Source organism: Paenibacillus tyrphae, from assembly GCF_027925525.1.
In the GTDB taxonomy this organism is placed as follows: Bacteria; Bacillota; Bacilli; order Paenibacillales; family NBRC-103111; genus Paenibacillus_G; species Paenibacillus_G tyrfis_B.
The window spans coordinates 1-97,082 of record NZ_BSDJ01000031.1 but is presented as its reverse complement, the minus strand read 5'-3'; the positions used below and the strand labels follow the sequence as shown (position 1 = coordinate 97,082).

General features: G+C 52.6%; 84 protein-coding genes and 3 pseudogenes. 69 read left to right on the top strand and 18 right to left on the bottom strand.

Annotation, left to right across the window (positions count from 1 at the left end):
* Positions 1-69: 69 nt before the first annotated feature.
* The 8 genes and pseudogenes from QMG93_RS35470 to QMG93_RS27935 all read left to right on the top strand — a co-directional run.
* Positions 70-264, top strand: a pseudogene (locus QMG93_RS35470) (sigma factor-like helix-turn-helix DNA-binding protein); the annotation flags it as partial.
* Positions 265-651: 387 nt separating this feature from the next.
* A complete protein-coding gene (locus tag QMG93_RS27965; protein WP_413789349.1) occupies positions 652-1,584 on the top strand; it encodes a VCBS repeat-containing protein in 933 nt (310 codons plus the stop codon).
* A 539-nt stretch (positions 1,585-2,123) separates the two neighbouring features.
* Positions 2,124-3,214, top strand: a pseudogene (locus QMG93_RS27960) (transposase).
* A 265-nt stretch (positions 3,215-3,479) separates the two neighbouring features.
* Positions 3,480-3,950 carry a hypothetical protein gene (locus tag QMG93_RS27955; protein ID WP_281942410.1) on the top strand — a complete coding sequence of 157 codons (471 nt, stop codon included), beginning with the start codon at positions 3,480-3,482 and terminating at the stop codon, positions 3,948-3,950.
* A 329-nt stretch (positions 3,951-4,279) separates the two neighbouring features.
* Positions 4,280-5,086, top strand: coding sequence for a phosphodiester glycosidase family protein (locus QMG93_RS27950; protein WP_281942408.1), 807 nt, complete (start codon positions 4,280-4,282; stop codon positions 5,084-5,086).
* 251 nt (positions 5,087-5,337) lie between these two features.
* A complete protein-coding gene (locus QMG93_RS27945; protein WP_281942407.1) occupies positions 5,338-5,889 on the top strand; it encodes an RICIN domain-containing protein in 552 nt (183 codons plus the stop codon).
* A gap of 297 nt (positions 5,890-6,186) precedes the next feature.
* Entirely contained in the window at positions 6,187-6,954 is a 768-nt protein-coding gene (locus QMG93_RS27940) for a carbohydrate ABC transporter permease (protein WP_281942404.1), read from the top strand.
* 29 nt (positions 6,955-6,983) lie between these two features.
* Entirely contained in the window at positions 6,984-8,195 is a 1,212-nt protein-coding gene (locus QMG93_RS27935; RefSeq protein ID WP_281942402.1) for a trans-sulfuration enzyme family protein, read from the top strand.
* Here QMG93_RS27935 and QMG93_RS27930 read toward each other — a convergent pair whose 3' ends face one another.
* A complete protein-coding gene (locus QMG93_RS27930; protein ID WP_281942400.1) occupies positions 8,196-9,062 on the bottom strand; it encodes a helix-turn-helix domain-containing protein in 867 nt (288 codons plus the stop codon).
* A 269-nt stretch (positions 9,063-9,331) separates the two neighbouring features.
* On the opposite strand from QMG93_RS27930, the gene QMG93_RS27925 reads away from it, so the two are divergent.
* The 16 genes from QMG93_RS27925 (at position 9,332) to QMG93_RS27850 (ending at position 31,137) form a co-directional block, all read left to right on the top strand.
* Positions 9,332-11,911, top strand: a complete 2,580-nt coding sequence (locus tag QMG93_RS27925; RefSeq protein ID WP_281942398.1) for a fibronectin type III domain-containing protein — start codon at positions 9,332-9,334, stop codon at positions 11,909-11,911.
* Positions 11,912-12,064: 153 nt separating this feature from the next.
* A complete protein-coding gene (locus QMG93_RS27920; RefSeq protein ID WP_413789348.1) occupies positions 12,065-12,406 on the top strand; it encodes a PadR family transcriptional regulator in 342 nt (113 codons plus the stop codon).
* Positions 12,403-12,963: a DUF1700 domain-containing protein gene (locus QMG93_RS27915; protein WP_281942395.1), complete on the top strand. Its 561-nt coding sequence runs from the start codon at positions 12,403-12,405 to the stop codon at positions 12,961-12,963. The genes QMG93_RS27920 and QMG93_RS27915 overlap by 4 nt, the downstream gene beginning before the upstream one ends.
* Positions 12,964-13,203: 240 nt before the next feature.
* Positions 13,204-14,202: a beta-ketoacyl-ACP synthase III gene (locus QMG93_RS27910; RefSeq protein WP_281942393.1), complete on the top strand. Its 999-nt coding sequence runs from the start codon at positions 13,204-13,206 to the stop codon at positions 14,200-14,202.
* Positions 14,192-15,466: a hypothetical protein gene (locus tag QMG93_RS27905; protein WP_281942391.1), complete on the top strand. Its 1,275-nt coding sequence runs from the start codon at positions 14,192-14,194 to the stop codon at positions 15,464-15,466. Before QMG93_RS27910 ends, QMG93_RS27905 begins: the two co-directional genes overlap by 11 nt.
* Complete coding sequence (locus QMG93_RS27900; protein WP_281942389.1) at positions 15,463-16,467, top strand: NAD-dependent epimerase/dehydratase family protein; 1,005 nt, start codon at positions 15,463-15,465, stop codon at positions 16,465-16,467. The genes QMG93_RS27905 and QMG93_RS27900 overlap by 4 nt, the downstream gene beginning before the upstream one ends.
* A complete protein-coding gene (locus QMG93_RS27895) occupies positions 16,457-17,341 on the top strand; it encodes an MBL fold metallo-hydrolase (RefSeq protein WP_281942387.1) in 885 nt (294 codons plus the stop codon). Before QMG93_RS27900 ends, QMG93_RS27895 begins: the two co-directional genes overlap by 11 nt.
* Positions 17,341-18,684 (top strand): F390 synthetase-related protein, encoded by a 1,344-nt coding sequence (locus QMG93_RS27890; RefSeq protein WP_281942386.1) that lies wholly within the window; start codon positions 17,341-17,343, stop codon positions 18,682-18,684. Before QMG93_RS27895 ends, QMG93_RS27890 begins: the two co-directional genes overlap by 1 nt.
* Positions 18,665-19,816 carry a GNAT family N-acetyltransferase gene (locus QMG93_RS27885; protein WP_309299688.1) on the top strand — a complete coding sequence of 384 codons (1,152 nt, stop codon included), beginning with the start codon at positions 18,665-18,667 and terminating at the stop codon, positions 19,814-19,816. Before QMG93_RS27890 ends, QMG93_RS27885 begins: the two co-directional genes overlap by 20 nt.
* A gap of 28 nt (positions 19,817-19,844) precedes the next feature.
* Positions 19,845-20,690: an SDR family oxidoreductase gene (locus tag QMG93_RS27880; RefSeq protein ID WP_281942382.1), complete on the top strand. Its 846-nt coding sequence runs from the start codon at positions 19,845-19,847 to the stop codon at positions 20,688-20,690.
* Positions 20,691-21,143: 453 nt separating this feature from the next.
* Positions 21,144-23,648 carry an excinuclease ABC subunit UvrA gene (gene uvrA / locus QMG93_RS27875; RefSeq protein ID WP_281942380.1) on the top strand — a complete coding sequence of 835 codons (2,505 nt, stop codon included), beginning with the start codon at positions 21,144-21,146 and terminating at the stop codon, positions 23,646-23,648.
* Between the two features lie 152 nt (positions 23,649-23,800).
* Positions 23,801-24,439: a rhomboid family intramembrane serine protease gene (locus QMG93_RS27870; protein ID WP_216789972.1), complete on the top strand. Its 639-nt coding sequence runs from the start codon at positions 23,801-23,803 to the stop codon at positions 24,437-24,439.
* Positions 24,440-25,203: 764 nt separating this feature from the next.
* Positions 25,204-27,009, top strand: coding sequence for an ABC transporter ATP-binding protein (locus tag QMG93_RS27865; protein WP_281942376.1), 1,806 nt, complete (start codon positions 25,204-25,206; stop codon positions 27,007-27,009).
* Positions 27,006-28,742, top strand: coding sequence for an ABC transporter ATP-binding protein (locus tag QMG93_RS27860; RefSeq protein WP_281942374.1), 1,737 nt, complete (start codon positions 27,006-27,008; stop codon positions 28,740-28,742). The genes QMG93_RS27865 and QMG93_RS27860 overlap by 4 nt, the downstream gene beginning before the upstream one ends.
* A gap of 187 nt (positions 28,743-28,929) precedes the next feature.
* Positions 28,930-29,898, top strand: a complete 969-nt coding sequence (locus tag QMG93_RS27855) for a helix-turn-helix transcriptional regulator (protein WP_281942372.1) — start codon at positions 28,930-28,932, stop codon at positions 29,896-29,898.
* A gap of 396 nt (positions 29,899-30,294) precedes the next feature.
* On the top strand, positions 30,295-31,137 hold the full coding sequence (locus tag QMG93_RS27850) for an alpha/beta fold hydrolase (protein ID WP_281942370.1): 843 nt from the start codon (positions 30,295-30,297) through the stop codon (positions 31,135-31,137).
* A gap of 101 nt (positions 31,138-31,238) precedes the next feature.
* Here QMG93_RS27850 and QMG93_RS27845 read toward each other — a convergent pair whose 3' ends face one another.
* Positions 31,239-32,900, bottom strand: coding sequence for an ABC transporter substrate-binding protein (locus QMG93_RS27845; RefSeq protein ID WP_281942368.1), 1,662 nt, complete (start codon positions 32,898-32,900; stop codon positions 31,239-31,241).
* 130 nt (positions 32,901-33,030) lie between these two features.
* Entirely contained in the window at positions 33,031-34,014 is a 984-nt protein-coding gene (locus QMG93_RS27840) for an ABC transporter substrate-binding protein (RefSeq protein ID WP_281942366.1), read from the bottom strand.
* A gap of 284 nt (positions 34,015-34,298) precedes the next feature.
* Between QMG93_RS27840 and QMG93_RS27835 the strand changes: the two genes are divergently transcribed.
* The 12 genes from QMG93_RS27835 (at position 34,299) to QMG93_RS27780 (ending at position 46,375) form a co-directional block, all read left to right on the top strand.
* Positions 34,299-36,014 (top strand): ABC transporter ATP-binding protein, encoded by a 1,716-nt coding sequence (locus QMG93_RS27835; protein ID WP_281942363.1) that lies wholly within the window; start codon positions 34,299-34,301, stop codon positions 36,012-36,014.
* 438 nt (positions 36,015-36,452) lie between these two features.
* Positions 36,453-38,435 carry an endonuclease MutS2 gene (locus QMG93_RS27830; protein WP_281942362.1) on the top strand — a complete coding sequence of 661 codons (1,983 nt, stop codon included), beginning with the start codon at positions 36,453-36,455 and terminating at the stop codon, positions 38,433-38,435.
* A gap of 5 nt (positions 38,436-38,440) precedes the next feature.
* On the top strand, positions 38,441-39,613 hold the full coding sequence (locus QMG93_RS27825) for a bis-aminopropyl spermidine synthase family protein (RefSeq protein ID WP_281942360.1): 1,173 nt from the start codon (positions 38,441-38,443) through the stop codon (positions 39,611-39,613).
* Between the two features lie 45 nt (positions 39,614-39,658).
* Entirely contained in the window at positions 39,659-40,117 is a 459-nt protein-coding gene (locus QMG93_RS27820; protein ID WP_281942358.1) for a GNAT family N-acetyltransferase, read from the top strand.
* A 20-nt stretch (positions 40,118-40,137) separates the two neighbouring features.
* Entirely contained in the window at positions 40,138-41,196 is a 1,059-nt protein-coding gene (locus QMG93_RS27815) for an HAD-IIIC family phosphatase (protein WP_281942356.1), read from the top strand.
* Positions 41,193-41,471: an acyl carrier protein gene (locus QMG93_RS27810; protein WP_281942354.1), complete on the top strand. Its 279-nt coding sequence runs from the start codon at positions 41,193-41,195 to the stop codon at positions 41,469-41,471. The genes QMG93_RS27815 and QMG93_RS27810 overlap by 4 nt, the downstream gene beginning before the upstream one ends.
* Before the next feature lie 166 nt (positions 41,472-41,637).
* A complete protein-coding gene (locus tag QMG93_RS27805; protein ID WP_281942352.1) occupies positions 41,638-42,555 on the top strand; it encodes a helix-turn-helix transcriptional regulator in 918 nt (305 codons plus the stop codon).
* 82 nt (positions 42,556-42,637) lie between these two features.
* Positions 42,638-43,153: a DinB family protein gene (locus tag QMG93_RS27800; RefSeq protein ID WP_281942350.1), complete on the top strand. Its 516-nt coding sequence runs from the start codon at positions 42,638-42,640 to the stop codon at positions 43,151-43,153.
* A 116-nt stretch (positions 43,154-43,269) separates the two neighbouring features.
* Positions 43,270-43,839 (top strand): YdeI/OmpD-associated family protein, encoded by a 570-nt coding sequence (locus QMG93_RS27795; protein ID WP_281942348.1) that lies wholly within the window; start codon positions 43,270-43,272, stop codon positions 43,837-43,839.
* Between the two features lie 330 nt (positions 43,840-44,169).
* Positions 44,170-44,898, top strand: a complete 729-nt coding sequence (locus QMG93_RS27790; RefSeq protein ID WP_281942347.1) for a CPBP family intramembrane glutamic endopeptidase — start codon at positions 44,170-44,172, stop codon at positions 44,896-44,898.
* A gap of 63 nt (positions 44,899-44,961) precedes the next feature.
* Positions 44,962-45,408 (top strand): DUF6376 family protein, encoded by a 447-nt coding sequence (locus tag QMG93_RS27785; RefSeq protein WP_281942345.1) that lies wholly within the window; start codon positions 44,962-44,964, stop codon positions 45,406-45,408.
* A 313-nt stretch (positions 45,409-45,721) separates the two neighbouring features.
* Complete coding sequence (locus QMG93_RS27780; protein WP_281942343.1) at positions 45,722-46,375, top strand: FusB/FusC family EF-G-binding protein; 654 nt, start codon at positions 45,722-45,724, stop codon at positions 46,373-46,375.
* An 89-nt stretch (positions 46,376-46,464) separates the two neighbouring features.
* On the opposite strand, the gene QMG93_RS27775 is transcribed toward QMG93_RS27780, so the two are convergent.
* On the bottom strand, positions 46,465-46,776 hold the full coding sequence (locus QMG93_RS27775) for a hypothetical protein (protein ID WP_281942340.1): 312 nt from the start codon (positions 46,774-46,776) through the stop codon (positions 46,465-46,467).
* 336 nt (positions 46,777-47,112) lie between these two features.
* Here QMG93_RS27775 and QMG93_RS27770 point away from each other — a divergent pair, with 336 nt between their 5' ends.
* From QMG93_RS27770 to QMG93_RS27750, 5 genes are all read left to right on the top strand, one after another.
* Complete coding sequence (locus tag QMG93_RS27770) at positions 47,113-47,799, top strand: serine/threonine protein kinase (protein WP_281942339.1); 687 nt, start codon at positions 47,113-47,115, stop codon at positions 47,797-47,799.
* 24 nt (positions 47,800-47,823) lie between these two features.
* Complete coding sequence (locus QMG93_RS27765) at positions 47,824-51,129, top strand: SNF2 helicase associated domain-containing protein (protein WP_281942337.1); 3,306 nt, start codon at positions 47,824-47,826, stop codon at positions 51,127-51,129.
* 386 nt (positions 51,130-51,515) lie between these two features.
* Positions 51,516-52,442 carry a hypothetical protein gene (locus QMG93_RS27760; protein ID WP_281942336.1) on the top strand — a complete coding sequence of 309 codons (927 nt, stop codon included), beginning with the start codon at positions 51,516-51,518 and terminating at the stop codon, positions 52,440-52,442.
* 72 nt (positions 52,443-52,514) lie between these two features.
* The gene (locus QMG93_RS27755; RefSeq protein WP_281942334.1) at positions 52,515-52,994 is read left to right on the top strand and encodes a MarR family winged helix-turn-helix transcriptional regulator; all 480 of its coding nucleotides are present in this window, start codon (positions 52,515-52,517) and stop codon (positions 52,992-52,994) included.
* Between the two features lie 60 nt (positions 52,995-53,054).
* Positions 53,055-53,810, top strand: coding sequence for an SDR family NAD(P)-dependent oxidoreductase (locus QMG93_RS27750; protein WP_281942332.1), 756 nt, complete (start codon positions 53,055-53,057; stop codon positions 53,808-53,810).
* Between the two features lie 170 nt (positions 53,811-53,980).
* On the opposite strand, the gene QMG93_RS27745 is transcribed toward QMG93_RS27750, so the two are convergent.
* Complete coding sequence (locus tag QMG93_RS27745) at positions 53,981-55,951, bottom strand: hypothetical protein (protein WP_281942330.1); 1,971 nt, start codon at positions 55,949-55,951, stop codon at positions 53,981-53,983.
* 200 nt (positions 55,952-56,151) lie between these two features.
* Between QMG93_RS27745 and tnpB the strand changes: the two are divergent.
* The 4 genes and pseudogenes from tnpB (at position 56,152) to QMG93_RS27725 (ending at position 60,295) form a co-directional block, all read left to right on the top strand.
* Positions 56,152-57,253 (top strand): annotated as a pseudogene (gene tnpB / locus QMG93_RS27740) (IS200/IS605 family element RNA-guided endonuclease TnpB).
* Between the two features lie 387 nt (positions 57,254-57,640).
* Positions 57,641-58,147, top strand: coding sequence for a DinB family protein (locus QMG93_RS27735; RefSeq protein WP_281942328.1), 507 nt, complete (start codon positions 57,641-57,643; stop codon positions 58,145-58,147).
* 83 nt (positions 58,148-58,230) lie between these two features.
* Entirely contained in the window at positions 58,231-59,412 is a 1,182-nt protein-coding gene (locus QMG93_RS27730) for a hypothetical protein (RefSeq protein ID WP_281942326.1), read from the top strand.
* Between the two features lie 118 nt (positions 59,413-59,530).
* A complete protein-coding gene (locus QMG93_RS27725) occupies positions 59,531-60,295 on the top strand; it encodes an SDR family oxidoreductase (protein WP_281942324.1) in 765 nt (254 codons plus the stop codon).
* A 56-nt stretch (positions 60,296-60,351) separates the two neighbouring features.
* On the opposite strand, the gene QMG93_RS27720 is transcribed toward QMG93_RS27725, so the two are convergent.
* Positions 60,352-61,542: an MFS transporter gene (locus QMG93_RS27720; protein ID WP_281942323.1), complete on the bottom strand. Its 1,191-nt coding sequence runs from the start codon at positions 61,540-61,542 to the stop codon at positions 60,352-60,354.
* 76 nt (positions 61,543-61,618) lie between these two features.
* Positions 61,619-61,900 carry an ArsR/SmtB family transcription factor gene (locus QMG93_RS27715; protein WP_281942321.1) on the bottom strand — a complete coding sequence of 94 codons (282 nt, stop codon included), beginning with the start codon at positions 61,898-61,900 and terminating at the stop codon, positions 61,619-61,621.
* A gap of 486 nt (positions 61,901-62,386) precedes the next feature.
* On the opposite strand from QMG93_RS27715, the gene QMG93_RS27710 reads away from it, so the two are divergent.
* Positions 62,387-65,137: an endo-beta-N-acetylglucosaminidase gene (locus QMG93_RS27710; RefSeq protein ID WP_281942319.1), complete on the top strand. Its 2,751-nt coding sequence runs from the start codon at positions 62,387-62,389 to the stop codon at positions 65,135-65,137.
* 152 nt (positions 65,138-65,289) lie between these two features.
* On the opposite strand, the gene QMG93_RS27705 is transcribed toward QMG93_RS27710, so the two are convergent.
* The 3 genes from QMG93_RS27705 to QMG93_RS27695 all read right to left on the bottom strand — a co-directional run bounded on the left by QMG93_RS27705 (position 65,290) and on the right by QMG93_RS27695 (position 68,990).
* On the bottom strand, positions 65,290-66,606 hold the full coding sequence (locus tag QMG93_RS27705) for an MFS transporter (protein ID WP_281942317.1): 1,317 nt from the start codon (positions 66,604-66,606) through the stop codon (positions 65,290-65,292).
* 18 nt (positions 66,607-66,624) lie between these two features.
* On the bottom strand, positions 66,625-67,290 hold the full coding sequence (locus tag QMG93_RS27700; protein ID WP_281942420.1) for an ArsR/SmtB family transcription factor: 666 nt from the start codon (positions 67,288-67,290) through the stop codon (positions 66,625-66,627).
* Positions 67,291-67,472: 182 nt separating this feature from the next.
* Entirely contained in the window at positions 67,473-68,990 is a 1,518-nt protein-coding gene (locus tag QMG93_RS27695) for a M36 family metallopeptidase (protein WP_281942315.1), read from the bottom strand.
* Between the two features lie 233 nt (positions 68,991-69,223).
* Here QMG93_RS27695 and QMG93_RS27690 point away from each other — a divergent pair, with 233 nt between their 5' ends.
* Both QMG93_RS27690 and QMG93_RS27685 read left to right on the top strand, forming a co-directional pair.
* Positions 69,224-69,808, top strand: a complete 585-nt coding sequence (locus QMG93_RS27690) for a TetR/AcrR family transcriptional regulator (RefSeq protein WP_281942313.1) — start codon at positions 69,224-69,226, stop codon at positions 69,806-69,808.
* Positions 69,809-69,828: 20 nt separating this feature from the next.
* Entirely contained in the window at positions 69,829-70,461 is a 633-nt protein-coding gene (locus QMG93_RS27685; RefSeq protein ID WP_281942311.1) for an HXXEE domain-containing protein, read from the top strand.
* A gap of 105 nt (positions 70,462-70,566) precedes the next feature.
* Here the strand turns inward: QMG93_RS27685 and QMG93_RS27680 are convergent, their stop codons facing one another.
* From QMG93_RS27680 to QMG93_RS27670, 3 genes are all read right to left on the bottom strand, one after another.
* Positions 70,567-70,854 carry a hypothetical protein gene (locus tag QMG93_RS27680; RefSeq protein WP_281942308.1) on the bottom strand — a complete coding sequence of 96 codons (288 nt, stop codon included), beginning with the start codon at positions 70,852-70,854 and terminating at the stop codon, positions 70,567-70,569.
* Between the two features lie 145 nt (positions 70,855-70,999).
* Positions 71,000-71,278 (bottom strand): hypothetical protein, encoded by a 279-nt coding sequence (locus QMG93_RS27675; RefSeq protein WP_281942306.1) that lies wholly within the window; start codon positions 71,276-71,278, stop codon positions 71,000-71,002.
* Positions 71,279-71,601: 323 nt separating this feature from the next.
* Entirely contained in the window at positions 71,602-72,012 is a 411-nt protein-coding gene (locus tag QMG93_RS27670; RefSeq protein ID WP_281942304.1) for a VOC family protein, read from the bottom strand.
* 207 nt (positions 72,013-72,219) lie between these two features.
* Between QMG93_RS27670 and QMG93_RS27665 the strand changes: the two genes are divergently transcribed.
* The 3 genes from QMG93_RS27665 (at position 72,220) to QMG93_RS27655 (ending at position 73,576) form a co-directional block, all read left to right on the top strand.
* Positions 72,220-72,555, top strand: a complete 336-nt coding sequence (locus QMG93_RS27665) for an ArsR/SmtB family transcription factor (RefSeq protein ID WP_253412500.1) — start codon at positions 72,220-72,222, stop codon at positions 72,553-72,555.
* Between the two features lie 154 nt (positions 72,556-72,709).
* Positions 72,710-73,126, top strand: coding sequence for a VOC family protein (locus QMG93_RS27660; RefSeq protein WP_281942300.1), 417 nt, complete (start codon positions 72,710-72,712; stop codon positions 73,124-73,126).
* Positions 73,127-73,297: 171 nt separating this feature from the next.
* The gene (locus QMG93_RS27655) at positions 73,298-73,576 is read left to right on the top strand and encodes a DUF2277 domain-containing protein (protein WP_281942298.1); all 279 of its coding nucleotides are present in this window, start codon (positions 73,298-73,300) and stop codon (positions 73,574-73,576) included.
* Between the two features lie 95 nt (positions 73,577-73,671).
* On the opposite strand, the gene QMG93_RS27650 is transcribed toward QMG93_RS27655, so the two are convergent.
* A complete protein-coding gene (locus QMG93_RS27650; RefSeq protein ID WP_281942296.1) occupies positions 73,672-74,586 on the bottom strand; it encodes a class I SAM-dependent methyltransferase in 915 nt (304 codons plus the stop codon).
* Between the two features lie 304 nt (positions 74,587-74,890).
* On the opposite strand from QMG93_RS27650, the gene QMG93_RS27645 reads away from it, so the two are divergent.
* On the top strand, positions 74,891-75,700 hold the full coding sequence (locus QMG93_RS27645) for a DUF817 domain-containing protein (RefSeq protein ID WP_281942295.1): 810 nt from the start codon (positions 74,891-74,893) through the stop codon (positions 75,698-75,700).
* A 7-nt stretch (positions 75,701-75,707) separates the two neighbouring features.
* On the opposite strand, the gene QMG93_RS27640 is transcribed toward QMG93_RS27645, so the two are convergent.
* Positions 75,708-77,423 carry an alkaline phosphatase gene (locus tag QMG93_RS27640; protein ID WP_281942293.1) on the bottom strand — a complete coding sequence of 572 codons (1,716 nt, stop codon included), beginning with the start codon at positions 77,421-77,423 and terminating at the stop codon, positions 75,708-75,710.
* Positions 77,424-77,631: 208 nt separating this feature from the next.
* On the opposite strand from QMG93_RS27640, the gene QMG93_RS27635 reads away from it, so the two are divergent.
* From QMG93_RS27635 to QMG93_RS27620, 4 genes are read left to right on the top strand one after another with little or no spacing between them, the layout of a single operon-like run.
* A complete protein-coding gene (locus QMG93_RS27635) occupies positions 77,632-79,122 on the top strand; it encodes a spore germination protein (RefSeq protein ID WP_281942291.1) in 1,491 nt (496 codons plus the stop codon).
* A gap of 5 nt (positions 79,123-79,127) precedes the next feature.
* The gene (locus tag QMG93_RS27630; protein ID WP_281942289.1) at positions 79,128-80,327 is read left to right on the top strand and encodes a Ger(x)C family spore germination protein; all 1,200 of its coding nucleotides are present in this window, start codon (positions 79,128-79,130) and stop codon (positions 80,325-80,327) included.
* Positions 80,328-80,365: 38 nt separating this feature from the next.
* Complete coding sequence (locus QMG93_RS27625; RefSeq protein ID WP_281942287.1) at positions 80,366-81,433, top strand: GerAB/ArcD/ProY family transporter; 1,068 nt, start codon at positions 80,366-80,368, stop codon at positions 81,431-81,433.
* Positions 81,430-81,633: a hypothetical protein gene (locus QMG93_RS27620; protein ID WP_010495255.1), complete on the top strand. Its 204-nt coding sequence runs from the start codon at positions 81,430-81,432 to the stop codon at positions 81,631-81,633. The genes QMG93_RS27625 and QMG93_RS27620 overlap by 4 nt, the downstream gene beginning before the upstream one ends.
* 29 nt (positions 81,634-81,662) lie before the next feature.
* Here QMG93_RS27620 and QMG93_RS27615 read toward each other — a convergent pair whose 3' ends face one another.
* A complete protein-coding gene (locus QMG93_RS27615) occupies positions 81,663-82,118 on the bottom strand; it encodes an Lrp/AsnC family transcriptional regulator (RefSeq protein WP_010495256.1) in 456 nt (151 codons plus the stop codon).
* Between the two features lie 144 nt (positions 82,119-82,262).
* On the opposite strand from QMG93_RS27615, the gene QMG93_RS27610 reads away from it, so the two are divergent.
* From QMG93_RS27610 to QMG93_RS27550, 13 genes are all read left to right on the top strand, one after another.
* A complete protein-coding gene (locus QMG93_RS27610) occupies positions 82,263-83,093 on the top strand; it encodes a sulfite exporter TauE/SafE family protein (RefSeq protein ID WP_281942418.1) in 831 nt (276 codons plus the stop codon).
* Complete coding sequence (locus QMG93_RS27605; RefSeq protein WP_281942283.1) at positions 83,090-83,464, top strand: DUF1634 domain-containing protein; 375 nt, start codon at positions 83,090-83,092, stop codon at positions 83,462-83,464. The genes QMG93_RS27610 and QMG93_RS27605 overlap by 4 nt, the downstream gene beginning before the upstream one ends.
* 151 nt (positions 83,465-83,615) lie before the next feature.
* Positions 83,616-84,734 (top strand): FtsW/RodA/SpoVE family cell cycle protein, encoded by a 1,119-nt coding sequence (locus QMG93_RS27600; protein ID WP_281942281.1) that lies wholly within the window; start codon positions 83,616-83,618, stop codon positions 84,732-84,734.
* Positions 84,735-84,872: 138 nt separating this feature from the next.
* Entirely contained in the window at positions 84,873-85,562 is a 690-nt protein-coding gene (locus QMG93_RS27595) for a response regulator transcription factor (RefSeq protein WP_281942416.1), read from the top strand.
* Positions 85,559-87,382 (top strand): sensor histidine kinase, encoded by a 1,824-nt coding sequence (locus tag QMG93_RS27590; protein ID WP_281942279.1) that lies wholly within the window; start codon positions 85,559-85,561, stop codon positions 87,380-87,382. Before QMG93_RS27595 ends, QMG93_RS27590 begins: the two co-directional genes overlap by 4 nt.
* Before the next feature lie 129 nt (positions 87,383-87,511).
* The gene (locus QMG93_RS27585) at positions 87,512-88,294 is read left to right on the top strand and encodes a polysaccharide deacetylase family protein (RefSeq protein WP_413789347.1); all 783 of its coding nucleotides are present in this window, start codon (positions 87,512-87,514) and stop codon (positions 88,292-88,294) included.
* Between the two features lie 24 nt (positions 88,295-88,318).
* Positions 88,319-88,987 (top strand): GDSL-type esterase/lipase family protein, encoded by a 669-nt coding sequence (locus QMG93_RS27580; protein WP_281942277.1) that lies wholly within the window; start codon positions 88,319-88,321, stop codon positions 88,985-88,987.
* A 27-nt stretch (positions 88,988-89,014) separates the two neighbouring features.
* Positions 89,015-90,421, top strand: a complete 1,407-nt coding sequence (locus QMG93_RS27575; protein WP_281942275.1) for an MBOAT family O-acyltransferase — start codon at positions 89,015-89,017, stop codon at positions 90,419-90,421.
* A gap of 14 nt (positions 90,422-90,435) precedes the next feature.
* Positions 90,436-91,587: a DHHW family protein gene (locus QMG93_RS27570; RefSeq protein ID WP_281942412.1), complete on the top strand. Its 1,152-nt coding sequence runs from the start codon at positions 90,436-90,438 to the stop codon at positions 91,585-91,587.
* A gap of 24 nt (positions 91,588-91,611) precedes the next feature.
* Positions 91,612-92,121, top strand: coding sequence for a DUF4358 domain-containing protein (locus tag QMG93_RS27565; RefSeq protein WP_281942272.1), 510 nt, complete (start codon positions 91,612-91,614; stop codon positions 92,119-92,121).
* Between the two features lie 98 nt (positions 92,122-92,219).
* Positions 92,220-92,948 carry a hypothetical protein gene (locus QMG93_RS27560; protein WP_281942270.1) on the top strand — a complete coding sequence of 243 codons (729 nt, stop codon included), beginning with the start codon at positions 92,220-92,222 and terminating at the stop codon, positions 92,946-92,948.
* 161 nt (positions 92,949-93,109) lie between these two features.
* Positions 93,110-94,297, top strand: coding sequence for a 2OG-Fe(II) oxygenase (locus QMG93_RS27555; protein WP_281942268.1), 1,188 nt, complete (start codon positions 93,110-93,112; stop codon positions 94,295-94,297).
* A 155-nt stretch (positions 94,298-94,452) separates the two neighbouring features.
* Complete coding sequence (locus QMG93_RS27550; protein ID WP_281942266.1) at positions 94,453-95,085, top strand: GNAT family N-acetyltransferase; 633 nt, start codon at positions 94,453-94,455, stop codon at positions 95,083-95,085.
* A gap of 132 nt (positions 95,086-95,217) precedes the next feature.
* Here QMG93_RS27550 and QMG93_RS27545 read toward each other — a convergent pair whose 3' ends face one another.
* Both QMG93_RS27545 and QMG93_RS27540 read right to left on the bottom strand, forming a co-directional pair.
* Positions 95,218-95,721: a fascin domain-containing protein gene (locus QMG93_RS27545; RefSeq protein WP_281942264.1), complete on the bottom strand. Its 504-nt coding sequence runs from the start codon at positions 95,719-95,721 to the stop codon at positions 95,218-95,220.
* A gap of 290 nt (positions 95,722-96,011) precedes the next feature.
* The gene (locus tag QMG93_RS27540) at positions 96,012-96,494 is read right to left on the bottom strand and encodes a nitroreductase (RefSeq protein ID WP_281942262.1); all 483 of its coding nucleotides are present in this window, start codon (positions 96,492-96,494) and stop codon (positions 96,012-96,014) included.
* Positions 96,495-97,082 lie beyond the last annotated feature (588 nt).

The window sequence follows — 97,082 nt, the reverse complement described above, 5'->3', positions numbered from 1 at the left end:
GGGCACTAGTTACCAAGCCGGCATGGCCGGTCGGGAGCTGACCGAAGACGAACGGTTCAACTTCAAGATACGATGTGCAATTTGTCCGAACGGAAACGACAATGTTTTGTACTACATATCGCCTTCCGGTTCTCAATGAGGCAGATTGCAGAGGAGTTGGATATGAAGAAAAAGACTGTTCAGACGAACATTGAGCGGGCCAAGCAGAAGATTGAAGCAAATAAATTAAGCAGCCTATTCCAGGTGGGGGAGGCTGATTTTTAGTTAGCTTCTCCATATATATTATTTAATTGTTGATGGTATAATCTATATATTTATGACTTATCAGTTTGATGATGAGCATCGTGGGACGGCAGGAGGTATGTCTGGAGCTGTTAACACGCTTTTCTCTGGTTTGGCTTTCGAAGGGATTTTTCACTATTTATTAAACGTGAAGAACTTGGAATGCAACAGAGGAACTAAAGTTGCAACGAAAAGCTAAGTAATCAATGAATACCTTTGAAGGTATTAGGGTAATAAAGTTTGTGTACTTAAAGTAATGGTTCTTTTTCTTTAGCAAGAATTGCGCTCCTTATTTTTGTATCGGGCCATATTCCCCCGCATTCCTGCATATAATTTTACATTGGGAATAAAGAGACAGGTGGGATAAAGATGGACACGTATGATTTCGGAAAAGCGATCCATTACTATTACGCAAAAATACGAGAAACGAATCACCCTTATTACTGGTACTGTTTGGCTGATGCACAGGGACGAGCCGGATTAACCAACGAAGCGCTGCAAACGATTGATAACGCCTTGTCGTTTCCAAATCCTTACCCTTCAAAGCGGGAACTGCTGGAAATGCAGGTGAGCCTCCAATCTGTTCCTCCAAGAGAAATGAATCCGAAAAGACCTTCCATAGTGACTGCAAAGCGGGGCGATATTGACGGGGACGGGATCAAGGACAATGTCCTTCTTACCGCAAATAAAACCCCGGATAGTCCTTTTTGGAGAAATATAACTTTGGTCGTCCAAAATGGGAAAACACATCACTATAAGCCAATCCTCTTAAAAAATAACGCCGGATACAATCCGACACTTTTTCTTGGCGATTTTACAGGCAATAAGGTGGATGATATTTTAGTGGTCATTGATACTGGAGGAAGCGCCGGTGCTATTTATGCGTATGTATTTTCTTATATTAACGGTCAACTCCGACAGATTTTTAATTCTGATGTATTCAATGAAATCTATAAGTACGATGTGACTTATGAAAATCAATACAGAGCAGCGGTGATCAATTATTCCCTAAAAGAAAAGTATATTATTGACCTTACTTATAAGGGTAAGGAATATTTATCTGAAATTTATACCCAGCAAGGTGTTTTGAAGGCACCGATAAACGGTTGGGTAAATCCTTTGTCTGGTTTATACCCGGTTGATTTTAACAGGGACGGCACATATGAGCTCGAAGCGTATCAGAGGATAGCCGGGAGGTACAATGCTGACTCACTCGGATTTGTACAGACCGTATTGAAATGGAACGGGCAGGTGTTTGGTCCTGACCGGCAGAATGTGGCCATCTTTGGCGGGGAAATATAACTACTGAAATTATTATTTTTGTAAGAAAGGTAACTAAAGAAACTTCTTCATGTGTACGAGATTAATAGGCAGTCTTTTCATCGTAATTTGAATTTTGATCACCAATTCGGGGTGATGAAACTTTGTTGGTATATTACGCGACATTCACGCCTCTAGAAATTCACGCTTTCAATTTCTTGAGGAAGAAAAATATATTCGAAATTTGGTTTAAAGATATCAAATTATTAATGCGGCAGGATTTTGAGTCATTTGTTAATTCTATATTGGACGGTTTGAAAATTGTGAGTTTCGAGTCCAAAATGTCGAACGATTACAAGACTCAGCATACTGTGATCAGGCTACAGAATTAAATATAGCCGCGTCAACTGGGGCGGAAAAGAAATATTTCAAGCCCTATCGGGGCGATGCAAAATTACTGTAGGTTATACAGCCAGCCTGTTGAGAAACCCCTCAACAGGCTATTTTCTTTGTTTGCATTATTTATCTATTCAACGCGTTAATATGATATAATATTATTATCCTAACAAGGCGGTGGTTGCATGCTTCGCTCTAATCCGAATGTGCAAAACAGCTACGAATTCGTTTGTTTGGAAGAACTCGTTCCTCAAAATCATTTGCTCCGTAAGATCCACAAACACATTGACTTTTCCTTTACCTTGAAAAAGTGAAGCCATATTACTGCGAAGATAACGGCCGCCCTTCGGTTGATCCGATCATGCTCTTCAAAATGATGTTTATTGGCTATCTGTACGGCATTCGTTCTGAGCGCCAGCTTGAGCGCGAAATTCAACTCAACGTGGCGTGGCCTATCGCTGGTTTGTCGGATTGGGTTTAACGGACCGTGTTCCGGATCACAGCGCCTTGAGCTTGAATCGCAAGCGACTTCAGGACAGCGATGTTGTCCAAGAAATCTTTGACCATGTTGTGTTCAAAGCCATTGAGCTTCGGATGGTTGCAGGCCGCGTGCTCATCACGGATTCGACCCATCACAAAGCCAAAGCCAATAAGCGTAAATTCATCAAGCAAGAAGTCGAAAAGAGCGTCAAAACCTATCTGGATGACTTGGACGAGGCCATTCAGGCCGATCGGGAAGCTCATGGAAAAAAGCTTTAAAGCCCCGGAAGGAGGTGACCCAGACTAAGGAAACAAAAGTGAGCACAACGGACCCGACAGTGGGTATACGGTGCGCGACGGCAAACCGGAGGGCTTCTTCTATTTGGATCACCGGAGAGCGCGACCAGTACATCTGTCTGCAAAAACAAGAGCTGACCTATGCCATGACAGACCGGGAGGGTTACCTCCAGTACAAGTCGGATCCTGAGATTTGCAAAGACTGTCCGTTACTATCCCAGTGTACACGTTCAAGGAACAAACAAAGGATTCTGACACGACATGTTGGCAGGATAGCAAGGAGTGGGTAAAACAAAACGGGCGCTCTCGCTCGGGCAAATATCTGTACCGTCTCCGGTACCAAACGATTGAGCGAAGTTTCGCGGATGCCAAAGAGCTCCATGGACTTCGCTATTGCCGGTTCCGCGGCAAGAAAAAAGTCTTATAGCAAGCGCTCATGACTGCCATCTGCCAGAACGTCAAGAAGATAGCCAACCACCTGGCCAAGCTAGCCGGATAGGGCGATCTTCTTATTTTTATATACTCGATATTTCAGGAATTAAAATAATTATTCAAGCGAGCCTTTTAAAAACAGAGCTTTGTCGACAGCCTGGGCACCTTCGTGGTGCTTTTTGTTTTGTACGCAGTCGGGTATTCGACATTTTTTGTGCAAGATAATGCTATTTTTATGCCAGATAATAAAAATAAATACAAATAACAGTAATTTGATTTATATTAATGGTGGTAAGAACAAATTTAATTCAAAAAGCGAGGAGGAAAAAGAAATGAAGAAGAAACTCATCACTATGACAGCAATTGCAACCATTGTAGCAGCAATACCGATTGGTGCTAGTGCAGCACAACCTGCAATACCAACTACAAACATGGTGTGGCAGAATGAAATTGGTACCTTCGACGTAGGCGATCTACTTGTAGATAGCGGTGACACATATATTTCTAACCAAGGTTATGACGAATATTCTTTTGACTTTACAGAAGCAGATGGGAATGATCTTCGGGTTGGCTATGTAGGAACATCAAAACAAGATGTCAAGGTTTACATTTATTACATTCCAGATCCGGAAAACAACCCTAATAAGCGAAAGAAAGTTGCTACTTATGAGGCAAATCGAAGCAATAATTATAAATTCACCAAAGATATTGAGGGTGCAGAATACGGAAGTTACGAAGCTAGAGTGGTATCCGGAAATGGCAACGGGGGAGAGGATTACAGATTTCGTATTAGAGGACTATAGCCAATTGTTGGGATCCGTTAGAAATAACGGTTCCTTTGATTTTACCGCAAAGAAACAGTAGGCGGTGTTCCCATTGACAAAGGCCGAGCTGAGGATAGCCTTTGACTGACCCGGAAGAAGTTGCTCGGGAAACGCTAGCACAGAGCCGGAGAAAGAATCAGGGGCACCCCGTTCCATGTTCATGAAGCAATTCGATTAATATGGCATTCGACAATTTTTGCGCCGGATCATTTCATTTTTCTGCGAGATAATCCAAAATGGGTTTTGAACGGTGAGATACGGTATTATATGGTTGAAATGCACAAACTCATCGGTTGGAGGCGAATTGGATGAAAAAGCGATTTTCTATTATTATGGCGTTGACTGCATTGTTGACATTCGTTATTCCGAATAGCAGTTTTGCAGGCATAGGTGGCCCGACATCATACAAATACTCTACTTATCCGGCTAATAAAGTTAATTTAAATGTCATTCAAACGAGTCCCGGTAATATTCAGTTGAAAGCTCTCAATCTTAGCGCTAACTTGGAGCATACTAGTTATATTGGTATAAATGGCGGATTTTTTTCTGATCAAGTCGAAGGAACGACTGGTATGAAAAAAACACACAATATTGCTATAAATAATGGAAAACCGGTCATCGGCACAGATAAAGCCGGCAATAACGGATGGTACAATTCGGGAAACCAAGGCACGATTATTTGGGATGCGAAAAACAGAAAGTTTCTATATAAAGTGTTAAATAACGGTTGGGAAGTCAACAAAGCGGTAGGGCATACGAATTATTGGGCGCAAGGCGGAGTGTCGATGAGCCTTGGTTCGGCAAACTGGAAAGACACAATGAAAAAGGAAAAGCTGCCGAACCCGGATGGGTTAGCCCAACGAACGGCCATGGTTTATAGCGGTTCGGGAATTTATTTAATTGTGACAGATACGAAATGTACTGCCGAGGCATTTCGGGCGGCGATTCAACAGTATTTTGGAATTAAGGATGGCTCGCCTAAAAATGATGTAAATGGGATATTCCTCGATGGCAGCGGTTCTTCACAAATGAGGGCCTATGACCATAATAATAAGCTAATCAACATAAAAGGGGATAGCAGACCATTGAATCAGATTATTACGGTCACCCCGTAACAACGACGAATTCAGAAGCAGGCAGGTTGTCATTTAAAGACAGCCTGCTTGTTTTTTATTGCTTGTATTAATCCTCAAAATATATGTATAATTTTACCATAACGTATGGTATAATATAGTAGTTTCCTAGAATATACAAGCAGAGGTGATCTAATGGTTTAAATTTTATTTGAACGAACAGGCAGTCGATTCTGGAGATGGCTTGAACGAAATCGCAATGTTTCGAACATCAAAAATGAGGAGTGGTAAATGTGCTTAAGTCTCTGAAATCTTACAAAAATTGGGTGATCGCGTTAAGTATTAGCTTTTGTTTCGTGCTGCTGGCCATCGTAGGTACAGGGGCCAAGTCTGCGGAAGCGGCAGTCGATATTGACCCTTCGGCCATTTACAACATCATCGCCAAGCATAGTGGCAAAGCGCTGGATGTAAGGAATGGTTCCTCGGACGATGGCGCGGCCATCCAAACCTGGACTTATAATAATAGGGGCAATCAACAGTGGAGAATCGTTTCGACGGGCGACGGCTTCTATAAAATTGTTGCCGTACATAGCGGTAAAGTGCTCGATGTTGCCGATAACTCCTACGCTGACGGGGCGTATATTTATCAATGGTCCGATAACGGCGGGAATAATCAAAGGTGGAGCATCGAGCCCCTGGGCGACGGATCTTACAAAATTACCGCCAAGCATAGCGGCAAAGTTCTGGATGTGAAAAACGGCAGGACTGAAGATCCGGCGTTTTTGCACCAATGGTCTTTTCAAAACACGGACAATCAAAAATGGTTTCTTCAAAGAGCGAATTAAGTTTGTTCGGACCTAGAAAACACCTTGCCACAGGTGTTTTTCTTTTTCTGCAGAAATTAACCGAAGGTCTAAAAGACAGCCGATAAGACGATAGTAACGTTTACAAAACTTTCTTTGCGAAGCGTTTGGTAAAGATTGTATAGCGGGGTTCTTTTCCCGTGGATACTTGCTATAATGAGAGAGCAGCGCGTGATCGCCGGACTTTTCAAACTCAAATTGCTGGTGTAGCGGAAGAAACAGCTGGCTTTTGCCGGAAAGGCAGGCAAGGCGGCCGCTCTTGGCCTGTATTTGATCTTTATGGTATTTCCGTTGTATTGGATGGTCATTACTTCGCTCAAGCCTCGCAACGAGATCTTTACACTGCCTTTGCAGTATTGGCCCGAACGAATCTCGTTTGAAAACTATATTCAGATCTTTAAAATCTCGAAGTTCCATATTTACATCGGCAATAGTCTTATCGTTTCGCTCACTTCGGCGGCCGTCGTGCTGGTTGTGACCGTTCTGAGCGGATACGTCCTGGCCCGGTTCACGTTTCGGGGCAGCAAGCAGTTGATGATCGCCTTTTTCGTTACCCAGATGGTTCCGCTTTTTATCGGATTCAGTACGCTCTATCTGATGATGTCCCGCATGGGACTGCTGAATAAGCAGGGCTCTCTGATCCTGATGTACACGGTCGGTCTCGTACCGTTCTGCACCATCATGCTGCGAGGTTTTTTTCAAAGAATTCCGGCGAGCCTGGAGGAAGCGGCGATGGTTGACGGCTGCTCAAGGCTGAGCGCCTTGTTTCGCGTCATCGTGCCGGTCATGATGCCGGGAATTTCGGCCACGTTTATTTTTGCCTTCGTCCAGAACTGGAACGAACTGTTCATGGCCATCATGTTTATTGACAAGGAAAGCTCCAAGACGCTGCCGGTCGCCATGAACTCCTTTATTACGAAATTTGATATCGATTGGGGATCGATGTCTGCCGCAACCGTGTTGTCCATTGTCCCGACGGTCATTTTATTCGCCATCTGTCAGCGATTCATCGTCGAAGGCTTGACGCAGGGAGCGGTAAAAGGATAGTCAAAACCATATTGAAAGGACCGATTCCCGTGAACCCTAAATTGGATGGTCAAACCGACGGCCGTACCCGCAAAAATGTTATCGATCCGAGTACGCAGGTAGCCCACGATCCTCATGACGAGCTGCACCGGGGCGCCGTGGTCATGCCGATTTACCAAAACAGCTTGTTCACCTTCGCCACGTACGAGGAGTTTGACCGTGCGTCTGCAGGCGCGAGCGATTCGTTCGTGTACACGCGGGGGAATAATCCGACGGTACGTCAACTGGAAATGCGGCTGGCTGCGCTTCAAGGGGGCGAGAAAGCGCGCTGCTTCGCTTCGGGCATGGCCGCCATCTCCACCGCGATCCTGGCGAATGTCCGGGCGGGCGACCATATCATTTGCATCGATCAGGTGTATGGGCCGACGCGGGAGCTGTTGACGGGTTTTCTAACGCGGTATGGCGTCGAGACGACCTTTGTGGACGGCGCTTCGCTCGAAGCTATTCAGGCAGCGGTCAGGGCGAATACGAAGCTGGTATATCTGGAAAGTCCTACCACCATGACGTTCCAGCTTCAAGATTTAAGCGCCTGCGCCCGTTTGGCGAAAAGCATCGGGGCCGTGACCATGATCGACAATACGTGGGCGACGCCGTGTTTGCAAAACCCGTTCGAGCACGGGATTGATTTCGTACTTCATTCCATGAGCAAATATATCGGGGGACACAGCGATATCATCGGCGGGGTGCTGATCGGATCTGCGGAGAACATCAATCGGATTAACGCCAGCGAATACTTGCTGCTGGGAGGGATTATGACTCCGCACTCGGCCTCGCTTGCGATGCGGGGGCTGCGAACGCTGCCTTTGCGGCTGGAGAAGCAGGAGCAGAGCGGGCTGACCGTCGCCCGCCATCTGGAAAGTCTTCCGTTCGTGAGGAAGGTGAACCATCCGGGGCTTGCTTCCCACCCGCAGCATGAACTAGCCCGGCGGCAAATGAGCGGATCGAGCAGCCTGTTTTCCTTCGAGACCGACCTGCCTGCCGAGAATATGAAAGCGTGGGCGGACCGGCTCGAATACTTCCGGATCGGCGTCAGCTGGGGAGGCCATGAAAGTCTGGTCACCGTCGGCCGGCTCGGACCCGGTTACGAGTCCGTTCCGGGCTCGCTCGTCCGATTGTATGTCGGCTTGGAAAATCCTCAAGTTCTAATTGAGGACATCGAGCGGGCAAGTGCACAGCTGCCAGTGGAAAAGAGCGATAAGTAATCACCCTTCTTCCAGTTCTGCCTCCCGGTCGGGGGCCGAACGGACGGCTTGCCGGTATTCGCTGGGGGACAGCGTCGTGGACCGCTTAAACAGATTCGAGAAGTAAAACCGTTCCAGCCCGATCTGGCTTGCGATTTTTTCGATGGATTGGTTCGAATGGGTGAGCAGCCATTTGGCCCTTTCGATCCGGACCTTGTTAATATATTCGATCGGCGTGACATGGAACAGGTTTTTGAAGTACCGGCAGAAATAGTTTGGACTGTAATGAAACGCTTCGGCCAGCGCTTTCGGCGTCAACGGCTCGGCAAGGTGCTCTTCGATGTATTGCAAAATTTGATTCGACCGGCTGATCGCGGGGGAAGAGGATAGACGAATCGACTGAGGCGAGAGCCGGTCCATATAGTACGTCACAATTTCATATAAAATCGCATTTGCTTTGAGCGGGGACGCGAGGTCACCGCTTTTTTGATTTGCTTTCGTAAGCTTCTCGAACAAGTGCTGCATATAGGGCATGTCATCCACTTCAATATAGTAAGGAAAGTCGATCAGATGGGAAAGATGAAAGCTGCCAACGTTTGCGGAAAAATGGCACCAATACTTGTGAAAGGTGTTGGCGCTGATGATCGAGTATGCCAGAGGGGTGTCCGACGGCAAAAAATACAATTGGCCGGCAATGGGATAAAACTCCTGACGCTTGACTTGAAGCCAGCCTTCCCCGCCCAAGATCAAATAAAAGCGGTTGAAGCCGTCCGTCCTTAGCGGCCTCCGCCAATTCTGGGTGACTCTTTCGCAGTAGCTGGAGACCATAAGCTCCAATTGCAGCGTTTTGAAATAATTTTGAATGATCTCGTTTTGGTTTCCGCCCATCTTGACATTCCCCTTTCCAAGCAAAAGTATACCATGGAATGGGAAGATAGGATATTCCATGAAAAAGTTACAGATATACATATTGCAGGGAGCCGGTTTCCGATACGATGGGGGTAGCCCTGCAATAGGGGCTTCGCAGGCATAACGATGGTTAGCCCGCGAACGCGAATGAGGAGATGAAAGGAGGGGGTCTTCGCAAGCATGGAGCCGTTGGAGTCATCCGGCGGAATTTACGGTTGCAAAACACACATGGGGAAGGAGTAGATCAAGTGAACAACGAATCAAAGAACGGGTATCCGAAACGAATGTGGCGCAGAGCCGTATCTCTGCTGCTCGCCTCTCTATTATTTGCGTTCCAATGGACCGGCAGCGCGGGAGCGGAAGAGGCTGCCGACAGCCGGGCAGCGGCGGCCAAAGAAACCGTTGCGGAATGGATCTTCACGGATAAAGGAACCAATGGTGTGTTCCCAGCAACGGGCGGAGTGTACAAGACATCGTCGACGTTTCGGGACGTAGGCACGAACACGGATCAATACACCTACGACTCGGGAGAGCGCAGTATCCGCAATCAAGGGTGGAATGACGGAACGGGCAAAAAATACTGGCTTGCCACGATATCCACCAAGGGCTTTGAGAACTTGACGCTGTCGTCCCAGCAGACGTCCTCCAGCACGGGTCCGCGCGATTTCAAGGTGCAATTCAGCACGGACCAAACGAACTGGACCGACCTTCCCGGGGGCAATCTGGTGCTGGAGCAGACGAACTTCAACTGCAAAAACAACAGCTGCAAGCTGGTTGACGCTCCGCTTCCGAGCCAAGCCAACGACAACGACCTGCTGTACATCCGTTGGGTCGTGAATTCGACGAAGAACGTGAGCGGGGGGACCGTGTCCAACTCCGGCTCCACCCGGATCAAGGATGTGATCGTCAAGGGCGACCGGAAAACCGGCGGCCCGACTCCGACCTTAAGTGTGCAGCAGGCTCCTGCCAACGGAGCGAGTGACGTTGCGTCGAACGCGGCCGTCTCCGTCAAATTCAACAAAGCGATCGCTTTGAACAGCGGTCCGAGCGTTAGCATCGTTGACCAGAACAACACCTCCGTGGGCAATTTGTCCGTGGGTGTCGTTAACAACGATACGCTGGCGATTAATCACCCGGATTTTGCCGAGGGCAAATCGTATACGGTCACCGTTCCGAAGGAGCTAGTCCAGGGAGCTTCAGACAACGTTCCTCTGACGAGTCCGATCGTTTGGAGCTTTACAACGAGAGGTGCTTCGGCGGCGGGCGCGCCGACCTTGTTGAATATGACCTTTAACGGGGATACGAAAACCAGCATCTCGTTTGACTGGTATACCGGGACGGACGTCACGGGGACCGTCGTTCAGGTCGTCGAGGCTTCCAAAGCTCCGGGCGGAAGCTTCCCCGAGCAGGAGGCGATGACCTTCACCGGTACGACGGAAATCGTGAAGACGCTGATGAAAAGCAGCGACCGAAGCTCGAATAAAACGACCTCGTTCGCCAATCACAAGGTGACGGCGAATAACCTGAAGCCGGGCACGAAATACAAGTACCGCGCAGGCAGCGGAAGGGCGGACAGCTGGAGTCCGGTCGGCTCCTTCACGACCGATCATGCGAACAATCACGATTTTCACTTTATTTATACGACGGACACGCAAGGCTCCAGCAAAGGAAACTTTGAGCTGTGGCAGGATACGTTCCGCAGAGCGATCGATCATATCGGCGATCCGAAATTCATGCTGCTGACAGGCGATCTGATTGATGACGGGGATCTGGAGGAGCAGTGGCAGTGGTTCTTGGGGATCCCGCAGAAAGAATTTGCGAACGTGCCATTTGCCCCGATCGTCGGCAACCATGAGATCGAGGATCATCCGAACAACAACTTCTACTACCATTTCAACCTGCCCAAAAGCGTCGGCACAAGCACCGAAGACGGCACGGTATATTCCTTCGAATATGGCGATGCGCTTTTCATGCAGATCAATACGCAGTACGAAGGCAAAGTCGATCCGTACAAGGCTGATGCCGGTTTTAAAGCGCAGGTCGATTGGATGCGCAGCCAAGTGGCGAAGACGGACAAGAAGTGGAAAATCGTCGCGATGCACAAGGGGGCGTATTCCTCCGGGGACAACGCGGATGCGGAATCGGAGCGCGTGGAGTTTTACCGCAAATATTTGATTCCGGTCTTCGACGAATTGGGCATCGATATGGTGCTGGAAGGCCACGACCACCTGTACATGAGATCGCATCAGATGCTGGGCAACAAGGCGATCAAAGACGTTGTCGTAGACGGACAGGGCAATGTGGTGAACCCGCAGGGCTCGGTGTATTTGATGGGTAATTCGGCGGCCGCCAAGTTTTACAAGATCAATCCGAACATCAAGGACTTCTTCTCCGTGAAAAACGCCCAGCCGAACAAAAAAATGTTCATGGACGTGCAAGTAACGGACGGCATTCTGAAGTTCACCTCGTATACCGCCGCCAAAAACGAGCCGCTGGCCGTTTATGACCAGTACAGCATCAAGCGGACGGACGGCAAGCCGTCGAAAGTGGAGAATGCCAAGGCTGAGCTGAAGAACCGTAGCGCCGTCATTTCCTGGAACGCTCCTGCGTCCACGTCCGAACCGGTCCGAGGCTACCGGATTTATGAAAAGAACGACAAAGCCGGAACGAACTGGAGCGTATACGTTCCGGCGGTGAAAGGGCAGAGCGCATACCAATACACCGTCAATAACGCGGACCCGGGCAAAACGTACGACTTCGTCATCAAAGCCGTCGGAACAAGATCGAATTCCGACCCGATGGAGGCAAGTACGTCTACGAATCCGTGATCTGAAAATCGCAACCTGTGCTTGCGGCTTCTTCGATAACAGAGGGAGCCCGGGCACGGGTCTTTTTATGTGCCGGAAAAATACTCCACCAAGTACCTTGCAGAACAAAGTAGTGTGTGGTAGCATAGTAGTGGAAGGGGAGATCGTATGGATATGACGGAGTGGACTTCCCAGGTTCGTCGCGGAATTTTGGAATATTGCATCCTGCTACTGGTCAGCAAGCAGCCGCGATACGGCTACGAGCTGGTAACGCTGCTGGATCGGTGGGAGCCCCTTGCCGTAACGGAAGGGACGCTGTACCCTCTTCTGCGCAGGCTGCTTAAAGAGAACTATATCGATTCCTTCTGGAAGGAATCGGAAGCCGGCCCGCCGCGCAAATATTACAGCCTGACTGCCGACGGACGCCTATTGCTGGAGGCGATGTCCCGCGAATGGAACAAGCTGGACGCGGCAGTGTATCAAATTCAATTGTATCGGGGAGAGGAACCGTTATGAGTCCGAAGACGAGAGCTTATTTGGAAAAACTGTATCAGCTATTGGAGAGAATGCCGGAAGACGAGCGGCTGGACGCGATCCGGGAAATCGAGAGCCATATTGCGGAAGGCGTGGCGGGCGGCCAGTCGGAGGACGCCATTCTGGCCCGACTCGGTGACCCGCGAGTGCTGGCGAAAGCGTACCGGAGCGAATATATTATGGAAAAGGGCCCGGCGAGATCGTTCAAAGACGTCATGATAATGGTCGGCTTTTATTGCACGACCGGGCTGCTGAGCATCATGGTCATTCCTGTGCTTGCCACCATCGCCTATGGGTTTGGGTTTTGCTCGGTTCTCATCTTCATCGCCGGGTTCATCCGCACATTCGGCGTCACCTGGATTCATATGAATCTCGGACCCGGGATCGAAGTTCCGACCGAGTGGAGCATGTTGTACTCCACCATCGTCGGCGGCATCGTTGGGGGGATTGCTTACTTAAGCTGGAGAGGCCTGCGCAACTATATGAACTTCCTTTCCGCGAGCTACAAAAAAGTGCTGCCCGGCAGCAGAGCAGCGTAGCGTTGTACGACGAAATGTCCATAGTTAAGCGGGGGAGTACCGCAGTGCAATGACCGCATTCCGTGTCGGATTATGCGGTTTTTTTGCGTTTCGAAAAAGGGATACGGCGGGGCTGTCGCGAATGGATAATAGGCCTCAAGGGGTATTAGACAAAGTTAGTACTATGTTCCGGCCGATTTTTCTTTACAATAAAAATATGGCTTGAATCATACACGCACACACGGAAAGCAGAGGATACGTATGCAAACTCGTCATGTAAAAATTATCGGAACCGGTAAATATATGCCGAAGCGCCGGGTCGCCGATTCGGAGATGGATCGGGCTTTGGGCGTACCGGAAGGCTGGGTAAGGAAAAAAACAAACGTCATTCACCGCCATTTCGTAGAGGATGAAACGGCTTCTTTGATGGGGGCAAAGGCGGCCTATGCGGCAATGGAAGCGGCTGGATTGACGTTCGAAGATATCGATTGTCTGGTATGCACGAGCGGGACGATGGAGCAGCCGATTCCTTGCACCGCCGCATTAATTCAAGAAGCAATGGGGCAGCAGCATTCCGGCGTTCCCGCATTCGACATTAACTCGACGTGCCTGAGCTTTGTCGCCGGCCTCGATGTAATGTCCTATATGGTAGAGGCCGGGCGGTACCGCCGCGTCCTGCTGGTATCGACCGAGATCGCTTCGAAAGGCTTAAACTGGAAGCAAAAGGAAAGCGCAGCTCTCTTCGGCGACGGGGCGGCGGCAGCCGTCATTGCGAAGTCCGGGCCGGAAGAGCGCTCGCGCATCCTCTCCGCTTGCATGGAAACGTACAGCGCCGGGGCGCATCTCTCGGAAATTCGGGGAGGCGGCAGCGGCCGCCCTGCCGGGGCTTTTGCTCCGGAGACGGCGGAGCATTATTTGTTCGACATGCAGGGAGAGCCTTTGTTTCGGATGGCCTCCAAGAAGCTGCCGGATTTTATGAATCGCCTTCTTGCCGGGGCAGAGTGCTCCATTGCGAACATCAAGCTGGTCATTCCGCATCAAGGAAGCGCGATGGCGATGCGGCTGCTCAGCCGAAAACTGCGTATTTCCGAAGAGCAGCTGCTGTACATTACGCCTGATCATGGCAATACGATATCCGCTTCGATTCCGATGGGACTCCACGAAGCGATCCGTCAAAGGAGAATCGAGCGAGGAGACCGCGTGCTGCTGCTCGGCACTTCGGCCGGACTGACGCTGGGAGGCGTTGTGCTTGATTACTAGACGGTTAGGAGCTTCGGCCGAGCATCCTAAGGTGCTGATTACCGGCGGTCGCGCTCCGGCAGCTCTGGAGCTTGCCCGGCTGCTCGCTGCCGCAGGCTGCGAGGTGCATGCGGCAGAAAGCGTGCGGCATCACTTGTGCCGCGTGTCGAAAGCGGTCGCCCGCAGCTATGCGGTGCCGGGTCCGGCACGTGAACCCGAGCGCTTCGTTGCGGCGCTCGAAGAGATCGTACGGCGCGAAGGCATCGCATGGCTGATCCCGACCTGCGAGGAGATTTTTTACGTGTCGGCCGGACTGGAACGGCTCAGCCGGATATGCCGCGTCGTCGCTCCGCCGCTTGAGCAGCTCCGGCGGCTGCACAGCAAATGGGAATTCATCCGCCGGGCACAAGAGCTCGGCTTGTCTGTTCCGCATACGGAGCGGGTGAGCACTCCGCAGGAGTGGGCCCAATTCACGGCACGAATCGGTTCCGTCCAGGAGGAAGTTTTCCGGGACGGCTATGTCGCAAAGCCGGAATTTTCGCGCTTCGCTTCCAAGGTTCGCATCGTGAAGCCAGGCGGACGGGAAGCAGGGGTGGCAGCGACGGAGAGGACCCGGATTACCGAAGAGGCCCCAACCGACGATTTCCAACTGGAAGCCGAAAGCTATCCTTGGGTTGTTCAGCAATTCATTCCGGGGCGAACGCTGTGCACCTACAGTATCGCGTACGAAGGCAGACTCGCGGCTCACGCCGCCTATGCTGCCAGTTACGCAGTCCGCGGCGGGGCCAGCGTATATTTCGAGCCGCTGTATCATTCCGGCATGCTCGAATGGGTACGGCAGTTTGTCCGGATGGAACGGTTCACCGGGCAAATCGCGTTTGATTTTATCGAGACGGAGCGAGGAGAGCTACACGCCATCGAATGCAATCCGCGGACGACAGGCGGCATCCATCTGTTCAGGCCGGAGGACGGGCTGGTCTCGGCTTTGCTGCAGCCGGAAGCGCTGGGCGAATCGGTGATCGAGCCGCAGCCGCAAACGAAGGGGATGCTGGGGCTGCCGATGCTGGCCTGCGGGCTGACGGGAAGCCGCTCGTGGCGCGCCTTCACGGCATGGCTATCCAAGTATGCCGCGGCCCGGGACGTCGTATTCCGCTGGAGCGACCCGCGGCCTTTTGGGGAGCAGCTTTTTCTGCTCTTGGAGCTGCGGAGAGCCGCGGCCGCCCGCAAGCAGACGCTTATGGAAGCTTCGACCGGCGATATCGAATGGAACGGAGGGACATCATGAACAGGAACGCCTTAGTGACGGGAGGAACAGGCTTTCTGGGCAGACGGCTAGCTCTCCGGCTCCGGAACGAAGGCTGGAACGTTACCGCGTTGGGCAGACAACCGGCGTTTGGGGAGGAGCTCCGGCGGCAGGGCATCCGATTCGTGCACGCGGACCTGCGGGACCGGGAGCGGGTGGACGCCGCTTGCGCCGGTCAGCAGGCCGTATTTCACTGCGGCGCGTTATCGGCATCTTGGGGGCCATACAACGATTTTTACGATAGCAACGTTCTCGGAACGGAACATGTTACCGCCGGCTGCCTGCGGCATCAGGTCGGCCGGCTTATCCACGTGTCGACGCCCAGTGTATATTTCGGCAGCACTCATCGGCTGGGCGTCCGGGAATCGGACCCGCTGCCGCGCCGTCAAGCCAGCCCGTACGCCGCGACGAAGCGGCTGGCCGAGGAGGCCGTAGCACGGGCCGGGGAGGAAGGGCTGGAGACCGTTATCGTGCGTCCGCGCGCCTTGTTCGGTCCGGGCGACGCTTCGATTTTGCCGCGGCTGATCGAAGCCAATGCGGTGCAGGGCATCCCGCTGCTCGGAGGAGGGAAGGCGCTGATCGACTTGACGTATGTCGACAATGCCATCGATGCACTGCTGCTGTGCCAAGCGGCGCCGGCCGCTTCCGTGGCGGGACGCATCTACAATATTACGAACGGCGAGCCGATGCCTTTTGGCGAGGCGGTAACCAAGCTGCTCGGGAAACTGGGCATTCCTGTCCGGTTCAAACGGCTGTCTTATGCCGCCGCCTACGGTGTTGCCGCGCTGATGGAGCTATCCGCCCGGCTGCTTCCCGGCCGGGGCGAGCCGATGCTCACCCGGGCGGTGGCGGGCATGATCGGGAGAAGCCAGACGCTGGATATTAGCGCAGCCCGAAGGGAACTTGGCTATTCGCCCAAGATTTGCGTGGACGAAGGAATGGAAGCTTTTGCTCAGTGGTGGAGGAGTAAGCATGACTTATAGACAACAGAGAGAAGACAGAGGGCTACCGATCCCCAAGACCAAGCTGCGTTTGTTTGCGGCAGGCTATTGCACCCATCCGGAATGGGTGACGCTTCGGGGAGGCTCGCTGCGTTCGTGCCGCATTCCGGCGATATTCGCCTGCATTGAGCACCCGACGTTCGGCACGATTGTCGTAGACACCGGATATTCGGAGCGGTTCATCCAGGAAACGAACTGGCTGCCGGAGCGGCTGTATAGTATGATTACGCCTGTCGTATTCCGCGAGGAGGAAAGCGCGGTGCGGCAGCTTGCAGCCTGCGGGGTCTCTCCGGAGCAGGTGCAGACGGTGATCGTGACGCATTTTCATGCCGATCATGTGGCCGGTCTGCGCGATTTCCCGAACGCCACATTTTTGTACGTACCGGAGGCGTACGACGCGGTGAAGTCCTTGCGCGGATTGGCGGCGCTCCGCAGAGCGTACCTGCCCGGGCTGCTGCCGGAATCGTTCGAACGCCGCTCGCAGCCGATTCTCCGGGAGCGGCAGGTCGAGCTGCCGGCGGATTTCCCGTTCTCCAGCGGCCTCGATGTGCTGGGTGACGGCAGTCTGGTTGCGGTCGATCTTCCCGGGCATTCGGACGGGCAGATCGGGCTGCTTTTGTCAACGGAGCGCCACGATTATTTGCTCTGTGCCGATGCGGCCTGGTCGAGCCGGGCGATCCGCGAGAACCGCCCGCCGCACCCGCTTGCCGGACTGGTCATGCCGAACCGGCGCCAGTACCGGGACAGCTTCGAGCGGCTCGTTCGGCTGCACGAGCGGTATCCGGCTTTGCGCATCGTTCCCTCACACTGCCCGGAGATCTGGGAAAAGTGGATTCAAGGAGGGGAACCGCTCTGATGCTGACCGATTCGCTGCGCATTTTATCCCGTTATTGGCTTACCCGCCAAGGACGCCGGTGGACGGACCGGGCTTCGCTCGAGCGGTGGCAGGAAGCGCGCATCCGGAGCCATTTGGACCGGGTACGGCGGCAATCCCCCTTTTACCGCGAATGGTGGGGGAATCGTCCGCTGTCGGAATGGCGGGAGTTTCCGATGATCGACAAACAAATCATGATGGAGCAGTTTGACCGTCTGAACACGGCTGGAATCCTGAAAGAGGATGCCTTTGCTCTGGCGTTACGCGCGGAACAAACGCGGGATTTCACTCCGATGATCGGCGGGACGACCATCGGCTTATCGTCCGGAACGTCGGGGCATAGGGGACTGTTTCTCGTTAGCCGGGAGGAACGGCTGGCTTGGGCGGGCGCCGTGCTGGCCAAGGTGCTGCCGGGGTCGCTCTTCGGCAAGCATCGCATTGCCTTTTTTCTGCGCGCCAACAGCAACTTGTATGCTGCTGTAGGAAGCCGGCGGCTGCAGTTCCGGTTCTACGATCTGCTCGATCCTTTGGATCGCCATCTGGAGTGGCTCCGGGAGCAGCAGCCGACCTTGCTCGTCGCGCCGCCTTCCATGCTTCGCCTGCTTGCAGAGCGGCAAAGGGAGGGGCGGATATCGATTGCGCCCAGGTGCATCGTGTCGGTGGCCGAGGTGCTGGACCCGCTGGATCGCCGGTATATCGAAGAAACGTTCGGGCAAACGCTGCATCAGGTTTACCAGTGCACCGAAGGTTTTCTTGCCGCTACATGCGCTCACGGTACGCTGCATATGAATGAAGATATCGCAGTCATTCAGAAAGAATATGTGGACCTTGAGTTGCGGAAGTTCGTTCCGGTTATTACCGATTTTTCCAGAAAAGCGCAGCCGATGATTCGCTACCGGCTGAACGACGTGCTGACCGAGCGTTCGGAACCTTGTCCCTGCGGATCGCCGTTTATGGCGATTGAAACGATCGAAGGGCGCTGTGATGACTTGTTCTATTTTCCGGCGTGGGATGGCGAAGGCTGGGTACGTGTATTCCCCGATTTCATCAGCCGGGCGCTGCTTGCCGCCTCCGGCGACATCGAAGCGTATCGCGTCGTGCTCCACGCGCCGAATCGGCTGGAGGTTTCCCTGCAAGTCGCGGACGGCAAACGGGCGGAGACCGAAGCGGCCGTGGCGAACGCCTTGACCGGTCTGTGCGATCGGGTCGGCTGCCGCACGCCGGGGTTCGAATTTACGGCGTATGCCTTCCAGCCGGGAGACCGGAAGCTTCGGCGGGTGGAGAGGAGGTTCGACCTTGACCTCGATGCTGCGCTTATTCGATAGGGAATCGATCGGACAACTCGAATGGCCTGATACGGCTGACGGCGGGTATGCCAAGCGCTACTTGCTTCCGCTGCTTCAACAGCCGGTCGAGACATTCGTGCCGAACCTGTCCACGGCTCTTCAAGTGCTCCAGTTGAACGACAACGTATTGCCGGTGACCGTCAATGAGACGGAGTATGACAATTCGTACGTCTGTTCTCCGTACACCCACTACGTCAGCTATGCGAAGCAGGAGCTGTATCTGCTAAAGTCACGCCCGGCGCAGCTTGCGCTCGGCGGGCTGCTTACCGTCATGGGCTGGCTGCTGAAGGGGAGCGGGTTCAACCTCACGGTGCAAGTGAACAACTGGCTGCTGTCGACCAATCTGTATCCCGAGCTGGCTGACGAGGAAACGGAAGACGCGGTCCGTTTCCTGCTCCGTTCGTTTCCGCAGCATACGCTGATTTTCCGGTCCCTCAACCGGACGACGAACGCCACGATGATGGATGCGCTCAAGAAGCTGGGCTTCCGCATGGTTCCGAGCCGGCAGGTCTATCTGCTCAAGCCGTCGGACGATGCTTGGATGAATGCCAAAGCCCGCTGGCTGCTGAAACGGGATTATGGACTGCTGGACAAACACGGGTATGAAGCCGTCGGTCCGGAGGAGCTAACGGAAGCGGATATGCCCCGGCTGGCGGACCTGTACCGGGCGCTTTATTTGGATAAATATTCGTATCACAATCCGCAGTTCGGAACGAGCTTTTTCAAGCTGGCATGGCAGGAAGGGCTGCTGGAGCTTCATGCGCTTCGTCACAAGCCGACGGGACGCTTGGATGCGGTGCTCGGCTTCTTTTGCCGCAATGGAGTCATGACCACGCCGATCTTCGGCTACGATACGTCGCTTCCGCAGGAGCTCGGCTTGTACCGCATGTTGTCGTCGGTGCTGATCGGCATTGCCCGGACGAACGGCCATCTGCTCCATGAAAGCTCGGGGGCCGCGCAGTTTAAGCGCAACCGCGGAGCGGTCGCTGATATCGAATACAGCGCCGTTTACGACCGTCATTTGCCCTTCCGCCGGCGTTCGGGCTGGATGCTGCTGCACAAGACGCTGAACGGCATCGGCATTCCACTTATGAAAAAATATAAATTTTGAGACAGGAGCAGGGGAAGGAGGGATTTCGATGGACAACGCCCAGCCGGTTGCTTTGGTGACAGGCGCGTCCAGCGGCTTCGGGTTATTAACGGCGGTCGCGCTTGCGCGCGCAGGCTACAGAACCGTTGCGACGATGCGCAATCCGGACAAATGCGAAGCGCTTCAGGAGCATGCGGAGCGCAGCGGGGTGCAGGAGCTGATCGATATCATGCCTCTGGATGTCACCGATCATGAGGCGATCGGGCAAACCGTCGGTTCGATTGTCAAAACGTACGGCCGGATCGATGTGCTTGTGAATAATGCCGGTTTTGCCGTCGGCGGTTATGTAGAGGAGGTGCCGGTAGAGCAGTGGAGACAGCAGCTGGAGACGAACGTTTTCGGCGTGATCGCGGCAACCAAGGCCGTGCTTCCGCATATGCGGGAGCGGAGATCCGGATACATCGTCAACGTCAGCAGCGTCAGCGGACGAAGCGGCTTCCCAGGCTATGCGCCTTACAGCACGTCCAAGTTCGCCGTGGAAGGCTTCAGCGAGTCGTTAAGGCTCGAAATGAAGCCCTTCGGCGTTCACGTCGTACTCATCGAGCCGGGCGCCTACAAGACGGACATTTGGCAAAAAGGCTTCGCCTCCATGTGTACCTCCGAAGCTTCACCTTACCGGCATTTGCTGGAGAAGGTGCTGCGTTACTCGAAGCAAGCCGCCGCTACCGCCCCGGATGCGGCGGAAGTTGCGGATACCATCGTCCGCGTGGTCCGCTCGAAGCATCCCAAGCTGCGTTATCCGCTTGGTCGCGGGGCTAAACTGAGCCTGGGGAGTAAGGTGCTGCTCCCATGGCGATGGTACGAATCGATTGTGCTGCGTCTGCTCAAGAAATGAAGCGCATAAATGACATAAGGTTAGGCCGTTCCCGGTTTGGAGATCCGCGGGAGCGGCCTTTTTGGTTATCCGCATCTTGACTGGCCTTTTCTAGCGTGTTGCGGGGCAGCACGGAGGATGTTCCGGCCTAGATTCCGCGTTCAGGGTGATCCACTCCGTATACTTCATTTAAAACTCTAAAGTACGTGTCGAATGTTCTGGATAAAATAGCTTATTTAAAGGGGGTATAGACTCTTGAACCTTTGCATTTGCATCAATGTAGTATGATGGGGTTGAAGCTCGAATGAGGAAAGGAGTCGAACGATCATAAAGATACTGATCGCAGCTTGTGTTGACTACGAGCCCCGTATGGAATCAGGAAAGAAGGAATCCGTCGGCAAAGGCGCTGCATGGAGAGGCGCGTCTGTAGAAAAAGACACTCGCTTGCAAGATCAACGTAAAGGAGGACTATAGTTGAAAGAAGCCATCTTGATCCAAGGCGCCCGTGAAAATAACTTGAAAAACATCTCGCTGACGATTCCCAGAAATCGATTGGTCGTCTTGACCGGGCCATCCGGGTCCGGGAAATCGACGCTCGCGATGGATACGCTGCAAAAGGAATGCCAACGGCAGTATATGGAGTCCATGGGAATGGTCACGGATTCGATCAGCAAGCCGAAGGTCGATTCCATCGCCGGATTGTCCCCGTCGATCAGCGTAGGACAGCACGTTACGAACCGCAATCCGCGATCGACGGTGGGCACCGTAACAGACATCTACACGTATTTGCGGCTATTGTATGCCAAGCTCGGGGAGCGGCCGTGCCCGTCGTGTGGCGCGACCGTTCCGCCTTCGTTCGAAGAGGCGGACGGCTTGAGCGAGGAGGACGAAGCGTCTGGCCAACCGCAATACGTACGCTGCCCGAACTGTGCGGCCGAGCTTCCCAAGCTGACGATGGGCCATTTCTCGTTCAACAAGCCCGAGGGCGCCTGCGGAACGTGCGACGGACTCGGCAGTGTAGCCAGCTTGAACCAGGAGGCCGTCTTCGATGAAGAGCTGAGCATGCGCGAGGGATGCGTGTCCTTGTGGTACGAGTCCCTGATTGATTACCAGAACAGCATTCTGCAAGCCGCTGCCAAACATTACGGATTCGTCTTCGATCCGGATGAGCCGTTGAAAAAGTACGGTCGGGTGCAACGCGATCTGTTGTTCTACGGTGTGGAAAGCGAAGCCTTCCTGCGGCACTTCCCGAACGTCCAGCCCCCTAAATTGGTCGGCAAAGGAAAATTCGAAGGCGTCGTTACGAGCTTATGGCGCCGCTACCTGGAAAAAGATGGTAACTCGAACGGCTCCGCATCCGTAGGAGCGTATTTCCATCAGCAAACGTGCACCGAGTGTCAAGGAACCAAATTAAACAAGGAAAGCCGCCGGGTGACGGTGCGCGGAGCGTCGATTGCCGAGGTATCTTCCTGGTCGCTGGATGACGTGCTATCGTGGCTGAACGGTTTGCCGGGAAATTTGCCGCCGGCCGGACGAGAGATGCTGGAGCCAGTGCTGAACGATTTGCCGGAGCGGCTGAGACGGGTGATCGATGTCGGCTTAGGGTACCTGTCGCTTCACCGGCAAACGGTGACGCTGTCCGGAGGAGAGGCGCAGCGAATTCGGCTCGCTTCCTTGCTCGGTTCCGGTCTCACCGGGGTGCTGTATATTTTGGACGAGCCTTCGGCAGGACTGCATCCGCGGGATACGGAAGGGCTGATTCATGTCCTGAAGCAGCTTCGCGATCTGGGAAATACGGTGCTTGTCATCGAGCACGACGTCGAGGTAATGCGTGCGGCGGATCATGTCATTGACATGGGGCCTGGGGCGGGCACTATGGGCGGAACCGTTGTCGGCGAGGGTCCGCTGGAAGCTCTGAAGTTATGCGAGAGATCGGTCACGGGCGCTTATTTGCGGGACGAGAGCCGCTTGGCACCGGGGCGGGTCAGACGGCGGGGCAACGGGAGCTTCCTGACAATCCGGGATGCCTATGCGCGGAATTTAAAGCACATTACCGTTTCGTTTCCACTCGGCTGCCTGATATCGGTGACCGGCGTGTCCGGTTCGGGAAAGTCGACGCTCTTGTTCGACCTTCTTGCGCCGGGCGAGCATGCGGGAAAACGCGAAGGCTGCGGAGCTATTACCGGTCTGGAGCATATCGGAAACTGGATAACGGTAGACCAGTCGCTCGGGCGGATGCAGCGTTCGAACATTGCGACGTATACCGAAGTGTACACCTCGATTCGGAACCTGTTCGCCAGCTTGCCGGAGGCGAGGCGGAACAAGCTGACCTCGAAGCACTTTTCGTTCAACACGCCGGGCGGCCGCTGCGAGAACTGCCAGGGACTCGGCGTATTGTCGCTGCATATGCATTTTCTTCCGAATCTGGAAGTGCGGTGTCCCGCCTGCCGTGGCAGAAGGTTCCAGGACGAGGTGCTGCGTGTTACCTACAAAGGCTATACGATATCCGACCTGCTCGATATGACGGTTCAAGAAAGCCTGTCCATCCTGATGGATCAGGACAAAATGTCCAGAACAATTGAACTGCTCTGCGAAGTGGGGCTTGGCTACTTGCAGTGGGGCCAGTCTGTCACGACGCTGTCGGGTGGAGAGGGGCAGCGGATCAAGCTGGCCAAGGAGCTGAGCAAAAAAACGAAGACCCACACGCTCTATTTGCTGGACGAACCGACTACCGGCCTGCATCCCGGTGATGTGCGGCAGTTGCTCGTTTTATTGAATAAACTGGTCGATGCGGGCCATACGGTGATGGTGGTCGAGCATAACGTGGACGTCATACGTGAGTCCGATTGGGTCGTCGATCTCGGCCCGGAAGGGGGAGAAGCGGGCGGCTCGCTTGTCGCAGCAGGCACCCCGGAGGAAGTGGCCGCATGCGAAGCTTCCCACACCGGGCGCTTCTTAAGACAAGCGATGCGCTTGTAAAGTCGGCAGGCAGCATGTCCCGCTACAAACCAGACCGTGCAGGAGGAGGTGCCGTTCGGGCATCTCTTTTTTTATGCGCCGAATTCACAATAAGCACAGAAGCCGTTATAATTAGGAGATACTTTTGCATCGCAGGAAGGGAAGCGAGTTACATGTTTGCGCGTAGGGAAAGCTTAGGTCAATATGTTCGGCTTTATCCGGTGACAACGGCCATCATCTTGATTCAATTGCTGGTGATGGCGGCGATGGAGTGGTACGGATCGTCCCAAGACAGCGAAACGCTGCTCCGTTTCGGCGCCATGTACGGCGTTCCAGGCATCGAGCCGGCGCTGTGGCGCTATGTGACGGCTATCTTCGTACATATCGGGTTCCAGCACTTGCTTTTTAACAGCTTCGCCTTGTACGTGTTTGCGGCTCCGCTTGAGCGTATGCTCGGCTCCTGGCGCTACGCGGCGTTCTATCTTGCGAGCGGAATCGCCGGGAATGTGGCGAGTGCCTGGTTCCATTCGGACCCCTATATCGGAGCGGGTGCGTCCGGAGCGATCTACGGCATATACGCCGCTTACTTGTACTTGTCGGTATTTCGGCGCGATCTGATCGATTACCAGACGAAACAAACGGTATGGACCATTGTGATCATCGGCTTTGTTTATTCCTTTGTCGTCCAGAATGTCGACGTTTATGCTCATGCTGGCGGCTTCGTAGGCGGGTTGGCCGTATCGGCACTGATGACCTTGTTCGTGAAGCGGAGACGGCGCAGGGAGAGCTGGGACGAGCCCGGAGCGGAGTAATGCAGCGGGCTCGAAACCCTAGAATAGCCTGAATTGGTTGGAGAATAGAGGAACGCCGGTGCGTTAAACGTAGTTTGAAGACGGTGATGGAAGTATAGCGGAACTAGGGAGCATTTAAGTGTGTCGAAAAATGTTAATGCTCCCCATGATCGGCTTGATAACGCATCACAGGTTATCTATTTTGGGCCATTCGACGATTTCGGCCGGTATAGCGCATCTCAGTTCCTCTAAGCTTACGAGCCTCGCATCAAAGACGGCGCTTCGTGCACCGTGAAGTGAATTTGCCTCTCGGGGGGCACACAAGGCCCACCGATTTAATCCGCGAGTTCAATCCTAAAGGTCACTCCAAAAGGTCAATAGTCCCCTCTCTAAAATCATCTTCTCACATTGATCTCCGAAAATTTCGAATCCCCAGCCTCTTCAACCTTTCACATTAACTCGAAAATAACGGCTTCTGAGCACAATACAAGGTTTCTTGGCAAATTAGAAGAACTATAGATCATTTCGGGAGTTACGCCGATGGTTCGTTAGCTTCTTCGATCGAATGCGCTTACACAAACTACGCTGCAGTTCTTTTCACCATTTACTTTACACCCTCCACGAAAAACGAATAATGCTTCGCCTATACGCCATCCTCGTATTCGGCTTAACAACTTTGCGAGTTATCCGTAGAACCGCATAAATAATCCGTCCTCCGGGAGACAAAGAAAAGCCCCGGTGATAATCTTTATCAATGAATGGATTAACGAAGGGGAGGGATACATGTGAACCAAAAAAACGGAATCGCAAGACTGCTCGAGATTGCGGGCGAGAAGCGCGGTCTGCTGATCGTTTCCGGCATTTTGTCGGCTCTAAGCGCGGTCTGCATGCTGATTCCTTACGTATCGGTATATTTTATTATCCGCGAGCTGTTGGAGCATGCGACGAATCCGGCTTTCGCCGACGGGCCGTGGATGATCCGCTGGGGAATCATTGCGCTGCTAGGGTTGCTGGGAAGCCTGCTGCTGATGTATGCGGGAGGGATGTTCTCCCACATGGCAGCGTTCCGGATCTTGTACGGTCTGCGCGTCAAGCTGTCCAACCATATCGGACGGCTCCCGCTCGGCTGGCTGAACGGCACCTCGACGGGTGTCGTGAAGAAGACGCTGGAGCAAAACGTGGAAAAGGTAGAGACCTTCGTCGCGCATCAGCTTCCGGATCTCATTCATGTGGCGGTGACGACCATTGTGTTGATCGTCGCGATGGTTGCCTTGAACATGTGGCTGGCGCTGGCTTGCCTCGTTCCGATTGCAGCCGGTTTCACCGTACAGATCCTGCTCTCGACGGGAGAAAAGTCCAAGAAGAACGTCAAGCTGTATTACGATTCTTTGGAACGGATGAGCGGCTCGGCGGTTCAATATGTACGGGGGATGCCCGCCGTGAAGGTGTTTGGGCAGACGGTCCATTCGTTTCGCAAGTTTTACGACGACATGATCCGCTACCGCGATTATTGCGTCAAATTTACCGATCAATTTCAGAATGGATTCCTGATCTTTAAAGTCATTCTCAGCTCGTTTGCGGCTTTTATACTGCCAGTCGGCGTCTATCTGCTGGCCCGGGACCCGGGCAGCGTGGCGTTCGCTTCGGTCCTGCTGTTCTTTCTGATCATGGCCCCGGGTATCTCCGCCCCGATGTTCAAAATTATGAATATCAGCTCCTCGCTACGCGATATTAACGAGGGGGTCGAGCGGATCGACCGCATTTTGGCGGAGGAGCCGGTACGAAAGCCGGAGGCTCCGAGAAAGCCGGACGCGTACGACTTGACGTTCCACAGCGTCTCCTTCTCCTATGGGGCAGAAGGCAAATCTTCCCGGAGCGAAGCGCTGTCCGATCTTTCGTTCAACGCACGGCAGGGCAAGGTAACGGCGCTGGTCGGCCCGTCAGGCTCCGGCAAGTCCACGGTCGCCAATCTCATTCCCCGGTTCTGGGACGTGAGTCAAGGAAGCATCCGCATCGGCGGCGTAGACATCCGCGAGATGGCCTCGTCCGATCTGATGAACACCGTCGCTTTTGTTTTTCAGGAAACGTTCTTGTTCTACGACACGCTCTATAACAATATCGCCGTCGGGCGGCCCGGAGCGTCGCCGGAGGAAGTGTACGCCGCAGCGAAGGCGGCCCAGTGCCATGAGTTTATCGGCAGGCTGCCCCGAGGCTACGATACATTGATCGGGGAAGGCGGCGTGTACTTGTCGGGCGGCGAGGAGCAGCGGATTGCGGTGGCCCGAGCGATTTTGAAGGATGCGCCCATTCTGGTGCTGGATGAGGCGACCGCCTTCGCCGATCCCGAGAATGAGCACGAGATGCAGCTGGCGCTTAAGCAGCTGATGCAGGGAAAAACGGTTATCGTGATCGCGCACCGTCTTTCTTCGATCCGGGATGCCGATCAAATTATCGTGCTGAACGCCGGGCGGCTCGAAGAGCGGGGAACGCATGACGGACTCGTTGCCGCGAACGGTTTGTATTCCAGAATGTGGCAGGCGTACACGGATGCGGGGCAATGGCAGATCGAGACGGGAGGAGTGAGGGCATGAGTCTGCTTCATAACATTACGGCGGGCCAGCCGAAGAAGCTGATCAAGCCGGTACTGTATACGACGCTCGCCAACTTGATGGCGATCGCGCCTTTCGCGCTGCTGGTCGGAGGCGCGAGACTGATCTTCGAGCCGTTCGTTCATCCGGGCGCGTCACTGGATGTAACGGGACTTTGGTGGGTGTGCGGAGGCATGGCGGCTGCGCTGATTGTTTTGTTCTTCTGCGAAGTGCCGGCATACCGCGCCCAGTTCCGGGGCGCTTACGAGACTGCGGCCGAAGGTCGCGCTCAACTGGCCGAGCATTTGCGGAAACTTTCCCTCGGCTACTTGAACCGACGCGATCCCGGCGATTTGGCGAATATGATGATGGGCGATTTTACGCTGGTGGAGCATGGCATCTCGCATCTCGTACCGCAGATGCTCGGGGCCCTGGTTATGCCGGTACTGGCCCTTATCGGGCTTTCCGTTCTGGACTGGCGCATGGCGGCCGCGATGTTTGCCGCTTTTCCAGTGGCGATTGTGCTGGTGCTTCTCACCTCCCGCATTCAGCGGAAGCTGGGAGCGAATCATATGCGAGCCAAGATTGATGCCGCGAACCGTCTTCAGGAATATTTGAACGGTATCCGGGTCATTAAAGCTTACAATATCACGGGCGAGCGTTTCGTCCGGCTGGAAAAATCATTCAAGGAGCTGATGCGCCACAGCATCCGGATCGAAGGTTTGCTTGGGCCGATTGTGCTGAGCGCTATCGCACTTATTCGAGCAGGACTGACCTTGATGGTGATCGTAGGGGTTCATCTGCTGCTGGGCGGCAAGCTCGACGTCATGACGCTTGTAACGTTTTTGCTTATCGGAACGCGGATTTTCGATCCTCTCACGACCGCGCTCGTGAACTATGCGGAATTCCGCTATCACGAGCAGGCCGGCGAGCGTATCGTCCAATTGTTGAAAGAACCTGGCATGACGGGCAGCGAGCTTCCTCCCGAAGAGCACGACGTTGAGCTGCGGCAGGTTACCTTCGGTTACAACGAGCAATCCACGCTCAAAAACGTTAGCGTTGTTATGCCCGCCGGTTCGTTCACCGCGCTGGTCGGCCCGTCGGGAAGCGGGAAGAGCACGATTCTTCGGCTGGCCGCCCGGTTCTACGATCCCGTCGAAGGGAAAGTTCTGCTCGGAGGGCGGGACATGCGGAGCATGGACCCGGAAGCGCTGTTGCGCAAGGTGTCGATGGTATTCCAGGACGTCTATCTGTTCCAGGATACGATCGGCAACAATATCCGCTTCGGGCGGAGCGGCGCAACGCAGCAGGAGGTGGAGGAAGCGGCCCGGCTGGCCTGCTGCCATGAGTTTATCATGAAGCTGCCGCAAGGCTACGATACGATGGTAGGCGAAGGGGGCAGCACATTGTCCGGCGGGGAAAAACAGCGGATCTCCATCGCACGGGCGATTCTGAAGAACGCGCCGATCGTCTTGCTGGACGAGGCAACGGCTTCTTTAGACCCGGAAAACGAAGTGGAGATTCAGCGCGCGATCGATCATCTGGTTCAAGGGAGGACGGTGATTGTCATCGCACATCGTCTGAAAACGATAAAGAACGCCGACAACATCATCGTGTTGGACAACGGCCAAGTGGTCGAGCAGGGGCGGCATCTCGATCTGCTGCAGCGCGAAGGCTTATATGCCCGGCTCTGGCATTTGCAGCAGCAAACCGGAGGCTGGAGTATCTCTTCTTGATCGGTAACGCAGCAAGCCGCATTCGTATGATCAGCCGTTTTTTACGATCTCTAATCCAGCCTTGTGCTGGATTTTTTTGTTGAATCAAAGAGGGATTATGATATACTGATTCTTAATGAAAATGATTATCAATATCATATACACAAGTGCGATCTAGTGCATTGTAGAGATTCGCCAGGGGGGACCGATGAACATTCAGGCCGAGTTTGCCGAGCTTAACGAGATGACGCCGAGCGTGTGCAGCTATTTAAACATCGATCCGCAGACGGAGCCATATGAGCAGAAAGGTACGCTCGCGTCGGAATACGGCGAAGGGCAATTTAGCTTCATCCGGCTTCGGGACGGCATGGAGCTGCAGTTGAGCGATATGATCTGGCGGGAGGACGTGACCTTCGACATGGGCGTTCGGTATCCGCATCTGGAACTTGCGCTGAATATCGAAGGGAGCGGCTGCTGGTCTGCGGAAGGGCAGCGGGGAGAAATATCGAGCGAGTCCGGCTCCGCGCAGCTTGTTTATTTCAACGATATCCGTATCCATGCGGAGCACAGGAAAAATAAACGGATCGTGCATGCGGAGCTGCGCATGGACGCCCGGCTTTGGCAGCCTCTTTTTCAAGAACTCGGTGTCAGGATGGAGAAGCCCTTCTTCTGCTTTGAAGACTTGATCGGCCCCAAGCTTCAAGTTCTGGTGCAGCAGCTGCGGAGCTGCCCTTACGGCGGCTCGACCAAGCGGCTTTTTCTGGAAGGGAAGTGCCTCGAACTGCTCGCGTCGTTTATTTACGAAGCGAACGACAGCCGGGTGAGGAAAAGCTTCAGCTTGAAAACGGAAGATATCAACAAGATCTACAGCGCCAGAGATATTTTGCTGCAGACGCTGGCTCATCCGCCAAGCCTTCTTGCCTTATCGCGCAAAATCAGCCTCAACGACTACAAACTGAAGATCGGCTTTAAGGAAGTGTTCGGGATGACCGTCTTCGAATTCGTCCGCCGGCAGCGGATGGAGAAAGCCAGGCTGCTGCTGGAGAACGGCTCGCTGAATGTCAGTCAAGCCGCGTCTCTGGTGGGCTACAATAACTTCAGCCATTTTGCCGCCTTATTCAAGAAGACGTATGGCGTGAATCCAAGCGACTATGCCAGAGATGTTGCAAAAACTTGAATGCTGTGTTACGATAGGCTAAATTTAGCAGAACGGAGGGTTACGTATGTTAGACAATTCCAATTCCGGCATACTTGGGTTCACTAATTGAATAGTGCTCAAAGGCTCTGTCTGTGTACAGAGTGATCGGGATTGGTCTGCCTACATATACGGGTAACCCTGTTTAGTTATACGCTATATGGCTATAAGAGGGAGGGACGAATCGGCCCTCTTTTTGTCATGCCCGCAAATTGTAATACTAAGGCCAGTAATCTTTTCGTTGAAGACTGCCCTGATTTGACGTACGTCGAAACGGGGAAGGATCTTCTTGAGAGGATACGTACGTCCTTTTCCGATGACTCCTGGCACAGGCAGCAGCCTGTGTTTTTATTTTTAAATTTTGGGAGGAATCAGACTATGAGCGAACAGATGCTGAGAATAGACGGAATTGAATTGTGTGCCGAAAGCTTCGGAAATCCAAACGACCCGGCCATTTTATTGATTATGGGAGCCACCGCATCGATGATTTGGTGGGAGGACGAGTTTTGCCAGCGTCTCGCGGAACGGGGAAGGTATGTGATCCGCTACGATAACCGCGATGTCGGGCGTTCGACGACGTATGAACCGGGGTGCCCGGAATATACCTTGGAAGATATGGCGGACGATACGGTTCGCGTTCTCGACGGGTACGGGATATCGCAGGCGCACTTTGTTGGCATGTCGCTCGGCGGGCTGCTTACGATGCTTGCGGCAGTGCGGCACCCGCAAAAAGTGCTGACCGCTACGCTGGTAATGACGTCGGCCTTCGCGCCAGGTTTGCCGCCAATGGAGGAAAAGGTGGAAGCCTTCTTTGCGGCTACGGCCAATGTGGATCTGAAGAACGAGCAGGCGGCCGTCGATCAGACTGTAGAAAAATGGAAAATCTTAAAAGGCTCCAAGCATCCGTGTGATGAGGAGAGAATCAGACGTCTGGCTATCCAAGAAGTCAGGAGGGCGAGCCGCTTGTCCAGCATGTTCAATCACGGCTTGTTGACAGGCGGGGAATCGGATATCGCCCGGGTTCACGAGATCGAAGCTCCGGCACTAGTCATTCACGGAACGGAAGATCCGATTCTGCCTTACGAGCATGGGGTGGCACTTGCGAACCAAATTCCGGGAGCCGTTCTGCTCACGCTGGAAGGGACCGGGCACGAGCTTCACCGTGACGATTGGGAGCGGATGATCGACGCGATCATCAACCACACGGCGAGAGCACAATAATTAGGAAGCGGCAGTTTGGAGCTAGATTTTCGGCTCCGGACCGCCGCTTTTTGTTTCATATGCTCGGCACCGGTACCCCACTTGCGTCGGTCGAGCTGATCCTACGAGGTTTTGTTAAGCCACCGGGGCAGCACTTCAAGCAGCTTCGCTCTGGTGAAGGCGTCGCCGAAGTTCCATTGCGCGGCATCCACCAGATGGACGCGGCCGTTACGAACGGCGGGCAGACTGCGCCAAAGTGGGCTGCGCATCAGCTTCTTCGCCGCTTGTTCCGACTCCGGGCTTGAGGGAAGCAGCATGAAAATACGGTCCCCGGCATATGCGGGCAGGCTGGCTTCGGCTATTTCCGAAAACCCTTGGCCCGCATTCAGCACTTCCTGAATGTGACCGGCAGGCCGAAAGCCGTAAGGGTGATAAAGCGCCGACGAAAGACCGACGGCTCCCATAACGAATAAGCGCTTGCCATGATCGTAGATAAACACGGAGGCCGTTTCTCCTGGTTCGATGGTGGAGCGAAGCTGCTGCCACATGGCGGCTGCTTTGGCGTTGTAGGCTTTCAGCCACCGCTCCGCTTCGCGCGTTTTTCCGAGCCAGCGGCCGAGCGTCTGCAGACGATGATCGAGCGGCGCAAACGAATTAAACGTCAGCGTGGGAGCGATCTTCGCAATGCGGGCATACAGCGCTTCGTCGGAGCTGGCCAAGATGATTAAATCCGGCTTCAGCGCCGCAAGGACGTCCGTCTTCATCGGAAATCCAACGTCGTGCACGTCCTGCAGCTTGTTCTTGAATAAAGATTGCTTATAAAAAGAAATGCCGCCGCCGATCGCTTTAATGCCTAGCGCCAGCAGGTCACCGAACGTTTCCCCGTAATAAATGATCCGCTCCGGCTGCTCGGGAATTTCGACCTCGCGCCCGGTCCAATCCCTGACCAGTACGGTGCGGCTCGCCAGACGGGCATACTGCTTCGGGGTGATGCCTGTCGTTTGACGAAAGCGCCGGTTGAAATAGTACTCGTCCCGAAAGCCGACTTGCTGGGCAATTTCCCTTAAAGGGGCTGTCGAAGCGAGCAGCAATTGCTTGGAGCGGTTAATCCGCAACTCGGTCAAATAATCGAGCGGCTTCCTGCCGGTCAGCTCCTGGAAAATCGGGGTGTACTGCCAATGCGGCACTTGCGCCAGACGAGCCAACTGCTTGACGGTGATGTTATCCATGTAATGGTTCTGTATGTAACGGACCGTGCTTTCGACCGCCTGCGTCGGACTGAGCGGCTGCTCCGAATGGAGATTGTGCTCGATGACAAAGCCCAGCAGCTCCTGAAACCGCAGCTGCTGTTTGAACCAAGCGATATCGCACGGATCGGGCCGGCCGGCGTACAGTTCTTCCGTTAGCCGGACAAGCCGGGAGAACGGATACGCGGTCAGCTCGCGGCGCTCCGGAAAAAGCTCCCCGGCAAACGTTTCGTGCGAAGTGCTTCCAAGGCGAACGGCCGTGAACGTGATCTTGTAGAAGCGGAGCGCGTCGTCATATTCGTTCTCCAGTTGATACGAAGCGCCGGGAGCGAATAAAAAGCACCTGTCGGGAGTGAAGTGATAGCGGCTATCGTCCGCCTCCAAGCGGCCTTGTCCGGCAGTGATGATCAGCATCGTATGGTGAGCGGCCGCTTGTGTCCCGGATTTCCATCCGACCGGCTGATGGATTCGCTCGATATCCGAGAGGTGAAATAGCAGGGAGCGCAGGGGAGAGGCGTTTGCCGATTCGCAGCCCAATCGTTCATTCCTCCTTCATAAAATGAGAATGATAATTATTATCAATTAACGTCTATTGTATAAAAAACAAAGAAGCTTTTCAATGACAGCTTGAAAAGCTTCCGGGAACCTCCCGCATAAATCGGTAATCTTATTTCCGAAGCATTCTAGGCAGCTCCTCCAGCATCCATTCCCTCGTCGAGGCGTCGCTGTCGGATTTTGAAATATCGATCGAGTAGACGCGGCCGTTCTTGACGGCAGGCAGATCGAGCCAAATGCGGCTTTTCATCAATTCGTCTGTCGATTTGCGTGCGTCTTCCAGACCTGCGGCCGGAATGAGAATGAAAATCCGGTCTCCGGCGTACTGCGGCAGAAGCTCCGGCGAGATATGCTTGAACCCTTGGCTGCCGTTCAGCATTTCCTGAATCATCGGGGTAGGCTTGAAGCCGTTTGGATGATACAGCATTTGCGGAAGCCCGGCGCGCGCCATGACAAACAGCCGGTCGCCGGGATAATACGTAAACACCGAGGCGGTTTCTCCGTCTTTCATGCCGTCCGCCCGGAGCTGCTTCCACATGGCCTCCGCCTTGGCGTTGAAATCGGCAAGCCACTGCTTGGCCTGCTGCTGCTTTCCGAGCAAATCCCCCAGCAGCGCAATACGCTCGTCCAGCGGGGCGAACGTATCGAACATGACGGTAGGAGCGACTTTGGAAAGCTGCTCGTATTGCTTCGCGTCGGTGCTGGCCACAAGAATCAAATCAGGCTTCAGCTCCAGCACCTTTTCCAGATTGATCGGGAAGCCGACATCTGCGATAGGCTTCACCCGGTTTTCGAAGACGTGATCTTTGATCGAAGACAACTGTGCACCGACGGCGTCGACTCCAAGAACCAGCAAATCGCCGAATGTCTCTCCCGCAAAAATAACGCGTTGCGGTTGCACGGGAATTTGCACTTCGTTGCCTTTGTAATCTGTGTACTTGCGTGTAGCGGGCGCTTTGGCTTCGGCCGAGTCTGCGGTTTGCCCGGCCGAAGCGGGAGGAGCTGCGGTTGGTGCGCCGCATGCCGCCATAACCAGCAGTGATCCTAAGCTAAACATGATGACGAACAGATGAATGACTTTTCTTGCCGCTTTCATGAGCTTACCTTCCTTCGACAGGGTGTAATAGTGATAGATAATGATTCTCATTATCGTTCAGAGACCATCATATAAGGAACCTGTTCGGCACTCAATGGACAAACGAAAAACGGCCGCTTCATTTTGTACAAAAACTTCGGCCAACCCCTTTCAATTTGTACAAAAAAAACGTCGCGTTTGTCCATTGCCATCTCTAGGTAAGCCGCCTACAATGAGGTGTGGTAATGAGAATCAATCTCATTTGTCCCGACGAAAAAAGTATCGATAGAGAGAGAGGGTTGCCTATGCTCCGCCGTTTTTTTGCTTATTATCAACCATATAAAGGGCTATTTCTGCTGGACTTCTCCTGCGCAATTATCGCGGCGCTGCTGGAGCTGGCTTTTCCGATCGCCGTCAACCGGGTGGTGGACGATCTGCTGCCAAGCGGAAAATGGGAGTGGATTTTGTGGGGCTGCGTCGGCTTGCTCGGCATTTATGCGGTCAGCGCTGCGCTGCACTACGTGGTTACGTATTGGGGGCACATGCTGGGCATCAACATCGAAACGGATATGCGTAAGAAGCTGTTCGATCATGTGCAGAAGCTGTCGTTCCGCTTCTTCGACAACAACAAGACCGGGCATCTCGTCTCCCGGATGACCAACGACTTGATGGACATCGGGGAGATCGCCCACCATGGCCCCGAAGACTTGTTCATTGCCGTCATGACGCTGGCCGGAGCCTTCGGAATTATGCTGAACATCAACTGGCAGCTCGCGGTGCTGACTTTTATTATCATCCCGCTGATGATTTACTTGTCCCTGTATTTCAGCCAAAAAATGTCGCGCGCCTTCAAGCGCATGTTCGCCGACATCGCGGACTACAATGCCAGGGTCGAAAACAATATCAGCGGCATTCGCGTCGTGCAGGCGTTTTCCAACGAGAAGCATGAAATCGCCCGCTTCGCGGAGAACAACATCCGGTTTCGGATGACCAAGCTGCTGACCTACCGGATCATGGCGTGGAATTCGTCGCTGAGCTATATTTTGATGAAGCTCGTTTCGTTGTTCGTACTCGTCTGCGGCACTTGGTTTGTGATCCAGCAAAAAATGACGTACGGGGAGTTCATCGCTTTCGTCATGCTGTCCAACGTCTTCCTCGGGCCGATTCAGAAGATCAACTCGGTGATCGAGACGTATCCGAAAGGCATTGCGGGCTTCAAACGGTATCTTGAGCTGCTGGAGACCGCCCCGGATGTAGACGATGCGCCGGATGCGCGCCAGGTCGAGCATCTGAAGGGGAATATCCGTTTCAGCGGCGTGAAGTTCGGCTACGAGAACAAGGAGAAGGTGCTGCAGGACGTTCATCTCAACGTGCGAGCGGGGGAAACCGTAGCGCTTGTCGGCCCGTCCGGCGCGGGCAAGACAACCTTGTGCAGCCTCCTGCCACGGTTCTACGAGGTCGACGAAGGAAGCATCACGATAGACGGCATCGACATCCGGCAGATGATGCTGCAATCGCTGCGCTCGCACATCGGTATCGTGCAGCAGGACGTGTTCCTGTTTGATGGGACGATCCGCGAAAATATTGCGTACGGCAAGTTGGGAGCGACGGATGAGCAAATCTGGGAGGCCGCGCGCCGGGCGCAGCTGGAAGAGTTGATCTTGTCCCAGCCCGAGGGGCTCGATACACTGATCGGCGAGCGCGGGGTGAAGCTGTCCGGCGGGCAAAAGCAGCGGCTCTCGATTGCCCGCATGTTCCTGAAAAATCCGCCGATCCTCATACTTGACGAAGCGACATCGGCGCTCGATACGGAGACGGAGGCGGCGATTCAGCAGGCGCTGGCCGAGCTGTCGGAAGGCCGGACGACGCTGATTATTGCCCATCGGCTGGCGACGATAAAGAACGCCGACCGGATCGTGGTGGTCGCGGACCAAGGCATTGCCGAGCAGGGCAATCACGAGCAGCTGCTTGCTGCGGAGGGCGCATACAGCCGCTTGCACCGGGCACAGTTCGGGGCATGACGGTTGAGGTACGGCTGGCATCAACCGGCTTGAATCCACCAAAACGAGCAGCGAAATTTTACAGCACTTGACATTCACTAGGGAAGTAAGGTACAGTAGAAATAATTGTTACCTAAGGAGAGATTTTGATGTCGGTGGTCGTTCTTAACTAATCAAATTCCATAATGAGGTTTCTGGAAATTCATGGGCAAATTTTGCTGTTAAGCAAGGTTTATTTTTTCATGGGTTTACGGTTACCTTGGAATTAGTTAAGAACAACGGATATCATACAATGCCATAGGTACATGCCTATTCATTGCGCCTATCATCCGTGCTGAGTTCAGCGCGGATTTTCTGTTTTATCGGGCGCTTTTAATTAGGCATGGTCACAAAAGGGCAGAGAATGACGTACGTTCATTCTCTGCCCTTTTTTTATTTTCTTACAAGGAGAGATCACCCATGAATGAAAAAGCATTGCAACGATTGGAATACGGCAAAATCAAAGAAGCCTTGGCGGAATATGCCGTATCGTATCTGGGCAAGCGGCAGATTGACGAGCTGCTTCCGATAACGGCGAAGTCCGTCGTACGGGCGAAGCTGGACGAGACGGCGGAAGCGAAGTCCTTGCTCCAGCACGGCGCCAGCGTTCCGATTCCTTCGCTGGAAGGCATGGAAAATATTTTGGACCTGCTGGGAACGGGTTACGTGTTCAGTGAGAAGGACTTCATGCACATGCACCAATTTCTGACCAGCTGCGCGCAGCTCATGAGGTATATGGCCGCGAAAAGCGGGATAGCCCCTCACATTAGCTCTTACGCAGCTTCCATGTATTCGATGGATGCGCTGAAATCGGAGATCGAACGGTGTATCCGTCACGGGCAGGTTCACGACTCCGCCAGCAAGGAACTCATGAAAGTCCGCAAGCGGCTGGCCGTATTCGAGGAGCGTCTGAAGAGCAAGCTGGACTCGTTGATGAGCCGCCACCGCTCCATTTTGCAGGAGCATGTCCTCAGCACGCGCAACGGACGGTATGTGTTGCCGGTCAAGAAAGAGCACCGCAAGCTGGTGAAGGGAACGGTGCTCGACGAGTCGGCAAGCGGCCAAACGGTCTATATCGAGCCTGCCGAGGTCATGACGATTCAATTCGAGCTTACGGGGCTGAAAGCGGAGGAAGCGCGGGAGGAGCTGAAAGTATTGAGCGATTTGACCGCACTGGCGGAAAGCTGCGATCAACAGCTTCTGACGAACATTGAGGCGGTGGGCACCTACGATTTCATATTTGCCAAGGCCAAATACGCTCTGGCTATCGGAGGCTTCAATGTGGAGCTGAACGACCAAGGGATCATTGACCTGCGCGAAGCGAAGCATCCGCTGTTGAACCGGCCGATGGTTCCGTTGAACTTCGTCATAGGACGGCGGTATAAGTCGCTGATTATTACGGGACCGAATACCGGAGGCAAAACCCTAACGCTGAAAACGGTCGGTCTGCTGACCGTCATGGCGCAGTCGGGCTTATTGATTCCGGCTCGGGAAGGAAGCCTGCTTTCCGTATTCAACCATCTCGCCGTCGATATCGGGGACGGACAAAGCATCGAGCATGCGCTCAGCACCTTCTCCGCGCATATTCGGAACGTCAATGAGATGCTGCAATTTGCCGACCGCTCGACGCTCATTCTGATCGATGAAATGGCTTCCGGGACCGATCCGGGGGAAGGCGTCGGCTTGTCGGTGGCCATTCTGGAAGAACTGCACCGAAGAGGAGCGACCGTTGTGGCGACGACCCATTTTACGGAAATCAAAAATTTCGCCGACGTGACGCCGGGGTTCGAGAATGCCCGCATGGAGTTCGATACGGACACGCTTCAGCCGCTGTACCGGCTGCGGATCGGGGAAGCGGGCCAGAGCTACGCCTTCCTGATCGCGTTGAAGCTGGGGCTGCCTGCCGGCCTTATTGAGCGGTCCCGCGAAATTACCGCGCGCGGCTTGCCGGAAAGCTTGCCGCAGGGGACACAGGCCGCCGGGTCTGAGTCGGAGCCGAACGAAGCCTCTGGGGCGAACACGGACCTGCAGGAAGAAACGACAACGGAGCCTGAGCCTCTGCCACATTCGGAGAAGGAGCCGGAGGACACCGCTCAGCCGATTCCTGAGGAGGGACCCGGAATTTTCCAGCTCGGCGATTGCGTGTATATCGCTTATTTGGGCCGTACTGGCATTGTGTTTGAAACTGAGGATGCCCGGGGCAATGTCGGGGTGATGATCCAGAACCAGAAGTTCAAAATCAACCAAAAGCGGCTGAAGCTTCACATCGAGAGCAAGGAGCTGTACCCGGACAATTACGATCTGGACATCGTGTTCGAGACGAAAGAGAATCGCAAAAAACGCAAGTTGATGGGCCGCAAGCACACACCGGGCGTTACTATCGAGACCAAATCGGAGGAGTGATCGAAATGAAAAATTATTTGGATGAAATCAGCGCGAATGTCCGTTTGGAAGAAGGTTCCGCCGTCATCGAGCAGCTTTTGCTGGAATGTTATTTCAGCCCGGGCATCTCGACCAAGGAGCTGGCGCGCAAGACGCTGCTGCCCGTTCCCGTAGCCGCGGCTATCAAGAAAGAGCTCGTCAAAGCGGGCGCGCTGATGCAAGAGAACGGGACGCGCTGCAGCAGGGCGGGAACGGCGTGGATTGAGCAAGAGCTGGGGTACGGCGGAATAAACAAGAGCCTGTACCTGAAATTGACGGCAAGCGATGCGGACTGGAAGTCCGATCTGGCCGGCGTGCTGAGCGAGCTACAGGAAATTTTTCGCTTGCGGCCGCAGGTGGACGTCCGGATCGATCAATCGAAATGCACTGCGGAGACAAGTCTGCGGCGCGCCGTCCTGTGCTTGAAGCAGCAGGCGTTGATCGGAAAGCGCGTGCTCTGCATTGGCGACGACGATCTGGTCAGCGTGTCGCTAGGCTTTTTACTCCGGACGCTCTTCCCGGAGGCGGAGGGAACGCATTCGAGAACGAGGATCGACGTTGTCGATATCGACGAGCGGTTCCTGGGCTATATCGGCGAGACTGCAGCAAGGGAGGGGCTGCCTATCCAATGCCGCCGCTGGGATTTGCGGCTGCCGCTGGCCGAGGAATGGCAGGGACAATACGACTGCTTCTTCACCGATCCGCCTTATACGCTGCAGGGCATGACACTGTTCCTTTCCCGCGGCATCAGCGGCTTGAAAAAGAGGAAAGGGGCGCCGATCTTCTTGTCTTTCGCCCATAAGTCTCCGGAGTTCATGCTGGCGATGCAGCGGGAGTTTGTGCGGATGGGGCTCATGGTCAGCGCCACGTTCCCGCGCTTTAACGAGTACGAAGGTGCGGAAATGATCGCGAATCGGAGCCAAATGATCGTGCTGAAGACAACGGAGCAGACGCGTTCCGAATACGCCGGCGCTTTCGAAGATGCGCTGTACACGGGTGAAGTCAAGCGGACGCTGCGCACTTACCGCTGCCAGCAGTGCGGGGAGGCGGTTTACGTTGGCTTCCAAAGCGATGTGCCTACGATCGAGCAGCTCAAAAATCAAGGGTGTCCCCGCTGTAAGAACGATACTTTTCAATTGATCGAAAAAAAGAGCGTATAAACAAACTTACGGCGAATCATGAACTTAAGAGGAGAGGAAGACAAGATGCATATCCGACCGATAGAGCAGAACGATTTGGCCGCGGTGGCCGAATTTGAGAAGGAAATATCCGTCATTTCGTTTGGCAGCGAGGCGGTAACCGATCTGGAATTCCACCGGCGCAAGCTGGAAAAAGCGATACCTCGCGAACAGGAAGGCATGCTCGTTCTGGAGCTGGACGGCCGGGTGGCCGGCTGGCTCTGGATGACGCTCAAAGAAAATTTCGTGACGAAAGAAAACTATATCCAGTTCAAAAGCTTCTACGCTGCCGAATCATGCCGCGGTACGGAGGCGGTGACGGCCTTGTTCGAGGCGGGAATGGATTTTGCCGGCAGGCAGAAAGCCCGGCGCATCGTCGGGCATGTGCACGTCGGCAACCTGCCCATGCGCGTGCTGTATAAAAATTACGGCTTCGCGCCGACCCATCTGACGATGGAGTACAAGGTGCAGGATCAGGAAGCTTAGGGCTGCGGAGGACAGGTAGCATGATCAAATGTCTGATATGGGATTTGGACGAAACGTTATGGCATGGAACGCTGGCCGACGACGAAGAAGTAGTGCTGCGTCCCGGCATTCGCGAGGTGCTGGAGCGGTTGGATGGGCGCGGCATTTTGCAGAGCGTAGCGAGTCGCAACGATCACGATCTGGCGATGGCGAAATTGGAGGAACTAGACATCGGCCGTTATTTTCTGTATCCCCAGATCGGTTGGGGGACGAAAGCGGAAGGAATCCGGCGGATCGCAAGCGAGCTGAATATCGGGCTGGATGCGGTAGCGTTCATCGACGACAATCCGTTCGAACGCTACGAGGCGGGAACGTATCTGCCGGAATTGACCGTTTACGGCGCGCATGAGGCGCTGGAGCTGGTCGGATACCCCGAGTTCCGAGCCGGGAAGCTGACGCGGGAGGCAGGGAAACGCCGCGAGATGATGCTTTCCCGTCTGGAGCGGACAACGGCGGAGCAGCGCTTTGCCGGAACGCGGGAAGACTTTCTGCGTTCCTGCTTCATGGAGCTGGAGGTACGCACTGCACGCGAGGAGGATCTTGATCGGGCTTTCGAGCTGGCTGCGAGAACGAATCAATTCAATAATTTCACGGAGCGGATGTCGGAGGACGTCGTCAGCTCTTATCTGGAATCGCCGGCGAAAGGGCTTTATGTTACGGAGCTGAAGGACCGGTTCGGCGACCACGGCATTGTCGGGGCAGCTATGCTGGACTATGAGAAGGAGCGGCTGGACATCCGGTTGTTCTGCATCTCTTGCCGCATCGAAGGGCGCGGCATTGGAACCGCGTTTCTCGGGACGGTGCTGAAGCTGGCGCAGCAGGAGCATCCGGCGATGCTTGAAGCGGTATGCAGCTACCGGGCCACAGGCCGCAACCGGCCAGCGCTGATGCTTTTGCAACTGCTGGGGTTTATCCGGAAGGAGAAGCGGGAGCGTGATTCGATCTATGCGCTGCCGTTGCCGTTCGCGTATTGCGCACCGGATTGGATCACCGTAAAAACGGGACATTTTAAGCAAGGGGAAGGGAGAACCTTAGGATGAATCGAGAAGAAATGGAACGGAAGGTTACGGCAATCGTAGCTCAATTGCTCGGCACGACGGAAGTGGAGCGGTCTGCGCGGCTGCTTGGCCCTCAGGGCGTGTTGGATTCCGTTACGGTGGTCCGGTTGATCGCCTGGCTGGAGCAGGAGTTTCAAGTAGCATTCGATGAGGAGGACCTGTCGATCGAGTCGTTATCGAGCATAGACCGTATCGTCTCGTTTATCGAGGAGAGCGAGAGCTTGCCGTACGGGACTTATTCCGGGCTGGAACAATGAAGCATCGAAGAGCCGGCGTCCCATGGGATGGCCGGCTCTTTTTGTCTACTGAGAGTTCGGCGCGTCAGGCGAAGTGAGTTCCTCCGCTTGGTCAAGATAAGCAAGAAAAAATGTGTGATACAATAATGAGCAGTAATACGAAATGGACTAACGGGCGGGGATGCACATGAAATTGGAACGATTGATCTCCATCATCTACAAGCTGCTGAATCACGAAGTTTTGTCTGCTTCCATGCTGGCTGAAGAGTTTCAAGTTTCGCAAAGAACCATCTATCGGGATATCGATGTGATCTGCGCTGCGGGCTTCCCGGTCGTATCGTATCAGGGAACGAAAGGCGGATATGGCATGATGGACGGATACAAAATGGATAAAAGCCTGCTCGGTTCTTACGATGTCAATTCCCTGATTACCGTGCTCAGAAGCCTCTCCACCGTGTTTGAAGACGAGCGTGCGCAGGGGACCATCGAACGACTGCAGACGATCGGACCGGAGCATCGGACCACGAGTCTATTCGTGGACTTGGAAACCCGTCGCACGGAGCCCGACGCGCTTCGTCATTTACGCACGGCCATTACCCGGCGAAATATCGTCCGCTTTGAATATATCAATGTAAAGAATGAACGTACGACCCGTGATATGGAACCGCTGCGGCTTCATTTTAAATATCGCAATTGGTACGTTTATGGGTTTTGCCGAACACGACGGGATTATCGGGAGTTCCGACTATCCCGGATGTTGAATTTGTTCCTGACTCAGGAAACTTTCGAGCCGCATCATGAGGTGCCGGAAGAGGCTGCTTTGCCAAACAAGGGATGGCAAGATCAGTTGGAGGATGTGGTGATCCGGGTGTGGCCGGAGGCATTGGCGGAAGTGATGGATCAGTTTCACCAGGCTGATAAGCAATTTCATGACGATGGGAGCATGACGCTCCGAATTCCTGTTTATCAGCCATTGAAAGCACGCTGGCTTTGGACAATTTTGCTGAGTTTTGGCAGCGGCGCCGAAGTTCTCGAACCCCCTGCACTGCGTCGCATCGTAAAAGAACAGCTTCAAAATGCGCTCAAACTTTATGCAGATGTATGACAGACTGTTGTCATACATCTTTTTTTATTATAACTGCAGGAACAAAATCAAATCCATGACAAGTCAAAAGGAGACGATCCAAATGAATCATCCCGTACAAATGTTCGATTACCACGCATGGGCTACCCAAACCCTCTTGGGACGCATCAAGGAGCTCCCGTCCTCGGTGCTGCAACAAGAAGTAAACACCTCGTTTCCCACCATTGGCGAAGCGTTCGCGCATATCTATGCGATCGACAAGTGCTGGCTTCAGGTTCTGAAAGGTACCAGTATGCCCAAGGCGCTGGAAGAGTGCCTTGGGCTTCAACAAAAAATACTTCGGTACTCTGTCGATGACTTCGCGAATGCCTTTAGTGAATTAGCGGAGGAGTACAGAGCATGGTTCCGAAACCAAGACGACTTGGAGCAAATGATTATGCTCGAGAATCCGTACGCCGGAACACGCAACACTCGATTATCGGAAATTGTGCTGCAAACGGTCAACCACGGTACCTACCACCGAGGCAATATTTCGACCATGCTGCGCCAACTGGGCCATGCATCCACAATGAACGATTATTCACTTTTTTGGTATCAAGAACCTGCGGAATCCATTTAATTTCTGACGTCGAAAGAGTATTTTGACGATATAAAAAGGTCGATATTTCCGAGAACGGAGAAGTCGACCTTTTTACAATGACTCTCCATATCTGGAAAGGAGAATGTGTTTTATCTATGGAAATTGAAAATCTAATTCCAGTAAAATCGAGAGAAGAGTTGAGGGTCTGGCTACAGGAAAATTGTAAGACTGAAAAATCTTGTTGGGTAGTCGTTCGTATGACGCCAAATCCAGAAACGTTGCTATATTTGGACGCGGTCGAAGAATCTCTGTGCTTTGGATGGATCGATGGAATCAAAAAGAAAATGTCTGAAACGGAGCTGGCGCAGAGACTATCTCCTAGAAGCAAAAAAAGTTCATGGACTGAATTGAATAAAGAACGTGTCCGCCGCCTCGAAAAGTTGGGGTTAATGAGGGAAGAAGGAAGAAAGGTGCTTCCTGATATGGACTACGATTCTTTTAAAATAGATGGGGCTATAGAGCGAAGGCTAAAAGAGGAAAAGCAAGTATATGAGAATTTTATGGCATTTCCAGCTCTTTATACAAGAGTTCGGATCGATACGATACAAAGCGTTAAAAATCAGCCGGAATTATTTAGGAGCAGATTAGACAAATTCATAACAAACACTAGAGAAAATAAAATGTACGGTCAATGGCATGATCATGGACGCATGCTGGATTATTAAGATACCAGAGCATCGGGTTTTCGAATAGTTTGAAAACACACCCTAGTTCGGGGCTAGACTTCAGGCCGTTGTTTTGATGAGAGACGGTGTTATAATAAGGATTAAAATTACATAAATGTAACTATTGTCTGATTCTCATGTGGAAGCCGTGACGATAAGGAGTGTTCAATCATGACAACCTCAAATTGCGAGACAACACATCATCGCGTGCAGTCTGCCCGACGCGGGCTCATGGTCTTTTTTGCTTTGCTCATCCCTCTTTCATGTGTGGGTTACTGGCTGACTCTCCATGACGGTAAATGGGTACTTTTTCTGATGTGGACGCCCTCTTTGGCGTCGTTGCTAGCGCGTTTGCTGTTGCGCGAGGGTTTTGCCGACATTTCCCTCCGCCTGGGAGGAAGACGTACTCTCAAATTCATACCGATCGTGCTTCTCCTGCCGATAGCGGTCGATCTGGCGGCCTATGGCATAGCATGGATGTCCGGACTTGCGCAATTTGCCGCGCCTGCCACTTATTTAACCGCTTCTCCCATCGTTCTATTCATATTCTTCTTGCTCGCAAATGTAACCCTCGGAACGATTCGAGGCTTGATTGGAAGCTTTGGCGAGGAAGTGGGGTGGCGCGGCTACATGCTCACACGCCTGATGGATGCCCGGGTTCCCCGGCCTGTTCTCGTCAGCGGATTGGTATGGGGCGTGTGGCATCTGCCGCTCATGGTAGCCGGAGTGTATTACGCCGGTCCGTTTCTTCTTTTGTCCATCTTGCTTTTCATGGTCACGGTCACGTCCTTCGGGTATGTGATGGCGTATCTCCGTTTGACATCGGGAAGTATTTGGCCGGCCGTCTTCCTGCATGCCTCATGGAATGCCATTACCCAGAACGTCTTTGACCTGTTTACCAAAGGGGATTCGGCCTTGCTGTGGACGGGAGAGTCTGGCGTTTTCGTTGCGCTTGCTTTGCTGGCGGTGGCGTTCATTGTTGCGAGAAAGCCATGGACGATCATTCGAACCCTCCCCGGAAAAGGCGAACAGCCGGTTCAGGAACCGCTGTCCTTATAGTTTTTTTGAAACCGGAGCCGGCTTAGATCAGTATTACCTTGTAAAAAGTCGGAGGTCCGGAGGATGAAATTGAAAATCGTGTTTTTGCTTGTGCTCGCGGTTGGTCTGTTGTCAGGCTGCGGAATCATCGACAAAGTAAATCATTCATTAAACTACGTGGAGGAAGCCACCAACTTCATCGATGATACTTCGCGGTTTGCGAAACAATTGCCGACGCTTGCCAGGCAGGCGGTCACCGATCCCGAAGCCAGAACGGCATTGAAGAATGAATTGACCGGTATGAAGGAGCGGATTGCAAAATTCAATGCGCTTCAAGCCCCCGATTTTGCCAAAGACGTACATGGGCAACTGGTCGGCTATAACGAAACGCTGACGAAGGAGATTAACGGTTATCTGGAGAAGATCAATAACGGTGCTATCGACTGGAAGGCGATCGAAAATTCCCAGTTCATTGACACGCTGAACCAGGTCACTCAAAACCTGGATAAAGTGAAGAGCTTAACTCCTTAAAGCGGTAAAGGATGTCGTTCACATGAGGTGAAGGCATCCTTTTTGGTATCGAAGGGAATGGAATGAAGCCTTGTTCTTGCTACAGACATTCGTTTTGTTTATACTAATCGTAAGTTAGAACGAGGGAGTTGGTACGGATGGCAATTCGCGATTGCCGGATTGGCCAGTCTCATGCAAAGCCTTATTTTTAGGGCGATACTTTGCATGGGCGTAAAAGGGAGCAACATAAAATCGCCCGAATGAGCAGTTATCGTTTCTAATAATATGGCTTTGCACCTTATTTTCAATCTTATAAAATAAGGGGCTGACCTCCATGTGTGGACCATTTATTAGAAACCATCAGTATAACGATATCAAGAAGCAGGCAGGGAACCTGCAGCACGCTCTCAGAACGATTGCCGATCGGAAGGTATTGGAATCGGTCAGGCAAGGTACGGCAGCCAAAATCGCAGAGCTGTTTCCCGACGCCTCCGGCCTTCAGAAAGAGCTGCTGGAAAGCATCGTCAACTTAGAAACGTCAGAAGACTTTCATAAGTATCTGCGAACGTTAGAGCCGTATATCGTAGAATTTCCGCATATTACGGAAAAGCAGATTCAGAAGCTGTTTCCCAAGAATAAGAAGCTAAAGATTCCTAATTTATCCGAGATAGACCGTCGTTACGTCACCTATCTCAGTTGGATCGATATCGCTACGAATAAAATGTTCATCGTATACCATTTAAACGGGCAATTTGTCGGTGTAGAAGGGAAATATACTCCGACCAACAAGAGGAGTTTTTGCTTCATATGCAATCGGTATGAAGATCTTGCTTTATTCTCGGCGATAGCCAAAAAAAGGCCGGCGAAAGCTTCAGTCGATTATTATAAAGCGGTTGGCAATTATTTGTGCATGAATGGCCAAGACTGCAATAAGAACATTACGGATGTTTCATCCTTGGAGAACTTTATTAACACGGTTATAGGCTAGACAAAAAAACCATTGAATCTGCGGCTTTTCACCGGATTCAATGGTTTTTTTACGCAAACCTTTTCTGAGCTTACGCCTCTTCAATATCGTTACTTCTTATCGGTCAAATAAAACGCTCCATTCGGCAGAGTAGTTTCTTTATGGACTACGACGAGCCCGACACCTTCGGGAATATAAGCCACTCGCGAATCGCCGGTGATCACATAATCCCCCGGAACCAATACCCCGTCTATATTCGTTACCTTTACAGTAGTCGTCAGGTTCAGATTAGGAAAGGTGATGGTAGTCGTCGGCGGGTTCGCTGCCGGTTCGTCCGGCGTCTGGGCGAAAGCTGCCACCGGCAATAGGAAAGCTGAGCACAGGGCGAGTACCGTTACTTTTGTTTTCAGCATGCTCTTCATACGTAAAACACTCCTTTTCTTTGCGGTTATGTTCCCATGTTCTGGTATCGGAACCAGCTAACCAATAGTTACCCGTATGGATTATTTTTGAAGCAGGAGAAATGCATTTTTTCAGCCCAATTTCGGGGATGGTCAGGTCCGATAGTGCACTCGTTCTTTTGGCGAACGGCTGTTCTGTGGTATAATCGCTCTAACAACCTCTACCCATTTTGCACCCTGGATGTTTGTTTCACGTAATTATCTTACAAGAGTTAACGCGCCGCCGGGCATTTCGTGCCTTTCTCGAATGCAGCCACGGCGCGGGCTGCCAGTAAGCGTGACAAGGGGGGCTCCAGGATGAACGTGGATTGGACTATAGCGGACGAGGCGCTGCGCAGCATCGCGGTAACAGGCAGCGAACGGAATGAGCCTGTGATCGTATCCGGCGATTCGGAAGAACTTCGCTGCATCGGCATCGGAACGGATGCGGCCGTGTTCACTTATGATCGGACGCCGGGCTATGCGTTTAAAATTTACTCGGATCATGCGCTTGGGCTCGGGAAACGGGATATGGAGAAGCAAGTGTATGAACGGCTGGAAGGGATTCCTTATTTTCCGGTATATTACGGGTGTGGAGAGCGCTATCTGGTCATGAGCCACGAATCCGGAGTCACGATGCTCGATTGCTTGTTGGAGGGCATTCCTGTACCGGAACAGGCGATCCTCGACGTGGAAGAAGCGCGCGCGCAGGTGCGCAGCCGCGGCTTGAATCCGCGCGACATTCATCTGAAAAATGTCATTCTGCAATCGGGCCGGGGCAAAGTGCTGGACGTATCGGAATATGCGCTGGAGGGAGACGACCATCGGTGGGAGCATCTAGTCTGGGCGTACCGTGTCGTTTACCCCGGCATCGAGGGAATGAAAATTCCCGCTTGGGTGCTGGATGCGATCAAGAACGGCTACGCCAGACTGGATCAGGCGAATCTGAGCCTTGACGATTTCGCCCAAAGAGTCAGCCAATTGTTTTCCAAGTTTTTGAAATAGATGAAGTAAGGAAGGTTTCAGGCGATGAACGCACCGTTGACACCACGGGTCATTAAATCGTTGTGCGGCGAGCTCTCCTACAAAAAGGGAGAAGCCTACTGCCGCACCGGAAAAGTGGCCTTCACGCATTGCGATTCCGAAGCTGCGAGCTACGAAGCGACGGTCGGCGGCACCGACAGCTGCCGAGTAACCGTCGAAATCGGGCATGAAGGGGAGGTAAAAGCGGAGTGCACATGCCCCACCTTGGGCTCCTACGACAAATACTGTAAGCATGTCGCTGCGGTGCTGCTGTATATTCACGATTCGGAGCAGGCCGGCAGCTTGCCTGTCAGCCGGCTTCGACCGGAGGACGGATTATCTGCGACGCCTCCGTTAGGCGGAGCGGCAGCAAGCGTCTCCGCGATTCCCGCGGGAGATCTCCGGCTGACGAGCAGCGTGTTAGGACTGTTCGTTGGCAAGCCGGTGATTCCGACCGGTTCCCGGCCGCGCTTCGACACAAGAACGCAGCTTGAGGTGGAGTTTACTTGTGCGCCCTTTGCTTACGGTTACCGGAAGTACATGTTTGGAATTGAACTTAAGGTAGGGCCCAAAAGGCTGTACATCGTTCAGAACATAAGAGAGTTTCTGGAGCGGGTGGAACGGAGACAAGCCTACGTATTTACCAAGCATTTCACCTACGATCCGGAGCTTCACAGCTTTAAAATCGAGGACGACGCCATCTTACGCCAGCTCATCCAAATCTGCCGCAACGAGAAGCTGTACCGTGAAACGTCGAGTACGTTTGCCGTTCAGCTCAACCGGATGAGCGGCGAGCGGATGCTGCTGATTCCTCCGTTCTCGTGGGAAGCGCTGCTTCCCTTGTTGGCGGCGGCTCCTTCCGCACAGCTCGAACAGGATGGCCGCATCTACGAGGGAATTCGCATCGCCGAAGAGCCGATCCCGCTTCGCTTCGATTTCGACCAAGCGCCGGAAGAAGGCTATCGGTTGGACGTCTACGGGCTGGACGAGATCATCGTTATGGAAATGTACGGGCTGGTGCTTGCCGAGGGGAAACTGCTGAAGCTGCCGCCCGATAGCAGCCAGCGCCTTTCGGAGCTGAAACAAATGCTGGATTCGGCCCGCACGCGCCAGCTTCGGATATCGCCGGATCAGATCGAGCCTTTCATCGAGAGGGCGATTCCCGGTCTGATGAAGCTGGGAACCGTCCATGTCGCCCAAGCCGTGTCCGAACGGATCATGCGCATATCGCTGAAAGCCAAGCTGTATTTGGACCGGGTTAGGGACCGGCTGCTCGCCGGGTTAGAGTTTCATTACGGCGACATCGTCCTTAATCCGTTGGAAGAGGGAAGAACCCAGCGCGGCGAAGGACGAATCCTGGTGCGGGATGGGGAGAAGGAGCGGGCGATTCTCGAGCTCATAGAGCAAAGCGCCTTCGTCAAGACGGAAAGCGGCTATTTCCTGGATGGCGAAGACGAGGAATACGAGTTTATGTACCGCGTCTTGCCCCAGTTGGAAAAGCTGGTCGAGGTATATGCCACTTCGGCTGTAAAAGTCAGGCTGCATACCGGCCATGTTCCGCCGAAGATTCGGGTGGATGTGGACGAGCGGATCGACTGGCTGGAAATTAAGTTCGATATCGATGGAATCCCGGAAGCAGAAATTCGCAAAGTGCTGAAATCCTTGGAAGAGAAGCGCAGATACCACCGGCTGCCGAACGGTGCGCTCCTGCCGCTGGAAAGCGAGGAGTTTCAGGAGATCGTCCGATTCATGAACGAGATGGGTATCCGCCAAGCGGATGTGAAAGGAACGGAGCTGCGCCTGTCGGCAGTTCGCGGACTGCACCTGATCGATGCGCGGGAGCAGGGCGGTGCCCTCAGCCTGGGCAAGTCGTTTCGCCGGCTGTTGGAAAACATGCGGAATCCGGACAATCTGGACTTTCCGCTGCCTGACCGTCTGGTCCCTGTGCTGCGGGATTACCAGAAATATGGGTATGGCTGGCTCAAGACGCTGGCCCACTACCGCTTCGGCGGCATTCTTGCCGACGATATGGGGCTGGGAAAGACGCTGCAGAGCATCGCCTTTCTTGTATCCGTTCTGCCGGAGATTCGAGATCAGCGGCAGCCCGCGCTGGTCGTCGCTCCCGCGTCTCTCCTATATAATTGGAGGAACGAGCTGAACCGGTTCGCGCCGGAGCTTCGGTCCGTTATTGCCGACGGCAGCAGCGCGGCACGCGCCCGCGTACTGAAGGAGCTGTCCCATGCGGACGTCGTCATCACCTCGTATCCGCTGCTGCGCAGGGATATTGTGCGTTTTGCCGGGCATACGTTTCATACGCTCATTTTGGATGAGGCCCAAGCGTTCAAAAACTACGCGACGCAGACGGCGCAAGCGGTGAAGGCGATCCGGGCCAGATACCGGTTCGCGCTGACCGGAACGCCGGTCGAGAACTCGATGGAGGAGCTGTGGTCCATCTTCGACGCGGTGTTCCCCGAGCTGTTCCCGGATCGCAAAGCATTCGGCGAGCTGTCCCGCGAGGCCGTGGCGAGGCGCGCCCGTCCGTTTCTGCTACGTCGGGTTAAGAGCGATGTGCTGAAGGAGCTTCCGGAGAAGATCGAATCGCTGCAAGCCTCGGAGCTGCTGCCGGAGCAGAAGAAGCTGTACGTGGCCTACTTGGCCAAGCTGCAAAAGGAAGCGCTGAAGCATCTGGACGCGGATACGTTTCAGCAAAACCGGATCAAAATTTTAGCGGGCATCACCCGGCTGCGCCAGTTGTGCTGTCATCCTGCGTTGTTCGTCGAAGGGTATACCGGAAGCTCGGCGAAGTTCGAGCAACTGCTGGAGCTGGTGGAGGAATGCCGGAGCGCCGGGCGGCGGATGCTGGTCTTCTCTCAGTTTACCGAGATGCTGGGGCTGATCGGGCGGGAGCTCGGCTATCGGGGCGTGCCGTATTTTTATTTGGACGGAAAAACTCCGTCCGCCGAGCGCGTTGAGCGCTGCCACCGGTTTAACGAAGGCGAGCGGGATTTGTTCCTGATCTCCTTAAAGGCCGGGGGAACCGGGCTGAATCTGACCGGAGCGGATACTGTTATCCTGTACGATCTGTGGTGGAATCCCGCCGTGGAGCAGCAAGCTATGGACCGCGCCCACCGGATCGGGCAGAAGAAGGTGGTCCAAGTGATCCGCCTCGTCACCCAAGGCTCGGTAGAAGACAAAATGCACGAGATTCAGCAGCGAAAGAAACATTTGATCGACGAAGTCATTCAGCCGGGCGAGGAGGGGCTTTCCGCCCTGACGGAACGGGACATCCGGGAGCTGCTGATGCTGGATTGAGCAGGCTTTTGATACGAGACTGGGATGGAAGGCATAAGAAAGGGACCCGACGCCAGTGTGAGGCGAAGGGTCCTGTTTTATTGGGGGAGTACCAGCGTAGCTGTCGCCAAGGGCAAAGTAGATGTAATTAAATACGAAATTTATTGATGACCTCGTTGTTTAAGGCAGTGGATCAAGTAACATTTTAGTTGACTATATAATTTCACCTTGCATATAATTAGATTACTTATTTAATTGGTAACAAAATTAATAGGTGATCTATTTATATTGGACACGAAAGGAATTCGCCTATTATGCGCATGCGTGGATTGACCTATGACACTGGATTTCTAAGCGAAGGAACGAGCACACACCCCAACTTCGATGCGGCGAGAGTGTGCAGGGAGATGGAAATTATACGGCGCGACCTGCATTGCACTGCCGTACGCGTGACAGGCGGCGATCCTGATCGCCTGGAGATCGCCGCGCAAGCGGCAGCGGCAGCGGACCTCGAGGTGTGGTTTTCGCCGTTCACAAACGAACTCGACCAAGAGGAGCTGCTTGCCTTGCTTGCGGACTGTGCCTCGCGGGCTGAACGCCTCCGAATTACGGGGGCGGAGGTGATCATGGTCACGGGTGCCGAACTGATGCTCTTTACCCGCGGCTTCTTGCCCGGCGAGACACTGCAGGAGCGCCTTACGGCTTTGTCCGAACCGACGGCTAGCCGTGTTGCGTTCGCAAAACTACCTACACTGCTCAACGACTTTCTGGCACGTGCTGTAGACGTCGTGCGAGCCCGATTCGGGGGGCGCGTTACGTACGCGGCCTTGCCTAGCGAACCTGTGAACTGGGAGCCTTTCGACTTCATTGCCGTCGATGCCTACAACTCCGCTGAGGTTACTCATCTCTATGCGGATTCAATCAAGAAGCTGGCCAGCTCAAACAAGCCTCTGGTGATCTCCGAGTTCGGATGTACGACCTTCAAGGGCGCATGCGATCTGGGCGCACGCGGAATGTTCATCGTCGAGTGGGACGGTGCGCGTGCCGTTCGGCTGACAGGAAGTTACGAACGTGACGAGTCCGAACAGAGCCGATATTTCAACGATAGCGTCAACATTTTCGAAGAAGCTGGAGTCGACACAGCATTCTGGTGTACCTTTGCTTCCTACAACTTGCCGTACGATGAAGACCCCAATCAAGATTTTGATCGAGCGTCTTATGGGATCGTGCGGGTGCTGAAAGAAAGCCATGGCACGGCGTACCCCGACCTGTCTTGGGAGCCTAAAGAAGTATTTTATACCATCGCAGCGCGATATAAAGTCTTAGAACAATAGCGACATTGTATCTGGAACTGATCTACAATACGATGTATTTTCCAAATGAATCCTGTATGGGGAGTGAATGGATTGTCGGATAAGCAGAAGAAAATAGCAGAGCAGTTAATGGATTCGTACTTCCAATCGCAGGTTGGTGGAAATATGATGCAGAATCGCTCGATATACAATCAAAAGCCAGGCGAGATCATGGTTCTCTATTTCATCAGCATGAATGTCAAGGATGATCGCCCGGGATTGATGGTTTCGGAAATAAGCGGGAAACTTAATGTTACTTCGCCAACGGTAACGCAGCATATCAACAGTCTGGAAGCACAGGAACTTGTCGAGCGTCATGCCGATCCTGCCGATCGGCGAGTTGTCAGAATTCAGCTTTCGGATAAAGGTAAAAAGTATATCCAACGCATTAATGAGGCCCGCCTCAATATGTTTGTTGGTCTCGTTAATCATCTAGGGGAGGAAGAAAGCCTGCTCTTTGCCGAGATGATGAGAAAAGCTTCGGATTATATGCTCAAACAACAGGAATTTTATCTCCGGAGTTTTGAGAAATGAGTAAGCGTAGGCTGATAGCACGAAGGTATTAAAGGCTTGCTAGGAACAGGAGGATTTTATATGAAATATACGGTTATTACGGGAGCCAGTTCAGGAATTGGGTATGAAACGGCTCTTGCTTTTGCGGCTCGTGGAAAAAACTTAATCATAGCAGCTCGCAGAACTGCGGAATTGGAAAAGTTAAAATCAAAAGTGGCTTACATTAACCCAGACCTGGATGTTGTCGTTCGAACTGTTGACTTATCTGTACCTGCTAATGTTTATAAATTCTACGAAAGTCTCCAGGAATATCAGATCGAGACCTGGATCAACAATGCCGGGTTTGGAAATTTTGCTTCCGTTGGGGAACAAAATTTAAATAGAATTATGACGATGCTTCATTTGCATATTGAAGCTTTAACCGTACTATCCTCTCTTTATGTACGTGACTATGCAGATGTTGAAGGAACGCAAATCATTAATGTTTCTTCTGGAGGAGGATACCAAATTGTTGGCAATTCTGTGACGTACTGCGCGACTAAGTTCTATGTAAGTGCCTTTACAGAAGGTCTTGCACAAGAATTGAAAGAAAAAGGAGCTGCCATGCAAGTAAAAGTCTTAGCTCCTGCTTCAACTGAAACTGAATTTATTAAAAGTGCTTTCGATTTAGATGAGTTTAATTATGAAGGATTAGTTCCGAAATTTCATACTGCAAAAGAAATGGCTGGATTTATGTTAGATCTTTATGATGGGGAGAAAGTTGTTGGGATTGTGAATGGAAAAACGTATGACTTCGAATTAAGAGATCCGATTTATCCGTATCTGGCAAGGACATGAAACTAGTTTTGACTAGCTTTGCTGTACCTGTTCTTTTATCCGATCGCCCAACAACTGGCGTATCTTCACAGGTATAATCTTCAGGAGTGAAGCAATCATCTCCAACTAAGACTAGGCTGCCGACATTGATCGGCGGCCTAGCTCCGTCTTTGACCATTGACGTAAATAACTTATCGGGCCGTTACATCGAAGTCCTGCTCAAAGATGATGCGCTCGCCGACCTTAAATACGGCGGTAAGCCGATTGACTCCAGGCTGCAGAGGCTTTTTTAACGACAGGTCGTATAACGCCTGATCCATGCTAAGGTAAAACAGCATTTCTTCCGATGCAACGGCCGCGCTGGCGAACGAATCGGATAGCGTATCGGAAGAACGGTCATACACATAGATTTTCAATCGGTTGCCGACTTCGTTCGGTTGCGGGCGTCTCGCATCATAGCATAGGGCGGATAGATGCAGAAGGTCCCCTTTCACCTCGGTGGGCGGGTTAAAAGCGCCAAGCGTATATTCGGCAGAATGCAGCAACACCTCACTATGATTCGGCGTAACTTCGGTCGAGGCGCCTAACAACGCTCTCATCACGTCAATCCTCAGATTCGGCGCTTCCTTATCTGCGGAAGCGACCGGAGCCGCCGATAAAATGACGCTGCGGCGGGGCGCGCCTTTCCACGAAATTACGGCTTTCTTCTCCCCGGCTTTTATCCGGAAGGAGTAACCCGAAGGATGGGCGAAGGTCCATCCGTTCTCCCGATCCGGACCTGTAACGGTGTACTGGTACATTTTCGCCACAACGCCGGAATGGAAAAACAGCTCTCTATCGCGCTCATATCCTACTTTTGCATCTCCAAACGTAAGCGTGTTATCTGTCTTGTATATAGCTCCCTTACGGCTTATCTCCCCGGAAATTTGCATATCCTGCTCACGTCCCGGAAGCTGAAGCCGGTCATGGGTAGGGTTTAGGTTAATCCATGCGTTTCCAAGGAAGGTGGGAATTTGAAACCACCGTGTTCCGTTGGGGGTCGTCCAGGCAGCGGAGGCGCGAATCTTTTGCGGGCCGAGCACCCCATAGTTCAGAAGCTGAGAGCTATCCGGATATTGGTAAAGCCATGTTTTATCCGACTGCAGATCGATTTCAGTGTTGTCCGGCTTGGCGTCTTCCGGACCCGCATATTTTGGATTGAACCAGCCTTCGCCTTCGTTTGCCCAGACATGATACCAGGTTCCTTCCCAGTCTCGGACCGGATTCGCTTCGATTTTCTCAAAAACGGTTAGCGTCTGGGGAACGGCTATATGGGGCTTACCGCTATAGGGAGACGGCGAAGGATACAACGGGGCCGGCTGCCGCCTTGTGATCGTCTCGCTCGCTTCCGTGATAAACTCGCCGGGATAGCGTGTCCATCTTGTTCCCTCCGGGGTCTCCACTTGGTAGAAGCTGCCTAAAGGAGATTGGAATTCTCCTGTTTCCGTAAATAGCTGATACTGGATCTGCTGGGGGGAGGGCGAAGAAGTCGCTGCATGGTTCCACAGAGGAACGTTGCTAAATTCGGCGAATCCATAATATTTTTTCTTAGCATGGCTGTAGTAGGAGCCGATTTGCTTGAGCGGCAGCCGAATCCATTGGTCACCGAGCCAAGACGTGCGGATCTTTAGCCATTTTAATTCGTTTTCGTCATGCTTCGGACTGTAAAACCATTGCTTCTCCGCGCCGACCACCTCCACTTGCTGAGGAGACGAAACGGCGGAAGGCTCTGTCTGGGCATTGGCCTTGGCATAGATCGGCGTATTTTCCATTAAGGTGATCGTCGGGGGAGGGGGCACGTCAATTTTGCCGGGATCGGTCTTGATCCATTTATCACCAAAGGTCGTACGAAGCTTCCACCAATTCGGCACTTCCGCCCAACGTGTTTCGGCTTCGATGACTTCAACCGTTTGCGGGGAGAAGGCTCCCTCGGCTTTGTTCACGAGCGCGTTCGGAATGACATAATACGGCGTATCTTGAAGCAGCGTCAAGGTTCGAGGAATGCGAACGGCATCGGCAGGCTCCGTCGGGGTATCCGCATATTCCGAGGCGTTCCCGTGAGCGGCCGCGGCCAGCGACAGGCCTATTCCCAAGAGGAAGGCCAAAGTTGATTTATTGCGCATAGCAGGTCTCCTTATTCATTCTGTCAATTTGCTATAATACCATATTCTAGCAGCTTCCTGAAGCGGAAGAAACGTTTTATCGTTAAGGCTGAGAAGACTCCCTCTTCGATAAGGGGGAGATGAATCAGCATCTCTTGTGTACGAATACGAACGTATGTGCTATAATTGTAATAAAATCACCAAAAGAGGTAAATGCTCGCATGTTGCATCATAAAGCTTTTCGCTTTCGCATCTACCCTACAGAAGTGCAAACGACGCTGATCCATCAGATGTTTGGATGCGCTCGCTTTGTCTTTAACCACTTCCTTGCGAGGTGGAACGACACCTTCCAGGAAACAGGCAGAGGCTTGTCTTACCAGACCTGTGCAACCGGGCTGCCAGCGTTGAAAAAGGAATGGCCTTGGCTTAAGGACGTGGACAGCATTGCTTTGCAATCTGCCGTTCGCAGCCTGGCCGATGCGTTTGATCGCTTCTTTCGAAAGCAAAACGATCCGCCTCGTTTTAAAAGCAAACGCAATCCCGTCCAAAGTTACACCACGAAGTTTACGAACGGCAATATTGCCGTTGCCTGCGATATGCTGAAGCTTCCGAAGCTGGGATGGGTGCGCTTTGCCAAGTCCCGTGAAATCGAAGGACGGATCTTGTCTGCTACGGTGCGTCGAAACGGCACAGGCAAGTACTTCGTTTCGATCCTGTGTGAAGTAGACATCCAGCCGCTTCCTCACGTGGATACCGCCATCGGCATAGACCTCGGCATCAAGTCGTTTGCCGTTTGCAGCAGCGGAGAAAACGCTCTGAGTCCCAAGCACCTGCGAAAAGCAACTTGCGTTTTGGCAGCGACGTTTGTCTCGTCGCCTGAAAGGTGGAGCCAACTATCGAAAAGCGAAGCAAAAAGTCGCTCGCATACATGAGCGAATCGCTAACGCTCGACAAGACTTTCTACATCAGCTCCGGGCCAAGTGGATCCGTGAAAACCAAACGATCTGTCTGGAAGATTTGCAGGTTCGAAGTCTAATGAAAAATCACAAGTTAGCAAAGTCCATTGCCGAAGCAAGCTGGTCAACCCTTCGCACGATGCTGGAATATAAAGCAACGTGGTATGGTCGCACGATCAGCATGGTCGCCAAAAACTATCCAAGCAGTCAACTTTGTCACGTATGCCAATCGCGCAACCCCGAAGTGAAAAATCTAAACATGCGATCGTGGACCTGTTCAGGATGCGGGACGCACCATGACCGTGACCACAATGCCAGCATGAACATCTTGCAAGAAGGACTGCGTTTGTTGGCTAAGGCCAACTGAACTGCGAGGACCGCAGGGATCGCTTGCTCAAGAAGAGAAGGATGCTTCTCTGTTCGCAAGAATCCCCCACCTCAGCGCCATTAGCGCAGGTGGTGGGAGTGTTCAAGAGGTAACACCGGAGCTGACGCTGAAACGTCTTGCGAAGGCTCAGGACCGGCAAGACGACTTGAAGCTGTTTCGGGACAGCCAAGGCGATATCTACACGATTCACCGGTACAGCAATACGCTGGCGAACTGGGTTCAGAATCGTTCCAAAACTTGGACGGATCTGGAACTGCTGAAATAAAAATAAAAAGTGCTTTCTGCGAAGTATGACACCCTGTTGTCATACTTCGTTTTGTATACTAACCATAACAGTTAATTCAAAAAAGCAAAGGGGAATCACTTATGTCAAATGCCGTAACGATGTATGAGTACCATGCGTGGGCAAATCAGACGATGCTTAACCGACTGAAGGAGCTTCCGCAAGATGTATACAAGCGGGAGATTGTAAGCATTTTTCCATCCGTATCGAAGGCAATGGCTCATATATATACTGTTGACAATTCATGGCTGGAGATCGCTGCCGGCAAAGCAATGAAAGAAGCGATGGGACTGGCGGATCAGGTGACGAAAGAAGCGGAGGGGCAGAGCATCGAGGGGTTACAGGCGATGTTCGCCGTTTTGTCCGAGCGGTATAGAGCATTCTTCAGAGAGCAAGCCGACTTGGAAAAGGCGATTGTACTAGATAATCCGTACGCCGGAATCCGGGAAACCCGTCTATCGGAAATCGTTATGCAGGTCGTGAATCACGGTACGTATCACCGCGGCAATATTTCAGCGATGCTGCGTCAGATGGGGCATGCCTCGGTCATGACGGAGTATGCCTTGTTCTGGTATCAGGATCAAGCCTAAGTTTCATGAAGCTTCGCAACTTTCCTGTCTGCTGCGCGTCTGTTACAAAAACAGGAAAGGATTGACATTGGATGAGGAAAGTCTTGAGGAAACTTGCCCCAGTATGGGTCGCCATGCTGTTGACGCTGCCCGCCACAGTGAACTATCCTGCAACCTCGTACGCCGACGAGTTCTCCATCAGCTTCGTGATTGTCGGGGAGACGAACCTGTACGCTCAGGAGGGAGGCGGAGGGCGTCCGTTAGGCTCGATTTCGCCGTATCAGAGCGTGAAGCTTGCGCCTGGCGCGCCTTTTAGCTTCTATGACGAGCGCAAGCCGGAGGAGTGGCTCAAGGTGCGAACCTGGCTCGGAGACCGGTGGATCCGTGACGACGAGAGAGTGCTGTACGGGACCTACGAAGAACGGAGGAAGACACTGACGCTCCTAAGCACGGAGAGGCTGTTCGACCGGCCTGACGCCCGGACAGATACGGGACAGTCGCTTGCGCCCCAGGAAATCGTGACTACTGCGGAGCTCCATTATGGACCGAAATACGTGATCAATGCGACAAGTGCCAGCGGACAGACCGGCACATGGTACCAAGTGGAGACAACATGGATGGGTCCAAAGTGGATTCTTAAGCCCGCTCTCATGGAGGATGTCGATGCCAAGACAGTGGACTATGATCTGAAGCTGTCGGGAGCCGAAACCGCCTATGAAGTTCCGTATGAAGAGGGGAAAGGTGAAGCGGTAGAACCGGGCATCGTTCACGCCATCGCCAAATGGCAATATTCACCGCAGGCTTTCTTCATCTTCAACTGGTACAAGGTGCGGCTCCCGCAAGGCGAGCGGTGGATCAAGCCTAAAAATGAAGTGCTGGAAGATTATAAAGCGCTCAACGAGCCTGTGAAGCTGACCACCAAAACGCGATATTTTGAGGATAGGATGCCGAGCTTTGATCGAACTCGCTGGTTGGAGCCGGGAGCTTACAAAGCCGTGCAGAATGTAGGCGAATGGACGCAGCTTGAAACGCCGGCAGGCTTGAAGTGGGTAAATCTGAAGCGGGCGCTATTGGAGCGACCCGAGGGCATCGTAACGACTAAAGAGACGGTGAAGCTAACGGAGAAGACACAGACGTATTATTTTCCTGCAACTGGCGAAATGTGCCACATCGAAGGCTTCTTTTCCCCGCAGGAGGTGCAGGCGTTCGAGAAGTGGACGTCGCCGGAAGGCGCGGTCTGGTACCACATCAAGACGTTCAGCGGTACCGAATGGGTGAAGCAGTAGGCTGCGGACTTCTCGGCTGCGGTTCGATGAATGAGAGAGCAACATAACAAAAACCGCCTTGTGCTATAACTAGGATGAGCAGGGGAACCTGTTAATCGAGCATGAGGGGCTGGAAAATATGGGGAAATTGCAAGGCAAGGCAGCTTTGGTGACAGGAGCAAGCCGGGGGATCGGACGCGGCATCGCGCTGCGTCTCGCGCAGGAAGGGGCATTGGTCGCCGTACATTATGCCAAGAACCGGGAGGCGGCTGAAGAGGTCGTTCGCGAGATTTGGGAAAAGGGCGGGGCGGCTTTTGCGGTTGGGGCGGACTTCAAATCGGCCAACGGCGTATATGAACTGATGGGAGCCATGGATGAAGCGCTGCGGGCACGCACGGGCGATAACCGCTTCGATATTCTCGTGAACAATGCCGGAATCGCGCAAACCGCCTTCATTGAGGATTTGACGGAGGAGCTTTTCGAGGAAGAGATCGCCATCAACGTCAAAGCGCCGCTGTTCCTTATCCGGGAAGCTCTCCCCCGGCTGAAAGACGAGGGGCGCATTATCAACATCTCGTCGTCGGTAACACGGGTGGCTTTTCCCAATCTTCTCGGCTACAGCATGACCAAGGGAGCGATCAATACAATGACCTCCACCTTAGCCAAGCAATTGGGAACGCGTAATATCACCATCAATGCAATCATGCCCGGAATCACGGATACAGATATGAACACCGCAACCTTGCAGGACCCGGAGGGGCGGAAATTTGCCGCCGGTCTTTCGGTCTTTGACCGGTGGGGGCAGCCGGAGGATCTTGCGGACGTCGCAGCTTTCCTCGCTTCTCCCGACAGCCGGTGGATTACCGGCCAGTGCATTGATGTCAGCGGAGGCACGCATCTGTAAGCAATAAAACAAGCCGGTCCAACACGTCAATCCGTGTTATCACCGGCTTGTTTTTTTTAAGCTCCGGCTTGCTGAAGCTTCCGTTCCTGCGCCAGGCGGTGGGAGCGGGTGATGCCAAGGGAAGCGGCTGCCGTCAATGCTGCTACGACGACGCCTGCCGCTCCGATCCAGCTTATGGAGGTCAGCGAGGCCTGTTGTACGACGACACCGCCGATCCCTGCGCCGGCCGCCATGGCCAGTTGAAGCACCGAGCTGTTCAAGCTAAGCATAATGCCGGACGCTTCGGGAGCAAGCGTCATTAAATAGTACTGTTGGGTCGGACCCGACGACCATGCGGAGAATGCCCAGAGCATGAGCAGCGGGAAGACGGCTGCCGGGGAGTGAGCGGCTAGCGACAGCAGGACGAGAGACGCTGCGTGAAGAAGCATGCCTCCGATCAGCGTACGGGGGACGCCCCATTTGTCGGTGCCGTAGCCTCCGAGCTTTGAGCCGATCAGACTGGCGATTCCGAAGGCGAACAGCCCTGCGCTCACGCCTTGCTCGCTCATACCGGTCACCGTGAGCAGGAACGGCGAAATGTAGGTGTAAGCGATCGAATAGCCGGAAATCCAGAAGAAGGTGACAAGCAAAGCTACGGCGATTCTCGGCTCTTTGATCAGCGCGAGCTGTTTGCGAAGCGGTACCGGTTCCTCGCCGTCCGTTTGCGGAATCGTCCAGGAGACGGCCAGAATGGCAAGCAGCCCCAGCACGCCGATTCCGGCGAAGGTAATCTTCCAGTCGTAAACGGAGGCGACGACCCTCCCGAGAGGGACACCGACGATCAAGGCGGTGCTGAAGCCCATGACGAGCGTCGCGATGGCCCGTCCCTGTCTCTCCGGCGGGGCCATCTTGGAAGCGACGGTCAAGGCAGTCACGACGAATACACCGGTGCTGAGCGCGAGAATGATCCGGGAAACGATCAGAAATTCAAATCCCGGCAGCAGCACGGCCATTCCATTTCCGACGACGAAGACGCCGAGGGAGTAGAGCAGCAGCTTGCGCCGCTCCAGACGGGCGGTCGCCGCCATAAGAATAGGGGTCCCAAAGGCATAGGCCAGCGAGAATACGGTAATGAGCTGACCCGCAGCGGACACCGGAACCCCGATATCCGCCGCGACTTTATCCAAAATCCCGGCGATAATAAACTCCGACGTGCCGACAAGAAAACTGACGACGGCCAGCATGTAAATTTTCCACGTGTTTGACATAATGATAGATACTCCTCTCTCTCCACTCCATTGTTTTTATATTTCTACAAATATAGAAATAAAACCGAAAAAAAAACTACTCCAGCAAATACGGCGCATACTTCTGGGCGATTTCGCGATTCACGCTGTAATAAATATACGTGCCGTCCTTGCGGAGCTTGAGCAGGCCGGAATCCGTCAGCTGCTTCAAATGATGGGACAGCGTCGAGCCCGCAACGCATTCGAGCTTGCTTCCGATATCCGAGCAGCACAGATTCCTTTCTTCCGTAAGCAGCAGGGCGATTTTAAGCCGGGTCGGTTCTCCGAGAGCTTTGTATATTTTGACAGCTTGCTGCAGTTCCGCGTTAATGTGCTCCATCGTTGCCTCATCCTTGCCCGTGTATTATTTCTATATGTATCGAAATTTAAAATAGCATACCTCTCTGCAAATGTAAATAGGCAATTTGACCATACAAGCGGACTACATGCCGGTGCCGGAGAGGAAACGGAAGGAGGACGGTCACGAAAATGTCGGATTTATCGGGAATTTCCTCCGCCAGCATAAAATGTTATTACAGCGCTTACAATCATTTAATATGTCCATGAAATCTTTTGTTTGGCCACTTTACTGCTGCTGCGAACGGGTGTTAGGGTGGAATAGACGAGTCGTTTCTTTTCCTTGGATTGGCAGCTGCAGCAATTGCTAGGATGGTACCAGGCCGGATCAAACGAAGAGAGGTGCGTTATGTCAGAACGTAAAAAACGGAAAAAAGCTTTCTCTCGAACCGTCACGAAAGTGGTATCAATAGGGTTGACGGCCGTTATGGCGTCCACTCTGATGTTAGGGCCGAAAGCGGCTCTTGCGATGGAAAAGCCGAAAGGGCCGGAGCAGCCTTATTTGTACGGCTACAACGCCAAGCAGATTAAGGAATGGACCCCGGAGAGCGACCCGTATGCGAAGTATTTTCGCTCCCGCGTTCCGTTAGCGAAGCGGATCGGAGCGTTCCAGCCGACGCAGGCGCATCCGGAATTAACGAGCACGGCCCAAGTCATGAATCTTTCCGCCGACTACGATAAGGAGGAATGGTTCGAGGGGTACCGCTATAATGACAGCTTCAGCCGCAACGTGCTCAAATATTGGCAGTATCAGGACATTTATGCCTCCTGGCACGGCTTGCCGGTATACGGCTCTCCAACCGAAGAGGGCAAGCGGGATTATGGCGTGGTGAATCTGCCGAATCCGGCGTATACCGATGCGGCCCACCGCAACGGGGTTATCAGTCTGGGCGGCTGGTTCTGGCCGCGCAACATCAATTTCGCGGAGCTGGTCGAGAAGACGCCGGACGGCAAATTTCCGGTGGCGGATAAAATGATCGAGATGGCGAAGTATTTCGGCTTCGACGGATATTTTATCAACCAAGAAGCGACGATCAGCAAGGAGCATGCGGCTCTGCTGATGGAAATGCTGAAATATATGCGCAGCCAAGGGCTATATATGAGCTGGTACGACAGCTTGACCGTGGACGGCAAGGTCTCCTATGTAAACGGATTCAATAAGGAAAACTCGCCGTGGCTGATGGACGAGCGTGACGGAAAGCGCGCCCACGACAGTATCTTCATGAACTACGCGTATACGCCGCAAGGCTTGGAGAGCAGCGCGGACCATGCGCGCAAGCTTGGTCTTGATCCGTATGCCTCGCTCTTCGCGGGCATCGAAAACGACAAATTTCGCTTCGACCGCGGCTTGGAGCTGGATGCGATTTTCAAAAACGACGCCTCCCGTACGCCTCGGACGAGCGTAGCGCTTTTCGGCACGGACATGGTCTGGAACAAAGGTCCTAATCCGTTCGATATCCGCATGCAGCCGGAAATCGAGAAGCGCGAGCAGGCCTATTGGTCAGGACCGAAGAGCAACCCTGCGGAGAGCGGCCGGGCGGTCGGCACCGAATATGAGAGCTGGCCGGGAATCGCCCATTACATACCGGAGCGCTCCGTCATCGGCTCCTATCCGTTCGTGACCCGCTTCAACAACGGGCACGGACTCGACTTCTTCGTGAACGGCCGGAAGGCCAGCGATACGGAGTGGAACAACATGGCGGCGCAGGATATCCTGCCGACATGGCAGTGGTGGACACAGTCCGCAGGCAAGCCGCTTACGGTTGGATACGACTATGAAACCGCATGGAACGGCGGCTCTTCCTTGAAGGTGGAAGGCACGCTGAATTCGAGCCATGCAGCGGATATTCATCTGTACAAGACCGAACTGCCGGTGACCAAAGACGTGGAGCTGTCGCTGACATACAAATCGGACGTCCAACTGCCGGATAAGAAGGGCAACGGCCAGGCGCAAGGGCATCTGAAGAAGGCGGCGGACATTCAGGCGCTGCTTACGTTCAAGGACGACCCGCAGCATCCGGCCGCCGTCGATTTGAAAGCCGGACCGAGCGACGATTGGACCACGGCTGCGGCCAAGCTGAAGCCGTTCGAGGGACGCACCATCGCCGCGATCGGTTTGCGTGTCGGCTCGCAATCGGCGGAGGACGTGCCCTTTAAAGCCAGCATCGGCGAATTGAAGCTGACGGACGGCAAGAAACCGCAGGCGCCTGCCGCCCCGACGGGCTTCCGGATCGAGAAGGCGATGTTCGACGACAATCAAGCCGCGATGTTCGTGAAGTGGGACTTCAACGCGAAGCAGCAGGATGTTTGGTATTACGACCTCATGCGCGTGGTAAATGGCAAGCGCGAGTGGGTCGGACGAATTTACGACGAAGTGTATTACATCAAGTCGCTTCCTCGTCTCGGCGAGAATGATGTGAAGCTGGAGCTGGTTGCCGTCGGCAAAGACGGAACGGCGAGCGAACCGCAGGCGCTGACTTGGAAATGGGGGAACGGGCAGAAGGTTCAGTTCAACAAAGGTCCGGTTGCCGCAGCTTCCATTCATGCGATGCACCTGCAGGACAACAAGCTGACAATGGAAACCGGGTGGACGAACTATGTCAATATCCGCGTCATGCCTTCCACGGCAGCAAACGTAAACGTTACTTGGACATCGAACAACGAGGCTGTCGCCAAAGTGGATGCGCGGGGCAAAGTGACCGCAGTAGGCCCAGGCGATGCGGTGCTGACGGCGCAGACGGGTCCGGTCAACGGCCAGCCGGGTGTGAAGACGGAAATCCGCGTGAAGGTTGTGGCGCCGGAAATTCCTCAGAATGGCGTCGTCCTGCAGGCGGAAAAATACGATCAGTCCAACGGCTTGTTCGTGCCTGGTACTTATGTGAACGTCCGCGACTTGAATTTTGCCGATTGGCTGTCGTTTAAGGATGTCGATTTCGGGGCAAAAGGAGCGTCGAAGCTGACAGTTCGGGCAGCCGTTCTGGCGAAGGATACCCGGGTGGAGGTGCGCTTGGGTGGCCCGCAGGGCGAGCTCATCGCAGATGTGGCACTGCCGGTGGACGCGAAGCAGTTGGCGCCGTTCTACAAGAACTATACCGTCGATCTGAAAAAGCCCGTTACCGGCAAGCAGACCGTTCATATGACTTTTAAAAACCCGAACTATACGAAATGGAGCGTCCGCGATAACGGTATCGTAGATGTAGACTGGTTCCAGTTCCAATAGTCCAAGGCAAAGCGCGTTCGCTCAAGCGAGCGGAACGATAAGGCCTCTCGTCCTATGCGACGAGAGGCCTTAGAGTGTTTAGAAGGTGGTCGTTTACTAAATAGAGATGCAAATGGAAGTGGATACCCCACCCCTTCATAACCTCTATTACCTCAGGAGTTCAATGAAGCATTTTCTCCAGTTACATTTGATTTACTTCGAGACCAGATAACGACAGGTATTAGCAAAAGGGCAAGTCCTCCGCCAACAAGCGACAAGGTCGCATAGCTTGAATGAGCTACAACCATACCGGATAGCGCACCGCCCGAGGCCCCGGCAAGTGCAATCAACACATCAATCGTTCCTTGAGTTTTTGCCCTCGTGGTAGGGTCGGTTGAATCTACAATGATGGCTGTCCCGCTGATTAGGCCAAAGTTCCAACCGATGCCAAGCAACGATAGAGCAATAATAAGTACCAACATAGAATCCGGTGGAGCTGCTGCAGCTGTAATGCCTGCAAGCAATAGAACGCCTCCCGAAGCAATCGACATGGCTGTACGACCGATTTTATCAACCAGAACGCCCGTAATGAGCGAGGGGAAATACATCGAGCCGATATGAATTCCGATGACCAATCCTACTTCTCCCAAGCTATGGCCGTGATGTTTCATGTGGATTGGTGTCATTGTCATGATGGCCACCATAACGATTTGGGTTAAAATCATGACGGTTGCTCCGACAATCAAGCCGCTGTTGCTGCTTTTGGAAACTCTTGTACCCTCATCGGCTCCCTGACTCTGTCTCATGGATTGTTGCGACTTAAACACAGCCTTGGCAACGACGTAGGGATCAGGACGGAGGAAAATAAAGAAGACGATTCCGGCAAGAATATAAGCTGCTGCAGCTAGGATAAACGGGCCTGCAAGCGCTGGAATCCCAATGGAAGTTGCAAAATGACCTGTAACATCTACCATATTTGGACCTGCAACTGCACCTAAGGTAGTCGAAACCATAGCAATGCTAATTGCTTTTGCCCGCTGATTAGGCATAGCTAAGTCTGTTCCGGCGTAACGGGCTTGTAAGTTTGTTGAGGTTCCTGCACCGTAAATAAGCAGCGATATGAACAGAAGCAGTACACTATGATTTACTGCAGCCCCTATTACTCCTAGTGCCCCAAGACCCCCGGCTAAGAATCCTCCTGCAAGCCCAAGCCTGCGTCCGTATTGCTCTGATAGTCGCCCTACCAACAAGGCAGCCGCAGCAGAACCAAGGGTAATCAAGGCGGAAGGAACCCCCGCCAAGCTTTCCGCTCCCAACATCTCTTGCGCCAGGAGCGCTCCGACGGTTACCCCGGCGGCAAGCCCTGCACCTCCAAAAATTTGGGAAAGGACTACGATGAGGAGGGAACGCTTATACAGTTTCCTTTGCAAATCCGGGGAAGCTATGTATTGGCGAATCAAGCTGTCTTTGATTTGGGGTTCATGCGTCATCGCTTAGAACCACCTTTCTCATTGTTTATTGACTCCTGAATGTTCCATGTAGCGTTTCCATTCGATAACGCCTTCTTCCAAACGAGATGCTTTGATTCCCTTGTTTTTTAAAATTTCAATAGCTTGGGCGGACGTGAGACAATAGGGGCCTCTGCAATAAGCTACTATTTCCTTATCCGTTGGCAAGGATGCCAGGTGTTTCTCCAGATCTTCCATAGGTATAGATATCGCGCCTGGAATATGGCCCGTTTCATACTCATCTTGTGGTCGAACATCTAATAATACAACTTCTCCTCTCTCCATACGCTTGAGGAGTTCTTCTAAACCGATAGGCTCCATACTTATATGATTTTGCAATAGTTCAGTTTTAAGCTTCTGCACCTCTACTAATTGCTTTTCACTAAGACGATGTAAGGACACCATGAAATCGGCTACAGAAAGTCCGGCAACTTCATATATAACAAAGTTCCCTTGCCTATGGGAACGAACTAGTCTCGATTCATGCAACGTTTGTAGGTGTTGAGATACATTCGCAACACTCATCCCGGTTATTTTAACGAGTTGATCCACAGATTTGGGGCCTTGGGAAAGCAAATCAAGCAATTCCAAGCGTTTGGGACTGGATAAACACTTACCAATACGAGCAAATTCGTGATACAACTGATCTTTCCATTTTCGTTCCATGCTCATAAAAGCGACACCTCAACTATTCAATTGATTTATTGAATAGTTATAATGTAAGGGATCAATTTTGCGGCGTCAAGACTTTGTTTTCATGCTCCAAAATGCTTTCAATAGCAAGAAAAAAGGCCTGCAATCTGCCGCGTACGGCGGACTGCAGGCTCTTGCATTTTTTCGGCGATTAGCTAGCTGGTGGGAATGCCGCGTGCTTTCCAGATCCGGTCGATATCTCCGGCATGCTGGCCGCCGTAAAGCTGGAGATCGGCTTGTTTGATCGCTTTGGCGCCGTCCTTGAAGGTGGCTGTCGGCGTGAGAGAGAAGTGGGATTGGATGATGATTTTGGTGGCTACGTCCCGCCCGAAGGATTGTGCCATATCGTACAATCCGCGGGACCAAATTTCGCCGTCTGCGTGCACTTCATTTTGAAGGTCGCGCGGATATACTTTGTTTTCGTCGAGGCGCCGCAGGCAAGGCGGATTTCCGCTGGAATACGACGTGGCGTCCCATTCGGCCACGCACGCTTTGCCGAAGCTGGTGGAAGAGGTAGCATCTTCATAAGTCGCGCCGAGAAAATCGCCGAAGCCTTCGCCCATCGAGCCGCCTTCATGGGAATCGCCGAAGCCCGGCACCTGATTGTCTTGAATCGCATGGCCGTATTCGTGGGCAATGACGCCGGCGTCTTCCGCATCGTCTACCCCGCCGGTACCGAAGGTTAATTCGCCTGTCGACGGCTGATAGTACGAGTTGTCGTCCGGAGACGCGTTGACGTTTACTTTAATGGCGCGGTTGTTGACGTTCTTGAGGCCGAGCTGCTGCAAATACCGCTGCAGCGTATCGATGTGGTAATAGGCCATGACGTCCTCGAAACTGTCGTTGGAACGGGTATAGTTGAACTGGTTGGAGGCCGAATACGTCTTGGCGGCGGAGTTAATGTTGACGTATTGCCCGCGCAGGTAGCCGGAACCGTCCAAGCCTTGGAGGGTAACGGATTTCAGCTGCTTGGTCAATTCGGAGGAGTCCTTGTCGTTGTTATCTTTGAGGGTGCCGACGGAACCTTGGGATTCGACAGGGTTGGGGAGGAAAACTTTGCCGGTGCCGTTCACGCGCTGGTTCAAATTCCGTTTACGCAGCAGCTCACCGCTGCCGGCATGGATGTAGGTTTCCCATGCGCCGTACGGGGCCTTGCTGTGGACGACGACACGGTAGGTAGGCGTAGCAACGCCCTTCTGGATCGTATAGCCGTACTCCTCGGAGGAGGGCGCCCATTCTCCCTGGGCCTGGTCTTCGACGAAGCGGAGCGCCTTGGCCTTCAAATCGCCGGACGGCAGCAGCTGCGACACCTGCTGAACCGTGGTGTAGGGCTCATATCCGGAGATGACCAAAGGATTATGGAAAGAACGGTTCAAGGTGACGGTTACCTGCCGGTTAAAGACCGGGGCGTTGTTCACGATTTGCTGATAACGGACATAATGGCCCGCGTCGGTTTGAATCGTGGTGACATACTTCAAGTCGGACAAATCGGCCTTGAGCTGATACTGCTTGGCGTGCTCCTTCAGATACCGGTCTGCGGCAGCTTTGGCATCGGCGGGCTGCTTCTGCTCGGCGGTAGTCGGGGCTTCCGTTTCCGCCATAGCCGTAGGGACCGCCAGGGTGAGTGCGAGTGCGGCAGCCACCGTACTCCAAAGCTTGTGACGCTTGAACATAAAAACACCTCCATCAAGAATAGGAATGCGTTACGAAATTCATTGTATTACTTAATTTGCAATATATGACAGTCATAAGAGACTTGGATCCTGTCATGATTTAGGCACAGACGGCAGCGTTTGACCCATTGCCTTGGAATAAAAAGGGTGATACAATTAATTTAAACAATGATTAAAACATTGTTTAAAACGATGATTAACACAATTTGCCGTTTCTGAAGAGGAGGACGCCTATGCCGCCGGATCAAATGGAGACTAAAGACAAAATTTTGCAAGCGACTTTGGACATGATCAAGAAGGAAGGCTTCGAGAACGTCACGATAAGAAAAATTGCTGCCCGCTCGGACACCAATATTGCGCTGATCAATTACCATTTCGGCTCCAAAGATAAATTAATCAGCGAAGCGATTAAAATGATGCTGCTCGGCTTTCGCGGGACGTTCGATGTGCTGGACGACTCTGCCTTGCCGCCGAAAGAGAGGCTTAAAACGTTCCTGACGCTTTACGTGCAGGTCATTCAGCAGTATCCGGAGCTTGTCTCCCGAATCATCGCCACCGGAACCGCCATGTTCGCATCCCAAATTGAATACGGCGAGTTCCTTCGCGAGATGGGATTTCATAAAATTCAAGCCGTTCTACAGCAGATCACGCAGGAGGACCGTCCGGACAAATTGATGTTGATGATCACGCAGCTGTTCGGCGCAATTTTCCTTCCCGCTCTCATGAAGCCGATTCTCGAATCGGGGGCCGGGGTGAAGATGCTGCCGGTCGGGGAGCAGATCGATTGGTTCTTTGAACGCTATTTTCATGACAAATGAAGAGTACAGGGGAGAGAGCCATGAATTTCTTAAGAAGGTATTGGCAGGACCTGGGGATGCTCGTAGCTCTGGCCGTATGCATTTACTTGATCGTGAGTGGAAGCGGGATTCCGAAAATAAACGTGATGCTATGGCTGAGCTTTGTTGCGATTCTGGTCCATCAATTCGAGGAATACCGCTGGCCGGGCTATTTCGGAGGCTTGTTCAATGCTCTTATTTTTAAAAGCAGTCAGCCGGACCGGTACCCGCTGAACCCGCAATCGGCCATGGTCATTAATCTGGTCATCGCCTACGTCTTTTACCTGCTTCCGCTGCTGTATCCGAATGTGATCTGGCTTGGTCTCGCTCCGATGCTTATGGGTTTTTTCCAGTTGATCTGGCACGGCATTTTCGCCAATCTGAAAGGAAGAACCTTCTATAATCCCGGTTTGTTTGCCGTCGCGTTTCTTCATATTCCTGTGGGAGGGTGGTATGTCCACCATATCGTGACGCAGGGGCTGGCTACCGTGACGGATTGGATTGCGGGCACCGTTTACTTTGTCATCGCCGTGTATCTTTTGATCATCAAAGGGAATATGTGGCTGAAGGACCCGAACACCCGTTACCGGTTTTCTCTCCAGCAGTTAGGACCCTATAAGCCGAAGGGGATGTAAAGCAAGCGGTGGCGCAGAGCAGGCTCATGCAACTTTTGCGCATGGGTCTGCTTATTTATTTAGAAAAAACCTCAAAAATTGGACCGAACCTGCCGATATAAGCAGTTAGGTTAGGCGGGTTCGCGTTGCGTTCCCCGGGTTAGGCCAAGGGATGGCTTTGGCTGACCGCAGATCCGGCAATTTTTTCTTCCTATGCCGTTCCGTCCACTTTTGCAGCGCGGTGCTCGCGGCCATGCTGGCTGCAATGGCGAGCAGCTCCGAAGCGGTTACTTTTCGGACGATCGCGTAGATCCCGGTGCCGGAAATAAACTCAATCACAACGGCCTTCTTGAGATCCGATGCGGATATCGCAAGGAACGGATAGGGGTTGGGTTTGGTTTTTGGGATATGCAAACGTCTGTCCTCCTGCTCTTCGGATATAGCCGGTCTACGATATAGCGTATGGCCGTCGGATTTTGTCCTATGCGGCGACGGCAAAATAAAAAGCCCGTACTAAATCTTCTTGAGATTTAGCACAGGCTCGCTTGATCGAATGAACTTACTTCATTGAGCTGCCGATAAGACCTATGAACAGAACACCGACGAGCAAATATAAGACAAATCCGATGGCCATCCAGATCAGCGCGGCTTTCGCATAATTCGATTTGCTCGGGTTCGCTCCTCCGCCAAAGGCCCATACAAACAGCATAATAAGGTTTACGACGGGAATGATCAAAATCAGCAACGTAACGAGCCAATCTTTCACCGTTATGATCGGCGCGGATTGAGGCTGATTCGCGTAGTTCACGTTTGCCCCGGGATTTACAGTTGTGTTCACTTGGAGGTTCCCCCTAAACATATTTTCTAGAGCAATAGACATTCAAGCTGTACGATAAATATTACAAAAAACTAATATTTTGCCTAATATATTGCTCACATAGAAAATAATATGCGATATTTTGGGTAAATTCAAGTCATTTTTTTGTAAAATGTTGTTTAGCGTCATTTTGTGTCGATGCTCAAGCGTTGGCCTTGGAGCAAAAAAGCCAAGAACCGCTGCCTTCCGGCGGCGATTCTTGGCACCTTTTGACCTTGGTTCGTAAACACTTGTTAACGTTCGGTACAACCGCTAGACCCCTGATCGAGAGCCATACGGCTAGATTATTTTTTCTCTAGAGTCAACTGCCAGGAGACGCCGAACTTATCTTGTACCCAGCCGAACTTTTCGCTGAACGGGTAAGTTCCCAGCGGCATAAGAACGAATCCCCCGTCGGACAGCCTGCCGAATACCCGCTCGATCTCCGCATCCGTATCGCATGTTACATATAATGACATGGAAGGGGTAAACGTAAAATTGTGCTTCACGCTGCTATCGATGCACATAAACACTTGACCGTTCATTGAAAATAAAGCTTGCACCACGCTTCCTTCGGCACCGGCTTCGTTCGGTCCGTAATGCTGTATGCTGATGATTTCCGATCGGTCAAATAGAGTGATATAGAAGTTCATGGCCTCTTCGGCTTTGCCTTCGAACATGAAGAATGTGGTGATTTTTTGCTTCGCGCTTCCCATTCTAATCCAACTCCTTTATTCAATATACTTGTTCCCATCCCATCAGAAGTATTGACGTAAATTATCCAGATCAATCATTAAAAATATGCAACGATAGCAATCCATAAGAAACCGGTGCTTGGTTCGCATGCTAGAATAAAGGAGATTCCAAAGGAGCCTCTTGAATATACCTTGACAGGAATATTCCAATTCGAGTACATTTAATTCATGAATTCGATCTTGAGTGCTCTTGCGGAGCCCAACCGTCTCCATATCGTCGAGCTCCTGCGTGACGGCCCGCTCACCGTAGGGGAAATCGCCGATCGGCTTGGGCTCCATCAGCCGCAAGCTTCCAAGCATCTCCGCGTCCTTAGCGAAGCCGGACTTGTCGAGATGCAGCCGGTTGCTAACCGCAGGATTTACAGGCTGCGGCCCCAACCGCTAATGGAGCTGGATGCGTGGCTCGCGTCGTTCCGCCGCATTTGGGAGGAAAGGTTCGACCGGTTGGACGAATATTTGCTGGAACTGCAAAAGTTAGAACAGAAGCATGACGACAAACCGTAGCTGTGCTGCGAATGGCAGCGTGAGCTGATGGCAAACCGTAGGAGAGGAGGGTCGTTATTTCGTCTCCAGAGGACCTGGATGCTTTGGCGCGAGTTAGGCCAGTCAATTACGGGTTTCACGAAAGCATCGCAAATTATCGATGAGGTGATCGGTCATGGCATTTAAAGCAGAGAAAGTTTTTGTTAATTTACCGGTTAAAGATTTGAACAAATCCGTCGAATTTTTTACGAAGCTCGGCTTTGAATTCAACGCCCAGTTTACCGACGAAAACGCCACTTGCATGATTGTCAATGACAACACGTTCGTCATGCTGCTGGTTGAAAACTTCTTCAAAACGTTTACGAAGAAAGACATTTCGGATGCCGCCAAAAGCACGGAAGTCATCGTCGCTTTATCCGCCGACAGCCGGGAACAAGTGGATGAGCTTGTCCATAAGGCTTTGGCTGCCGGCGGCAAGCCTTCGAACGATCCGGCAGACCATGGCTTTATGTACGCATGGAGCTTCCAGGATATCGACGGTCATTTGTGGGAATTAATCTACATGGATGCAAGTGCGGTTCAACAAGCGTAATAGGAATAGCGGCTAAGAACCTCCCATAAATTTGGGAGGTTTTTTCACAAGCATGACGTTGTCACGAGCTCATTGAGACTTGAGCTTGCGGCTGGGCGACTGCGCCAGCTGGCGTACGGAAGAAGAGTGTAGTAAGATGACCATAAAAAAGATGTCCAAAGGAGTAAAGCGATGTGCCGAAATATTAAGACGCTGTTCAACTTCGATCCTCCGGCAACCGAGGATGAGATTCAAGCCGCTTCGCTTCAATTCGTGAGAAAGCTGTCCGGCTTCAACAAGCCTTCGAAGGCGAACGAGGAAGCGTTCGATCTGGCCGCCGAGGAGGTTACCGCGGCTGCACGGAAGCTGCTGGACTCGCTGGTTACCCAGGCCGAGCCCCGCAACCGCGAGGTTGAAATCGAACGCGCCCGCATTCGATCGGCGAAACGGTTCGGCGCTGGGGAGAAATAAAGCCGGCATGGTCGAGCGGGAGAAGCGGAGATAACATAAAAGCCTCTCAATCCTTGGCGACAGGTTGAGAGGCGATTTCGTTTTTAACAGAAATATTATTTTTTTATAGCATGGATATAATGAATCGTTTCGAATGCAGACAAATAATCCGTCCGATGACGAAAGAATTGGTCATGGATTGCAGCCGGCGATAAATGTTCATAAATGAGCAAGCCCGATTGCTCCAACAGTTTCTCGATTTCGTCGTAAGTGAAGCACGATTTCATGGGTTCTCCGCTTGCCGCGGCCATTTTCACCATATTTTCAACCCGATTCGACATCCCTTTTTCCACAAACAGATTTTCGTCCGCATAATCCAAAACGATTGAACTGCCTGCCGGGACTTTGGCAAATAAATGATGGAGCAAGCTTGAGATTTCTTCTTTCGTTAAGTAATAAGAAACACCCAGCAGGCTAAAGAACGTTTTGTGGTGTTCAAACCCTTCATCTAATAGATTCTGATATGAAAACTCACGGGTGAAGTCCATAGGAACAAAATGAAGATGGCTCGGAATATCAAATTTGGCATGCTCCAACCTTTGCTTTTTCCATTCCTGGGTCGCCGGATGGTCCACTTCAAATATGTCCAAGCTATTTTTCAGTTCCGGATGGCGGAAGCCAAAAGTATCTAACCCGGCCCCGAGAATGACATACTGCTTTAATCCCAGCTTCATTTCAAGAAGCAATACTTTTTCGCAATATGCTGCACGTGCCAGCGGCGTCGGGGAAAGCTGGACTTGTACAATCCATTTTAACAATTCATCCGGATCATCCTTAAACCTTTGAGCCATATCTGGATCGAAAAAAGAAATGCCTCGAATCATATTTTCTCTGATGTTGGAAAATTCTTTTGGGGAAATAAGGTCGATTGCAACAAAATCATCGAAAATTTTGGGCGTGTCGTACTGGCTGTGATAGGCTCGACCAAAAGCGGATACGAGGGAAGTTAAACTGGACTCATTCGGCTTCATACAATTATCCTCCAGCATAAACAAAATAAGATTCCCCTGGCCAGGAGAATCTTATTATACACACGATTTATTTAAATGTAAATTATAGCATAAATAAACAATTTTGTCAATAGTAAATTGTTCTTATCCGGCTATCGAAATGCTTATTCGAACCGCTTGGCAATATACTCTAACCTCAGCTTTTGAAAATATGAAATTTATCATTTCCACATTTCTCTTTTTGTTCTTGTTTTTCGAATTACAATAAATGCTGAGGCGGCAATCTAGGCAACGCTGCCATTCGATACAAACGGAGGGGAATGGCATGGGTTGGAAATGGGGCAAACAACTGCTGCTTTTTGGTTACGAGGAAGCGATGTCCTGCGTGTTTCCCGCTTGCATTTTTCTTTCGTTGGCCTTGTTGAAAATCGCACCGCTGCCCGGAATGCCGGCTTACGACTGGATGCTCGTGATCTGTATCGCCGTGCAAATCATCATGGTGCGGGCAGGGCTGGAAACAATCGACGAACTGAAGGTGATCTGCGTATTTCATCTCATCGGTCTGGCGCTTGAATTGTATAAAGTACATATGGGCTCTTGGGATTATCCGCAGCCGGGCTGGACCAAAATCGGCGGCGTCCCGCTGTACAGCGGCTTTATGTACGCAAGTGTGGCCAGCTATCTATGCCAAGCTTGGCGCAGGCTTCACATTCGCTTGGACCGGTGGCCGTCCTCCGTCTGGACGGTAACGCTAGGGGCGGCGATCTACTTGAATTTTATGACCCACCATTTCATCCCCGATCTGCGCTGGCTGCTTGCGGCTCAGTTGTTTGTGGTGTTTTTCCGTACGACGCTGTATTTCAAGGTGGGAGATAGCGTGTACCGGATGCCGCTCACGCTTGGTTTTGCGCTTGTCGGCTTCTTCATCTGGATCGCCGAAAATATCGGAACTTGGCTGGGGGCATGGCGCTACCCCCACCAACAAAACGGCTGGAGCATGGTATCGTGGAGCAAATTCAGCTCCTGGTTTCTGCTGGTCATCGTCAGTTTTATTATTGTCGCCCAATTGAAGCATGTAAAGGAGCTCCGCCCAAAAAAGAAGGCTGCCGGCACGAGGATGCGGCACAAAGGGTAGAGGAGGGTCAGCCTGCTTTCAGCACTAGCCGCTCGGAAAGCGGGTCCCAAGTCATGTTCAGCCCGCTGAGCTCGTTGAATGCGTCCAGGGATAAATAAAGTGTGCCTTTCTCGACATGGACGGCATAGGCCGCCGCTTGACCGTTCAGCGTCGCGCTGCTGTCTTTCAGGTTCACGAGAATCGTTGTGCCGCCTTTGGCAATCTGCACAGTGCCGGAAGTCGCGTCCCATTCCGCCGATGCGCCAAGCTTCGCGGCGAGCGCCTTGGCAGGATAGACGACCGATCGGTCGGACGTTATCTTGAACTTGGGATACCAGTACCTGACTTGCAGCCCGGAGGTTGCGGCATTGAGATCGACGCCGATCGTTTGGGCGCCGGCTTTGGCGATGTCCGTATTGTCGATTTTTCCCTTTACCAGCTCGGCAATCGGCCCATAGGCCCAGACGCCCACATCCACCCCGGAATGTCCGTGGCCGGACCATCCGACCAGCAGCCGCTTGGAGATGACGGCGTTATACGCCCCTTCCCGCTCGTAGTCCGTACCGTCGCCTTTCAGAATGAAACGGGCCTCCTCGTCGCTCAAATCCGCAATCGATGTGTTCGCTTGAACGAGTTGTCTAATTTCCTCCGGCGTTCGGGCTTGCTTAAGCGCTGTATTCAGCGCCTGGGAAGATTGCTTTTGCCGGTTCCAGAGGTCGATATTTAACTCGTACCTATTATCCCGGCCCAGAGACAGACCGCCTGTCTCATGGTCCGCGGTTACGACGACGGAGGTGCTGCCGTCTTTCTTGGCGAAATCCATCGACGTCTTCACGGCCGCGTCGAAGTCCAGCACTTCCTTGACCATGGTCGGCAAATCGTTGGCATGCGCGGCGTGGTCGATCCGGCCGCCTTCGATCATGAGCACGAAGCCTTCGGGCTTGGCCGAAAGCAGCTCGATGGCTTTTCCCGTCAGATCGGCCAGGCTAGGGGAGGAGTTATCGCGGTCGATGGCGTAGTCGAAGTGCGACCGGCCGAACAGGCCGAGCACTTTATCGTGCTTTGCAGTCAGCGCCTGCAGCCCGGCCCGATCTTTGACGACGGAGTAGCCTTTGGCCTCGAAATCGGGAACAATCGTTTTGTCCGGACGTTTTCCGCCGGCATCCTTTCCGGTAAAATAATCCGCGCCTCCGCCGAGCAAAACATCGACGCCGCTTTCCAGCATTTGCGAAGCAATGGCCGCTTCGTTCTTGCGGCTCCGTACGTGGGAAGCGAACACGGCCGGCGTTGCGTGCGTGATTCTTACCGTCGAGACGAGTCCTGTCGCTTTACCTTTCGCTTCCGCGGCTTCAATCACGGAGGCATAGGGCACGGCCACCTCTTCATTGGAGACACTGACCGCGGAATTGTACGTTTTGCGGCCGGTAGCCAAAGCGGTTCCTGCCGCCGAGGAATCGGTGATCGTGCCGGATTTGACGCTGCCGTCCGCTTCCCCGCGTTCCGAAAACGTACTGGCCTGACCGACGTAGTAACTGTCCAAATGCAGGCTCTCCGCTCCCAGAATGGCTTTGGAATAAAGCCGCGCGGCCGTGACCTGAGCAGGGCCCATACCGTCGCCGATCAGCACGATCAGGTTTTTGGACCGCGGCTTCGCAGCCTCATTCCCAGCGTATAGTGAAGCCGGGATCAGGCTGCATAATAAGAAGGATGCAATAAAAAGACCTGCGGTTTTCTTTTTCATCATCGATTCCTCCCGTCGGTATATAAATATCCTAACTTATATATTATGAGGGAATATATGTTTTAATGAATTATTTAGGAAAATTCAGAGCGAGCTGAGGACTATTTCGATCAAACACTGCTATTCGGCGGTGTTTTTTCTTTTAGGCTCTGGTATTACTCCTCCATCGAATGGAAATAAATGAAGCATAACGAAAAGCTGGAGGCTTCGCATGATCGAAGGGACCAAACCGCCAATCGACAACCCTCAATTTGACAAAAGCGACGCCCGATCTTTCGTCGATCTGCTGATCCATACGATTGGAAATCCGCCGGACCTCATTCATCAATCGTTTACCTTCGGCCCCAACCTGGAAGGCAGCTACTTATTTATTGAAACCTTGGCGGATAAGAGAAAAATTGAAGATAACGTTCTTCGTACGTTTGCCGGAGAAACGTTGTCTGCCGCTTGGGACGGCGAGTCAGAGCTTGGAGACCTGCTCCGGCGCCGGATCCCGGTCGCCGCGATATCGGCCTCGTCCGAATTGAAGTCATGCGCGCAAAGTCTTCTGGATGGCAAGTGCCTGCTCGTTATCCCGGAGTCGGAGCATGTGCTCGTGCTCGATACGGCGAAATTTTACCAGCGTGCGGTGACGGAGCCCAAAACGGAGAATACCGTACACGGACCGCACGAAGCGTTTATCGAGGACATTGCGACGAATGTCGGCTTGATCCGCAAAAGAATCCGTACGACCGCTCTGCGTTTCGAGCCCTTGCAGATCGGCACGGCAACCGAAACCAAAGTGCTTATTCTCTATATGAAAGACCTCGCGCCGCAGGAAGTGGTTAGCGAGTTCCAGCGAAGAATCAAGTCGATGCATACGGACAGCATCTTAGACAGCACGTATGTGGAGGAATGGATTCAGGATAAAACGTTGACCATCTTTCCGACCTTAATGAGAACGGAACGGCCCGACGTCGCGGCGTCTCATCTGCTGGAAGGTAGGGTCGCGGTCATGGTGGACGGCAGCCCGCTGACGCTGATCGGTCCCTTTACGTTTATGCAATACTATACGTCTCCCGAGGATTATTACCAGAGGGCGGATATCGCGACCTTCTTGTTATGGATTCGGTTCCTGGCGTTCCTGCTTGCCGTGTTCGTTCCTTCGCTTTACATCGCCGTAACTTCTTACCATCAAGGGCTGCTTCCGCCTGCGCTGCTGATCAATATTTCCGCACAGCGGGAAGGGGTGCCGTTCCCCTCCTACATGGAGGCGTTTCTGATGATGCTCATCTTTGAAGTGCTGCGCGAGGCCGGTCTGCGCATGCCGCGTATTGCCGGTCAAGCCATATCGATCGTCGGTGCGCTCGTGTTGGGCGAAGCGGCGGTCAATGCCGGCCTCGTATCGGCAGCGATGGTTATCGTGGTAGCCGTCACGGCAATTGCCAATTTTGTCGCTCCTTTCTACAATTTCGGGATTGCGCAGCGGTTTCTGCAATACGGATATATGATTTTGGCCGGGTTTATGGGCGGCTTCGGCATTTTATGCGGAGTGCTGTTCACGCTCGTTCATCTGGCTTCGCTTCGATCGTTCGGCGTTCCTTACTTGGCTCCGGTTGCGCCGACGTTCTTCTCGGATTGGAAGGACATCTTGGTCCGGGTGCCGCGGCCGTGGATGACGACATTTCCCCGCATGAACGACGCCAAACGGAAAAAAAGGTGAGCCGCATGATGCTTCAAACATTCGTCCGTGCAGGAAAGCTGCTGGCGATGGCGGCGGCCTGCTGCAGTCTTGCGGGCTGTTGGGATATGGTTGAGGTCAATCAGCTCGCCATCGTAGACTTGGTCGGAATGGACAGGGAGCCCGGTAACGGGAAATACACGACGTACTATCAAGTGATTAACCCTCCGGGAATCGCCATGCAAAAGGGAGCGGGCATCAAAGCTCCGGTATATACGTACAAGGTTGAAGGATTCTCCGCAGTGGAGTTGGTCGAAAAAACGTTCGATATCGTTCCGAGACGACCTTTCTATGATCATTATCAAGCCTTGATAGTGACCGAACGGTTTGCGAAAGAAGGATTAAGGGAAATGCTTAATTTTCTTGAGAAACGGCCCGACAGAAGGGCTACGATTCATATGCTCGTTACGGATTCGCCGCTCCCGGATATGATGAAAACGTATATTCCGCTTGAACGATTGCCTGGCCGTGCCGAACATTCGATCATTGAGCTTCAATCCAAATATTCCGGCCGGGAAAGCAAGCGGTCTCGCGTGAAAGATTTGATCGAGAACATGGAAGGCTCCATGCCAACCGTCCTGCCTATCGTCAGCTTATCCAGCCCCAAGCCAATGCCGACCACTGAGCGGTACGAACAAATCGACGCCAATCAAGGAAACTTCATCATGAAGGGAGCGGCCGTATTCAAGCACGATCGGATGATCGGGCGGCTGGAACCGTCCGATCTGCCATGGTTTTATTTATTGGACGGCCGGATCGGCGTGCTAAACGAACCGCTGATCGTCAACGGGGAGCGCGTCGATCTTCAAGCTCCGAAGCCTGAGGTCCGCCGACAACTCTCTACATTATCCCGTAAACCGGTATTAAAAATCGATATTTACGCGCAGGCGCAGATTTTCGACAACGATCAGAATGTAAAATTAACCGAACAAAATCTGGCTGAGATTGAAGCGCAGTTTAACGAGCAAGTGAAGAAAAAGGCTTCCGCGTTTTACGAGAAAACAAAGCGGCTCGGGTGGGACTTGCTCGGGATCGAAGCGCAAATAAAGCGCAAATCGGGTAAAGAATGGGCGGATATCAAGAAGGAAGAAGAGGCTTGGAAAAAAACGGAGCTTCAGCTTACCGTTCATTGCACCATCCGAGCCGTCGGCACAACCATCGATCCGTATAAAGAGAAGAGGGGATAACGCTGGAGAACGCTCGCATCGGCGGTTGGCAGTTTTTTTTGCTGGTGTTTAACTTTACGATAGGCACCGCTTTTTTTCTTCGACCGGGCGGAATGATTGCCGCGGCCAAGCAGGATGCTTGGCTTGTGCCGCTGTGGGCGGGGTCGGCCGTTCTCTTGGTCGCTTGCCTGTGGCTCGTTCTGGCGAAAGGAAATCCCGGGCTGAGCATCGTCCAGATTTGTCTCAAGGCGGCGGGAAATAAAATCGGCGGGGTTATCGCGCTTTTGTATATCTCGTTTTTTATCCAGACCGCAAGCTGGGTGACCCGCAATTTGGGGGACTTTATGAAATCGACCCTGATGCTTAATACGCCGCTTTCCGTGTTTCACTTTATGTTTTTGATCGTGGTGTGCTATGCGTCCGTCAAAGGGGTAGAGAGCATCGCACGGGTCAATGAACTTCTAAGCCCGGCGGTCGTATTCTTGCTGGTTGCCATCTGCTTGTTTTCGGTATCCGAATGGAAGTGGGAACGCTTCGAGCCTGTGTTTCGGTTAAACGTGTGGGAGACGATGAAGGAGACAAGAGCCATTATCGGGTTCCCGTTTCTCGAAGTCATCACCATGATGATGCTGGTTCCTTATGTGAAGAGCAGGGTCAAGACCGCATTGCTGCTTGGCATCGGACTCGCGACCCTTTTCCTAAGCGGAATTATTTTTGTGACGATCGGCGTCCTTGGCGTGACGCGGGCTTCCCACTTTACGTATCCGCTGTTTATTATCGCGCAAGAGCTGCGGATTGCGGAATTTATCGAACGCGTGGAAACGACGATCGTGATCGTATGGCTCGTATGGATATTTGTCAAGCTGTGCATCACGTATCATTGCGCGGTGACCGGCATATGCCAATTGTTTCGGCTGAACGACCGAACATGGATCGCCATTTCGCTCTTACTATTGGTATCCGGCTTTGCGATTACGTTCAGTGAGAACGTCGTAGAAAATATCGAGTGGGACAAACGGTATATTTTTCAATACACCAGTCTCTACGGAGTCGTGTTCCCCATCCTGCTTATTATTCTGACCCGGATTCGCGGAAACCGGAACAAAGACGGGAGAGGGCCCCTGTGATCTGGTTCATCGTAGGTTTCCTTGCAGCGCTCGGCGCCAGCCTTGCTATGATGCTGCGCAGCCGTAAATCGATAAAGGAAATCGGACTGTTCGTCACCTTGTCCTGCTTTGGCTGCATCGTATGGATAAGCATTTTTGTCCATCACAAAATCAATCCGCTCCGGTGGCTTGGCTGGCTGCTCGACCAGGCAGGCCTATAAGCGCCCCGACAGGCCAAGCCGCCGTCCTGTTAAATCAACAACCCGCCCCGCTCCTTATGGCGAGCAATGACAATCTCGCTGTGAACCGAAGTGATTCCCCGAATCGACTGAAGCTTCTTCATGTACTGCTCGGCATGCTCCGGATCGTCCAGCAGAGCGTGGACATGCAAATGAGGCTTGCCGCTCATCTGGTACACGTTCGTGATTTCCTCGTCTGCCTTCAGCTCACCGATCACCTGCTGCATGTTTTCCCACGTGACTTCGATGTCAAAATACATCGACAGCATTTTGCCCGCTTTGAGCGGATTCACAGTAATTGTGAACCGATCGATAATGCCGTTGCTGACCAATTGATTGATCCGGTCGCGGACGGCCGCGCGGGTCAGGTTGACAAGGCGGCCCAATTCCGCGTTGCTCAGCCGTCCGTTTTCGGATAAATGCTTCAGAATCTGCGTGTCGATCTCGTCCAAATGTTTAAATTGCATTCGCTTCAACCTTTCGCGGAAACTTTATGTTTATTATATCATATACAATGTAAAGTTAAAACGTACATATATTGATCGAAAGTAAATTATGTAGTATACATATGTATGTGGGTAACACGAAGGGAGTGGGAAATTTTGACGATCATGGCAGCGGAAATTTTATTGATTTCCATCTTGGCGGGCATTGTCGGTTCCGTCCTCGGGCTTGGAGGAGGCATCGTCGTGACGCCGGCGCTGACGCTTCTGTTCGGCGTGGACATTCGGCTTGCCATCGGCGCAAGCATCATATCCGTTATCGCGACTTCGAGCGGAGCGGCGATTGCTTACATCAAAGACCGGATCACCAATGTCAGAGTCGGCATGTTTTTGGAGATCGCGACGACGATCGGGGCGATTACGGGGGCGTTCCTGGGCGGTCTGATGTCGCCTGCGATCCTGTATGTCATTTTCGGGCTGCTGCTGCTGTATTCCGCATTGGCGATGCTGAAGAAAGGGAAGAGCGAGCTGCCCCAGGACGTTCCGCTGCATCCGTTAGCCCGGAAGCTCAAGTTGCAAGGCGCGTACTATGACAAGGCGTTGAACGAAAACGTCTCTTATCACGTCGACAATGTGTACGGCGGCTTCGGAGTCATGTACGGAGCGGGCGTCGTATCCGGCTTGCTGGGGATCGGCAGCGGCAGCTTTAAAGTGATGGCGATGGACGTGTTTATGAAGCTCCCGCTCAAAGTATCCAGCGCGACGAGCAATTTTATGATGGGCGTAACCGGGGCGGCCAGTGCCGGTGTGTATTTGTTCAGGGGGGACATTGACCCGGGGATCGCCGCTCCCGTCGCTTTGGGCGTATTGATCGGAGCGACGGCCGGGGCCAGAATCATGCAGCGGATGAAAAGCACGACGATTCGCAAATGGTTCATTCCCGTCCTGACGTACGTTGCCGTACAAATGATCCTGCAAGGAACGGGGGTTATCGCATGAGCCAGGGGGATGGGCGTCAAGAGAGCGGTCGTTCGATCGTGGAGCTGAGGATCAGCCAATATTTGCGGGCGGGAGTGCTTCTGAGCGCGGCCGTCATTTTGTTGGGACTGGCACTCTTCCTGATTCTGGGGGACAGCGGATATCCGGGGCGGACGTTTCCGGCCCGTCTGCCGGAAATCGGGCAAGGCCTGCTGCAGCTTAAACCGTACGCCGTCATTTTGACGGGCCTGCTGATGCTCATCCTGACGCCGGTATTTCGGGTAGGGGTTTCGATCCTCGTCTTTTTGAAGGAAAAAGATTATTTATACGCGGGTATCAGCCTGCTTGTTTTTCTCATTCTGATCGTCAGCTTTTTACTCGGCAAGGCATAAGCGCCTGAAAGCTTCGATTCTCCTCGGGATATTCTAAAAAAGCTTGGAGTACGTTTTGCTACTTTTTGCCATGGTAATCGTCTTTATAGTGCAGGGTTTTATGGCGAAAATGATTGTGCAAATTCCAAGGATCGAAGGTCGAGGTATCCGTATGATATTTTTAGATAAGCTGAAAAAAATAGACCGCGGCATCGTCGTGCTTATGTTGTGCTTGATGGCCGCCGGCACAGTGGCGGTTTACCGGGCCACTGCAGGGACTAAACTGGATGGACTGCATATCAGTAGCCTGATGTATTTCGGCGTCTTTTGCGTTCCGATGCTGTTGGTGACGGTGCTCAATTACCGATTGCTCACCGGCAAGCTGGCCTATTATTTGTATGCCTTCGGCATCGGCATGCTGGCTTACGTCCATTTGAAAGGGCAGGTCGTGAACGGCGCGGCCCGGTGGTTAAGCATCGGCTCCGTGGAAATTCAACCCTCCGAGCCGGTGAAACTGTTTACGATTTTGCTTGCTGCGCATTTGCTGCAAAAGCGGCAGGGAGAGAAGCTGCGCTTCGTTCAGGATCTCCTTCCCGTCTGTGCCGTTTTTGCGGTACCGATCTTATTTATTTTAAAGCAGCCCGATTTGGGGACGGCTCTCGTGTTCGTCGGCATCTTTTTCGGGATGCTGTGGACGGGCAACATCCGATTGTCGTATATGCTGACCGCCGTTGGCGCTGCCGGGATTGTGGTAGGGTCAGTGCTGTGGCTGTATTATGCCGATCATGAACTGCTGTCGAAGATCGTCAAGCCGCACCAGATGGCGAGAATCCAGACGTTCCTGGAACCGGGAAGCGATCCCCAGAAGTCGTGGCATTATGAACAAGCGCGGATCGCCATCGGTTCGGGCCAACTGCATGGAAATAACGGTCTGTACCAGCAGCAGGGGTTTGTCCCGTACGCCTACTCCGATTCGATCTTTGCGGTTGTCGGTGAAAAGTACGGATTTTTGGGCGCGACGATTTTGCTCATGCTGTATTTTTTGCTGGTATACCGGATGGTCGGCATTATTGTGGAGACGAAGGAATTAGCGGGCTCCTACCTCGTTGCGGGAATGGCGGCCATGCTTGTTTTTCAGATTTACGTGAATATCGGGATGCATATCGGATTGGTGCCGTTGACCGGGATCTCTCTGCCGTTCATCAGCTACGGAGGAAGTTCGCTGCTCACCAATATGGTTGCGCTCGGCCTTGTTTTAAGCGTCAAAATTCATCAGGGTCCGTTCGAATGAGGCGTTCTTGATCTAATTTGTACCTGATCTGCACCGGATCTGCATTTTATCTTCACTTTTTCCTATTATTCTTTCTTGAAGCGGAGTCTGGAGGGGAATAGAATGATAGGGACAACGACGGAAACGGGAGAGCTATCCATGCACAGAACGATATTAATTGTAGAAGACGAACCTATTTTACGCGAAATTATGAAAGATTATTTCATCAATGAAGGATATGAAGTGCTGGAAGCGGGGGACGGGAAAGAAGCGCTGTCGCTCTTTCAGGAACGCGAAGTGCATTTGATTATTTTGGATATCATGCTGCCAGAGCTGGACGGCTGGTCTGTGTGCATGCGCATCCGTAAGAGCTCAAACGTTCCTATTATTATGCTGACGGCCCGGGTGGATGAGGACGATACGCTGCTCGGATTTGAACTGGGCGCGGATGACTATGTGGCCAAACCGTACAGCCCTCCCATTTTATTGGCAAGAGCGAAGCGGCTGCTGGACAGCAGGGTAGTTCGCGAGCCTGCGGACGACATAAGCGATAGGTTAGAAAGCGGTAACGGCATTGCAGTGCATTTTCCCTCCCGCACCGTGACGGTAGACGGAACGAACTGCAATTTGACGCACACCGAATTTGAAATACTAACGTATTTAATGAAAAATAAAGGGATCGTCATTACAAGAGAACAGCTCATTACCAAAATTTGGGGATATGACTTCGTAGGCGACGAACGCACCGTCAATAGCCATATCCGCAATCTGCGCCACAAATTAGGGAACAAGTCCAAATGCATCAGCACGGTTGTCCGTTCTGGCTATAAATTCGAGGATCACGCATGAAGATCGGCATCGTATCTAAGCTGTTTTTGCTGACGACCGCTTTATGCGTGCTTATTCTGACGATCATTTTTGGCGGACAAGCCCTGTTTTTTAAACAATTTTATGTCTATCAAAAAGAGGAGGACGTAAAGACAGCCCTTCAAGCTTATAAACAGGACTACCTGAAAAATGCCGGAGACGCACAGGCCATGGTGAGGCTTGAGCAAGATTTCTATCGAAAGCACAGCACCTGGATCACGGCATTGGACGCCATGGGCAATTTGATATATACGGACGATTTTTACATGGAGGTCCGCTTGGAGCGCTCTACCGACACACCCGTCCTTTCCGGCAAAACGATGACCATCCCGCTGTACAGTGTCATGAATGTGGAGGAGTTCAGTAAAGACATTCCGTTTCTTGAACCATTTATTAAAGAGGGGCAGCCGATTGCTATGGAAGGCATCATTTGGAAAAATCGGTTGTTTCCGCAGCGGATGGGGCCAAAGGCATCCAATCTGAGAGAAGAAAACCAACTGGAAAATCAGCAGCTGGTGAAGAAGGAGTATGAAGTCGTCTCCCGGTTCGAGGATGCGAACAAATATCGTGAAAAGTATCCCACCGATCTTGTCACCGGAACGATTACCAAAGTCGAGACACCGGAAGGGACGGGAATTTCGCGCTATACGAACCATTTGTTTTTGGAACGGATCAAAGCATTTCAAGCGGATCTTCTATACGGAGACTATGACGGCGATTCGAATCCGAATCGGATCATGAATTATGAAGAAAACCATGTGAATTACAAAATATTCGTGGACCGTATCGAAGATCCGGCAGGGAATCCCACATACATTTTCGCGATGACGTCACTGCAGCCTGTAGATGAGGCCGCGGGGGTGATGCAGGATTACTACGTGTATATCATTATCGCCACACTGCTGCTCGTGCTGCTGGCATCGTTCTATTATTCCCGCGGGATTGCCCGTCCTTTACTGCGCATTAACCATACGACGAGAAAGATTGCGGAGCTGGACTTTTCCGAAAAAATTCCGATCACAACCAAGGATGAGATCGGGGACCTGTCGCGCAATATTAACGAGCTTTCCGACCGGCTGCATTCCTACATCGAACAGCTGCAGCAGGATATCGAGAAAGAAAAGCAGCTGGAGCATACGAGGAAAGAATTTATTTCCGGCGTATCGCACGAATTGAAGACGCCGCTTAGCGTAATCCAAAGCTGTCTGTCGATTCTGAGGGACGGAGTGGCAAGCCACAAGCGAGACCACTATTTCGCCGCCATGGAGAACGAAGTGAAGAAGATGGACCTGCTGATCGTCGATATGCTCGATCTGGCAAAATACGAATCGGGGACGTATAAGATGAAGATGGATTCGTTTGCGATCGATGCCGTCATCGGGCAGGTATGCGAGAAGTTAGCCATCGAATTCGAGCAAAAGCAATTGCAGCTGCACCTCCGGTTGTCACCGGTTGTCGTGGTTGCCAATCAGCATCGGATCGAACAGGTGATCGTCAATTTCTTGACCAACGCCATTCGGCATACGCCGGAACGAGAATCCATTTACGTCTCGACCGTCGAAGAGCGCGATACGGTGATGATCCGTATTGAAAATAAAGGGGCTTCCATCCCGGACGAGCATCTGGAAAAAATCTGGGACCGGTTTTACCGCGCCGAGCCTTCCCGTCATCGTTCCACGGGAGGAACCGGGTTGGGGCTTGCGATTTGCAAAAAAATATTGGAGCTGCATGGGGTATCTTATGGCGTGACCAATACGGCGGACGGCGTGCTGTTCTTTTTCCGTCTGAATAAGAAAGTGTAGAACTTCGGTTCTGCACTTTTTTTTTGCATGACCGCAGAACTCTTTATTCTTTAACTCATCTGAATGCGATCTGCATTTCATCTTCATCTTACTCTATTAATCTATCTACAGAGAGAGGAGATGGATGGAGTGGGAAGCAGGAAAAGAGCAAGAAGATGGGGCGTCATACTGGCTGCCGCAGGGTTGTTGTATTTCGGGCTGTCGGAGTTGCCGGTCTTTCCTGAAAAGGAGGTCCCGAAATCCGATAGAGTGCCTGTAGCTGCGAGAGCGTCAGCAGCGGCTGCCGATGACCCGCAGAAAGGGAAAGTCGTCTACTTGACGTTTGACGACGGGCCGAGCGAGTGGACGGGGGAGTTTCTGGACGTCCTGAAGCGGAACAACATCAAAGCGACCTTCTTTATGCAGGGGAGCAATTTAAAACGCGCCAATTTGCAGGATCAAGTGAGGCGGACCGTACGGGAAGGGCACTACGTCGGCGCTCACAGCATGACGCACCAATATAAGAAGCTGTACGAAGAGAAGCAATTCGTGCCGGAGATGAAGCAAACGTTGTCGCTCATCCACCAGATCACGGGCGAGAATCCGCATTTGGTGCGCCCGCCGTACGGCTCGGCGCCGGGTTTAAACGATAAGCGCCTCCGCGATCAAATTGTGAAAGCGGAAATCAAGGTGTGGGACTGGACTATTGATTCGAACGATTGGAACCTCAAAAACCGCCCGAGCGAAATTGTCGGCAACATCAAGAAGCAGACGAAGGCAGATCTGGAAGTCGTACTCATGCACGAAAAGCCGCAAACGCTGCAAGTGCTGCAGGAAGTTATCGATTTTTATAAGCAAAAGGGCTACAAGTTCGCGGTCTATGACGAAACGAAGCATTTTCACCTGAATTTCATGAAGGATCATCGTTTGTAAAATCACAAAGGAGTGGGAATCGAAATGGGAAATAAAATGACAGGAATCGTGTTGGCAGGAGCTATCGCATTAACGTTGGCGGCCTGCGGAAATCAAGAACGGGAGCAGGGTCTGGCCGCTGTGACCCGTGAGAAGGAAGCGGCTGCTGCGACCGCCGAAGCTTCTTCGTATAAATCGATGTTTAGCTCAAGCGTCTTTCTCGGGGATTCGATTACGGAAGGGCTGTCGTTCCACGGAGTACTGGATGACAAAAACGTGATGGGCAAAGCGGGGGCAACCGCGATGTTCGCCTTGGAGGATGTGGACGACTTGGCCGGACGAAACCCGAAAAATGTCTTCATCCAATTAGGGTCGGACGACCTCTTGTGGCCTACGGACAATCCCAAGCAATTTTCGCTGACGAACTATGCGAAGCTGATCGGGAAAATCAAGGAAAAGCTGCCGAAAGCCAAAATCACGATTTTATCGGTCACTCCAGTGACGGCGGAAGCGGAGAAGAGCGAGCCCCGCTATAAAAACATTGCGGATTATAATCAAGGCCTGAAGGAGCTTGCTGCCAAGGAAAAGGTGGACTACACTGATGTATCTCCAATTTTTACGGCTCGTCCGGACCTGCACGATACGGACGGCATCCATATGAAGGCTGAATATTATACACAGCTGCTGAAGCTTTTGCAGGATCAAGTGAAATAGAAGCTTCCGGCAAGGAGTGAACGGGCATTGGTATTCAGCAGTCTGATCTTTCTATTCTTGTTTCTGCCTTTGACGCTTGTCGTTTATTATGTGTCGCCTGCCGGACTTCGCAATGCCGTGCTGCTCTTCGTCAGTCTGGTGTTTTATGCCTGGGGAGAGCCGGTTTATATCGTCATCATGGTCTTTTCAACGCTGTTCGACTATGCGAACGGGCTGCTGATCGATAAGTACAGAAGCCGCCAAAGCATCGTCAGAACGATATTCATCGGCTCCATCGTCGTCAACTTGGGTATTCTCGGCTTATTCAAATATTACGGCTTCCTCGTGGACAATCTCAATCAGCTGTTCGGCTTGTCGATTCAGGCGACGGCGCTCCCGCTTCCGGTCGGCATCTCGTTCTATACGTTTCAGACGATGTCTTATGTGGTGGACGTGTACCGGAACAAAATCCCGACGCAGCGCAACCTGCTGTCGTTCGGCGCCTATATTACGATGTTCCCGCAGCTTGTTGCGGGTCCGATCGTCAAGTACGGCGATATAGCGCATCAGCTCACGGACCGGAGCGTGACGTTGGACCGGTTCGGCGAAGGGGCGGCGCTGTTCATCCGGGGGCTTGCCAAAAAAGTGCTTCTGGCCAACAACATCGGGCTGCTGTGGGCAAGTGTGAAAGCGACGCCCGCGGACGAGCTGACCGTGGCTTCCGCCTGGCTCGGCATCATCGCTTTCACGTTTCAAATTTATTTCGATTTCAGTGGCTATTCGGATATGGCGCGCGGCCTCGGTAAAATGTTCGGGTTTGATTTTATGGAAAACTTCAACTATCCGTATATTTCCAGAAGTGTCACGGAGTTTTGGCGCAGGTGGCACATTTCGTTAGGCTCTTGGTTTCGGGAGTATGTATATATTCCGCTTGGCGGCAATCGGATGGGGACGCTGATCCAATTCCGCAATTTGCTGGTCGTATGGTTTTTAACCGGATTATGGCATGGGGCGAGCTGGAATTTCGTCGTCTGGGGCTTATATTTCGGGTTCTTCGTCACGGCCGAAAAGCTATTCTTGTTAAGATGGCTGCAAGGTAAACCTCGCATGGTCGGGCATGCGTATACACTGGTGATCGTGATAATCGGCTGGGTGTTTTTCGAATTCGAGAAGCTGTCGTCAGCCGCCGCATATATCGGAACGATGTTCGGCTTCGGGGCGCACGGCCTCGTGGACAACCGCACATGGTACGAGCTGTCGGCGAATCTCCTCCTGTTGATCGTATTGGCTTTATGCTCGACTCCGTTTCCGAGTAAAGCTCTCGCTTGGCTTACTGAAAGGTTCCAAAGGACCGGCGTTATCGCCGTTCCTGCGGTGTATTTCGTCTTGCTGTTTCTGTCAACGGCTTATTTGGTCAATGCCACCTACAACCCTTTCCTCTATTTTAGATTTTGAAGAGGGTGATTCTTATTAATAAGTACGCTAAACGATCGCAATCGATTAACATCGCTATGCTGCTCTTGTTATTTCTCGGAGGCGTGCTGATGGTAAATTTGTTCAAGCCGAGCAAATCGTTCTCCGAAGCGGAAAACCGAAGCTTGGAGCAGCTTCCGCCGCTTTCGTTGCACAGCCTCGTTTCGGGAAAATTTACTTCCGGCTTTGAAAAGTATATCTCCGATCAATTTATGGCCAGAGATTTCTGGATCGGCGTCAAATCCGATGCGGACCGGGCGATGGGAAAGAAGGAGAGCAACGGGGTTTACCTCGGGAAGGACGGCTATCTCATTCAAAAGTTTACCCCGCCTGCAGACGGCGATATGGAAATGAAAGTAAATGCGATCCATTCGCTCGCGAAGGCTGCGCCCGGACTGCGTACGTTCGTCATGCTCGTACCTACCGCCGCCAGCGTGCTTGCGGATAAGCTTCCGGACTACGCTCCGGCCGGCGAGGAGCTGGCGTATCTCGATCAAGTGGGGCGGTCGCTCCACCGGGATATCCGCTTCGTCGACGTATATCCCGCGCTTCGTGCGCAGCAGGAACGGTCCGTTTACTATAAAACCGATCACCATTGGACGACAAGAGGCGCATTCTACGCCTATCAGGAGCTAAGCAAGCGGATGGGGCTAACCCCGAAGAAGGAAGAGGATTTTACAATCCGCACAGTGACGGACGAGTTCTATGGCTCGCTGTATTCGAAGAGCGGCTTCCGACATGTCGAGCCCGACAGCATCGAGCTTTATATGCCGAAGGCGGGCGGGAGCTGTACCGTAGAGTACGTCGAAGAGGGGCGAACCTCGGATTCCATGTATGCGATGGACAATCTCGGCAAAAAGGACAAGTACACGGTATTTTTCGATGGCAACCATTCGTTAATCCGGATAACGACGGGCCTTCGCAACGGAACGAAATTGCTGGTGATCAAGGATTCGTATGCCAACAGCCTGATTCCTTTTCTAACGCCGCATTTCAGCGAAATTTATGTCGTCGATCCGAGGTATTACGAGAAGGACTTGAAGGCACTCATTCAAGAGCGTCATATCCGCGACGTGCTGCTGCTGTATAACGCGAATACGTTTTTTGAAGATCCGTCGTTGAATCAACTGGCAGAGCCGACGGAATGACCGAAGAGGAGGGGGGGGAGAACGATGTTAAGATTATTTACAAAAGTGAACGGGAAGCGTTTGATTCTGCTGTTGGCGATTACGGTCGTTTTCGCCGCCGTTATGACAGGATGCTCCGGCAAACCGGAGGGGGAGCGCAGCGAGGTGACGATCGGCGAACTGGCACAACGCTTGAAGCAAGCGGTGAAGCTGGAGGAGCTGAAGCAGCGGGACAAGGAAACGCTCCAGCGGCTGTATCGTCTCGGCGACGACGAAGTTGAGGACTTCGTTCTGTATACGGCCGTATCGAATGTGAAAGCGGACGAAGTGGCTGTCATTCAAGCGAAGGATGCGGCCCAAGCGGAACGCGTCAAGCAAATCGTATCGAAAAGGATCGATGCGCAGACGGCGAAATTTAAAGACTACCGCCCGGAGGAGTACGGCTTAATCCAAAAGCATGTCTTGAAGCGAGAAGGCCGCTTTGTGCTATTCGCGGTCTCGAAGGACGCCGATCGTATCGAGCAAGTTTTCGACGAGGTTCTTCGACGGAAGTGACCGCGCTGCCGGCGGCAAGATATATATTTGTCGCAGGGCGATTACCGTTACTTGTATCATGTATGCACATACAATGAATTAGTGAAGGGGGAGACGCGATGTCAGAAACAGGATTTACGGGCCCGACAGGGTTAACGGGACTGACTGGCCCGACGGGTCCGACAGGCCCAACAGGCCCGACGGGACCTGTTGGACCGCCAGGACCTGCGGGAGGCCCTCCGGGTCCTGCGGGTCCTGCTGGAGCGCCCGGACCGGCAGGAGCCCCCGGACCGGCAGGCCCTCCGGGCTCGATTGGTCCGACAGGTCCGACAGGCCTGACGGGACCGACAGGAATGACAGGTCCGACGGGCCCCACTGGCCCGACTGGGCCGACAGGACCTGCGCTAACCGTTCTGGGCACCAAAGAGGAGTCATCAACAGCATTCACTGTAGGAACTGAAAACACGATTATAAGTCAGGGTGGCGTCGATATCGTAGGTACGGCAAATCAAGTTAAAGTAGACGTTGCCCTGCAGGCCAACATTTTCTCGGGGGCCGAGACGATCTTCGCCATTACCCTCAGACTATACAGGGACCGAGGCATAATGGGATCGGAATTACTGCTAGCAACGGCATCATTCAACGGTACTGTACGGACGATCGGACAGCCTATTTTTGCGATATCGACCGCCCAGGAACTGAGGGGATTGTCCGTTGTCGATGCTTCCGTACCGCCCGGAATTCATACCTATACGCTGACCGCTCAAGCCAGCCTGTCTGCCGGTGGTCCGATTATCAATTTCACCGTTAATTATAGAGAAATCGACGTTGTCGTAGGTTCTGCTTAACTTTCTGTCAACCTTGCCCTTCGGTAGAGCATCCTTCTGGCGGGCAAGTTTTTTTGTTTATGTGTCTTCTCATTCGTCCACACGGCACGTACCGGCTTTTAATATGATATGAAGGATGATACTTATCCGCATGCATCTTAAACCACTGGAGGAGAGAAACGGTGAGGGAACCTTCGGTCGTCTTTCATGAAGAGCCGCTTGTGGCCAGCTATGGGCAAGCCGTATCCGGGCCGGAATGCAGGCAACTGATCGAATTGGCCAGACATCACTTGGAGCCAGCCAAGGTTATCGGGGAAAAGGAAGTCGTTGCTTCCGAATTCCGAAAATCGGAATTTGCTTGGTTTCACCATGATTCGTATCCGCTCGTACGGGAAGTGTCCCAACGGCTCGCTGCCCTTGTGGGGCAGCCTCTTCATTACGCGGAAAGCCTGCAAATTGCGAGATACGGGGTTGGCGGCAAGTTCGGCGCGCATTTCGATACGTATGATCTGAATACGGTAGCCGGTAAAAAGTTCTACGACGATGGGGGCCAGCGTCTTTACACGGCACTCCTGTATTTAAATACCGTCGATGCCGGAGGGGAAACTTATTTTCCGGAGCTGAATCTGGACATTGCGCCTTCGGAAGGCACTTTAATCGTGTTCGAGACCTGCAAGCGAGGCACCAACGAGAGCCACCCGCTCTCTTTACACGGCTCCCGCGAGCTAAGAGAAGGGGAGAAGTGGATCGCGACCTTGTGGTTTCGGGAGCGGCCGCAGTACGAGCCTCGTCAGGCGGCTTCCGATCCGCAAGAGACAGCTCCGTCCGTTTCGGCAATGCTGCCCCCTGCGAAGACGGATCGACAAATGGAAGCCAGGAAGCTGCAAGAGGTTGTAGCCGACCGGAAACAGGAGCAGTCCCGCCCGGGCGAGCCGCCTAAGCTACAGGCCAAAGTCACAGCGATGGGAAGCTCCGGGAAGCGGGAAATCCAAATGCGCGGCTTCCAGGTTACAACGGACGTCATAGCCGAAGCCGGGGAACCGTACAGTATTGGGCCCGGTCCGGCGGAGATGATGCTCGGCGCGCTGGGCAGCGGGATCGTCCAAGTCGCTTTGTCGCTTGCCGCTGCCAGAGGAATTACGCTGCAATACCTGGACGTGGAAGTCACGGGTGAGCTGAGCACGGATGACGCTTGGACTCCCGCGGCTCTTCGTAACATTTCTTACAAGCTTAGCGTTCTGTCGCCGCACTCGACCGACGAGATTATGAGGCTGCATAAAGCGGTTGAGAGGTCTTGTCCCAGCTTGCATTTATTGACCGATCCGCAGCCGGTTAGCGGAAGCTTCGCTCATATCAAAACAAACGGTTAGCAGCCCCGAAACTATCATGGATGCTCATGATAGTTTTTTATTTTAAAATAAACTTGACACCTGCGGAAAACGAGGTAAATGATGGATAAGGGGGAAGAATACTCTAACCCGGAGGGCTGTAAATCCCTCTGATCTGAACGATAGGAGTGGAATTCATGGAGCATCCCAAGCTTTATCACTCCAAGACTTTGCAACGACGAAATCATACGTTTGTGGTGGAAGGGCCTGTTTCGGCGGAACGGCTGCAAGGCTTGCGCATGCACCCGGAGCTGAAAGGATTTCGCAGGCCCGAGGAGCAGCATGAAGCGCTTATGGGCATCGCGGCACTGCCCGAGGGCAGGATTGTTGTGGCGCGCAATGAGGCCACGATCGTCGGCTATGTCACGTTTCATTATCCGGACGAAAGCGAGCCGTGGTCGGCGGGGAAGATGGACGATCTGCTCGAATTCGGAGCAATCGAGGTAGCGGCCTCGTACCGTTCGCTTGGGTTGGGCAAGGAGATGCTTCAGCTTGCTTTTGCCGGGGGTCAGATGGAGCACGCCATTGTGTTTGCCACTGAATATTACGGGTATTGGGATTTGGCGAACAGCAAGCTCGACGTCTGGGAGTACCGCAAAATGACGGAGCGGCTGATGCAATGCATCGATATGGTTTGGTATGCAACCGACGACCCGGAGATCTGCTCCCATCCGGCCAACTGTCTGTTGGTCCGCGTCGGCAAGCATGTGCCTTTGTCGTCCATAGAGCAATTCGACCGCATCCGGTTCCGGCAGCCGTTTATGTATTAACGTTTCACCAGTAAAATTCCCGAACCGAAGATCTCTAACTTTTCTGCTGAAAAAGGCGCCAATGCGGTCGCGTTCACGACATCTTGGCGCCTTTCTTTATTTAATCGTCGTCCCTGCGGTCAAGGATGCGATTTATTGCCAGTTTTTCACTTTGAATGTTTCGAATTTGGACGGCACGGCAACGTTAACGACAACTTTTCCGCCGCCGCCGTTCACGGCGCTGACATATTTGCCGTTGCTTAAAGCTTTGGCCTGAATCGCTTTTTCTTGAGGCGTGTTGACGACATAAGTGATGGTTACTTTTTCAGTCGTGCCGATCGAAGCGGCGGTCGCCACTACGGTGCCGTCAGCCTTGAAGGAAACAAATTTGCCGTTGGTGCGGGATTTTAAAGCGAAATACTGCGCGTCCACCGGAATCAGATCAAATTTGCCCGCTTGGTCTGCCGAGCTTGCGTTGGCCGTTACGCTGCCGTCTCCATTAACTTTAATCCACGATCCATTGGCCGACTGGAAGCTGACGACAGGCGCCGCAGCGGCTTGATCGGCGGACGGGGCCGCGCTAGCGGCGAGCGAGAAGGAAAACGCCATAACGATAGCGAACAGGAAAAGCGGAACTTTTTTCAATAAGATGTTCATATGATATCTCTCCTTTTGATTCTTTTTTATTCGTTTTATTGACTTCTTCGCGCTTAGTGCCGTGCTCTTGGAGTTAAGGGTAAAAACCCGTCGTCCTCAGACGATCCTTGCGCGGGACAATCCGTGCCACCTCATTCACCTCCTTTTGATGTAAATTATTACAATATATGTTATTAAAGATAATAGTTAGAACTGTGAAATGAAAAAGATTGCCAACCCCCTGGCATGAAAGGCCGGAGGTGCGGCAATCTTTATGAAATGGGAGCCGATCATGTCCGCGGAGGCGCTTGTCAGATCAGCGTGCGAATGCACGCTACGATGATACACAAGACACCGTATACCAAAGTCCCTTTCAGAAAAGCAATAAAATGAAACCGGTAATTTTTATAGTCCTTCATACCTTGTGTTCCCGGAATAACTAAAAAATCCGGTGTAATTAAGCAAAAGATAAGCCAATCAAGAACGACCAGATCCACCAGGCTGACGATGGTAAATACGAGAAACGGATGCAAAAAAGTGTGAATAAAGCTGATCTCATCGTAGTACAGCGTGGAGATAAACGGTGCGATGACGAGCAGAGTGGCAAACGGCGTTCCGATCGCTTTGGACAGCTTCGTTTCTTTGGGAGTTTTCGGGGGGACGGAGAGTCGGATGCTTTGGGGATAATCGTTTAACAGCAGCCGCGGATTATAAACCAGCATTCCCAAAATAACGAAGCAAAAAAATACGGACAGCAGCATTCCTTCGATGAAAATCTGCGCAAAATTCAGCATAAGTGCCTACCTCCTGTGACACGTGCACGAAGCCCGTCGTTCTGTAGCCATCGTATTACTTGGGGCAGCGGATTATTCCTGCGGAGTGCAACTTAAGAAAACCGGGAGAAGAAACACGCTTTTCAGAAAAAGTTTCCCTAGGTAAAGATCATTGTGTATATAAAAAATTGTTTTTATCATGTAAACTTGAGAGGTACCCAACCATTGGAAAAAGAGGTTGTCGAAAGGAGATTGTCGAATGGAACAATTCGTGTCTTCCTGGTGGAACGTTGTCAACTGGGAAGAGATCAACCGCCGATATAACGAAGTGATTCGTTAAATTGTGGTTTTGGCCGGGGAGGTGAGTCTCTCCACGCTCATCTATATGCAGGATAAGAAGATGCATACGGAGCCGTTGCCTAAAGACAATTTCCTGCATATGGAGCTTCGCATCGATCCCCGTCATTTTCGGTGAAACGCTGCTTCCCGAGCTTTCCCGCCTATCAGATAACGGGTTCTACTGCCGACAAACGGCCGATGCTCCGCAGGCTTCGCTCATCGTGGAGCGAATGAGGCAGTGCCCCAAAACAAGCAGCCAGCCTCTATGGA

Excerpts from the sequence above, each read along its gene's own strand:
- QMG93_RS27715 (WP_281942321.1), bottom strand. The coding sequence starts at position 61,900 with ATGGAGCACATTAACGCGGAACTGCAGCAAGCTGTCAAAATATACAAA.
- QMG93_RS27800 (WP_281942350.1), top strand. The coding sequence starts at position 42,638 with ATGAATCATCCCGTACAAATGTTCGATTACCACGCATGGGCTACCCAA.
- QMG93_RS27820 (WP_281942358.1), top strand. The coding sequence starts at position 39,659 with ATGCATATCCGACCGATAGAGCAGAACGATTTGGCCGCGGTGGCCGAA.
- QMG93_RS27600 (WP_281942281.1), top strand. The coding sequence starts at position 83,616 with ATGATATTTTTAGATAAGCTGAAAAAAATAGACCGCGGCATCGTCGTG.
- QMG93_RS27685 (WP_281942311.1), top strand. The coding sequence starts at position 69,829 with ATGAATTTCTTAAGAAGGTATTGGCAGGACCTGGGGATGCTCGTAGCT.
- QMG93_RS27765 (WP_281942337.1), top strand. The coding sequence starts at position 47,824 with ATGAACGCACCGTTGACACCACGGGTCATTAAATCGTTGTGCGGCGAG.
- QMG93_RS27720 (WP_281942323.1), bottom strand. The coding sequence starts at position 61,542 with ATGTCAAACACGTGGAAAATTTACATGCTGGCCGTCGTCAGTTTTCTT.
- QMG93_RS27950 (WP_281942408.1), top strand. The coding sequence starts at position 4,280 with ATGAAAAAGCGATTTTCTATTATTATGGCGTTGACTGCATTGTTGACA.
- QMG93_RS27840 (WP_281942366.1), bottom strand. The coding sequence starts at position 34,014 with ATGAAAGCGGCAAGAAAAGTCATTCATCTGTTCGTCATCATGTTTAGC.
- QMG93_RS27795 (WP_281942348.1), top strand. The coding sequence starts at position 43,270 with ATGGAAATTGAAAATCTAATTCCAGTAAAATCGAGAGAAGAGTTGAGG.
- QMG93_RS27735 (WP_281942328.1), top strand. The coding sequence starts at position 57,641 with ATGTCAAATGCCGTAACGATGTATGAGTACCATGCGTGGGCAAATCAG.
- QMG93_RS27645 (WP_281942295.1), top strand. The coding sequence starts at position 74,891 with ATGGGTTGGAAATGGGGCAAACAACTGCTGCTTTTTGGTTACGAGGAA.
- QMG93_RS27965 (WP_413789349.1), top strand. The coding sequence starts at position 652 with ATGGACACGTATGATTTCGGAAAAGCGATCCATTACTATTACGCAAAA.
- QMG93_RS27895 (WP_281942387.1), top strand. The coding sequence starts at position 16,457 with ATGACTTATAGACAACAGAGAGAAGACAGAGGGCTACCGATCCCCAAG.
- QMG93_RS27930 (WP_281942400.1), bottom strand. The coding sequence starts at position 9,062 with ATGGGCGGAAACCAAAACGAGATCATTCAAAATTATTTCAAAACGCTG.
- QMG93_RS27545 (WP_281942264.1), bottom strand. The coding sequence starts at position 95,721 with ATGAACATCTTATTGAAAAAAGTTCCGCTTTTCCTGTTCGCTATCGTT.
- QMG93_RS27890 (WP_281942386.1), top strand. The coding sequence starts at position 17,341 with ATGCTGACCGATTCGCTGCGCATTTTATCCCGTTATTGGCTTACCCGC.
- QMG93_RS27775 (WP_281942340.1), bottom strand. The coding sequence starts at position 46,776 with ATGAAGAGCATGCTGAAAACAAAAGTAACGGTACTCGCCCTGTGCTCA.
- QMG93_RS27540 (WP_281942262.1), bottom strand. The coding sequence starts at position 96,494 with ATGCTGAATTTTGCGCAGATTTTCATCGAAGGAATGCTGCTGTCCGTA.
- QMG93_RS27665 (WP_253412500.1), top strand. The coding sequence starts at position 72,220 with ATGAATTCGATCTTGAGTGCTCTTGCGGAGCCCAACCGTCTCCATATC.
- QMG93_RS27670 (WP_281942304.1), bottom strand. The coding sequence starts at position 72,012 with ATGGGAAGCGCGAAGCAAAAAATCACCACATTCTTCATGTTCGAAGGC.
- QMG93_RS27835 (WP_281942363.1), top strand. The coding sequence starts at position 34,299 with ATGCTCCGCCGTTTTTTTGCTTATTATCAACCATATAAAGGGCTATTT.
- QMG93_RS27870 (WP_216789972.1), top strand. The coding sequence starts at position 23,801 with ATGTTTGCGCGTAGGGAAAGCTTAGGTCAATATGTTCGGCTTTATCCG.
- QMG93_RS27615 (WP_010495256.1), bottom strand. The coding sequence starts at position 82,118 with ATGCAATTTAAACATTTGGACGAGATCGACACGCAGATTCTGAAGCAT.
- QMG93_RS27805 (WP_281942352.1), top strand. The coding sequence starts at position 41,638 with ATGAAATTGGAACGATTGATCTCCATCATCTACAAGCTGCTGAATCAC.
- QMG93_RS27705 (WP_281942317.1), bottom strand. The coding sequence starts at position 66,606 with ATGACGCATGAACCCCAAATCAAAGACAGCTTGATTCGCCAATACATA.
- QMG93_RS27660 (WP_281942300.1), top strand. The coding sequence starts at position 72,710 with ATGGCATTTAAAGCAGAGAAAGTTTTTGTTAATTTACCGGTTAAAGAT.
- QMG93_RS27635 (WP_281942291.1), top strand. The coding sequence starts at position 77,632 with ATGATCGAAGGGACCAAACCGCCAATCGACAACCCTCAATTTGACAAA.
- QMG93_RS27880 (WP_281942382.1), top strand. The coding sequence starts at position 19,845 with ATGGACAACGCCCAGCCGGTTGCTTTGGTGACAGGCGCGTCCAGCGGC.
- QMG93_RS27885 (WP_309299688.1), top strand. The coding sequence starts at position 18,665 with ATGCTGCGCTTATTCGATAGGGAATCGATCGGACAACTCGAATGGCCT.
- QMG93_RS27580 (WP_281942277.1), top strand. The coding sequence starts at position 88,319 with ATGGGAAATAAAATGACAGGAATCGTGTTGGCAGGAGCTATCGCATTA.
- QMG93_RS27825 (WP_281942360.1), top strand. The coding sequence starts at position 38,441 with ATGAAAAATTATTTGGATGAAATCAGCGCGAATGTCCGTTTGGAAGAA.
- QMG93_RS27910 (WP_281942393.1), top strand. The coding sequence starts at position 13,204 with ATGCAAACTCGTCATGTAAAAATTATCGGAACCGGTAAATATATGCCG.
- QMG93_RS27630 (WP_281942289.1), top strand. The coding sequence starts at position 79,128 with ATGATGCTTCAAACATTCGTCCGTGCAGGAAAGCTGCTGGCGATGGCG.
- QMG93_RS27590 (WP_281942279.1), top strand. The coding sequence starts at position 85,559 with ATGAAGATCGGCATCGTATCTAAGCTGTTTTTGCTGACGACCGCTTTA.
- QMG93_RS27610 (WP_281942418.1), top strand. The coding sequence starts at position 82,263 with ATGGCAGCGGAAATTTTATTGATTTCCATCTTGGCGGGCATTGTCGGT.
- QMG93_RS27785 (WP_281942345.1), top strand. The coding sequence starts at position 44,962 with ATGAAATTGAAAATCGTGTTTTTGCTTGTGCTCGCGGTTGGTCTGTTG.
- QMG93_RS27560 (WP_281942270.1), top strand. The coding sequence starts at position 92,220 with ATGTCAGAAACAGGATTTACGGGCCCGACAGGGTTAACGGGACTGACT.
- QMG93_RS27940 (WP_281942404.1), top strand. The coding sequence starts at position 6,187 with ATGGTATTTCCGTTGTATTGGATGGTCATTACTTCGCTCAAGCCTCGC.
- QMG93_RS27650 (WP_281942296.1), bottom strand. The coding sequence starts at position 74,586 with ATGAAGCCGAATGAGTCCAGTTTAACTTCCCTCGTATCCGCTTTTGGT.
- QMG93_RS27605 (WP_281942283.1), top strand. The coding sequence starts at position 83,090 with ATGAGCCAGGGGGATGGGCGTCAAGAGAGCGGTCGTTCGATCGTGGAG.
- QMG93_RS27850 (WP_281942370.1), top strand. The coding sequence starts at position 30,295 with ATGAGCGAACAGATGCTGAGAATAGACGGAATTGAATTGTGTGCCGAA.
- QMG93_RS27640 (WP_281942293.1), bottom strand. The coding sequence starts at position 77,423 with ATGATGAAAAAGAAAACCGCAGGTCTTTTTATTGCATCCTTCTTATTA.
- QMG93_RS27745 (WP_281942330.1), bottom strand. The coding sequence starts at position 55,951 with ATGCGCAATAAATCAACTTTGGCCTTCCTCTTGGGAATAGGCCTGTCG.
- QMG93_RS27565 (WP_281942272.1), top strand. The coding sequence starts at position 91,612 with ATGTTAAGATTATTTACAAAAGTGAACGGGAAGCGTTTGATTCTGCTG.
- QMG93_RS27770 (WP_281942339.1), top strand. The coding sequence starts at position 47,113 with ATGAACGTGGATTGGACTATAGCGGACGAGGCGCTGCGCAGCATCGCG.
- QMG93_RS27700 (WP_281942420.1), bottom strand. The coding sequence starts at position 67,290 with ATGGAACGAAAATGGAAAGATCAGTTGTATCACGAATTTGCTCGTATT.
- QMG93_RS27810 (WP_281942354.1), top strand. The coding sequence starts at position 41,193 with ATGAATCGAGAAGAAATGGAACGGAAGGTTACGGCAATCGTAGCTCAA.
- QMG93_RS27550 (WP_281942266.1), top strand. The coding sequence starts at position 94,453 with ATGGAGCATCCCAAGCTTTATCACTCCAAGACTTTGCAACGACGAAAT.
- QMG93_RS27855 (WP_281942372.1), top strand. The coding sequence starts at position 28,930 with ATGAACATTCAGGCCGAGTTTGCCGAGCTTAACGAGATGACGCCGAGC.
- QMG93_RS27655 (WP_281942298.1), top strand. The coding sequence starts at position 73,298 with ATGTGCCGAAATATTAAGACGCTGTTCAACTTCGATCCTCCGGCAACC.
- QMG93_RS27915 (WP_281942395.1), top strand. The coding sequence starts at position 12,403 with ATGAGTCCGAAGACGAGAGCTTATTTGGAAAAACTGTATCAGCTATTG.
- QMG93_RS27750 (WP_281942332.1), top strand. The coding sequence starts at position 53,055 with ATGAAATATACGGTTATTACGGGAGCCAGTTCAGGAATTGGGTATGAA.
- QMG93_RS27710 (WP_281942319.1), top strand. The coding sequence starts at position 62,387 with ATGGAAAAGCCGAAAGGGCCGGAGCAGCCTTATTTGTACGGCTACAAC.
- QMG93_RS27780 (WP_281942343.1), top strand. The coding sequence starts at position 45,722 with ATGTGTGGACCATTTATTAGAAACCATCAGTATAACGATATCAAGAAG.
- QMG93_RS27830 (WP_281942362.1), top strand. The coding sequence starts at position 36,453 with ATGAATGAAAAAGCATTGCAACGATTGGAATACGGCAAAATCAAAGAA.
- QMG93_RS27900 (WP_281942389.1), top strand. The coding sequence starts at position 15,463 with ATGAACAGGAACGCCTTAGTGACGGGAGGAACAGGCTTTCTGGGCAGA.
- QMG93_RS27595 (WP_281942416.1), top strand. The coding sequence starts at position 84,873 with ATGCACAGAACGATATTAATTGTAGAAGACGAACCTATTTTACGCGAA.
- QMG93_RS27955 (WP_281942410.1), top strand. The coding sequence starts at position 3,480 with ATGAAGAAGAAACTCATCACTATGACAGCAATTGCAACCATTGTAGCA.
- QMG93_RS27690 (WP_281942313.1), top strand. The coding sequence starts at position 69,224 with ATGCCGCCGGATCAAATGGAGACTAAAGACAAAATTTTGCAAGCGACT.
- QMG93_RS27760 (WP_281942336.1), top strand. The coding sequence starts at position 51,516 with ATGGAAATTATACGGCGCGACCTGCATTGCACTGCCGTACGCGTGACA.
- QMG93_RS27920 (WP_413789348.1), top strand. The coding sequence starts at position 12,065 with ATGACGGAGTGGACTTCCCAGGTTCGTCGCGGAATTTTGGAATATTGC.
- QMG93_RS27695 (WP_281942315.1), bottom strand. The coding sequence starts at position 68,990 with ATGTTCAAGCGTCACAAGCTTTGGAGTACGGTGGCTGCCGCACTCGCA.
- QMG93_RS27815 (WP_281942356.1), top strand. The coding sequence starts at position 40,138 with ATGATCAAATGTCTGATATGGGATTTGGACGAAACGTTATGGCATGGA.
- QMG93_RS27725 (WP_281942324.1), top strand. The coding sequence starts at position 59,531 with ATGGGGAAATTGCAAGGCAAGGCAGCTTTGGTGACAGGAGCAAGCCGG.
- QMG93_RS27860 (WP_281942374.1), top strand. The coding sequence starts at position 27,006 with ATGAGTCTGCTTCATAACATTACGGCGGGCCAGCCGAAGAAGCTGATC.